Origin of the sequence: uncultured Roseibium sp. (assembly GCF_963675095.2) — a bacterium.
Classification (GTDB): Bacteria; Pseudomonadota; Alphaproteobacteria; order Rhizobiales; family Stappiaceae; genus Roseibium.
This window is the reverse complement of the sequence record NZ_CAXXSJ010000060.1, coordinates 1-81,638: the sequence shown is the minus strand read 5'-3', so window position 1 is coordinate 81,638 and position 81,638 is coordinate 1. Positions and strand designations below refer to the sequence as shown.

The following is an 81,638-nucleotide window of genomic DNA, read 5'->3' as shown; positions in this document are numbered from 1 at the left end:
CTTCGTCGTCGGAATAGTGGGTCATCGCCCGTTCGACGACCTTGGCCGGCATCGGCAGATAGCCTTCGCCGTCCTTGGACATCAGCCGTGCGACTTCCGCCTTGTTCTGGGAGGAATAGATCTGGGCGCGGACCACCGCATTCATGACCTTCTGGGTCCATTCCTGCTTTTCGGTGGTGGCCTGCTCGTGCATGCAGATCACGCAGCACGGATGGTTCTTCCAGACGTCGCCGGTGAAGCGCAGCATGCGCGCACCCGCCTTGATTTCGCCGAGCGCGTTGAACGGTTCGGCGACGATGTAGGCGTCGATCTTGCGGCTGGCGAGGGCGGCCGGCATTTCCGGCGGCGGAAGGATCTGCAGGTTGCATTCGTCGGCGGCCAGCGGCTCGCCTTCGCCCTTGATCACCGCCTTGATACCCGACTGGCGCAGGGCGTACTGCAGCACGATGTTGTGCATGGAGTACCAGAAGGGAACGGCAACCTGCTTGCCGCCAAGCTGCGAGAAGTCGGTAATGTCCGTGTGGCCGCCGACCACCAGGCCGGAGCCGTTGGTGTGTGCCCAGGCCATCAGCTTGACCGGAATGTTGTTGTTGTAGCGCATCCAGACCGGGATCGGCTTCAGGAAGTGCACCAGGTTGAACTTGCCGGAAACGAAGCCTTCCACCAGCGGCGACCAGCCGCGGATCAGGGTCGGACGTTCGGCGGTCAGGCCTTCGTCTTCGAAGTAGCCCATGCCGTGGGCGACCAGCAGGGCCGTCGCGTCGGTGATCGGCAGGTAGCCGATACGCACAACCTCGTCGTCGGCAGAGGCGAACGCCGGGGAGTTCATGGCGCCGATCAGCGGGCCAAGGGCTGCCATCAGGCCGCCGGCTGCGAACATGTCCAGCGTCTGACGCCGGGTGAAATCGCTCGGGATGTAGTCGTCATCCCAATCCAGGTTTCCGGTGTTGTTGCCGTCTGCCTGTCCGTTTTTCTTATCGACCATGTCATTCCCCTTGTTACTGGAAGGTGGGTTTCTCTGGATGGTGGTTCGTTTATTTGATGGCCCGCACCCGCGCCGGAGCGGGTGCGGCCGTGGAAGTCAGCCGGTCCGGCGCCGCGGATTCGGCCATGGTGAGCCCGGCCGCACCCTCATAGGCTTCGACCAGGGCGACCTTGGCGGTCGCGAATTCCGGGCTGGAGGGTGCGCGGTCGCCTTCGATCGGAATGGCGACTTCCGCGGAAAAACGCCCCGGGTTGGCCTTCATCACTAGGGCCCGGTCGGCCATCATCACGGCTTCGTTGATGTCGTGGGTGACCAGCACCAGAGTGATGCCCATCTCCGCAGCGATGCGGCGGATGTCCCGCTGCAATGCATGACGGGTGAAGGCGTCGAGCGCCGACAGCGGTTCGTCGAGAAACAGGATCTGCGGGTTGAGAACCAGCGAGCGGGCCAGAGCCACGCGCTGCTGCTGGCCGCCGGAAAGATCCTGGACATTGCGCTTGGCATAGGAGCCGAGCTCCACCAGCTCGAGCATTTCCGGAACCCGGGTCTTCGCCTCACGCATCCGGCCGTTGAACTTGAGCCCGACGGCGACGTTCTGTTCCACGGTCATCCAGGGATAAAGGCTCGGCGCCTGGAACATCATCACCCGGCTGGGGGAGGGGCCGGTGACGAGCGCGCCGTCCACATGGACCGTGCCTTCGCTTGCCTGGGACAGACCGGAAAGGATGTGCAGCAGGGTGGACTTGCCGCAGCCGGAGCGGCCGATCAGGGCAATCGCCTCACCGGGCTGGATCTCCAGGTCGATACCGTCCAGGGCTTTCGTGGCCCCGCGCCGGTATGTGTGGGAGATCCCCGTTGCCTTTATATGTGCACCCTTCACCATCAAGCTCCTCGAAAAGGAAACAAACCGTTCTGTTTTCTTTTCGATTGATTTGCATGGAACGTGCCAACTGGCGGAAAGGACCTCGTTGCCTTGAATCTTAAACGGAATTTCAATCTGGGTCCGTTTTTTGAGCTTGCTGCGCTGCACATAATGCGCGCGATTGCCCGAAAAACAGCCTATTTTCTGAGCGGGTGTACCTCAGGTTCACCGTTTTCGCAGTCCGGAGGATCGCGTTCATAATATTGCAATCGGCGCCTCATTGCGTTACCAATAGGAAACAGATCTGTATTCTTTTGGGGGCAATCTTGGCGACGGTTATTGAATTGGAAAAGGGCGTGGAAGGACGTGGCGGCGGCGCGAAAGAGCGGTTGCTTCTGGCGGCGTCCGACCTGTTTTGCCGGCACGGGATCAACGCGACCGGTGTCGATGCGGTGGTCGCGGCCGCCGGTACGGCCAAGACCACCCTATATAAAGCATTCGGATCGAAGGAAGGTCTGGTGGAAGCCGTCCTCGAACGAGAAGGCGAGCAGTGGCGCAACTGGTTCGTAGCGGAAGTGGATGCCATTCCAGGCGATGCGACCAACAAGCTCGTCAACCTGTTCGACGTGCTGAAGCGTTGGTTCTGCGAGGAAAACTTCTTCGGCTGCCCCTTCATCAACGCGGTCGGCGAGCACGACAAGGACGACGACCGTCTCCGGGACATCGCGATCCGCCACAAGACGGTGGTGCTCGACAAGATCCGGGAATTGGCCAGGGATGCCCGCCCGGCCGACCCCGAAGGCCTGACCCACGAACTGGGGCTTCTGATCGACGGCGCCATCGTGGCCGCCCTGATCACCCGGGATCCGAGCGTTGCCGATCATGCCCGCAATGCCGCGGCGCGGGTCCTGATGAAATAAGCATACCCCGAGCGGGGGCTATTTCTTCGCCAGAAAATTCTCCAGAAACGAGACGAATTTCGGATCGGTTCCATAGGCGACGTTCACGCGCATGGCTGCGCGTTGCCGTTCCTTCCGGTTTGGCCGGAAGACGGAGCCGGGAGCGATGAAGATGCTTTGTTCGGCGGCCTTCCGGCACAGGTCGAGTTCATCGACCCCGTCGGGAAACTCGGTCCAGAGATAGAAGCCCGACGTCGAGCTTTCGCGGACCGACAGGCCGAGCGCTTCCATCTGGGTGTAGGCGGCCTTGTGCGCGTCTTCCACGCGGGTCTTGAGCCTGCGCAGGTGACGCAGATAGTGGCCGGCCTGGATCAGGTTGAATATGAACCGTTCCACATGGTCGGACGAGGCGACCGACGTGATCATCTTGATGTCGTTCAAGTGGCGGACGATGGAAGGATTGCCCGCCACATAGCCGCAGCGCAGCCCGGCGGACAATGTCTTTGAAAACGTGCCGACGTAAAGCACCCGGTTGAGCTGATCGAGAGCCGCAAGTCGGGGCAGGGCGGTGGGCACGATGTCGGCAAGGGCATCGTTTTCGACCAACAGGAACCCCCAGCGTTCAGCAAGCTGCATTAGGCCGAAGGCGCAGGCCGGCGACAGAGAGCTTCCCGTTGGATTATGCGCATGGGACTGGGTCACGAACATTTTCGGCCGGTGGACGGCGAGCTTGGCCGTCAGATCCTCAAGGTCCGGCCCGTCATGGTTTCGTTTGATCCCGACGATTTCCGCCTTGGCGAAGGTCAGCTTCGCGAACAGCGGATAATAGCCGGGATCGTCGACAAAAACCGTGTCCCCCGGTTCGATCAGGTGCCGGATGATAAGATCGAGCCCGTGATTGACGCCGTGGGTCAGGAGCAGACCCTCGGGCTGAACGGAAATCGACCGTTCCAGCAACAGGACCCTTAACCGCTCCCGCAAGGACGCATAGCCCCAGGGGCTGCCGTAGCCGAAGTTGATGGCGTCGGGGTAGGGGGCCTTGGCATTGGCGAAATGGCGACGCAATTCCGAACCCTCCATCCAGAAGGCGGGCGGGCGTCCGTCGCCGGGACGGACCTCGTAATGCTGGTCGAGCTGTTCGCGCAGAAGCGAGACCGCATCGACGGCTGCCGTCACATGCGGTGCGGGCGGTGCCGGGTTGGGCGCCTTGAACTGGGCGATGTAATAGCCGGATCCGGCCCGTGCCTCGAGCAGGCCTCTGGCGACAAGCCGGTCATAGGCCTCGGCCATGGTGTTTTTCGAGACGCCGTGCTCGCGCGCAGCCTGGCGGATCGACGGCAGGCGCTCGAAGGTTTTGTAGGCGCCGGCTTCCAGCATCAGCGCGACCTTCTCCACGATGCGGTCGACGCGGGATGTGCGTTTCGGTCCATCGCTCCTACTGGCGCTCCTACTGGCGCTCATACTGGCGCTCATACTGGCGCTCATACCGTCGCTCATACTGGCGCTCATACCGTCGCTCATTAAAATTGTCCCCCCCGAAATTTCTGGTACAGTGTCTGAAGAATCAATCCCAACTGTCCCTTGATTGTCCCAATAAATTTTAGGACAGATTAGATCAATGGACAAATAACACCATAGTTCCCTGGGAGGACATCATGACGGAAGTGAATAGGCGTCGCCTGCTGGTTGGTACCGCATTCGGTGGAGCTGCTCTGGCAGCCCCGGCTGTTGCGCAGGCACAGGAAACCGTCGAATGGCGCATGCAGGCGCTCTGGGACGCTGGCACCACCCCTTATGAATTCGAGAAGAAATTCGTCGACCGGGTCGCCGAACTGACGGACGGCAATTTCAAGATCAATCTGTTTTCCGCCGGCCAGCTGGTTCCTGCGAACCAGGCCTTCGATGCGGTTCGCGCCGGCGCCTTCGAGATGATGAAGACCTTCGACGGCTACGAAGCCGGCAAGATCCCGGCTTTCGCCTTCACCTCGACCATCCCCTTCGGCTTCCCGGATCCGGACCAGTACGAGGCGTGGTTCTATGAGCTCGGCGGCCTTGACCTCGCCCGCGAAGCCTATGCGAAGGCAGGTCTGTTCTACATCGCGCCGACCGTCTACGGCGAAGAGCCGGTCCATTCGAAGATCAAGATGGAAAGCATCGCCGACATGGCCGGCAAGAAGGGCCGTTTCGTCGGTCTGGCCGCTGCCGTGATGGGCGATCTGGGTGTTGCCGTGACTCCGATGGCAACCGCCGAAGTCTATACCGCTCTTGAAAAAGGCCTGATCGACTTTGCCGACCGCGGTGACCTGACGGCAAACTACGAAGCCGGTCTCGGCGAAGTCGCCAAGTACATCATCCTTCCGGGCGTCCACCAGCCGACGACGGCGACCAGCTATGTCGCGAACCAGGCGGCCTACCAGAGCCTGCCCGATGACTACAAGGCGGCCCTTGCCGTCGCCGCCCGCGAAATCTCCGGTTCCCTGCGCCAGCACATCATCGTCCAGAACACGGAAGTGCTGAAGAAGTACAAGGAACAGGAAGTCGAAATCATCCGCCTCGACGAAAGCGACGTCGCCACGACGCGCGCCAAGGCGGTCGAGTCCTGGAAGAAGGCCACCAAGGGCGACGATCTGGCGACCCGCGTGGTCGACGGACAGATCGAATTCATGACGTCCCTGGGCCTCATCTGACCCCGCTTCCTCCCCCTGGGCAGGCGGTGCATACTGCGCTGCCTGCCCTTTTTGTCTGAAATTCGAAATGCGCTGGTCGCGACCCACATGAACGCAGTCTGCGTCTTTATCACCGGTGTGAACCGGATCCTGTTCGTCTTCGCTGCCGCTGCGATCTTCGCCGTAGTGCCGATGCTTCTCTATGAAGTCGTCGCGCGCTATGCCTTCGATGCGCCGACGGTCTGGGCGATGGAAGCGAGCACCTTGGTGTTCGGTCCGCATTTCATGCTCGCGGGACCCTATCTGCTGCATCTCAAGGGGCATGTGGCGGTTGACATCTTCAGTGCCAAGCTGAGCGGTGTCCCCCATGTGCTCGCGGGGATCTTCACCCATCTCGTCGTTGCGGTCTTCGCCGGTGTCTTCGCGGTCGTCAGCTGGCCGCTTGCGATGAATGCCTACGGCTTGGGTGAAACCAGCTTCTCCGCCTGGAACCCGCCGATCTGGTGGCTGAAATTCATCGTGCCGCTGGCTTTCGCCATGCTGTTCGCACAGGCACTCGTCGGAGGCGGCAATGGCCGCTCGCGGCAAGGATGCGGTCCCGATCGGAGGCTCGGCGCATGAGCTCCGAACTCGTTCTCGTCGTCATGTTCGCCAGCCTCGTCGGGCTTCTTCTGACCGGCGTGCCGCTCGCCTTCACCCTTGGCGCCCTGGCGCTGGTGTTCACCCTCGCCCTGTGGGGACCGGCGGCGCTGACCGTCACGGTGCTCAATCTCTACGCCACCATGACCTCGGAATCGCTCCTGGCGATCCCGCTCTATGTCATGATGGCCAGCGTGCTGCAGCGCTCAGGCGTCATCGAAAGCCTCTACAAGGCCATGGAACTGTGGTCCCGCAGGCTTCCGGGCGGCCTGGCAGTCGGCACCATCGCCATCTGCACGATCATCGCGGCCATGACCGGCATCGTCGGTGCAGCCGTCGCGGCCATGGGTATGCTGGCCCTGCCGTCGATGCTGAAGCGCAAATACAGCCCGGAACTGGCGATCGGCACGATCTGCGCTGGCGGCACGCTCGGAATCCTCATTCCGCCGTCGGTCATCACCATCGTCTACGCGGTGACGGCACAGGCCTCCATCGGGCAGATGTTCATCGCCGGGGTGGTGCCGGGCCTGCTGCTCGCCTCGCTCTACATCGGCTATATCGTGCTGCGGTCCGCAATCAACCCGTCGATTGCCCCGCGGCCGTCTGCGGAAGAGGGGGCCGCGACCTGGCCCGAGCGGATCGCCTCTTTGAAGTCGCTGGTCCTGCCGCTCCTCATCATCGTCGGCGTGCTCGGCACCATCTACATGGGGGTTGCCACCCCGACCGAAGCCGCCGCCGTCGGTGTCGCCCTGGCCTTTATCTCGGCCGCGATCGAACGCCGGCTCGGCTGGGAGCTTGTCTCCGGCGTCGCGATGGATGTGGTCAAGGTCACCACGATGATCTTGTGGATCACCATCGGTGCGCGGGCCTTCGTTGCCATCTTCACCGGAACCGGCGGGGCTGACTTCCTGCTGTCCTTTATCCAGAACCTGGATGCCAGCCCCTGGGTGGTTCTGGCGGTCATGCTGGCGATCCTGTTCTTCCTGGGCATGTTCCTGGACGAAATGGGCATCATCCTCCTGTGCGTGCCCGTCTTCCTGCCGGTGATCGATTACCTCCACTTCGACCGGCTCTGGTTCGGCATCCTGTTCCTGGTATCGGCACAGATGGCCTACATCTCGCCGCCCTTCGGCTACACGCTGTTCTACATGAAAGGCGTTCTGCCGGCCGGCATCGGTATGGGAACGGTCTACCGAGCCATCGTTCCGTTCATCCTTCTCCAGGCGCTCGGCATTCTGGTCTGTGCGCTTTTCCCGGAGCTCGTGCTCTGGCTGCCCCAATCCATGATCAACTAATTATCGACAGGACATCCGATGAGCGACGTCAAATCGTCCCGTATTGAAGGCCTTCACAAGATGAGCCCCGACGCCCGGCTTCAGGCCGTGGCAAGTCAGGCCGGCCTCGACAATGAAGCCGTGGCCAGCCTCGCAGACGCGGCTTCCGGCCAGATCGAACTGGCCGACCGGCTGGTTGAAAACGCCATTTCCAGCATGGCCATTCCGGTCGGCGTTGCCACCAATATGACCGTGGACGGGCGGGACGTGCTGGTGCCGATGGCGACAGAGGAATCCTCCGTCATCGCCGCCGTCTGTAACTCCGCAAAGCGGTGCCGTCCGACCGGCGGCTTCAAGACGTCCACCAGCGGGCCGATCATGGCAGCACAGATCCAGTTGTTGGGCGCCAGCGATCCGGAAAACGTGCGCCTGAAGGTGCTTGAGCGTTTCGAAGAGATCAAGGAGATCTGCGACGCGACCGATCCGCTGCTTCTGAAATTCGGCGGCGGTTTCCGCGATCTCTATATCCGTGTGGTCGACAGCGCCGAAGGCCCGATGACCGTGGTCCACATCATCGTCGACACCCGCGACGCCATGGGCGCCAATGCGGTGAACAGCATGGCCGAGGCGCTGGCGCCGAAGCTCGAGGAATGGACCGGCGCCCGCAGCCTGCTGCGCATCCTGACGAACCTCGCCGACCGGCGTGTCGCCCGCGTGCGGGCCGTCTGGCCGCTCGATGAAATCGGCGGCGAACAGGTGCGCGACGATATGCTGTCCGCCTACTATTTCGCCGATGCAGATCCCTACCGCGCCGCGACCCATAACAAGGGCATCATGAACGGTATCAGCGCCGTGGTTCTTGCCACCGGCAACGACACCCGTGCCATTGAAGCCGGCGCCCATGCCTATGCGGCCAGGGACGGTCGCTACCGCTCCATGACCCGCTGGGAAAAGGACGGCGACGGCAACCTCGTCGGTATTCTGGAAATGCCGATGGCGGTTGGTCTGATCGGCGGCGCCACCAAGATCCATCCGACGGCCCAGGCCAACCTGAAGATCCTCGGCGTGAAGACCGCCGATGAGCTGGCGCGCATCATCGTCGCCGTCGGCCTCGCCCAGAACTTCGGCGCCATGCGCGCCCTGGCAACGACCGGCATCCAGAAAGGCCACATGGCGCTGCATGCCCAGAACGTGGCCTTGATGGTCGGCGCCGTGGGCGAGGAGATCGACAAGGTCGCCAGTGGACTGAAAGCCCTCGGCAAGGTGCGTCAGGACATCGCCGAGGAAATCCTCGCGCGCCTCAGGTCCGGCAACTGAACGATCTGAAAGCCGGCCGTTAAACGTCGGCCGGCTTTTTTCGTTCGTCTAATGCGCCCGCGGGGCGTAAGCCGACGGATCGACCGTGTCCGGCCGCCCAGGCAGGGACAGCGTTGAAACGCGTGGCGGGGTCTCCGAGATCACCTTGCCGGCCTTGACGACCGCAAGGCGGGTCGCCTTCAGGCGGATCGCCTCGATGGTGTCACGGGCCTGCAGCAGCACGAAGTCGGCCTTGCAGCCCTTGTCCACACCATAGCCTTCCAGCCCCATGATCTTTGCCGGGTGGGTGGTGACGCACTCGAAGGCGTAGCGCATCGCCTCGCGGCTGGTCATCTGGCCCACATGCAGTCCCATGCTTGCCACTTCCAGCATGTCGCCGGAACCTATGGAATACCAGGGATCCATCACGCAGTCGTGGCCGAAGGCGACGTTGATGCCGTAGCCGCGCATCTCCGGCACCCGGGTCTGGCCGCGCCGTTTCGGGTAGGTGTCGTGGCGCCCCTGAAGCGTAATGTTGATCAGCGGATTGGCAATGGCATGCACTTCCGCCTCGGCCATCAGCGGCAGCAGTTTCGAGACATAGTAATTATCCATGGAATGCATGGAGGTGAGGTGGGAGCCGGCGGTACGGCCCTGCAGCCCCAGCCGCTGGGTCTCGTAGGCAAGCGTCTCGATATGGCGTGACATCGGGTCGTCGGTCTCGTCGCAGTGGAGATCGACCATCAGGCCCCGATCGGCGGCGATCTCGCACAGCCATCTTACCGAACGGGCGCCGTCTTCCATGGTGCGTTCGAAATGGGGAATGCCGCCGACGATGTCGACGCCCATGTCGAGGGCTCTCAGAAGGTTCTTTTCCGCATTGGGTGAGCGGAACAGCCCGTCCTGCGGGAAGGCGACCAGTTGCAGGTCGATATAGGGCGCGATCTTCTCCCTCACTTCCAGAAGACCCTCGACACCGGTCAGCCTGTCATCGCAGACATCCACGTGGCTGCGGATCGCGAGCAGGCCCTGGCTGACGGCAAGGTCGCAATAGCGTAGCGCCCGTTCGACCACCGCCTCGACGGTCAGGATCTGCTTGAGCTCCCCCCAGAGCGCGATGCCTTCCAGAAGGGTGCCGCTCTCGTTCATGCGCGGCAGGCCGAGGGAGAGCGTCGCGTCCATGTGGAAATGGCAATCGATGAAGGGCGGCGAAACCAGCTGGCCGTCCGCATCGATGGTGCGTGCTGCCTCGGCGGTGATGCCCGGCTCGACGGCGGTGATCTTGCCGGCCTCGCAGGCAATGTCGACGCCAGTCCGGCCGTCGGCGAGATTGGCGTTCTTGATCAGGAGATCGAGGCTCATGGCAACGTCTTTCCTCTCATCGCTGGCCGCGGAAATAGGGCACGAGAAGCGCGCGCGGATAATCCGCCTTGCGCGCCACCAGGACAAGGGCGGCGATCGACAGGAGATAAGGCATCATCAGGAACACCTGTCCGGGAATGAAGCTGCCGACCTCCGTCTGCAGCCGCACCTGGAAGGCGTCGAAGGCACCGAAGAGCAGGGCGCCGAGCAGGGCTTTGCCCGGTCGCCAGGAGGCGAAGACGGTGAGCGCGATGCAGATCCAGCCGCGGCCGTTGACCATGCCGAAGAAGAAGGCGTCGAAGGCGGACATAGTCAGGAATGCGCCGCCGAGCGCCATCAGCGCCGACCCGGCGACAACCGCGCCGATCCTCAGCCCGTAGACGGAAAGCCCTTGCGATTCCACCGCCGACGGGTTGTCGCCGACGGCCCGGATCGCAAGCCCGAGCGGGGTGCGGTAGAGCACGAAGGCGGTGACCAAGACGACGGCGAGTGCCAGGAAGGTCAGCGCCGTCTGCTGGAACAGGGCCGGGCCGATGAAGGGCAGGTCGGAAAGGATCGGAATATCGAGCGGCTTGAACGCCTCGATGCGCGGCGGCGAGGACACGTCCGGCAGCGCCGTGCGGTAAATGAAATAGCTGAGCGAGGTCGCAAACAGTGTGACGCCAATGCCCGATACATGCTGGGACAGGCCGAGCGGCACGGTCAGGATCGCATGGATCAGGCCGAAGAAGCCACCGGCAAGCGCTGCGACCAGAACGCCGCCCCATAGCCCGGCGCCGAGCCAGACCGCCATCCAGCCGGCCATGGCGCCGGCGGTAAAGATGCCTTCGATGCCAAGGTTGAGGACGCCGGCGCGCTCGCAGACGAGGGCGCCGATCACGCCGAAGATCAGCGGCGTGGCGATGCGGAGCGCCGCGGCCCAGAAATTGGCGGCAAGGAGAATGTCGAGAATATCGCTCATTTCGCCGCTCCTTCCGCGTGCCTTTGACCGACGAAGCGGACCTTGAACCTGAGGAACAGGCCGGAGACCAGGACCGAGATCAGCGCCATGGCGACGATCAGGTCCGCCAGGTAATTGGAGACGCCGGTCGCGCGTGACATGGAATCGGCACCGACAAAGATGCTGGCGATGAAGAGGGCTGCGACGACCACGCCGATCGGGTTGAGCCCGGCGAGCATGGCTACCACGATGCCGGAATAGCCGAAACCGGGCGAGAGATCAGCGGTGAGGTAACCCTTGAGCCCTGCGACCTCGCCAACACCGGCAAGACCGGCAAGCGCGCCGGAAATCAGCCCCACCCGGATGAAGGTCGCCGTCACCGGAATGCCGGCATGGCGGGCGGCATTGGCGTTTTCGCCGACGGCACGGATCTCAAAGCCCCAGACGGTGCGTTTCAGCAGAAGATAGACGCCGATGGCCGCGACCAGCGCGACGATCAACCCGCCATGGATGCGCATGCGCGCCATCAGCTTCGGCAGGGCGGCGGCGTCCAGCATCGGTTCGGACTGGGGCCAGCCCATGCCCATCGGGTCCTTCATCGCCCCTTCGAGCATCATCTGCACGAAAAGCAGGATGACGAAGTTGAGGAGCAGGGTGGTGACCACCTCATCGACGCCGAGCCGCGTCTTGAGTAAGGTCGGACCGAGCATGACCAGCCCACCGGCCAGCGCTCCGCAGAAGACGACCAGCGGGATCAGCACGAAGGACGGCGCGTCGATCACCCCGGTCCCGACCGCGACCGCGGCAAGGGCGCCGGCATATAGCTGACCTTCGGCGCCGATGTTCCAGAGCTTTGCCCGGAAGGCAAGGGCGGCGGCCAGGCCGGTCAGGATCAGCGGCGTCGCCCGGGTCAGCATTTCGGTGAAGGCGAAAAGGGAGCCGAAGGCGCCGGTCGCCATCAGTCCGTAGGCCTTGAAGATGTTGAGGCCCGCAAAAGCCATCGGGATCGCGGCCAGCGCCAGGGCGATGAGCGCGGCCGTCACCGGAACGAGGATCAGGCGGGAGAGGGAGGCCGGCTCAAGCGGCTCGAAACGGATCATGCGGCCTGCTCCTCGCTGTGTCCGGCCATGCGCAGGCCGAGCGTGCCCCGGTCGAGGTTTTCGGTTTGCTCCGCAGACGAAAGATGTCCGCGATGGATCACCGCGATCCGGTCGGACAGGCGCATGAGTTCGTCCAGGTCTTCGGAAATCAGGATGACGCCGGCCCCCCGGGCGCGGGCTTCGAGCAGGCGGCGGTGGACGTCTGCCGTGGCACCCACGTCGAGGCCCCGCGAGGGCTGGGCGGCGAGCACCACGATGGGATTGGAATCCAGCGTCCGGGCCAGGACGATCTTCTGGATGTTACCACCGGAAAGAAGCCGCGCCGGGGCATTACCGCCCTGGCAGCGGATGTCATAGGCGGCAATCGCCTCTTTGGCGCGGGCAGCGATGGCGTCGAAGCGCAGGAAGCCGAAGCTCTGGTTTTCCGGCTTGCGGATCGTCTCGATGGCAAGGTTTTCGGCGACCGACATGGGTCCGACGATGCCGTCCCTGTGCCGGTCTTCCGGAATACGGGCGATCCCGGCATCGATCATGCTGCGCGCCGATGACCGCGTCAGCGGTTTTCCGTTGAGGCTGACGGTTCCGGAAACAGGCGCTTCCAGTCCGGAAATCACCTTGGCGAGCGTGCCCTGGCCGTTGCCGGAAACGCCCGCAATACCGAGGATCTCGCCGGAAAGAAGCTCCAGGTCGACCGCATGCAGCGCATCGCGGCCGCTGCCCGTGGTGACCTGTGACAGAACGAGAAGGGCCGCACCCGGCTGCTGCGGGGTGCGGGTGCTTTCCGGCACGCTCTTGCCGACCATCAGTTCGGCAAGCTGGCGCTTGTCGCAGCCGGCGGTCGGCTGATCCGCCACCTTGCGGCCGCCGCGCAGGACGCCGATCCGATCGGAAGCGGCGAGCACCTCGTCGAGCTTGTGGGAAATGAAGATGATGCCCAGGCCGTCTGCGGCGAGTTTCTTCAAGGTGGCGAACAGCGTGTCGGATTCCTGCGGCGTCAGCACGGCGGTCGGTTCGTCGAGAACCAGCACCCGCGCATCCCGGTAAAGCGCCTTCAGGATCTCCACCCGCTGCTTCTCGCCGACCGAGAGCGAGGAAATGCGGGCGTTGAGGTCGACGGTCAGGCCGGAGCGCCGCATCAGCTCGTCCAAATGCCTGCGGGCCTTGCTGCGGGCGGAGCTGAAACTGGAAAGCGGCTCGGTGCCGAGCAGGATGTTTTCAAGGGCGCTGAGGTTTTCTGCCAGGGTGAAATGCTGGTGGACCATGCCGATCCCGGCACTCAGCGCCGCATGGGGCGAGCCCGGCTCGAGTTCCTGCAAGGTGCCGTCTGTGCCTGCCATTTCGACCGTGCCTTCGTCGGCGACATAGTGGCCGAACAGGATGTTCATCAAGGTTGTCTTGCCGGCGCCGTTTTCACCCAGAAGTGCGAGGATCTCGCCACGGCGCAGATCCAGGGAGACGTCGTCATTGGCGGTCAGTGCGCCGAAGCGCTTGGTGATCCGCGTAAGCCTCAGAACGACAGGTGCCCCGTCCATCGTGCCGGTCATGAAATCCTCTCCCCGAAGCGCATGCGTGTCCGCAGCCGGTTCATGCCGGAGGCATGACGGCAAAACAGTGCATCCGGCTGCGGATAGCGTCAAAAGCCATTCCGCAGCCGGACGACGATCTTACATGGTCGACTTCGGTTCGCTGTCGTTGACGTTGACGCGGAACAGGCCGTCGAGGATTTCCTTTTCCTTCTCCTTCGAGGCCTTCAGAGCATCGGCCGGAGCGAGCTTTTCGTCGGCGACGAAGCTGCCGCCACCATAGGACATGAAGCTGTAGGGGCCATAGTCGGAAGGCTCGAAGCTGTCGGTGGCGACCGCTTCAATCGCCTTGTCGATGGTCGGCTCCATGTGCCACAGGGCCGAGGCGAGGATCGTGCCCGGATAGTCGCCGGCGGTATCGATCACGTTGCCGATAGCGAGAATACCTTTTTCCTTGGCCGCGTCGGAGACGCCGAAACGTTCCGCGTAGAGGACGTCTGCGCCCTTGTCGATCATGGCGAAAGCGGCTTCCTTGGCCTTGGGCGGGTCGTACCAGGAGTTGATGAAGGTCACGAGGAACTTCACGTCCGGGTTGGTCGACAAGGCACCTTCCATGAAGGCGTTCATCAGCCGGTTTACTTCCGGAATGGCGTAGCCGCCGACCATGCCGATGACGTTCGACTTAGTGGTCGCACCCGCGATCATGCCGGTCAGGTAGGACGGCTCATGGATCCAGTTGTCGAATACCGAGAAATTCGGCTTGGCCGGACCGAAGGACGAGCCCATCAGGAAGGCCGTGTCCGGATATTCCGCGGCCACCTTGCGCGCTGCGCGTTCCACGGCGAAGGCCTCGCCGACGATCAGGTCCATGCCCTGTTCGGCATATTCGCGCATGACGCGCTCATAGTCGGTGTTGGCGGTGTTTTCGGAAAAGACATAGGTGACGTCGCCGCGATCCTGTGCGGCATTCAGCGCCTTGTGAATGCGGCTGACCCACTGCTGTTCCACCGGAACGGTGTAGATTGCGGCAACCTTGAGCGGCTTGTCCTTGGCCGAAGCCGCGTCGAAGGGAAGCGTTGCGATGGCCGCGACGGTAAAGGCCACCGACAGGAATGCCCGCCGGGACCAGTTGAAAAATTTTGAATATGCCATTTTGAACCCCTGGAAACTGTTTTTGGCGCAAAGAGTTGATCATATGTTTTGCACGCTCACAATATGGGCATCGGCTTTGCTGGCTAATTTTTTGAGCTTTTGGACAAATATTCCCGGAAACCGGAGCGTTTGCAGTTGACGCTGCGTCGGCGGGGCCTGTCTCAAATGACAGTGCGAATGCTGCCGCTATTGCCAAATGATCCTGCTGGCCTTACCTGAAAGCGTGCTATGCTGCACTGCAATATAGCTGTGCAATCCATTTCAGGATTTAGGCGAAATGGCCAGGAATGCCCCAAAACCCCACACACTCGATCTCGCCCTTCAAGGCGGGGGCGCCCATGGTGCGTTCACCTGGGGCGTTCTGGACAGGCTTCTGGAACACCCCGGAATTGTGGTCGGTGCGGTCAGCGGCGCCAGTGCTGGCGCTCTGAATGCGGCCGTACTGGTGTCCGGGCTCGCCAACGGCGGCCCGGTAGAAGCCTCAACCCGGCTGGCCTCCTTCTGGAAGGCGGTGAACCAGTCCGCACGGCAGACCACGGTCCTGCCGTTTCTCGAAGCCTTTCCCGCGGCCTTCCAGACGGCGGACATGTTGTGGTCGATGGTCAGCGCCGGTGGCATTTCCGTTACCCCTTCGCCGCGTCTCGGCCGTATGGCCCAGGGGATCCTGCGCGACGTCGTCGACGCGCATGTCGATTTCGATGCGATCCGGTCGCCGCAGGCGCCGCAGATATTTGTATCCGCCACCAACGCCCGTTCCGGTGCGCCGCGTATCTTCCGCAATGACGATCTCAGCATCGATGCTCTGCTGGCCTCCGCCTGTCTGCCGATGAACTTCCCGCCGGTCACCATCGACGGCGAGGACTATTGGGATGGCGGTTACAGTGCCAATCCGCCCATTCTGCCGGTCGTTCAGGAAAGTGCGTGCAGCGACCTGCTGCTGGTGACGGTCAACCCGGTCACCCGCAAGGACACCCCACGGGCCATGAACGAAATTCCCGGGCGGATCAGCGAATTGATGTTCAATCTGAGCCTGGTGAAGGAATTGCGCGGCCTGTCGCTGCTGAAGGAGGACATGGGCGCCTGGCAGGTCTTCGGCTCCGGTCTGATCCGGGCTATCCGCGATCTGCGTCTTCATGAAATCTACGACGAGGAAACCATGTCCAAGGTGGACCCGCGGTCGAAGATGACGCCCGGCTGGGAATTGCTGACCCATCTGCACGAGGCGGGTCACACGGCGGCGGATCGCTGGATCGACATCTGCTCCGGCGATCTGGGCAAGCGCTCCACCGCCAGGATTGCCGAACGGTATTTCTGATCCAAGGGACCTGTCAGGCCGGTACAGCCTCGGTGGTCTGCAGGCCTTTGTCGTGCTCGATCGCGACCTGCTGCGCGATCCTTGCCGCCTGCGCGATCAACTCGTCCCGAGGTTCCCCGATGAAGGTGGCGGTGAAGTGGAGCGGTGTCGGCAGCCAGCCCGGGTCGAAGGTGGCGATCCGCTTCTCCGCGACCAGCCGTCGCCCGAGCACGGTCGGCAGAATGCCGACGCCGATGCCGGACGCCACCATTTCAAAGCCGGTGGACAGGGAATTGGTCGGGAAGATCTGCGCGGTGCTGCCATAACGCTCCTGAAGTTCCCGGGTCAGTTCGCGGTGGGGGCGCGAGTTCCGGTTATAGGTAATCACCGGCGTGACGCTCAGGTCGGGATCGGCCAGGTCGAGTGGTCGGTACCAGCTCAACTCGAAAGGCGGTAGATCCAGATTGTCGACGCTGAAGTCGGATACCGGCCCCATCAGGATCGTGAGATCCAGTGACCGCTCAAGCAGCATGTCCCGGAGATTGAACGAGATGTCGACCGACACCTCGATCTTCAGTTTCGGAAAGGTCTGGTGGAGCCGGGCGATAAAGTCGGGCAGCCAGGTCTGCGCAACGGTTTCTGCCACCCCCAACCGGAGCAGGCTGCTGACGCTATCCGCCGGCATGACATCGGCCTTGATGCGTTCGACGAGGGCCGCGATCTGCTCCGCATGATTGCGTAAAAGCACACCCTGCTTGGTCAGCGTCACCCCGGTCGGGCCCCGGCTGAAAAGGGCCGTGCCCAGGTCGCTTTCCAGGCTGGTGATGCGCGCAGATACCGCCGGTTTGCGAGATGTTCATCTGCTCCGCGGCCTTACGCACGCCACCGAGCCGCGCCACCCATAAAAAACGTTCTCAATTGCTCCAAAGTCATGGCAAGTCGACCCTGTTAAGTGATCAGCTATTTCTATCACTTTGGACAGAAAATAGCGATTTGACTTTATACGCCCACAACCTCAGCATTTTCCAGAACGAGTTGAGGTGGGCATGACGGCACTTGTCGAATTTACCGATCTGGTCGGACAGGATGTGGCAACGGTTTCGCGATGCGATCCGGCAGGGACGCTACGCCGGGCACACGGCCGGCCTTGCCGCCGGCCAGCTCCAGTGCAACCTGGCAATCCTGCCCGGTGAGCTTGCCGACGACTTTCACGAATTCTGCCGAAAAAACCCGAAGCCGTGTCCGCTGGCCGGCGTCTCCGAACCCGGCAATCCGCATATCCTGCGGCTGGGCGCGGCGGTCGACATCCGCACCGATGCGGCGCTTTACAACATCTACCGCAACGGGGTCCTGGCCGATCAGGTGCGCGATCTGAACGATTACTGGCGCGACGACCTCGTCGCCTTTGCCATCGGCTGCTCGTTCACCTTCGAAAATGCACTGGTCAAGGCGGGCATCCCGATGCGTCATATCGAGCGCAACGTGACCGTACCCATGTTCCGTACCACGATCGAGACCGAACCCTGCGGCGCCTTCGGCGGCGGCATGGTCGTCTCCATGCGCCCGGTCGCAAAGGACCGGATCGAAGAGGTCTATTCAATTTGCGCGCGCTATCCGCTTGCGCACGGCAGCCCCATCCACATCGGGGCACCGGAGAAAATCGGGATTGCAGATATAGAAAAGCCCGACTGGGGAACGCCCGTGAACATTGGGCAAGGGGAGGTGCCGGTCTTCTGGGCCTGCGGGGTGACGCCACAAGTCGCCATCATGCAGGCCAGGCCGGAGCTTTCCATTGCCCATGCGCCCGGCGCCATGCTGATCACCGACGTGAATGAGCTGACGCCGCCGATCTACCCTTATAACGACAATAATAAACCGACTTTCTGACCCTCAGAGGATGGAGAATGACATGATGAAACGTCTCGCCCTTACCACCATTTCGCTGGCAGCCCTGTGCGCCGGGTCCGCGGCCGGCGCGGAAGAACTGTCCGTCGTCGGCAGCTGGAGCAGCCTGCCGCTGCACAAGCAGTACGAAACGCCGTTCTGGACCGAAACCCTGCCGGAAGTCTCCGGCGGCGACTTGACCGCGACGCTGACCACCCACGACCAGATGGGCATCTCCGGCGGCGACGTCTTCCGCATGCTCTCCCAGGGCGTCTTCGATGTCGGCATGACCGTGGCAGATTACGCGGTGGCCGACAGCGCGCCCCTGGAAGGCCTCGACGTTCCGCTGATCGCCACCGATGCCGCGACCGCAAAGAAGGCCGTCGATGCCGCACGGCCGATGGTCGACGACATCTACAAGGACGTGTTCAATTCCAAGGTTCTGGCAATCGCGCCCTATCCGCCGCAGGTCGTCTTCTGCAATGCGGACATCAAGTCCCTGGACGATCTCAAGGGCAAGAAGGTCCGCGCCTCCGGCCGCATGACCGCGAAGTTCCTGGAAGCGCTCGGCGCGGAAGGCGTGAACGTCAGCTTCGGTGAGGTTCCAGGCGCCCTGCAGCGCGGCGTGGTCGATTGTGCCGTCACCGGCGCGGGCTCGGGCTATAATGCCGGCTGGTGGGAAGTCTCCAGTCACCTGATGACCTTGCCGCTCGGCGGCTGGGATCCGGTTGTCACCGCCATCAATATGGACAAGTGGAACTCCCTGTCCGATGAGCAGAAGAATGTTCTGCAAACCGCGATCAAGGAAAAGTTCGAGGCTCCGGCCTGGGATGACGCGCAAGGCGCTCTTGAAAACGACATTGCCTGCCTGACCGGAAAGGGCGAATGTCCCTATGGTGACGCTCGCAGCATGGTGCTGGTCACGCCGAGCGCGGCCGATGAGGCCAAGGCGAAGGACGTGCTGATCACCCAGGTGCTTCCCGACTGGGCCGAACGTGCCGGTTCCGACTGGGCCAAGCGCTGGGCCGACAGCGTCGGCAAGGTGACCGGCGTCGAACTCGACGTGAACTGAGGCCTTTTCTCATGACTCCGCTCATTGCCTTTTTAAGGAAAACCAATGACCGCGTGGCGATCGGCGTCGGGCTTGCCCTGCTTGCCTGCGTCGTCTTCACGCTCGTTGAAATCGTTTCCCGCCGGTTGGGAGCGTCATTGGGCGGAGTCGATGAGATTTCCGGCTATGTCATGGCTGTCACCACTAGCTGGGGTGTCAGCTACGCTCTGACGGAGCGGGCGCATGTGCGCATCGACCTGCTCCGCCAGCGCCTCGTTCCTGCGGGCCGGGCCCTGCTCGATGCCATTGCCATGTTCTGCCTGGCCGCAACCGCCGTGGTCGTCGCCTGGCGCGGCTGGAGCGTCGTCGCCAAGACGCTGTCCACCGGCGCCCGGGCAAATACGCCGCTGGAGACGCCCTTGTGGATCCCGCAGACGCTGTGGTGGGCCGGCTGGCTCTGGTTCGCCATAACGGCCTGCCTGCTGATGGCCTTCGTTCTCGTGAAGCTTATGCAGGCGGACTTTGACGCGGTCGATGACGCCGCCGGGGCGAGGGGCGAGGCATGATCCAGTTCACCGCTTTCGGGCTGCTCGGGCTTCTGGCGCTCTCCATTCCTGTCGGCGTGGTCCTGTTCCTGCTCGCCTTCGGTATCGACGCCTTCTTCAGCCCCTTTCCGCTGATGCGAGGGCTCGGCCAGGTCGTCTGGTCGTCGTCGAACAGCGCCACCCTTATCGCGATCCCCCTGTTCGTGTTGCTCGGCGAAATCCTGGTACGCAGTGGCGTTGCCAACCGGACATACGCGGCGCTCGACAAATGGGTCTCCTGGCTTCCGGGCGGGCTGGTGCATGCCAATATCGCCACCTCGACCATGTTTTCCGCCACCTCCGGCTCGTCGGTCGCTACAGCCGCGACGGTGGCAACGGTCGCCATGCCCCAGGCACGCGACCTTGGCTATAACGAGAAGCTTTTTTCCGGAGCGATCGCCGCCGGCGGTACGCTGGGCATCATGATCCCGCCGTCGATCAACCTGATCGTCTACGGCTTCCTCACCGAGAGCTCGATCCCGCAGCTCTTCCTGGCAGGGCTCGTGCCTGGCCTGTTTCTGGCCGGTCTGTTCATGGCAGTCACCGCGATCCTGTGTGTCCTGAAGCCGGAACTCGGCGGCCCGCGCCGCTCCAGTTCGTGGGGCGACCGCTTTGCAAGCCTGGCCGATCTCCTGCCGATCTTTGGTTTGTTCGCGGCCATCGTCGGCTCGATCTATGCGGGCTGGGCGACGCCCACGGAGGCCGCAACGGTCGGCGTCGCCATTGCGCTGGTGATCGCGGCCCACCAGAAGGCGTTGAGCCGGGCGATGATTGCCGATGCCTTGCGCGGTTCGGTCAAGACGTCCTCCATGATCATGCTCGTGGTCATCGGCGCCTATGTGCTGAACTTCGTCCTCACCGCAGCCGGTGTCAGCCGCGCGCTTCAGGATGTGCTGAACAATCTCGGGCTCGGGCCGCTGGCGACCCTGCTGGTCATCGTGCTGATGTACATCATCCTCGGCTTCTTCATCGAAACCCTGTCGCTGATGGTGGCGACGATCCCGATCGTGGTGCCGATCATCATCCATCTCGGCTACGACAAGATCTGGTTCGGCATCCTGATGATCATCCTGGTCGAGATGGCCCTGATCACACCGCCGGTCGGGCTGAATCTCTACGTGGTGCAGGCCGCGCGCGGCAATCGCCCCTTCAGCGACGTCATGCTCGGCTGCATTCCCTTTGTCATCGCGATGCTGGTCATGGTGGGGCTCCTGATCCTTGCCCCGCAGATCGCGCTCTATCTGCCATCCACCTTGTAAGAGGCCACCTTCTCAGAGGCCAACTTTTAAGAGGAACATCATGCAGTTCAAAACATCGACGGGGGTGCTGGAATGCACCCCTGATACCCTCATTGTTGCCGGATGGACGGGCCGCGACCGGGCCGCCGTGGACCATCACATCGAGGAACTGGCTGCCATCGGCGTACCGGCACCCTCCACCGTTCCGCTCTATTACGAGTGTGCCGCGTCCCTTCTGACACGGGATGACCGGATCGAGGTGCTGGGCGGGGAAAGTTCCGGCGAAGCGGAACCGTTCCTTCTGAAGGCGAAGGACCAGATCTGGCTCGGCCTTGCCTCCGACCACACCGACCGGGCGCTGGAAACCTATTCCGTCGCCCATTCCAAGCAGATATGCGCCAAGCCGGTCGCCGACACGTTGTGGCTGCTCGACGACGTCATCGATCATATCGATAGCCTGATACTGAAGTCCTGGATCCGCGAAGGCGGAGAATGGGTCGCCTATCAGGACGGTACGCTGGCTTCCATCCTGCCGCTCACCGAGTTGATGGCCGGAATCTCGTTGGAAGAAGGCACCGCCATGCTTTGCGGTACGCTGCCGGCCATCGGCGGCGTGCGCCCGTCGGCCGAGTTCAAAATGTCCCTGATGGACCCTGTAACGGCGAAGTCGATCGAATGGGGCTACAGTTATCGCGTTCTTTCGGTTATCTCCTGAGTACCTGCCGCCGAACTTTCAGCTGACGAGGACATCCATGAGTAAAGACCTGCAATTCCCCTGGAGTGCCGGGACGGCGCCCGCCCGCGTCGAGGCCGCCCTGAGCCGGATTGCAGAGGACAAGGCTGTCGAGGCCGTCTTTACCAAACCCCTTGGCGACCGGGCCCGTGCCCAGGCGAAAGCAGCGGCGGCCAAGACTTCGCCGCTCGCCGGTGCGCTCGTCAGCGTCAAGGCGCTGTTCGATGTGAAAGGCGAGGTCACGACCGCAGCGACGCAGGTGTTGAGAAATGATCCGCCGGCGGCCGCCGATGCGCCGTGCATTGCCGCCCTCAGCGATGCAGGCGCCGTCTTTGTCGGTCTGACCAACATGTCGGAATTCGCCTATTCCGGCATCGGCATCAATCCTCATTACGGCACGCCCGACAATCCGGCCTGGCCCGGCGGCGTGCCGGGCGGATCGACCAGCGGCGGCGCGGTGTCCGTGGCGCTGGGCCTCTGCGATATCGCCATCGGCAGCGACACCGGCGGCTCCCTGCGTATTCCGGCGGCCTTCACCGGCATCACCGGCTTCAAGCCGACCCAAGGCTCGGTCTCGCTTGCAGGCGGCAAGCCGCTCTCCGATACGCTCGACAGTTTCGGGCCGATGGCAAAGACGGTGGCTAGCTGTGAACTCGCCTGGCAGGTGATGGCAGGGCTTCCGGCGGAACCGGTTGCCGCCGAAAAGCGGCGCCTGATTGTTGCCCGCAATTTCGGCTTCGACGAGATGGACCCTGCGATTGCTGCCGGTTTCGATACGGTTCTGGACGCCCTGCGCGCCGCTGGTTTCGAGATCATCGAACGGGACCTCGGCGTGGTCGATCTCTACACGCAGGTGCCGCCCTGGCACATGACCTCGGTGGAATCGCGCGCCCATTACGAGGACCATTTCCAGGGTTCTCCGTACAAATTCGATCCGCGTGTCTATGCCCGCATGGGCCGCGCCGGCGAAATCACCGCGGTCGAATACCGCCAGACCCTGAACCGCCGGGCTGCGTTCGCGGAGGCCTTCGCGGAAGAGCTCGGCGAAGATCTCCTCATTATGCCGACGACCCCGATCCTGCCGCCGTCACGGGAGGAGCTGATCGCCGATGACGAGGCCTTCAACCGCCTGAATCTTCTGGCGCTCAGGAACCCGTCGCTCGCCAATGTCGCCGACGGCTGCGCCATCGCGCTGCCCTATGACCATCAGGACAAGACCTTAAGTGCGATGCTCGTCGGCGCAAAGGCCAAGGACCAGACCCTTCTGTCCGCCGCCAAGGCGGTGGAAGCTGTGCTGAAGGGCTAGGTCGATAAAAAACTTCAGCCGCCATTCCAGGTTGAAAATCGATTGACCTAAAGCAGCTTTTGTTCTTTGTCTTGGGCATGACACGCGATCCGAAAGTCCAGGACATACTTTCCCGTTATGCAGCGGGAGAACGTGATTTTCGTAACCTGGAACTCGACGACCGCGCCTATGATTTCGACAATGTCGATCTCCGCGGTGCGGTCTTTACCGGGAGTTTTCTCTCAGGCAGCTTCAGAAACGCGGGCCTCAGAGGCGTGAACTTTTCCAATTGCAACGTAAAAGCTTGCGACTTTTCCGGAGCGCGGCTGACCGATGCGACATTCTATGGGTCGGCCATTGATGCGGCCGACTTTGACGGTGCGGACTTGAGCGGCTCCAATTTCGAAGAAGCCAGTGCCTTCGGATACGTTTTCGCGCTAGGCGAATTACCGCCGCATTGAATCTTGGCAGCAAGGCGGCGCCGGTTAGTCCACCCCGACATCAAGCCCAAGAAAGCCCAGCTGCACGTCCAGTTGCCCGGCGCCCATGCCGCTGCCGTCGACAATGGCTTTGCCTGCGCTCTTGGCGGCCTGAACGAAGGCCGTATCGCCGGAGACGGTGACGACGTCGCAGCAGAGTTCTGCGTTGGCGATGACGGCCTCAGGAAAGGGCAGGGGGTCCTTTTCGGATTTGCCCAGCGTAGTGGCGTTGACGAGCACCTGCGCTTCGCCGGGCGTGTCTGAAATCTCGACTTCCGGCCAGTGATCGCGCACCAGCCGAAGGGCCGCTTCGCGCCGGGCCGGATCGATCTCCTCAAGGGTCAGCCCGCCGATCCCCTGTTCGCAAAAGGCATCGATGATCGCCATGCCGGCTCCGCCGCCCGCACCCGTGATCCAGGCGGTCTTGCCTTTGAGATCCGTCCCGGTGCCGGCAATGGCACTGCACATGGCAAGACCGTCGGTTGCGTCTCCGGTCAGTCGACCGTCCGGTTCCCGGCGAACGGTGTTGAGTGCGCCGAGCCGTGCGGCCCGGTCGGTCATGCCGTCCACGGCGTCAAAGGCGGCCTGCTTGTGCGGATAGGTGATCGAACAGCCGAGCATGTTGGAACTGCCGCGCAGGACTTGCCAGAAGCCGTCAAGTGTCGCTGGTTCCAGGTCCAGGCCGAACATGACCGCATCAATATTCTTCTTCTGGAACAAGGCGTTGAAGGCGGGGGGAGAGAACACGCCCGACACCGGATGACCGATGATCGGAAACAGCCGTGTGGCGCCGGTGATCGGCATTAAATCCCTCCCGAATTTTCAATCTTGACTCGTTTATAAAAGGATTCAAGAAATATCCAACATTTTTGGGAATGGGACATAAAATGCTCTTTGGCAAACGGCAGGACGAGGACGATACGGTTGTCGCCATGCTGGCGTCGGCGCTTCGCCGGGACATCTCCTTCGGTGTGCTGCGGCCCGATCAGAAGCTCAAGATCGAGGCCCTGCGCCAGCGCTACGGCGGGTCGAACCATTCCATGCGCGAGACCCTGCGCATGCTGTCTGCCGAAGGCCTGGTTGAGGCGACCAGCCAGCGTGGCTTCCGTGTCACATCTGCCACGGAAGAAGACCTGCGCGACATCCTGCTGATGCGGCTGGAGATCGAGAAGCTCGGCCTCGCCCGGTCCATGGAGCGCAGCAATGTCGCTTGGGAAGGCCGGGTCATGGCGACCTTCCACACCCTTCATCACGCGGATACCCACGTCCAGGCTCAGCCCGACGATCTGACCGCGCTGGAGTGGGACGAGGCCTGCCGGGCGCTGTCCGCCGTTCTGATGGAAGCCTGCGGCTCGCCGCGCCTGATCGGCCTGGCTGAAAAATTCTTCAACCAGTCGCGCCGCTTCCGGCTGGCGCTGCTGCGGGAAGGACATATCGACTTCGCTGCGCGCAAGGCCCGTCACGATGCCCTGCGCGACGCGATCCTCGGCAAGGACACCGACAGAGCTCTTGCCTGTCTTGAAGAGGAGATCGCGGCCGATCTCGGCCGAAACCGCTGATAATTCGCCGCACCTGACAAGCGGCAGATAACCATAAAAACCAACACCATAGACACTCAGGGAGGAAATCATGGTGAAATTCAACAGACGTGAAACACTGGGTCTGATGGGCGCTGCCGCCGTGGCGGGGCTTGCACGTCCGGCCATTGCCCAGAACCGCAAGACCGTGGTCGGCGCGCTCAGCCTGACCAGCCACTCCGGCAGCTACATTGCGGTGGAACGCGGCTATTTCGCCGATGCCGGCCTCGATGTGGAACTCAAGTTCTTCCAGGCGGCCCAGCCCATGGCCGTGGCGATCGCCAGCGGCGACGTGGACTTCGGCGTGACCGCGATCTCCGGCGGTCTGGTGTCTCTCGCCCAGAAGGGGGCGGTCAAGGTGATCGGCGGGGCCCTGTCCGAAGCGCCGGGCATCGACGGCCAGAAGATCCTGGCCTCCGACGAGGCCTTCAAGGCCGGCCTGACCTCGCCCAAGGGCCTGGACGGTAAGCGCTTCGGCATGACCACGGCCGGCTCCTCGTTCCACTACATGGGCTCCAAGATCGCCGCCGCGGAAGGCGCGACGCCGCAATTCGTGCCGCTGCAGAAGGTCGGTGCCATCATTGGTGCGCTGAAGTCGAACCAGATCGATGCCTGGTCCATCGTTCCGCACATCGCCAAGCCGCTGGCCGGCTCGGGTGCCGCGCATATCATCGGCAACGTCGCCGACTATATTCCGAACTACCAGGTGACGACCGTCTTCACCTCCGCCAAGAACGCCGCCGACGACCGTGCTCTGACCGAAGCCTTCCTCAAGGGCTATTCCGCAGGCGTGGCTGACTATGACGACACCATGGTGGACAAGAAGAACGGCGAGGCCGCCATCAACGAGATGGTCGAGCTGATCCACAAATACGTCTACACCGACCGGCCGCTGGAAAAGGCCGCTCCGTCGATCATCAACGGCTCCATGCTGCTCAACCGCGGCGCGGCGCTGAATGTGGCCTCCGTGCGCGACCAGCTGAACTGGTTCCAGTCCGAAGGCCTGGTGGACAAGGCGATCACCCTCGATACGCTTCTGGACACCAGCTACGTCGAGACCATCGACTCCTAAGAGGGCAACTCCCTCCCGGCGGCGGCCTGACTGTTTACCCACCATGGGGCGTCGCCGGTTTTTTATTTAGCAAACCGAGAGCCGAAATGGACATCAGACTGGATGCCATCAGCCATTCCTATGGCGAAACGGAAGTGCTGCGGGACATCACCCTTGACATTCCTTCAGGCAAGATCGTCTGCCTGGTCGGGCCGTCCGGTTGCGGCAAGTCCACGCTGCTGCGCTTCGCCGGCGGTCTGGAGCGCCCGGCCTCGGGCCGCGTCCTGCAGCTCGGCACCCCGCCGGAAAACTGTCTGAACCCGCTGACCTACATCTTCCAGGACTTCGCCCTGCTGCCCTGGCGCACCGTGCGCGGCAACATCTCGCTGGTGCTGGAGGATCACGGCATCCGCGGCGCCAAGGCGGATATGATCATCACCGACGTTCTTGCCCGCACCAAGCTGACCGATTTTGCCAAGGCTCTGCCCAAGCAGCTCTCCGGCGGCATGAAGCAGCGTGTCGCCATCGCCCGGGCGCTTGCCGTCAATCCGGCGGTGATGCTGATGGACGAACCGCTGTCGGCCCTCGACAGCCAGACGCGTGAACTCCTGATGGACGACCTGATCGCCCTTTGGACGCGCACACCGTTTACCGCCGTCTATGTCACCCACAACCTCGCCGAAGCCGTCCGCCTCGGCCATTCGGTCGTCGTTCTGTCGCGCCGGCCGGGGCGCATTCGCGAGATCGTCACCATCGACAAGCCCTTGGCTGAGCGCGGCTATGCCGACCCGGAACTGGAGAACATCCAGAAGCACCTGTGGGGCCTGATGCGCGAAGAGGCGCGGGCGGCGGATGAGGAGCTGATCGATGTCTGATCTCTCGTTGAATTCCACGCCGGCTGCGGCCGACAACCGTCAGATGGAAGTCCGCTTCCGCGGCGGCGGTTTCGCGCCGAAAAGCCGCCGCTGGGTCGGCCTTGCCGTGTTCGCGGTGCTGATCGGGGTGGTCGAATGGGGCACGCGCTCCGGCTGGATCTCCGCCCTGACCCTGCCAAGACCGTCCGACGTCCTGAAGACCCTGGGCGATCTCTACTCCTCCGGCCTGCTTTACAAGCATCTCTCGCTGTCGCTGTCCCGTCTTGTGGTGGGTGCCGCCATCGGGGCCAGCGTCGGCGTCTCCGTCGGTGTGGTCATCGGCCTGTTTTCCTATATCCGCGCAGGCCTGGTGCCGCTGATCGCCGCGATCTTCCCGATCCCTAAAATCGCGCTCTTGCCGCTCTTCGTGATCTGGTTCGGCATCGACGAAGGCTCCAAATACGCCCTGATCGCCTTCGGCACCTTCACCCCCACCGTGGTTGCCACCTACGGCGCGGTCGATAACGTCGACCGGTCGCTGATCCGCATGGGCCAGAGCTTCGGCTTGTCGTGGTTTTCCATCGTGCGCAAGATCGTGCTTCCGGGTGCCATGCCGGGCATTCTCTCGGGCCTGCGCATCAGTCTGGCGATTGCCATCATCCTGCTGGTCGCCGCCGAAATGCTCGGCGCGCAATACGGTATCGGCGCCTATATCCTGGAAGCCGGCTCGCTTTACGATCTGGAACGGCTGTTCGCGGGTGTTGTGATCCTGTCGCTGCTCGGCGTCATCGTCTCCGCCGTCATCGGCCTGATCGAGCGCCGCGTGCTCGGGTGGCGCTCGTGAGCCGCACGCCGGAAGCCGACTATGACGTGATCGTCGCCGGCGGTGGCGCCGGTGGTGTCGGCGCTGCCCTCGGAGCGGCGCAGGAAGGCGCCAAGGTGCTGCTGGTGGAAAAATACGGCTTCCTCGGCGGCGCCGCGACTACCTCAAACGTGCTTGCCTATTGCGGCTTCTTCCAGCAAGGCCCGGAACCGGTGAAAGCCGTGGGCGGTGTCGCCGATCTGGTGCTCGATGAGCTGCGCGCCCTTGGCCTGCCCTGCGATCCGTTCCGTTCGCCGACCACGTCGAACTGGATCATTCTGCTGGAACCGGAAGCGGTGAAGCTGGCGCTCGACCGGGTGCTGCAGAGCCACGGCGTCGACGTATTGCTGCACACCCGTGTCGCCGCGGTCACCCGCACCGCCGACCGGCTGGAATCGGTGACGCTCGCCGGCATGGACGGCCGCCGCCGCGTGGTCGGCGAAGCCTTTGTCGACGCCACGGGCGATGCCAACCTGGCGCTGCTGACCGGTCTTGCATGCCGGACCGGTAATGAGGCGGGACAGCTGCAAGCAGTTTCCGGCCCGATCCGGGTCGGTGGACGCAATCCGTCCGTGCCCATCGATCGCAAGGCGATCATTGCAGCCCTTGAGGATTACAACAGGACCGGTGACCGGCCGGTGGCCCGCACCGACGGTGGCATCTACACCGAAGTGCCGCAGACCGGCGAGATGTGGTGGATGATCTTCGACCATCCGCTGGAGGATCTGAGTTCCAAGAGCTTCACCCGCGCCGAACAGGCCTCCCGCGCCGCCGCCCATGACTATGTCAACGTGCTGCGCAAGCATGTGCCTGGGTTCGAGAACGCCTACTTGGCCCAGACCGGTCCCCAGATCGGCGTGCGCGAAAGCCGCCATCCACCGGCCCGCTACGAGCTGACGGGTGAGGATCTTCTGATCGGCCGCCGCCGCCCGGACGGGGTCGCCCGCGCGGCTTGGCCGATCGAGGACCATTCGGTTCCCGGAAAGCCGGTCTACCGTTCCATCGGCGGTGAGGGCTTTGCCGATATCCCGCTCGACTGCCTGCGCGCCAAGGGCCTTGAAAACCTGTGCTACGCCGGCCGTGTCATCGGTGCCGACAGCGCCGCCTATGCCTCCATCCGTGTCATGGGCACGGCTTTCGCCACGGGCGAGGCGGCCGGGCGATTCAGCGCAGGTGGCGGGGTCTAGGCGAATTCGCCTGCTGTGGTCTGAACTCTGCCACGATTAGCTAGAGTCTGACGCCTACTTGTCGATGGCGCGCTGCAATTTGTCGATGGCCGCGTAGAAGACCTCGCGTTCTTCCTTGGATAGCTCGCAGATGATCTCCGCCTGGCGCTGACGCGCCAGTGGAATCACTTTGGCGTGCAGTGCCTCGCCCTCCGGCGTGATCGAGCAGGCGATGCGTTTTTTCGCCGTGTCGCTCTCCGGCTTGATCTCGATGAGATTGCGTTGTTCCAGCAGGCGGATGGTCCGGCTGACCAGTGCCTTGTCCGAGGTCGACTGAACGACGAGTTCGCCGAACGGCAGTGTGCCCGCATGGGCGATGAGGGACAGTACTCGCCATTCCGAAACCGAGAGATCGAACTGGCTGGCGTAAGGGGTCGTCAGCTGCCGGCGCAGCGCGCTCATCAGGGTGCTGAGCTTGGTCGTGATGAAATCATGGACGATCAGCCCGTCACCGCTCGGTTCGAGATGCGACCAGGGGCATTCCCCCGCAATTTCCTGCTTTTTCATGGTCCCGCTTCTGGCTCGCTGATCACTCTCGCAGCCACTTTATTATTTGACGGCGGTCGAAATTCAAGTTTGCGAACAGGGTTTTACGCCCTCGCTAAAATTATGTTGACTCATCAATGTTGTTTCGTCAACATCCTGAAAAGTTGATTAGTCAACAAAATCGAGCGCGGTGGTCCTTGGGCTATACGCGGTTCGGCATCTGATAGGTCTGCTTCGAAAAGAGGGGGAAGCCGATGACTTCATCAGTGCTGGGGCAACCTGTGCCCCAGGTGACGGCCCAGGAGAAGGTGCTTGGACGGGCACAGTATTCGGGCGATCTGAAGCTGCCCGGCATGCTGCATGCAAAGCTGCTGCGCAGCCCGCATGCGCATGCACGGATCGTTTCGATCGATACGGCGCAAGCCGCCGCCCTTCCCGGGGTCAAGCTGGTGGTAACTGGGCAGGACGTTCCTGAGCGGTGCTGGGGCGTGAAGCACAAGCAGCAGCATGTCCTCGCCGTCGGCGAAGTCCGGTTCGCCGGCGAGGAAGTGGCAGCCGTTGTCGCGACCAGCGAGGATATCGCCCGCGATGCCCTCGATCTCATCCGTGTCGAATACGAGGAACTGCCGGCCTGTCTCGATCCCGCCGCGTCGCTGAACGAGGGATCGCCTCTGGTGCATCCGGAGGGCAACCTGGCCGACGAGATCAACATCTCCCGCGGGGATGTCGATGCGGGCTTTGCCGCAGCCGACATCGTCCATGAAGAGACCTACAAGGTTCATTCGCAATATCCCGGCTACATGGAACCGATGGCGACGCTCGCGGCCGAAGACGGCAACGGCCGGCTGACGGTCTGGACGTCGACCCAGACCGTGTTTCTGGCCCGGGCTCGCTTTGCCGAGGCGCTCGATCGCCCTGTTTCCACCATTCGCGTGATCCAGCCAACCGTCGGCGGCGGTTTCGGCGCCAAGATCGTCGAAGAACGCAGTAGTGTGATCGCCGCATTCCTGGCGACGAAGGTCGACCGGCCGGTCCGCCTTTGCCTAAGCCGGCTGGAGGACTTCCAGTCCGGCTGCTTCAGCGTGCCCTGCAGCATCAAGCTCAAGATGGGCATGACGCGGGATGGCAGGATCACCGCAAAGGACGTGCAGATCCTGTCCGAATGCGGCGCCTATGCGGGCCTCGCGCCGGAGGTGATGCTGGTCACGGCCATGCGCAGCGACAACATGCAGAAGATCGAGAACGTGCGGTCCTGCGCCCGGCTCGTCTACACCCACACCATGCCCCGTGGTGCCTTTCGAGGCTTTGGCGGCACCCAGATGTCCTTCGCGCTCAACAGCCATATGAGCGTGATGGCCGACAGGCTCGGCATGGATCCGATTGATCTTCATCGCAGGAATGCCATCAAGACCGGCGATGTCAGCGTGCACGGCTGGAACATCGGCAGCTGCGGCCTGCCGGAGTGTCTCGACCAGGTGTCGACCGCCATTCGCTGGACCGAAAAGCGCTCGCGCGCCAAGGATATCGGCCCTTTGCGTCGTGGCGTGGGCATGGCGGCGGCCATGCATGTCAGCGGCAATCGCACCATGGGCAACTGGGACGGTTCGACCGTCGTGCTCAAGGTCAATGAAGACGGTCGCGCTCAGATCCTCACCGCGGAATCCGATATCGGGCAGGGCGCCAATACCATGCTCGCCCAGATCTGTGCCGAGGAACTCGGTATCCCGCTTTCCCACATCACCGTCTCGGCGCCGGATACGGACAGCGCGCCCTATAACCTGGGTTCGCTCGCCTCGCGCGTCACGATCAATGCCGGCAACGCCATGGTCAAGGCGGCGAGACAGGCCAGGACACAGATCCTGGAAGCCGCGGTACAGAAACTGGAATGCGACGCGTCGGACCTGACCATCGCCGATGGAGCCGTCCAGTCGACCTCGAATTCCAATCTGTTCGCGCCGCTGCCGGAAATCTGCAGGTTCCATATCTTCCGCCATGGCGGCGACGGCATCCATGTCCGTGTCACCCACGATCCGGACACGAAGATGATGGATGCCGATCACTACGGCAACATCGCGCCGGCCTATTCCTTCGCCGCCCAGGCGGTGGAAGTGGAGGTCGACACCGAGACCGGTCGGGTGCGCCTGGTCGAGACCTATCTCTCCGACGACTGCGGCAGGGCGATCAACCCGCTCTCTGTCCATGGCCAGTCGAACGGGGCTGCGGTCCAGGCCGTCGGCTGGACGCTCTATGAAAATCTGCAGTTCGAGGACGGACAGGTCATGAACGGAAACCTGGCGGACTACACCATGGCCACCGCCGACGCCCTGCCGACCCTGAACAGTGACATCGTCGAATCCTTCGAGCCGAACGGACCGCTCGGCGCGAAGGGAGCGAGTGAAACCGCGATCCTGCCGGGCGCGCCGGCGATTGCAAATGCGATCTACGATGCCATCGGGGTCCGGATTACCGAGCTGCCGATCACGCCGGAAAAGATCCTCGCCGGCCTCGCAGCCAGGGAGCAGGCCCATGCGTGACTTCGACTTCCTCGAACCGGCGACCCTGAGCGAGGCACTGGCGATGCTGACGGACCTGCAGGACGACGCCTGCGTCTTTGCCGGCGGCACGGCGCTGCTGCTCGGCATGCGCCAGCGCATGCTCCAGCCCGAAACCGTTGTCTCGCTCGGCAGGCTCGACGATCTTCGGGAAATCACCTTCGACCCGGCGACGGGCCTGCGGATCGGCGCCATGGCGCGCCATGCGGATATCGCCCGATCGGACATCGTCCGCCGGCATTATCCGATGCTTGCCGGAATGGCGGCGGGCCTTGCCAATCCGCAGGTGCGCAACCAGGGCACCCTCGGCGGCAATCTCTGCTACGCCGACCCGGCAACCGATCCGCCGTCCTGCCTGATCGCGCTCGGCACGGAAGTCACCATTGCAGGGCCCGCAGGCGAGCGGCATCTGCCGATGGAAGACTTCACCGCCGACTTTTTTGCAACGGCCCTGGAGCCCGGCGAAATCCTGACGGAGATCCGGCTCCCGGCGCCGAAACCGGGCCGCATCGGCCTTTACAGGCGTCATTTGCGCACCCCCGCCGAGCATCGCCCCCTCGCCAACCTGGCGCTCACTATGGGCCTTGATGGGCAGAGCGCCCGGGACATTCGACTGGTGGTCGGTGCCGCTGTGCCCGTACCGCAGCGCCTGGCGCAGGCCGAAGCCTTTCTGAACGGCAAGGCGATCACCCTGGCGGTCGCGGAAGAGGCCGCCGATCTGGCGGCCGGCGAACTTCAGCCGATTTCCGATGGCCGGGGCGAGGGCGAATTCCGCCGGCAGGTGGTGCGCGCGACCGTGTGCCGGGCGCTGGCCGAGGCGAGCGGATTGAACTGGAAGGACAAGGTGGCATGAGCAGGCAGCGTATCGAGCTTGTGGTGAACGGTGAACCCGTCGAGGCCGAGGTGCCGCAGAAGCGTCTGCTGGCGGACTTCCTGCGCGATGACCTTGCCCTGACCGGCACCAAGCGCGGTTGCGAGACCGGGGTGTGCGGCGCCTGTTCGGTTCTCGTCGATGGTGATGTGGTCAAGTCCTGCCTGTGCCTCGCCGTTCAGGCGAACGGCCGCTACGTGACCACGGTGGAAGGCCTGGGCACGGCCGCCGACCTCCATCCTTTGCAGAAGAGTTTCATGGAGCATGGCGGCCTGCAGTGCGGGTATTGCACGCCCGGTTTCCTGATGGCGGCAGCCGACCTTCTGTCACGCAACCCAACCCCCAGCGACGCGGAAATCCGCGAGGGGCTGAACGGCAACCTGTGCCGCTGTACCGGCTATCAGGGCATAGTGGACGCGATCCGCGATGCCGCGGAGACACTTAATGGAAATTGAACTGTCCAGCGTCATCGGCGCACCGATCCAGCGCCTCTGGGATACGCTTCTCGACCCGAACACCATGGCGAAATGCGTGCCCGGCATGCAGTCCATCGAGGTGATCAGCGACCGGGAGTATCTCGCGGAGGTCAAGGTCAAGATCGCCTTCATCAGCGCCCGCTTCAAGGTGCGCACGGTGGTGACGGAAATGACCCCGCCGACGGTCCTTGTCAGCGAAAGCACCGGCGAGGACAGCTCGGTCGGCAGTTCGTTAAAGGCCGTGTCCGAAATGGCGCTGACCGCTGTCGACGAGGCCCGGACGGAACTGCGGGTCAAGGTGAAGGCGACGGTCATGGGCCGTCTCGGAACCCTTGGCCTCAATCCCATGCGGACCAAGGCGGAACGCATGTGGGAAGAATTCTGCCGCAATCTCGAGGCCGCGCTCGAAGCGCCTGTTGAGGCCGTCGCCGCTCCGACGGAAGCCGTGAGCCCGGTTCCAGCCGGGACACCGGTCGCTTCCGAACCTGCGCCTGCGCCAGTCCAAGCCACCCCGGCAGTCGACACAGCCTCCGTGTCAGCGCCGGCAGGCCTGCCCGTGAAGAAGAAAGGCCTGTTCGGCTGGTTATGCCGAACGCAGCCTTCCTCGCAGGAAATCCGTGTCGAGATCCGGCGCAACGGCACGCACGTCATCGTGCACTGGCCGGCCGATCAGAAAGATCAATGCCTGACCTGGCTTGATACCCAGCTTCGCCCGCCCGGCGAGGCATGACGCAGTGAGACAACCCAGACCAAATACAAAGGGGAACAGGATCATGGGTAAATCGCATATCAGACATCTTCTTGCCGGTGCCGCACTCGCGGTCGGCGCAACGCTTGCCTTGGGGCAGTCCGCCTGGGCGGCCGATATCAAGATCGGCTTCATTACGCCGCTATCGGGACCGATCGCGTCCCAGGGCATTCCCTTTTCAAAGGGAATGGCAGCCGGTCAGAAATATGTTTCGGAAGTGAACGGCCGCAAGATCGAGTTCATCCAGCTCGACGATGCCTCCGACCCGTCGCAGACGGCGCGCAATGCCCGCAAGCTGATCGACGAGGACAAGGTCGACGTTATCGTCGGAACCGGCGGCGTTCCGGGTGCCATGGCGCTTGCCTCCATCGCGAGCGAGGCGAAACTGCCGCTGGTGTCCTTCACGCCCCTGTTCCTGTCCGGCGACAAGGCCGCCTGGTCGGTGACCACGGCGCAGCCGGCCTCCCTGATGATCGACGCGGTCGTCGATCACATGAAGAAAGACGGCGTCAAGACCATCGGTTACATCGGCTTTTCAGACTCCTGGGGCGACCTTGCCTATAACACGCTGCTGAAATCGGCCGAAGGCGCGGGCATGGAGGTCGTGACCAACGAGCGGTATGCCCGCTCCGATACGTCCGTGACCGGACAGGCGCTGAAGATCGTCGCGGCCGGGCCGGACGCGGTCATCGGCGGAACCGCCGGCACGCCGGGCGCGCTGCCTTATCTGGCTCTGGCCGACCGCGGCTACCAGGGTGCGATCTACGGAACCCACGGCATCATCAACCCGGACTTCATCCGCGTGGCGGGAGCATCGGCCGAAGGTCTTCTGGCGCCGACCGGCCCGGTGGTCGTCGCCGACCAGTTGCCGGACAGCCATCCGAGCAAGGTCGTCGCGGCGGAATTCGCGGCAGCCTATGAAGCGGCCAACGGTGAGGCACCGAAAGACGCCTTCTCGGCTTATGCTTTCGACGCCTGGAAAGTGATCGCAGACGCGGCCGCGCGGGTTCCCGCCGACATGGAGCCGGGGACGCCGGAATACCGGGCAGCTCTGCGTGACGCGATCTTCGAAACCAAGGATCTGCCGGTCACCCACGGCGTCCTGACCTTCAAGCCGGGCAGCCCTTACGGCGCCGACGACCGCGCCGCGGTGATGGTCAAGCTCGAAAACGGCAACTGGGTCCTGCAATAACCCTGATTGCCGCTGTGTGAGGGTGCTGCCTCATAACCAGGCCTCAAAAGGCCAAATGAAGGAACGACAGTTATGTCCTGGGATATTGCGTCGATACTCGCAGTCGACGGAATGGCAGGTGCTGCAATCTATCTCCTTGCCGGGATAGGTCTGGTCCTGGTCTTTTCGGTGACACGGGTCATCTACGTGCCGTTCGGAGATGTGGCCGTCTTCAGCGCCCTCACACTTGCCTTTATCGAGGCGGGCCGCGTGCCGCCGACCATCGGTCTGGTCGCCACGCTTGCGGCTCTCGCCACCCTGATGGAAGTTGTCCGGTTTGCCGGGCTCAGGGAATTCGCACGTATTCCCAAAGCCGTCTTCTACTGGGGGATTCTTCCGCTTCTACCCTGCGTACCCGCCTGGATTTTCGCGGGCAGTGAGATGCCGGCCCTGGCCGCAATTGCGCTATCCCTTGCGCTCGTGGTCCCCATCGCCCCGTTGACGGCCAGGCTGGTCTATCACCCGATTGCCGACGCGTCGGTTCTGGTTCTGCTGATCGCCTCCCTGGTGCTGCATTTCCTGATGTCGGGCCTGGGGCTGCTGTTCTTCGGTCCGGAGGGCTTCCGCACCCGGCCCTTCGTTCAGGGCACGCTTCAACTGGCGCCCGGCTTTTCTGTCAGCTTCCAGATCCTCCTGATGGTAGGGGCTGCGATTGTCCTGGCGGGTCTGTTCTTTCTTGCTTTCGAGCGCACGATGATCGGCAAGGCCCTCAGGGCCACGGCCGTCAACCGGGTCGGGGCGCAACTGGTCGGCATCCGGCCGGCAGCGACCGCCACGCTTGCCTATGTCGCGGTCTCCGTGCTCGCCGGCATCGTCGGTATCCTGATCGCACCGTCCACGACCATGTATTACGACTCCGGCCTGATCATCGGGCTGAAAGCGTTTGTTGCCGCAATCATCGGCGGGTTGAACAGTTATCCGCTCACCGCACTTGGCGCGGTTGCCGTTGGCATGCTGGAGAGCTTCGCCTCGTTCTGGCATGGCGCCTTGAAGGACGTCATCGTGTTTTCGCTTCTAATTCCGGCCCTTCTGGTTCGGTCCCATTTCTCGTCGCATTCCGATGAAGAGCCGGAAGAGGAGGTCTGATCATGAACGCCACCTCCAAAAACCGACTGCTTCTTCTGGTTCCCGTCATCGCTCTGGCCGCCGTTCCGTTTGTTTTCGGCAGCTTCACGGTGTCCCTGTTCAACGATATCGGCATGGCGGCCCTTGTCGTCCTCGGGCTGGTGCTTCTGTCCGGTGTCGGCGGCGTCACCTCCTTCGGCCAGGCGGCCTTCGTTGGAATTGCGGCCTATTCCAGTGCCTGGCTGAACACGCATTTGGGCCTGTCGCCCTGGATCGGACTGCCGTTTGCGCTTCTGGTCACGACCGTCAGCGCTGTTTTGATCGGTATCCTGACCCTGCGGCTCGGCGGTCATTACCTGCCACTCAGTACAATCGCCTGGGGCCTGTCGGTGCCGCTGCTGTTCGGCAACATCGCAACCCTCGGCCGTCACTCCGGCATTTCCGGCATTGCGCCAATCTCCGTAGGTGGCTGGCAGTTCTCCAGCTCCGAGGCGGTGTTCTACGTCATCTGGATCCTGGTCGGGCTTGTGACCGTCTTCAGCTACCGGTTGCTCGATTCCCGCATGGGACGGGTGATCCGGGCGGTGCGTGGAGGCAAGGTGCTGCTGGCGAGTTTCGGCGCCGACATCTTCAGGGTTCGTCTGGCCCTGTTCGTTCTCTCCGCCGTGTTTGCCGCCTTCTCCGGCTGGCTTTATGCCCATGCAAACCGGTTCGTCAGCCCGGCGCCGTTCTCGCTGCACGCCAGCATCGACTACATGTTCATGATGGTGGTCGGCGGCCTTGGTCAGCTTGCAGGCGGCATCGCCGGCACGACGATCGTCATCGCCCTGAAGAGCGTCCTGCAGGATATTCTGCCGCTTTTTTCCACCCATGCCGCCCAGATCCAGGCGGTGGTGTTCGCGATCCTCTTTATTCTGTTGTTGCACCATGCCCGGGGCGGGGTCCTGAGCCTTGCTTCCCGCTTTATCGGAACGAGAAGCGGGGGAGGGGCGCCGGCCGCGATTTCCGGGGAGCCGGTCGAACCGCTCCCGCGGCGCGCCCTTCCGGCGAAGGGAGAGGTTCTCCTCTCCGTCGACGGGGTCTCCAAGCACTTCAAGGGACTGATCGCCGTCAATCAGGTTGGTTTCGACGTTCGGGCCGGCGAGATCGTCGGGCTGATCGGCCCCAACGGTGCGGGAAAGTCGACCATGTTCAATCTCCTGACCGGCACCTTGAACCTGACTGCCGGGCGGATCGCCTTTCTGGGCAAGGACATTTCCGGAAAGTCCCAGCGCGATATCGCCCTGATGGGGATGGCCCGAACGTTCCAGCACGTGAAGCTCAGGCCGCAGATGTCGATCCTGGACAATATCGCGCTGGGCGCACATGCGCGGGGCAGGGCAGGCTATCTGAGTGGCGGTTTCGGCTTTGACGCGCAAGAGGAACGCCGCATCAGGGCGGAGGCCATGCACCAGATCGAGCGGATCGGGCTTGCCGGGCGCGAGCACGAACTTGCCGGCAGCATGCCGCTCGGCACGCAGCGAATCATCGAGATCGCCCGCGCGCTTGCCTCCGACCCGGTTCTCCTGATCCTCGACGAGCCTGCGGCAGGCCTTCGGAAAGGCGAAAAGCAGGCGCTCGGAGACCTGCTCGGCCGATTGCGGGCGGAGGGCGTCACCATCCTCATCGTCGAGCACGACATGGATTTCGTCATGAAACTGGTCGACCGGCTCGTGGTCATGAATTTCGGCACCAAGCTATTCGAAGGCGCCCCGCAGGATGCACGCGCCGACAAGGGCGTTCGCGCCGCCTATCTGGGAGACGCGGCATGACGGCCCTGCTGCAGATCGAGAACCTTCACGTGGCCTATGGCAAGGTCGAGGCGGTTCAGGATGTTTCCCTGACCCTGGAAGCCGGTAGAGCGGTGTCGGTGATCGGGCCCAACGGCGCCGGCAAGACGACTCTGATGGCCGCCGCCATCGGCCTGCTGCCTTCGAGTGGGACAATCCGCTTCGAAGGCGAGGATATCGGCAACGTGTCGGTCGAGGATCGGGTCCGGCGTGGCCTGTGTCTGGTGCCGGAGAGCCGGGAATTGTTCGGAGAGATGTGTGTTGCCGATAACCTGCTACTCGGCGCCTTTACGCGTCGGCCTTCGGCCGCGAAACTGACGCAACTGCTCGACCGCGTCCATGGCTTGTTTCCGCGGCTCGCGGAACGTCGCCACCAACGCGCCGATACGCTGTCAGGCGGCGAGCGTCAGATGCTGGCAATCGGCCGGGCTCTGATGTCCGAACCGCGCCTTCTGATGCTGGACGAGCCGAGCCTCGGCCTTGCACCCCTGATCGTGAAGGAAATTCTCGCCATCGTCCGAAGCCTGCGCGACGACGGCGTCTCCATCCTCCTGGTGGAACAGAATGCCCTAGCAGCGCTTGAAAGCTCCGATTACGGCTACGTGCTGGAATCCGGCCAGGTTGCCCTTGAAGGCAAATCCGCGGACCTGCGTTCGGATGCCCGTGTCTTCGAAAGCTACCTAGGCGGCGTTTAAGGGAAGGTCCGGTTCACACCACGATCAGCGGTAGAGATAGATCGGGCTCGTCCAGGCCCGGGTGCCATCCTCCAGCTCGACGCGAATATAGACCGGATTGTCGCCGTCGGACGTTAGGGCAACAGATCTGGTAAAGCGCAGCGACCGGTGTGGATTGACCGCTGGCAGCCGGCTGACCTTGAAGAAGCGCGGCAGGTCTCCCGAGGCATCGAAGACCTGTTCGTCCAGACCGATCTCCGAAATCGGAACCTCGAAACTGACCAGCGGCGTTTTTACCGAAAGCGTCCCGGCTTGCGCGTCTTCCAGGTAAACATCCGCTCCGCCGAAATTCCCGGTGGTCAGCGCCTTCCAGGAGATGTCCGTCGGGCCGGCATGATCGAGCGTCTTGTCCGGATTGAAGAAGTTGATCGGCGTGGTCGCCGTGACGCCGTTGTCGGAAACCTTGGCCGAGCCGTCCCAGATGACTTCGCGGAAGCGGCCGCGGTATTCCGCGCCTTCCCAGTGCAGCCGCAGGCGCGCACCCAGGTCGTCTTCGCCATAGGGCCGGATGGTCTCCACCAGGTCGAGACCGTTGAAGATATCCACCTTCAGGATCGGCGAATTGCTGTCGACCGAAACCTCCAGCTCCATCTCGCCTTCCGGCAGATGAACGATGTCGCCCATCATGGCAGTGCGCGTCGTGACCGGTTTGCTGTCTGAAAACAACTTCGGATCGTCGTGATAGAGACTGACGTCGTGGGTGAAACGCGCCTCGACGGTGATCGCCATGCGGCCGCCATCGCCGCCGGTGGTACCGTAATGGCGGCGCTTGCGCATGCAGTCGAGCAGGGTGTCGCGGTTGAGTTCCGGCACGTTGAAACAGGTCAGTCCGCCGATCGCGCCGAACTTGCCGGCGCCCGGATAACTCGCGCCCGGGCGTCCCTTGTGGCCGTCGGAATTGCACACCACGCCGACCCGGTAGCCGAACTTGATGGCATCGTGCAGCAGCCATTCGAAGCTGCCCCAGGAAGAGTGAACCTCGACCGACTTCTCGAAACGGCCGTCGTGGGCGTAGCCGATATCCGCATAGCGGCCGCCGCAGTGGGCATAGCAGACCACGTCGGTTTCATCGTTGTCCGCGAAGGCCTGGAACAGTTCCCGGGCGGTGAAGCAATCCGTCTCCGCCGTCGTCTGATCCTCGATCAGCGCATGCGAGGACCGTCGGATCAGGCGGTCGTCGGTCGGGTAGAAAACGTTGCGGTCGCCGCCAAGCGCGGTGTTGCCCGACCACTCGTAGCCGGGCAGGGCCACGAATTCGTCCGGCTTGTCGAACTCTGCCGTGATGCGGTTGAGCTCGGCCCAGAATGCGTCTGTGATCTGGAAGTCATTGCCCTGATGGCCACAGGCATCGACCCAGGCCTTGTCGCGGGCAAAGGCGAAATAGCCGAAAGCGCTGTTGGTGCCGATGGTCTCTTCCGACTGGCCGTGCATGTCGCCCCAGAAATGCACCAGCTTCCGGTCTTCAACGATGAGCGGATTGGTGCGGGCGACAATGATGCCCGCTTCGTCCGTCACGACCACGGCGGCCTGTCCCGGCGCGCTCACGGAAAGCCCCGGGACGGTGACTCCGAAGACGCCTTCGGTCATCTCCACGCTTTCCGGCAGGCCGTCGATGCTGCCTTCCGCCATAAGGAACAGCTTTCCCGAACAGCGGTCTGTCGGATTGCCCCATTTGTCTTCGCCCTTGATCTTGAGCGCGAAGGTCTCGCCCGGCCGGCGCAATGTCGGCATCACGGCGGCATATTTGGCAGCCGGCCCTGGTACGATCGAGATCATCGGCTGGACCGGCAGGGTCTGGAAATTGAACGTGGCGATCGGATCCACCAGAACCCGGAACTCGAACGTGTCTTCGCAGAAGGTCTGCAGCCGCATGCCGGGCCCGCCATGGTCGGTGACACCGAAGCGGATGGTGATCGTGTCGCCCACCTGCAGGAACCCCTTGACCACCTTGATCCAGAGCGTGCGATCCCACGGGCGGACGTTTCCCTTCGGATCCCAGCGGACCTGCAGCACGGCCCCGTTGGAGGCTTCCACGGTGCAGTAGTTGGCGGCCGACGGATCGTCGAACTGCGGATTGCCCTGGTCGGATGCAAACCGGAAGCAGACCCGGAGGCTGCCGGAATCGTCAATGCCGAAGGTGCCCGCCGTATAGACCAGGGTGAACGATGCGTAGGACCCGGCCTCGAAGGCGCCCGCCGGCGTGATTTCCGCGTGGCCCAACAGGGACGGATCGATGGGGTCGCGGATCACGCCGCTGTTCATCGCTTCCCAGGGGCGGTCTTGACGATCGGTGACGGGTACGCTGGCGGACATTTGAAACCTTCTTTTTTTCTTGTTGAACGGAAAGGCGGCGGTTCGCCGGGCCTCAGCCGAACAGCTGCACGAGGAACAGGGAAACGGGCGGGAAGTAGGTGATGATCAGGAGATCGATCAGAAGCACGCCGATATAGGGCCAGATGGTGGTCACGATCTTTTCGATCGGCACCTTGGTGATCGCGGAGGCAATGAACAGGTCAACACCGAGCGGGGGCGTGACGGTGCCGATGCTCAGGTTCACCGAGACGATGATGCCGAACAGGATCGGATCGATCCCGAAGCTCATGGCGGCGGGATAGAGGATCGAGGTGAAGATCACGACCGCGGCAGCCGCGTTCATGATGCAGCCGACGAACAGCAGAAAGATGTTCACCAGCAGCAGATATAGGATCGGCCCGCCGGCAACACTGGCCAGATAGGCGGAGATGCTCTGCGGGATCTGGTTGATGGTGATCAGCCAGGCAAAGACACCGGCGGAATTCATGATGAACATCACCACCGCCGACGACAGGACGGCCTTCTGGAAGGCCTTGTAGAGATCCTTGAGCGTCAGTTCCCGGTAGATGAAGCCGACGATCAGGCCATAGAGCACGGCAACGATGGCGGCTTCCGTCGGGGTGAACACGCCGCCGTAGATGCCCGACAGGATGATGACCGGCATGAGCAGCGGCAGGAAGGCGGCCCGGAAGCTGTCCCAGATCCCGGTCAGACCCTGAAATTCGGTTTTCTCGATGCCCTCGCGGCGGGTCATGAACCAGTTGAGCGCCAGCATGGAAAGACAGATCACGATCCCGGGCAGCAGCCCTGCAAGGAAGAGATCGGCGATGGAAACGCCGGTGACGACCCCATAGAGGATCAGCAGGATGCTCGGGGGAATGATCATGCCGGTGACGCCTGCGGCCGCGATGGCGGCGGCGGTATATTGCGGGCGGTAGCCCTTTTCCTCCATCGGGGCATTCATGACCCCGCCGATAGCGGCCACCGTCGCCGCGTTGGACCCCGAAAGGGCTGCGAAGAAACTGGAACCCAGAATAGCGACCGCGCCCAGCCCGCCCGTCAGGTGCCCGACCAGGGAGCCTGCGAAATTGACCAGTCGGCGCGACATGCCGCCGGTCGACATGATTTCACCGGCGAGAATGAAGAAGGGAATGGCCAGCAGCGGGAAGGAATTGTTCGTGGACAGCAGGCGCTGCGCGGCGATCTGGAGATCGATACCACTGATGATCAGTCCCAGGACGCTCGACAGGCCCAGTGCCACCGCGATCGGTGCACGGATGAGCATGAGCAGGATGAGGGACCCGAAAATCGTTGCCGTTACCATGGATGTGTACCGATCTCAGGAAGGGGGAGGTTATTGGCCATCTGCGAGTAGCTCGGCGTCGGGCGCCTTGAGCTGCCTGGCGACCAGTTCCAGAGAAAACAGAATGAGGAAGGCCATGCCGACGGGAACGGCGCCGTAGACCCACGCCATGGAGATTTCCAGGGCCGGCGAGATCTGCGGCTGGACCCGCATCGTGAGCTTGATGCCGGCAACCAGGATCAGGGCGAAGAAAACGATGCCGAGCAGCGTCGAGCCGACCAGCGCGGCACGGCGCGGGACCGCGGGCAGGTGGGAAACAACGACGCCGATGGCCGCGTGAACGTTGCGTCTCAGGGCCACGGCCGAGCCCAGGCTGATCATCCAGATGAAGAGATAGCGGATGAGTTCGGCCGGAAAGGCCAGCGAGCTTTCGATGATGAAGCGGAAGACCACCGTCGCGATGCCGAGAACGAACATCGCGACGAAGCTGAGGACGCACACCACCGACAGGGTGAGTTCAGTAAGGTCGAGGAATTTCTTGATGACCTGCATGATCAGGGTTCCCTGCCGGTGGCGCTGGCGCTTACTTGGCTTCGACCGCGGACTGGATCAGGTCGGCGCCGATCTTGTCCTTGTATTCGGCCCAGACCGGCTCCATGGCCTTCTGGAAGGCAGTGGCCTGTTCCGGGGTCAGGCGGGTGACGACCATGCCGCCCTTCGCCATCTCGTCGAGATAGGTCGCCTCGACTGCATTCAGTTCCTTGCGTTCCCAGTCCTGGGTCTCGATGGCGGTTTCCTTGAACAGCGCTTTCACGTTGTCCGGGGACTTCTGCCAGAGGCCGTCGCTTGCCAGGAACATGATGCCGGCCCACTGGTGGCGGGACAGGGTGATGTTGCCCTGGACCTTGTCGAAGCCGAAGGCCTTGACGTTGCCGACCGGGTTGTCCTGGCCGTCGACGGTGCCCTGCTGCAGGCCGGTGAAGACCTCGGACAGCGCCATTGGCGTCGGGTTGGCGCCGAGCGCCTTGAAGGTGGCGACATTGAGCGGGTTGTTCACGACGCGGAACTTCACGCCCTTCATGTCGTCCGGCATCTCGATCTTCTTGTCCCGGGTCGTGATGGTCCGGAAGCCGCTTTCGTACATGGCAAGCGTATGGATGCCGGTTTCCTTCTGCAGTCCGTCGTAGAGCGCCTGGCCGACCGGGCCGTCGGAAACCGCATAGGCATGCTCACTGTCGCGGAACAGGAACGGCAGGTAGAAGATATCGAGCGGGGAATAGAAGCTCGCCACGTTGGTGGTCGGAACGAGGGCGAAATCGACAACGCCGATTTGGGCGGATTCGACCAGCTCGCGCGAGGATCCGATGGTGCTGTTCGGGAACACCTGGACCGTGATCTTGCCGCCGCTCTTTTCCTTGATCTTGTCGGCGAACATCTGCGCGCCTTTGGCGAGCGGATGGCTCTCGTTATAGGGATGGCCGAATTTCAGGGTCATTTCCGGATAATCTTCGGCGCTGGCACCGCTGAGAGCGACAAGGCTTACGGAAAGGGCCGCGATGGCGGTTCGCGCGGTCCGGAACAGCCTGCTGGTCAGGCCGGGGCGATTGGATCCGGGGCGATTGGATAAGGTCAGGTTCATGGAAGGTGCTCCTGTCTGCTGTGGTTTGATCCGCTCCCCAAAAGCGGACTGATCACGATGGGCTTGGCGCCCATTCTGCTTTTCACCGGCGAAGCTGGATGCGCCGGCATGTCAAAACATCTCGCGCAGGTTGGTCTGCTCCGGCGAGGAGATGGGAACGATCTCGATCACCCGGTCGCTCGGCGGTACGAAGATCCGTTGCCAGGTGATCGGTGCGTCCCGGTAGCTGAGGCCGCCGACGGTCCAGACGATGCCGTATTGGCCATGGGGCACGTTCAGGACGCGCGTGATCCGTGGCGGCAGCGGCTGACACACCATGGTCTGGTGCGTGTTGATCGTCGGCGCGTTGAAGCGTTCTGCCAGGAAGTCGCGAAAGGACACACCGTTGAGCGTCGCTTCGCTCATCCCAGCGATTTCGGCAAACCGGCTGGCGGGCAGGTAGATCTCGCTGAAGACGTCGAACTCGTCATTCACGTTCACGAGGCGGTGTATGTGGACATATTCCTCTTCGGGGGTTCCGAAGAAATTGCTCCACGGTCCGCTTTCGCTCGTCAGCTCGACGCCGATGATCTTGAAGTAGACCGGCAGAAGCTGCTTGCCACCCTCCGCCATGAAACGGAAGTGCCGCAACTGGCCTTCCTGGGCCTGGGCGCCGGTAACGAAGGTCCCGCGCCCGTGATGGCGTTCGACCACGCCCATCTGCACCAGGCTGCGCAGGGCCCGCTGGACGGTGCCGAGGCTGGCATCCATTTCGGCGGCGAGCTGGTCTTCGGCCGGAAGACGGTCTCCCGGAAGCCAGCGCCCTTCCTCAATCGCGCTCAGGATCTCCTCAGAGATCTGGCGGTGTTTCGCTTTTGCCGAACCAAGTTTCGAAACTTTCACGGGTCTGCACCTGTCGCGCTTGATTAAGTCCTATAAAGGACCGTTGCTATAGACGCTACAGATTCAATAAAAAGGCTACAAGTCCTATATAGGAATAAAATTCAATTGGAGTCATTATGAGCAAAGTGCTCATTGCCTGGACTTCGAATGGATGTGGTCTGCTCATCTGGTGTGCAAAATGGACCGAGGACTGCCCGGTTCTATGAGCAGACGAAACAAAAGCCTTGAGCCGTTGCCTGTCCGGATGGTCTCAAGCAATGCTCTTGCGCGGTTCCTGTTAAACCGGAGCGGAGGTAGGCCTGCGGAGTAGCAGGAGAGGGAGATCCGCCGTGCATCCCTGAAGGATAGGGCGAATTTGACCGGCGTCATTGCTGTAAAACGCTGAAAATCAGCCGGCTTCCTGCGGCTTTGTGCCTTGTGTCCGAACAATTTCCTTCCTACCATTCGGCCTGTTTGATGAGGGTAGGGCCAAGCGTGCATTTCGAGCAGATCTTCTATCCGGTGATGCAGGCTGTTGCGGCCCGTCCGAAACTTGCCGGTCTCGTGTTCGCCTTCGATCCTTGGGGAAATCCTCTGGGGGAGTCGTATTCCCGCGACCCCACCTCGGCGGTCGCCGCCATGCACCGGGAAGGAGCGGTTACCTATCGCACGCTTTACCGGCACTGGGTCGTGACCGGCTATGACGAAGCCCTGGAAGTGCTTTCGCGCGACGATCTGCTGGTGGGAGAGCCGATCGGCCTGCTGTTGAACGTCCGGCCTTATTCGAAACTTTCGCCGTTGGCCCAATGGACGTTCCGGAACCTTATCCTGGTGAGCGACCCCCCGGATCACACCCGCTTGCGCCGGATGGTGCACAGGGAGTTCACCTCCCGCAGCATCACCCGGCTCGAAGGGCGTATCGAGGCCACGGCGTATCGGCTTCTGGAGAGGCTTGGGGACAAGCCCGACGGCGATCTGACGCGGGACTTTACCAGGCCGCTGGCGAATGCGGCCGTTGCGAGCCTGATCGGCATACCAGAGGAGGACTGGGACTGGTCGCAGCGCATGACCGACGTGATCGTCAAGCTGCTCGACCCTCTATTGCGGTTCGATCCGGAAACGGTCAGCGCCACCATCGACGAACTCTATCGCTATTTCGACGCTCTGGCCGAACAGCGCAAGCAAGAGCCGAAGGACGATTTCATCACCGCCATGGTGCGGGCGGAGGGTGAGGAGTTCAGCCGCAAGGAAACGATCACCATGGCCTTGATGATGCTGGGGGCAGGGTCGCAGACGACCGGCGGACTGGTCGGCAATTCGATCCTGGCGCTTTCCCGGTTTCCCGACCAGCAGGCTCTGTTACGTGAAAATCCGAAAATCTGGCCGAATGCGGTTGAGGAATTCTGCCGTTTCGACACGTCGGTGAAATTTGCGCCGCGGTACACGCCTCACGACATGGAACTCGCCGGCAAGCGCATCCCGGCCGGATCGAACATCATGATCCAGCTTGTCGCCGCCAACCGGGATCCGCGGCGTTACGACGAGCCGGATCGCTTGCGGCTGGACCGGCCGGATCCGCAGCCGCTGACTTTCGGCTATGGTATTCACTTCTGCCTGGGGGCGGCGCTGACCCGCATGGTGCTGGAGGTGGGGATCAAGGCCTTTCTGGATGTCTATTCCCGCTTCGACATCGAAGCGGGCAGGGTGTCATGGCGCAAGTCGCTGCTGTTGCGCGGTGCGACCCGGATGCCCTTTTCAGGGGTGCGGCGACAGGCGGCGGTGTCGGCATAGCCGGGCGTTCAGTGGGTGGCCCAGCTCGCCTCGCAGACGATACTGCGTAGCCATTCGGCTTCGGGTCCGTAGGGCGCAAGCTCGGCCAGGGCCTTCGTCTGGTAGGACCGGCTCATTTCGGCGGCTCCCTCGACGCCCAGCCAGGCCGTTGCGGTGAATTTGCCGTCATCCTGATGAACCTGTTTGCCGACTTGTTCGACCGTGGCGGTGACGTCGGCGACATCGTCCATGAATTGGTAGGCGAGGCCGAGATAAAAGCCTGCGCGTTCCATCCGGTCCGCATCTTCAGGACCGGCGCCGCACAGGAGTGCACCGCCACGCGCGGCAGCGCCATAAAGAGCGGCACTCTTCAACCGGTAGCAATCGAGCATCTGCGCTTCCGTGCCGTCTGCCAGGCTGCTGGCAAGATCGAGGCACTGGCCCTCGATCATGGCAGTGCCGGCGGAACTGAGGGCAAGAGCCGCCTGAACGCGCCGGTCTGCGGACGAGCGGTCGTGATTGAGGCTGATGGCATAGGCCATGGTCACCAGGAAGACCGGGGCCATGTCCACCGCCCATTTGGGGAAGACCAGATGGACACACGGCTTGCCGCGGCGGAGGGCGGCGTCGTCCATGGACGGCAGATCGTCCAGGATCAGCGAGGCGGCGTGGGCAAGTTCGGCGCCGCATGCCCCCGGCAGGGCGATCTCCAATGCATCGGTGTGAAAGATCCGCCCGGCCGCAATCGCCACGATCGGCCGCCAACGGTGGCCGCCTCCAAGGGCGGTATATTCAGCCGCCCGGCGGACTTCGGTCTCGGCATAGGCGGCGAACTGCTCTTCCAGGTAGCGCTCGACCGCTTCGCGGACATCCGCCTTCTCGCCGCTGAATTCGGTTTTCGCATCCATCATATACTATCCTCTCCGCAGCGCTCCTCCAGGGCCGAGGGCCGCTGATGGCTGTTCTTTCTGAAATTGTATCGGTCCCGTCTGAAAAACGGCATGAGCAGAATGTCGAACACGGTGCCGGGGCGGGCGAGGGCAAGCGGGTCGACCAGGCTCATGGTGTTGTAGAGCGCGCGGATCGTGCGTGGGCCGCCAACGGCAAGGGCCCGGTTGACGTACCAATTGATCACCCGGTGCACAAAAGTGCGCCGGCCTTGCACCGCCGCTCCGTGGCGCAGATCCTCGGAGGTGGAAAACAGCCACGGCACCGCCGTTACCGTCTCACAAGCGCGCTGGGCATGACGGGCGGCCCGGTCGAGGGGAGTGCCGCCCAGGGCAGCACCCCGGCGGAACCGCCCTTGCAGGGCGCGTGCCTGAAGGGCGGCGATCGTCATCCCCTGACCATAGAAAGGATTGACGGTGCACAGGGCATCCCCGATGACCACCAGCCGCTTGAGGCGTCGGGCCAGCGGACTGAAACGGCGACGACGGCTGCCGGCCACCCGGTAGCCTGCGATCTTCGACAGGGGCATGCCGTGGTGCAGGGCTTCATGAAGTGCCGGGTCTTCCAGCCGCCGCGCGTGGTCCAGAAAAGCCTTTTCGTCGGTGGAGGGAATGGCCTCCAACGCTCCGACCAGGCTTGCGACCCAGACGCCGTTTTCCTCCCGGTAGAGGCCGCCCGCGCGCCGGTTGTCCGGAGGCAGCCAGGCGCAAGCGGCGACTTTCCAGTCTCCCGTCGACGGCATCTCCTGCTTTGCAGGAAGCGAAAACCGGCGCGATGCATAGCCCACATGGGCATCGACGACAGTCTCGGGAACCCGGCCAAAGCCGTTTTCGCCAAGCCAGGCCGAAGCGGCGGCGCTGCGGCCGCTGGCGTCGATGACGAGATCCGCGGCCAGGTCTTCCTCCGTGCCGTCCGTCGTCCGAAGACGGACGCCGGTCACGCGGCAGCTTGTTTGGTCGAATAGAAACCCGGTGGACCGGCAGCCGGTGCGGATGGCGACATTGGGGATTTCCGTGACCCGCTGCCGGATATGGCCTTCCAGAAGGGTCCGGCTCATAAGGAGGGTCTTGAGGCCGGAGGCAAACCTCGGCAGGCGTCTGCCACGCACGTTGACGATGCCGTCGGCGCATATGTCGCCCGGGACGGCACCGGCTTCCACCAGTTCCCGGTCAAGATCGGGAAACAGTTCGGTGATCGTTCTGAAACCGGCGGCGAGAAGAAGATGCCCGTGGGCGGACTGGGGGACACCGGGGCGGGGCCCGGTTCGTTCCTGCAGCCGATCGCGTTCGATCAAAACCACTTCCGCGAAGTCGTCTGCTAGAACGCGAGCAGCAAGGAGGCCGGCTATTCCGGCGCCGACAATGACAGTGCGGGAGGAGACGGGCGCCCCCTCGACAATGTCTTCTGAACTGTTCATGTGTCGCTGCCCGCCCAACACCTGAAAATGACCGATAAAATCAAATACTATTAGGGCAAAGACATACTGTGTAGTCCAGTAAAAACTGGTTGTCCTTTACGTCGGCGGTGGCAGAAAATATTTGTCCGATATCGAACTATTCTGCCGCACAAGGTGGGACGATTTTCATATAAGTCTGATGGATGGTTTTAAGTTCGATGTCTATTTTGAAAAATTCAAGGAACTCAAGGAGATGTACTTTCCATCATTCGGTCGTCTGACGCTGGCGGTAATCGTCAGCGCAGATGCACCGAGTGTCCACAGGCTCTTGTGCAACAGGTCCTGTTTCGTGCTTTTTTCGGGCGCCTGAAAAGTGAAAACAATGCGGTTTCCCTGTCTTTGGCCGGAAATGGCGGCGTTACCGGAGCCTTGCGGGATGTGCCAGGTACCGGTAATTCGGCCGCTCCCGGGCGCCAGGGTAATCTGTCCTTCCACGGTAAATGTCTGGCTGGCGACCGCGCAGCGTCCCGAGGTTTTCAGCCGGTTGCTACCGGCGTCCACGGTGTTCGTAATGCGGCACAAGACGGCTTCCTTCGGCGCGTCCAGGCTCTGCTTCGCCCATCCCTTGCCCCGCCAGGTTCCTTCCGCTTTGGACAGGAAATCATCGGCTGCAGCCGGTCCGCAGGCAATTGCAAAGGCAAGGGCCGGAGCCGCGAAGTAGGATTTTCTGGTCACGTTGCGCGTCCCCAAGTGCCTCTCCGGACGAATATATCCGGGATTTTGTTCCCGCAAGCCAGTTTACCGGGTCCGGATGCGAATGCTAGCAGAGGTTCGCCGATACTGAAAAGACCGGGCCGCGGCGAAGCCGGGTCCCGAATGGCTTTTGGTCTTGCATCGGATATTCTGGCGTGGGGATAGGAAAGCGATCGTCATCACGACCCTTTCCGCGCGTACCGGCGGGCAGCCGGGAGAGGAGGCGGATTGTATTTTCTGTTGTGGCCCGGCCACGCGGCGCTGTCGCGGCCCGTCATTGTTTCGATTGTGCTGATGATTCTGGCGGGACTTTCCGTCTTCCCCGTCCTCAATATCCGGTTTGAGAACGATATCACCGCGAGCTTTGCTTCCTCCAGCGGTCATGCGAAGGCCTATTTCGATTTCGCCGACACCAACGGCGGATCGGCGTCTCCGCTCCTGGCACTGGTTCAGTCGCCTGAACCGATGGACGCGGCAGGCTATGAGCTTCTGCGCGACCTGCAGTTCGGCTATTCCCTGGCGGGCGGGGTCGATGCGGTCTTTTCCCTTGCATCGGCCCGGTTTCCCCCTTGGCATCCGGACCATCCGGAAGAACCGGTGCTGCCGTTGGAGCTGGATGTGGAAACGGTCGAGGCACAGCTTGCCGCCTATGACGCGCTGAAGCTTCAGCCGAAGCTGCCCGTCTCCGCCGACAGGACATCGGCGCTGTTCCTGATCGAGACCGGCAAAGGCGTTTCCGCTGATCTGCTGACCGAACTGAAACAGATAACGGCGGAGACAGCCGGTGATCGGTTCCGCGTCACCTTTACCGGTGAGGAAACCGTAGGCCCGGAAATGGTCCGGGCGCTGCGCCAGGATTTGTGGATCTTCAATGTCGCGGGGGTGGCGGTCGTCCTTGCGGTTTCCTTCATCGTTTTCGGTAATCTGCGTCTCGTCTTCCTGGCGGCGGTGCCATCCATTGCCGCCGCCTATACGTCGCTGGTGGTCTTTGTCGCGCTTGGACTGAAGATCACGGTGCTGAATAACGCGATCCCCTTGCTGGTGATGGTGCTAGGGGTGGCGGACACTGTGCACCTTATCCTGAACATGCGCGCCAACGGCAACAGCGACACGGCGCGCGCACGTGCCCGCAAGGCGCTCGTGACGGTTGGCCCCGCCTGTGCGCTGACGGGCGTGACCACGTCGATCGCCTTTTTGACGATCATGATCAGCGAGAATGTACAGACACGCGAGATGGCCGTGGCGGGAGCGGTTTCCGTTCTGGTGAGCTATGCGGTGGTCATCGCCGTTTTCTGCCTGCTCGCGCCTGTTCTGTGGCCCAAAAAATCAGGTGCCCGGCGCCGGGTCCTGTTCGCACTCTCAAAGGACCGGGTGTCCTGGATGCTGGATAATGCCGGAACGATCCGTGCCGGTAGCCTTGTCCTTGCTGCGGTCGCCCTTGCCGGGGTGGTTACCATCAAGCCCTGGTTCAAGATGGACGACAACCTGCCGGCCGATAGTGCCTTGATTTACGCCAACGATGTCATCACCAAGGAATTCGGCGGTTTCTACCAGCTCTGGTTCGAGCTCGATGCGGAAGATGAAACCGGTGAGGGCTTTGCCGCGTCTTCCGACTGGGAACGCCTTGTGCAGTTGAACGATCTGATCGAAAAGGAAGCGCCGGGCAACACGGTGCTGTCGCTGGTTTCGCTGGGGCGGTGGCTGGGGCGGACCGACCGGATGCCGTCGCCTGAGGAAATCGCGAACTGGCCGTCGGATGCCAAGGCGCTGTTTCTGACCGGCGACGGAAAACGCGCGCGTGTCGTCGCCCTGATGCCCGAACCCATGTTCGACAAGGATACCCTTGAGGCGCAGGACCGGCTGGTTGAGGCAGTTCGGGCCGGCTCGTCCGCGCACATCTTCGGTCAGCCGATGATTATGCGATATGACACCTTGGAGCTTGTTCGGCGCAATTCGCTTGGTCTCGGCGGCGCGTGCCTGATCACGGTATTGCTGATTGCCGGTTATTATCGCGCGCCGTCCTTCATCGTTCTGCTGCTTCTGCCCAATCTGCTTCCCATCGCGGTCGCCGTTGCCGCCCTGCATGTTCTGAACGCCAGCGAGCTGACACCCGCAGCCTTGCTGTCGCTGACCATCGCCTTCGGCATCGCTGTCGACGACTCCATTCATTTCATCAACCGCTACACGCTGGAAAGGGGGCGGTGGCCGGACACCCGCGGTGCGCTTGCTGCGGCCATGAGCGAGACCGGACAGGCGATGATCATCACGACCGTGCTGATCAGTTGCGGATTGCTCGTCACGCTGTTCAGCGAATTCCACACCATCAGGCTCTTTGGCGGCATGCTCATCGCAACCCTCCTGACAGCCCTCCTCGGTGACCTGTTGCTGTTGCCCAGCCTGATCGCCCGGTGGAAGGGGAAAGTCTAGGGCACGCACCCGGATGCAGGTTTGTTGTTCTGTCGGGGGATGTCGTGAATCCCCGGGAGTGGCCAATCATATCTGCCGCCATTTGACTGTTTTCTTTTATGGGAACGATTTTGCCCCGGCGCGGGAACGCTGCGCCATCCGATTTCCGTGCCAAATCACCCGGTCCGACTTAACGACCACCAAGGCGGAACTCTGACCATCGTGTCCGCTTTATTCATTGTAATGCAGATTGTTTTCCGGCCAGCAGGAGCAAGCATTTCCCGACCGGCATTTCCCTCCCGCGCACCTTCCGAACCGGCTTTGTGAATTTTTCATTGACTCGACCCCTTCATCCGCGCAATCATCATAATTGATCAATGTGTTCAAAATTGAACAAAATCAGAGGGTCACATGGATCTGTTCAAAGACCGCCTATCGCAAAAAGCGTTCGACACCAGCCGTCCGGCGCTAGCCCACCAGTCCCGGGGACGGGAATTGACCGAGGTTGAGGAAAAACTCGCCGAGGCGCTGATGGAAATCTATGGTGCTGGCGCCGCCGATTACGCCGCTGTTGCCACTGCTCTGACGGACCGCAAGGTCGTCGCGCCGATCTCCGGCAAGACCGACTGGACCGAGGCGCTTCTGTCCGAAGAGCTCACCGCCATCAACGCGGAGTTCGACAGCGCTTACCTGGAAAACGGTTATGGCGCTTGAATTTCGCGGCGTCAGCAAGGAATTCGAGTCCCGCACCGGCGGCATGATGACCGCTGTCGACAGCGTCAGCTTCCGCGTCGATGAGGGTGAATTCGTTTCTGTCGTCGGTCCGTCCGGTTGCGGCAAGAGCACCATCTTGAGCATGACCGCCGGATTGTATCAGCCGACCGTCGGCGATGTCCTGGTCAGTGGCGAGAAGGTGACCGGTCCGAACCAGCATGTCGGTTTCATGCTGCAGAAGGATCTGCTCCTTCCCTGGCGCAGCATCGTGCACAACATCGAATTCGGCCTGGAGTCCCGTGGGGTAGCGCGCGACGAGCGTCGTGCCATCGCCATGAAGGAACTCAAGCACTGCCACCTGGACGGCTTTGAAGGGCATTATCCCTACCAGTTGTCCGGCGGGATGCGGCAGCGCGCGGCCCTGGCCCGCACCCTTGCCATCGATCCCGAGATCATTCTGCTCGACGAACCGTTTTCCGCTCTCGATGCGCAGACCAAGATGCTGCTGCAGAACAGCTTCGCGGAGACGATTTCGGAAAGCCGGAAGACCACCCTTCTGATTACCCACGACCTTGCCGAGGCCGTCCTGATGTCCGACCGGATCCTGGTCCTGTCGGAGCGTCCCGGACGCGTGATCGCGGAAATCAAGGTCGATCTGCCACACCGTGAACGGCCACTGCAGCGGCGCAAGTTGCCGGAAGTCAATAACTACGCCGCGCAGCTCTTCGAGCTGCTCAAACTAGAAGAAAAGACTATCTAGATCATTTTTGAAATCCAGCAGGGGATCTCTGTAATGAAGCGTTTCGCAATTAGCATGATGGCCGCCGTGATGGCGGTTTCCGCAGGTGCCGCTCAGGCGGCCGAAAAGGTGAGCTACCTTTTCCCGGCACCGGACTTTCTGCCGGCCTTCGCCCCGTTCCAGCTTGCCAAGCACAAGGGCTATTTCGCCGATGCGGGTCTGGATGTCACCTTCATGGTCGGCAAGGGCGGCGCGGATGTCGCCACTCAGGTTGCCGTCGGTAACGCCGACCTCGGCGGCGGTATCGGCGACACGCCGATCATCGTGCGCGCCAACGGCCTGGACATTCGCGGCGTAGCCCTCCTGGGCGGCCGTGGTCTGACCCAGCTTGCCTGGCGCAAGGATTCCGGCATCACCGGACCGGCTGACTTCAAGGGCAAGGCCATCGGCGTGCTCGGCTTCCAGGACACGACCTACTACAACCTGCTCGGCGCCATGGCCTCCGTCGGCCTGGGCAAGAATGACGTCAACATTCAGGGCGTCGGCCCGGGCGGCATCATCCAGCTCACCATTGCCGGCACTCTGCAGGGCATGTCCGGTGTTCCTGAGTGGATTGCGGCCATTGAAGCTGCTGGCGTTCCGATGGAACAGGTTCCCGTGGACACCATGTTCCCGGCCATGGCCCAGGCGATCCTGGCCTCCGACAAGACCATTGCCGAGCGTCCGGAAGTCGTGAAAGGCATCGTTGCCGGCGTGATCCGCGCCCTCAAGGACATCCAGGCCGATCCGGCCACGGCTGCGAAAGAATACGTCTCCTTCGTGCCGCAGCACACCGGCAAGGAAAAGGCGATCGAAGCCGTGATGCGCGCCTATGTGGAGAAGGTCTACCCGGCCGGCGAAGGTCAGCCGCTCGGCGCCTTCGATCCGGAGCGTATGGCCAAGGTGCAGAAGTTCTATATCGACAACGGTATCGTCAAGACGGCCGTTCCGGTGGAAGATCTCTATACCAACGAATTCGTCCCGCAATGACGGACGCTAGTCCTTCAATAGGGGTCGCGGCGCCTGCCGCCGCGACCCGTGAGGACCAGAAGAGACGGAAGAAACCGATGACTTCGTCGAAAAGCACCCTGTTTATGAGCCTTGCGGTCCTGGCCGTGTTGCTCCTGTGCTGGGAGTTCCTGCCGCCCGCGCTCGGCGTGCCGAAGTATATCATTCCGACCGTGTCCGACTGCGCGGTGGAAATGGTCCGCATGTGGCAGCAGGAAAACCTGCTCGGCAACACGATCTCCACCGCGGTCTACACTGTGCTGGGGTTCGCCCTGGGCAGCCTGCTCGGCGCGGTGATCGGCTACGTTCTGGGCATGTCGAGCTTCTGGGAGAAGGTGCTGTCGCCTTATATCCTGGCGCTGCAGATCGCGCCCAAGGTGGCCTTCGCGCCGCTGTTCATCATGTGGTTCGGCTACAACGCCATGCCCAAGCTGCTGGTGACCGTCCTGATCGTGTTCTTTCCGGTGCTGGTCAACGTGCTGCAGGCGATGAAGACGGTCGACCGCGACCTGGTCAATCTGGCGCGCGCTTACAACCTGTCCCGCCTGGGCGTCTTCTTCAAGGTGGAGATGCCGTCCACCATGCCGAACCTGCTTGCCGGTCTGCGCATTGCGTCGACCCTCGCCGTGATTGGTGTCACCGTCGGTGAACTGGTCGGCGGCAACGTCGGGCTCGGCTTCCTGATTTCCTACGGCGGCGGCCAGGCGAATGCGGCCATGGTGTTCAACGCCATCGTGCTGCTCACGGTCATCGGGATCATTCTTTACACCGCGATCGCGCGGGTCGAGGAGCGCGTGCTCCATTACCTGCCGAAAGCGCAGAGCTAAACGGACCGGCAACGGCCGATCCGGCCAGAGGGACATGCAGAACTGACCACCCCGGCAACACCGGCCGGGCAGGGACAACTGCGAGAAAAAGACACCGAAGCACAGGTGAGAGCCGGGGCGGGAACTTGGACCGCCGGTCTTGGACTAAGGAGTGGAGAGACATGGCCGATATCGATAAGAAAGCGCTGATCGAGGAACGCGTCAACCAGGGGCTCCTGGGACAGTGGTACCCGGTCGCCAAATCCGTTGAAGTCAAGGATTCCCGGCCTTACGGCGCCAAGCTGCTCGGCCAGAAACTGGTCTTGTGGCGCGACAAGGAAGGCAAGATCCAGTGCATCGAGGATTTCTGCCCGCACCGTGGCGCGCCGCTTTCCTACGGCGAGATCCATGACGGCGATATCGGCTGCCGCTACCACGGCGTCATCGTCGACGGGGAAGGCGTGGTCAAGCGGGTGCCAGCCATGCCGGAATGCGCCCTCGAAGGCCGCAAGGCGCTGAATTCCTTCCACACCACCGAAACCCACGACGCTGTCTTCGTCTACATGCCGAGCGTCGAGCAGCCGGAGCCGCCGGAACTGGCCCTGCCGCATGAGTTCACCAGCGACGAGTGGACCGGTTTCCTGTGTACCTCCGTCTGGGGCACCAACTACCGCTACGCCCTCGACAACCTCGCCGATCCCATGCACGGCTGCTACCTGCATTCGGAAAGCTTCACGCTCGCTTATGGCGCCAAGCAGGACCTGATGAAGCTCGACAAGACCGATGACGGCTTCCGCGTCAGCCGGGTCGAGCAGTCCGGCGAGAACTTCGACTGGAGCGAGTTCGAGGTTCATCCGGGCACCATGTTCTGCTTCCTGGATATTCCCTATCCGAAGGCCGCCGGGCCGGGCGGCAACATGCGCATTGTCGGCTTCGTTGCGCCGATCGATGCCACCACCTGCAAGGTGTTCTTCTGGCGTCTGCGCAAGGTCAGCGGATTGGCGCGCGAAAGCTGGCGCTTCCTCTATCGCGCAAAGCTCGAGGCAAACCACTGGCACGTGCTCGAACAGGACCGGGTCATGCTGGAAGGCATGCCGGATGACGCCCGCAAGCGCGAGATGCTCTATCAGCACGACCTCGGCGTTTCCCGTATCCGCCAGATGCTGACCCGTGCGGCCAAGAGCCAGATCGAGGCCGAACTGACCGCCAGTGAGGCGGCCGAATAATGCTGAAAGAGCGGACCATACTCGTCACCGGTGCGGCGCGTGGCCTCGGGCGTGAAATCGCCCGGTGTCTCGCCGGCCATGGCGCGCGGCTGATCCTGGCGGATATCGCCGAGGAGGAAGGCCGTGCCGTGGCGAACGAACTTGGCGAGGCGGTTCGCTTTTTCCCGGTCGATCTCGGCGAACCGGACTCCATTCAGGCACTTGGCGAGGCCATCGCGTCTGAGACGGGCGGCAAGCTCCATGGTCTGGTCAATAACGGCGCGATCGCGACCGGCATCGGTGGCATTCCCTTCGACGAGATCGAGATCGACAGCTGGGACCGGGTCATGCGCGTCAACGTGCGCGGCACCTGGCTGATGACCCGTGCCTGCCGGCCGATGCTGGCGGCGTCCGGCTCGGGCCGCATCGTCAATGTGGCATCGGACACCGCGCTCTGGGGGGCCCCCCGGTTGTTGTCCTACGTGGCAAGCAAAGGCGCGGTCATGTCCATGACCCGTTCGCTGGCACGCGAACTCGGTCCGGAGCGGATCGGCGTCACCGCCGTCGCACCGGGCATCCTGACCACGGAATCGACTGACTATGTGCCGGAAGCCCGGCATCGGCTCTATGCCGAGGGCAGGGCGGTTCCCGGTCCCCAGGCGGCTTCCGAGATCACCGACGTGATCGCCTTCCTCGTCAGCGAGGGCGCCCTGACCCTGACCGGCCAGGTGATGCCGGTCAACAACGGTTTCGTTTTCAAGTGAGCCGCCGATGACTGTCCAGACCCACATTTCCGGCGGTATCGAATACCTGGAACGTCCGGGACAGGGCGATGGCCCGGTTCTGGTGCTGCTCCACGGCATCGGCAGCAATGCGATGTCCTTCGCACCGTTTCTCGATCAGATCGCCCCGTCCTTCCGGGTGATCGTCTGGAACGCGCCGGGCTATGGCGGATCAGAGCCTCTGGCAAAGGATTGGCCTCAGGCCGCCGATTATGCCGAAGCCTTGAAAGGGTTTCTGGATCGTCTCGGACTGGAGCGGGTGCTGCTCGTCGGCCATTCGCTGGGTACCCTAATCGCCGCGGCGTTTGCGACCGCGCATCCGGACCGCGTGGCGCATCTGTTGCTGGCGTCCACCGCGCTTGGCCATGGGGTGACGCCGGGTTCTGCGTTGAGTGCCGCGGCCCAGAAGCGGTTGGATGACCTGGCAGCCCTTGGTGCTGAAAAATTCGCCGAAGCCCGTGCGGCTCGGCTGGTGTTCGAGCCGGAGGCCAATCCGGATCTGGTCGCCCGTGTTTACGACGCGATGTCCCGGGTCTCCAGCCCCGGCTACGACATGGCGGTGCGCATGCTGGCGTCCGGCCGTCTGCTCGACGATGCCGCCCGGCTGACCGTGCCGACCGATGTGATCGTGGGCTCGGAAGACGTGGTGACGCCACCGGAAGCCGCCCGCAAGACCTATGCCGCCATACCTTCGGCCGTGCGCGGCACGTTCACGGAAGTGCCGTCGGCGGGACACGCCCTTTATCAGCAGGCGCCCCGGGCTTTTGCCGCGGCGCTGGCTTCAATGACTTCGCCCGCACAGTGACGGGCCGGAACAGGAGATTGGAAAATGTCTGATCCGATACGCGTCGGCGCCCTGCGCGGCATCATGATGCGCGGTCCCGGTATCACCGAGACGCTGCCGTTCTACGAAGACATGTGGGGCCTCGACCTGTCGCACAAGGGGAACGACGAGGTTCTCCTGCGCGGTACGGGCACCGAGCCGTTTCTCTACGGCCTCAAGGATGCGCCGGTCTACGGCATCGAATATGTCCACTTTTCCATGCCCGACCGGGCCTCGATGGACGCCTTGCATGCCCAGGTGACGGCGGCGGGGGCTGCCGTCCTCGGCGATCCGGCACCGTTCCCCGATTTCTGCGGTGGCTATGGCTTCGAGATCCTGGATCCGGACAACCGCCGCCTGCGCTTCCGCACAGAGGCCAAGGAACTGGAGCCGAAGGACGATTGGGCGATGCCGCGCAAGGTGAGCCATGTCGTGCTCAATACGCCGAACATGGAAGGTCTTCAGGACTGGTATTGTAAGGTACTCGGCTTCCGGGTGTCCGACTATTCCGCCGACCAAATGGTCTTTCTCCGCTGCAATACCGATCACCATTCGATCGCCCTGGTGCGCGCCTTTTATCCGAGCGTCAATCACGTGGCCTTCGAGATGCCGACGCTTGACGAGTTCATGCGCGGCATTGGCCGGATGAAGCAGAAGGGTCACGTCCCGACCTGGGGTCCTGGCCGGCACGGACCGGGCAACAACCCCTTCGCTTATTTCGTCTCTCCGTCCGGTTTCGTGATCGAGTTCACCTCCGAACTGCAGCAGATCGACGAGGCGACCCATGAGGCCAAGGTCTGGTCGCGCAACGATCCGGAAGCCATGGACCGCTGGATGACCGCAGGTCCTCCGACCCCGGCGCAGCGCGCAGTGATGCAGGGCCGTCCCGATCCCGGCTTCCCGGAACTGAGGAAGAACTGATGCATTACGGCTACGACGGCCGGGTCGCGGTGGTGACCGGCGGATCTTCAGGCATCGGACTGGCGACGACGCGCCTGCTTCTGGCAAGCGGTGCGAACGTGGCCATCTGCGCCCGCAATGAAGAGCGGCTGCAGAAGGTAGCCTCGGACCTGACCGCCGAATTCGGTGAAGGCCGGGTGTTCGCCAAGGCGCTGAACGTGCTCGACGAGGCCGATGTCCAGGCCTTCGCCGTCGATGTTCAGGACCGGTTCGGCCGGTGCGATCTGCTGGTCAACAACGCTGGTCAGGGCCGGGTATCGACCTTCGCCGAGACGACCGATGACGACTGGCGTGCCGAATACGAGCTGAAGGTGTTCAGCCAGGTCCGTCCGGTGCGCGCCTTCAAGGCGATGCTGGCGGAAGCGAACGGCTCCATCGTCGTGGTCAACTCGCTGCTCGCCTACCAGCCGGAAGCGCATATGGTGTGCACGTCGTCCGCCCGGGCAGGCGTGCAGAACCTGGCCAAGTCGCTGAGCGTGGAACTGGCGCCGAAGGTAAGGGTCAATTCCATCCTGATCGGTCTGGTCGATTCCGGCCAGTGGCAGCGCCGGTTCGAAGCCCGCGAGGACAAGAGCCAGTGCCGCGAAGACTGGTACGCCGATCTCGCTTCGAAAAAACGTATCCCGCTAGGACGGCTGGGGCAGCCGGAGGAGGCCGCTGCGGCGATTGCCTTCCTGGGCTCGCCCGCCGCCAGCTACATCACCGGCGCACAGATCGAGGTCTCGGGCGGCGTCTCCCGGCATATTTGAGGGAACAAAAATGAAAATGGAAAAGATCACGATCACTGAGACGGTCGGTGACTTCATCGCCCGCTACCTCGCCGAGATCGGCGTCACAACCGTGTTCGGCGTCATCTCGATCCACAACATGCCGATCCTAGACGCGATCGCCCGCCAGGAGCGGATCCGCTTCGTGCCGGCGCGTGGCGAGGCAGGCGCTATGAATATGGCCGATGCCTATGCCCGCGTCTCCCAGAGCCTCGGCGTGGTCATCACTTCGACCGGTACAGCCGCCGGTAACGCCGCCGGAGCCCAGGCCGAAGCCCTGACCGCTGGATCGCGGGTCCTGCACATCACCACGCAGGTCGATGTCGAATTCGCCGACCGGGACCGCGCCGCCATTCACGACGTGCCGCGTCAGCCGGACATGCTCAAAGGTGTCTCCAAGGCCTATTTCCGCATGTGGGATGCGCGCAATGCGGTCGGCACCCTGACCGCCGCCGTCTCCTCCGCCCTGAGCGCGCCGACGGGCCCGGTCAGCCTGGAAATCCCGGTCGACGTCCAGCGCACCCAGGCCTGCGAGACCGGAGCCATCCATGCGCCGGTACCGATGACGCCGCGTGCGCCTGATGCGGTTATCGAAGAGATCGCCGGCCGGATCAAAACGGCCAAGCGTCCGCTGCTGTGGCTCGGCGGTGGCGCCCGCGGCGCCTCCAAGGAGGCAAGCGAACTTCATCGCCGCGGCATCGGCATCGTTACCAGCACCAACGGCCGCGCCATCGTCTCCGAAGAGCAGCCGGGCAACCTCGGTGCCTTCAACATGACGCCGGAGGCCCAGGAGCTTTACCGCAAGTCCGACCTGATGATCGTCGTCGGTTCGCGTCTTCGCGGCAACGAGACCCACAACAACGCGATGGTTCTGCCGTCGCCGCTGATCCAGATCGACGCGGACGCCACCCAGGGCGGCCGCAACTATCCGGTCGAGATCTTCGCCCATGGCGATGCCGCGGACACGCTCGGCCGGATCCTCGAGCTGCTGCCGGAAAAACTCGATGTCGATCCGAACCAGGCGTTCGATATCGCGACGGCACGCGCGACAGCCGAAGGCCGGATGCGCGATGTGCTCGGCCCTTACCGGGTGATTGCGGACGAACTCGCCGTGCGGGTTTCTGAGGGCAAGCATCCCTGGGTGCGTGACGTCACCATTTCCAATTCCACCTTCGGCAACCGTTATGTCCGCATTTCCGAGCCCCGTCACGGCGTCCACGCCCTCGGCGGCGGTATCGGCCAGGGTGTGGCCATGGGCATCGGTGCGGCTATTGCCTCGCCGGAAGCAAAGGCGGTCACCCTGCTCGGGGACGGCGGCACGATGCTCGGCATCTCCGAGATGATCACCGCGGTCGAGGAAAAGGCCGGGCTGGTCTACGTGCTGATGAACGACAAGGCCTATGGCGTCATCCAGAACATCCAGGATGCGCAGTATGACTCCCGCCGGCATTATTCCGCTCTGGCGACGCCGGATTTCGCCACCTTCTGTGCTTCGATCGGCATGCCCCATCGGGCTATCGGCTCGGTGGACGAATTCGCGGAAGCCTTCGAGGAAGCCGTTTCCGTCGAAGGGCCCAAGGTGATCGAGGTCGACATGTGCGCCATCGGTCCCTTCGCCCAGGCCTTTTCCGGCCCGCCCGCCGGAGCTGCGGGAAACAGGACCTGATCCATGCGCCTCGGATTGATCGGATACGGCAATATCGCCGGAACGCTGCTGCGGCTGATTGCGGAGACCCCGGAAATCAAGCTGGAAGCGCTCACGGTGCTCGGACTGCCGGAGAAAACGGACGAATTGGGCAAGGACCTTGAAGCCAACCATGGCGGTCTGGGCTGCAGCTTTGTCGCTGTCTCCAGCGCCGAAGAGCTTCTGGCGGCCAAGCCCGACTTTGTCATTGAATGTGCCGGTCATCAGGCCGTCGTCAGCCATGTGCCGACAATCCTGAAGGCGGGCGTCGATGTGGTGCTCGTGTCGATCGGCGCTTTTGCGCACCGGGACCTGGAAGCCGAGCTTCGCGCGGCAGCCGAAGAAGGCGGTGCGCGGATCGTGCTGCCGGCCGGAGCGGTCGGCGGGATCGATCTGCTGGCCGCCCTGCGCCCGGCGGGACTGACGTCGGTCACCTACCATGGCTGCAAGCCACCTGCGGCCTGGGCCGGAACGCCTGCGGAATCCGCGGTCGATCTCGATGGGCTCACGGAAGCCACGGTGTTCTTCTCCGGCACGGCCCGTGATGCGGCCGCGCAGTATCCGAAGAACGCCAATGTGGCGGCAACGATTGCGCTCGCCGGCCTCGGCTTCGACGATACGAAGGTCGAGCTGATCGCCGATCCGGCTGCGTCCGGCAACACTCATGAATTCACCGCGGTTTCCGGCGTCGCACGCACGTCGATCCGCATTGAGAACCTGCCGTCGCCGGGCAACATCAAGACGTCCGTGACCACGGTGTACAGCGTTCTGCGGGAGTTGCGAAACCGCGTCGCTCCAGTTGCGATTTGAGGAGATCCGGATGATCGACCTTCCTGAAGGCAAACTTTTCGTCGGCGGCGCGTGGGAAGAGGGCACGGGCCCGGAAATCACCTCCATCTTTCCCGCCGACGGTTCGGTCAACCGCGTGTTGCGCGGCGCGTCGCAGGCCGACGGTCTGCGCGCCATCGAGCGCGCCCGCGCTGCCCAGGCCGATCCGGCCTGGCGCAATCTGAAAGCTCATGAGCGGGCGAAATACCTCTATGCCATCGCCGACGGCATCGAAGCGAATGCGGACCGGATTTCCTTTATCCAGACCCGGGACACCGGCAAGACCTTGAAGGAAACCAAGGCGCTTGCGATGTCGGCGGCGGGAACCTTCCGCTATTTCGGCGCGGTGCTGGAAACCTCCGACGAGGCGCTGACCGTTCAGCGCGGCGATGCCATGACCCTGTCGGTCTATGAACCGCTCGGGCTGGTCGGTGCGATCACTCCCTGGAATTCGCCGATTGCATCGGATGCCCAGAAGGTGGCGCCCGCCCTTGCCGCAGGCAACGCGGTCCTGCTCAAGCCGGCGTCCTGGTCGCCGTTGGTCAGCCTGGAGCTGGCGCGGATTGTGGAAGCGGCCGGCCTGCCGAAGGGATTGTTCTCCGTGCTGCCGGGGGCGGGCCGCGAGATCGGCAATCTGCTGGTCGATCACCCGGATATCGCCCGGGTCAGCTTCACCGGCGGCACCACCACCGGCCGCCAGCTTGCCCGTCAGGCGGCGGAAAAGCTGATGCCCGTGTCGCTCGAACTGGGCGGCAAGTCGCCGACCATCGTCTTTGCCGATGCCGACATCGACCAGGCGATTGCCGGTGTTCTGTTCGGCATCTTCTCCTCCACCGGTCAGAGCTGCATCGCCGGTGCGCGCCTGTTCGTCGAGCGGCCGATCTACGATCAGTTCGTGTCCCGTCTGGTGGAAGTCACCAAGCGGCTCAAGGTCGGAAATCCGTTCGAGGCGGATACCCAGGTGGCGCCGCTGATCCACTTCGATCACCGCGAGAGTGTGGCCGAACATGTGGAAGCCGCCCGCGCCGACGGGGGTGAGATCCTCTGTGGCGGCAGGATGCCGGAAGGTGCGGATTACGCCAAGGGCGCTTACTATCTGCCGACGATCATCGCCGGCCTGCCGAATACGGCGCGTATGTGCCGTGAAGAGGTGTTCGGACCGGTTCTGGCCGTGCTGCCCTTCGACAGCGAAGAGGACGTCATCGCCCAGTCCAACGACAACAGCTACGGTCTTGCCCTCGGTCTCTGGACCAAGGACTTCCCGAAAGCCTGGCGTGTCGGACGGGCCATCAGCACCGGCACGGTCTGGGTCAACACCTATAAACAGTTCTCCATCTCGACCCCGTTCGGCGGCGAGAAGGATAGCGGCATCGGACGCGAGAAGGGCAGGGAAGGCATGCGCGCCTATATGGCGCAGAAGTCGATCTACACCGACCTCTCCGGCAAGCCGCATCCCTGGGCTCTGCCTGCCATGGAGGGAGCCGCATGAGTGCATCCGTCGCCATTATCGGGGCCGGTCCGTCCGGGTGCTTCCTGGCGCAGGCTTTGCTCAAGGCCAATCCGGAGCTCAAGGTCGACCTGATCGACCGCCTGCCGGTGCCTTATGGTCTGGTGCGCTATGGCGTTGCTGCCGATCACCAGGGCACCAAGGGGATCACGCGCCAGTTCGAGCGGGTATTCGAGCGCATGGGTGCCACTTTCATCGGCAACTTGACCGTCGGCGAAGATGTGTCCCTGGATGACCTACGTGCCTGTTACGATGTGGTCGTTCTGGCGGCCGGCCTTCCCGGCGACCGGTCGCTCGGCATACCGGGCGAGGATCTAGAAGGCGTGATCCGCGCTGGCGACTTGACTCGTGCGCTTTACGAACACCCAGACGCCGACCCCTTGCCCACGCTCGGCAAGAAGGTCGTCATCATGGGCAACGGCAATGTCGCCATCGACCTGTTGCGTATCCTGGGCAAGACGCCTGACGAACTTGCGGGATCCGATTTCGGTGCCGGTCCGAGCGCCTGGCTTGCCGGCAACGACATCGAGACCATCGATCTCGTCGGACGCTCGGCGGCCGAAGCCGCGAAATTCGATCCGGAAATGATCAAGGAACTCTCCAAGCTTTCCGGCGTGACAATCCGCGTCGAGGACATGGGGACTGCCCAGAGTGACGAGGGTCAGAAAAAGCTGGACGCATTGGCTGCGGTTGACGGCCATGGAGCCGGTCCGCGCCAGCTCACCTTCCGCTTCGGTTTGACACCGGCGGAAATCACAGGCGAAGACGGCAAGGTGACCGGTGTCCGGTTCCAAAGTGCAAGTGGTGATGTGGCCGAGATCGCCTGCGACAGCTTCATCACCGCCGTCGGGTTTGCCGCAGCCGGCCCTCTGGGGCGGGACGAACTGGCTGCATCGGCAGACGATTTGGCGGCCGGCGCGCTCGCTCCGGGTCTCTACGCGACCGGCTGGTTCCGGCGCGGCCCGCGTGGGACCATTCCGGAAAACCGTGCGGACGCGCAGGCGCTTGCCACCCGTATATTGGCGGATCTTGACGCCGCCGGCGCAGATGCCGGAAAAGGCGGGCGAGATAGCCTGATGGCGGAACGCACAGATCTGGTCGATTACGCCGGCTGGAAGCGGATCGATGAGGCCGAAACGGCCGACCTGCCGGCGGACAGAACCCGCCGCAAGATCGCCTGCCGGCAGGACATGCTGGCTCTGGCCCTGCAAAAATCTGAGGAGATCAACGGATGAAGATCACTGTTCTCTACGGCACCGAAACCGGAAATGCCGAGATGCTGGCTGAGGACATCGTCTCCGGCCTGGAAAGCGACCACGAGGCCGAAGCTGTCAACCTGTCCGATTTCGCTCCGGACGACTTCGAGGCGGGCGGGTTCTACCTGGTCGTCTGCTCCACCTATGGAGACGGCGAACTGCCGGCCTCGGCGAAGCCTTTCGCGGAAGCCATGGCGCAGTCCAGTGCGGATCTCTCCGGTGTCTCCTTCTCCGTCTTCGGTCTCGGCGATTCCGAATATGACGAGACCTTCAACCACGGCAGCAAGCACATCGCCGACCTGCTCGCCAAACACGGAGCGACCCAACTCGGCGATCGGCTGACCCATGACGCGTCCGGTAGTGACATGGCCGACGATCTGGCTCTGCCCTGGGCAGAGGAAATGGTTGCGCTCGCTGAAAAACAGGCTTCAGAGGCAGCCTGATGCTGGCCCGGGAAATCCGCGAAAAACTATCGACGCCGTGGCATCATGGTGAACGCATCGATCTTTCGGGAATCGAGTGTGAGGGCGAGCTCGACCTTGCCGGTCTTGAACTGGCAGGCGTCGATTTCCGGAACGCACGGTTTCCCGACGGCATCGACGCACGTGATGCGGTGTTCCAGGGCCTGTCCTGGTTCGGCGGATCGGTCTTCGGCGGGGAGGTTTCCTTCGCCGGCGCGTCGTTCCGCAACGACGCGCGCTTCGAAGAGGTGACCTTCTCCCGCAAGGTTTCCTTTGCCGGATGCGAGTTCCGCGGGATCGGTAATTTCAACGGCGCCGTTTTCGAAGACGACGCGGATTTCTCAGGCGTGGTTGCCTATGGCAACTTTTCGCTGGAAGGCGCGAGCTTACGCAAGCAGGCGGATTTCTCCGGCGCAGAGTGGCTGGGCGGGCTCTGGTGCGATGGTGTCCGGCTTCCGGACAACGCCGATTTCACCGACACCCAGATCCACGGCCGCCTGTGGCTGCGCCGGGCGCTGACCGGCAATCGGCCGTTGACCGCGGACCGGTTCGGCCTGTCCTTCGGCTACACCTACGACTGATTTTTCCGAGAGTTAGGCTCTGCGCATGCTTCGCGACGTGTGCCCGAGCCCCTCGGATATCCGGTTCGCCGCGGACTTGATGGCGCGTTCGATCACATTCGCCTCGTCCGTGCCCGGCGTGAACACGCTGTCCTGCCCGGTCACGTTGATGCCGCCGACCGCCCGGCCGCGATCGTCGTAAACGGCGACTGCGCAGGAGCCGATCCCCGGCTCGAAATTGGCGACGCTCCAGGCAATCCGGCCTTTCCGGTCTTCGGCAAGCTGTGCTTCCAGTTCCTCCAGGGAGGTTCTGGTCTTGTCCGTATAGGCATCGAGCTTCACGTGGTCATAAAGCTTGTGCAGCGCCTCGGGCGCGAGTTCAGACAGAAGAATGCGTCCGATGGTGGTCGCATGCGCCGGCAGACGGGTGCCGACGCGCACGTTGCTGACCAGGTAGGAATTTGGCGTTTCCCGGGCCAGGTAGACGATCTCAAGCCCGTCGAGAATGCCAAGGTGCGCCGACAGATTGAGTTCGGCCGCCAGGTCGGCAAGGATCGGCCGGGCGATCTGGACAACGTCCCGGTCCGCGATGGCCTCGGAGGCGAGCGCGATCAGCCCGGTTCCGAGACGGTAGCCGGCGCCTTCGTCGATCTCCTCGATCATGCGCTCGTCTTCCAGCGTATGGATGAGGCGGATTAATGTGGTGCGGTTGATTCCCAGTTCCTTGGAGGCCGAGGAGATGTTGCGGCAGCGGTTGCCGGCTCCGATATAGCGCAGAAGCGCGATTGCCCGCAGAACCGGCGGGACCGAATAGCCCGTCTGTTCTGCGTCCTTTTCGGATGCCATCGCCATGCAGGAGCTCCCTGATCCAGATCACATACGCTCAAACGAAATCGGGATGATTTCAAAAAGCTGGTCTAATATGAACGATATGTCACATATTGACCAGCTTCTCAATTGCCCTTTCGTCAGGCTGCCAGGTCGTCAAGACCCACTTCCCAGGCATGATAGCCGTAGACCCAGTCGGCGTTGCCGCGGTCTTTCAGCCATTCATTGGCAAGGGAGCTTTCCTGGACATGGGCGGTGCGGGGCTTCCGGGCAGTCTCGTAGGTTTCGAGCGCGCCGGGCACCTCTGCGGAGGACTTGCCGTCCAGAGAACGGGCCAGAACGACGGCATCCTCAATCGCCATGCAGGCGCCCTGGGCCATAAACGGCACCATGGGATGTGCGGCATCGCCGAGAATGGTGATCCTGCCCTTCGACCAGTGTTCCATCGGCGTGCGCACATGCAGCGCCGAGCGGGTTACGGTTTCGCAGGCGTCGAGCAGGGCGCGGGCCTGCGGATGGAAGTCCTTGTAGACCGCGCGCAGCTCGTTGATGTCGCCGGGCAGGGTCCAGCCTTCCTCGGTCCAGTCGGTCTGCGGTGTGGTCGCGAAGACGAAGATTTCTTCGCCGCGGGTGAGCGGGAAGGTGACGATCTGGTAGTCGCTGGTCGGGCCCCACCATTTGGTGAAGGCGTCGAGATCCGGAACGTCCGCGCCTTTGGAGCGCGGGAAGACCGCGCGGTAGGACACCAGGCCGGTGAATTTCGGGTCGTCCTTGCCGAACAGCGCGGTCCGGACGACGGAATGGATGCCGTCGGCCCCGATGACCACGTCGAAGTCGGCATGGCTGCCGTCGGCGAACCGAATGGTCGCCTTGGTGTCGTCCTGTTCGACGCCGCTCACCTTGCAGCCGAAGAGGATACGGCTGGCCGGTAAGCGATCGGTCAGGGCGTTGAGAAGATCTGCCCGGTGGATGGTCAGCTGCGGCGAGCCGTAGCGTTCTTCCGCCGCCGTGCTCATCGGCAGGCGCGAAGTTTCCTCGCCGGTGTCCCATTGGCGGCTGATCCGGTGCGTCGGCCGTGCAGCGGTTTCGCGCAGGCGCTCGCCGACGCCGAGCCTGTCGAGAGCATGGACGGCATTGGGGGTCAGGTTGATATCGGCGCCAACGCGGCCGAATTCGGAAGCCTGTTCATATATCGTCACGTCGTGGCCCATGTCGGTCAGCGCGATCGCCGCGCACAGACCGCCAACACCGCCACCACAGATCCCAACCTTCAATACGGTCATCTCAAGCCCTCGGAAAGATCATATTTGAACATTATGTTCAATTATTGTCGTGTATGGATTGCCCGTCAACCGGATAACTACGTAGCCGGCGGCGTCACGGGCTCTTTGGAAGTTAAAGGGGGCTGCCACAGTAAACTGCGCCGATGGGTGGCAGCCCCTCTTCATGGTCTTTTCGGTATCAGGCCTTTTCGAACTTGACCGTTTCCGGCTCGGCGGAGCCCACCACATACCAGACGGTTGCAGGCGTGGCGCTGTTGTTGCGGAACCAGTGCTTGCGGCCGGCCGGGGTCTTAACCAGGTCGCGCGGTCCGAGTTCGACTTCGGTGGTTTCGCCGTTCTCTTCCCAACCGACGGTCAGGGAGCCTTCAAGCACCAGGAAAGCGTCTTCCACGTCCCGCGTGAACGGCTTGACGCCGACCCGCGACGGAATGCCGAGCATTTCCTTCCGGCAGGTATCGGTCTCGACGCCGCCCGGGCCGCAATAGACCTTGCGGGTGAAGCCGGCATCGTCCCAGATCGTTTCCAGTTCATTGTGACGGGCGACGTATTTTCCCATCAGCTTCTGCAGCGGATGGGAGCCGTTCGGGTCGAACGGCATGGTCTTGCCCGGCTGTGCTCCGAAGCTGCGGGCCAGTTCCGGCGCATGCTCCTTCGGGTGGTAGTGGTAGACCGGCGGAAGCGGTTTGCCGACGTCGACGGAAATCGACATCAGGACCGGCTCGACGCCGTCGACACGGAAACCGTGGCCGATTTCGCGGGCGTTCAGGATCATGTCCTTTGGGCCGAGGTTGACTTCGACCACTTCGCCGTCCTTTTCCCAGCCGACGATCAGGCTGCCGTCGATGATCAGGAAGCTTTCCTCGATCTCGTGGCTATGGCAGGCGGCGTATTTGCCCGGCTCCTTGTAGATCAGCGACAGGGTGAAGTGATCCGGCTTCAGGGTCGAGGTGTCGCCGACCTTCGGCGAACCGCCGGCGCCGATGTAGCGCATCTGGGCGCGGGAAAGCTCCGGAAAGCCGATGTTCGACGGAAACGCTTCCCAGTCGAAGCGCTTGTCGACAAAACGGCCGGTATTGGCCTTCAGGGCTTCTTTAAGCGTTTTGAATTCCTGGTTCTCGATGTTCATGTCGGCGTCTCCGTCCTCATACGCGGTTGATATGGATCAACTCTAGGGGCATCTTGTTTTACAGGTGAGACTGCGTTTTACTGGTGAAACGCAGACCGGTTTTATTCCAGCAAACAGAAAGATGAGAGAACATGGCGGCTGACGAGGATCGATACCTGGTCCCGGGCCTCGTGCGCGGATTGAAGGCATTGCAGTGCTTTACCCCGGAAACGCCGAACCTTTCCCTGAAGGACATATCCGAACGTCTGGGGATCACCCGCTCAGCGGCGTTCCGTACGGTCTACACATTAGCAGAGATGGGATGCCTGATCCACGACCAGCGCACCAATACCTATGCCGTCGGTCCCGGTATCCTCAGGCTCAGCTATGGTTATCTGGCCACGCGCGAGATCGTCGAGATCGCCCAGCCGGAACTGGAGCGCCTGCGCGACGAACTGAACTGGTCCGCGCATATGGGCGTGCTGGACGGCACCTCGGTTCTCTACGTGCTACGGATCCCCGCCAAATATGCGGATATGTCCATTGTTCATGTCGGCAGCCGGCTTCCGGCCCGCAACACCGCCATCGGGCGCGTCATGCTGGCGGATCTGTCCACCGACAGCCTCGTCAGCATGTTTCGCAGCGACAACGCCGCGCTTGTTCGCGGCGCCATCAGCATGACGGAGGTTCTCACCCAGGCGAAAGCCGATCATGGCGCGGAAGCCATCGTGCATGCCGGTAACTTCGAAGCGGGCATTGCCTCGGTGGCAGCGCCCGTTCACGACATCACCGGGCGTGTCGCCGCCGGCATCAATGTCACGGCGCCGATTTCAGAACAGCACCTAGCGGAGATTCATGGACCGGTGCGTGAAGCTGTGGTTCGGACGGCTAAGCGTATTTCCAGGCTGCTCGGCTGGCAGGAAACGACAGCGGAGCATGCAAAGTAGGTGCAAAAAGGTAAAGTATATCGTTAGTTGTATCGTCTTCCTGATCTGTGTTTTATATATAAAACGGCCTATCGCTAGGGAAAATACTTACACCTAGGCTGGAGCTTTCGTAACTGCCAACAAGCAAACGAGGGTGAAGGCATGATGATGACAGGTAAACTGAACCGCAGGCATTTTCTTGGCGCAGCAGCCACCGGGGCGGCCTATCTTGCCCTTCCGAAATCCGGTTTTGCCGCGGGCGATGAGTTTCAATTCATTACTCCGTTCAGCCTTTCTCTGGCATTCGGCTCCGTACTTTACGCGGAAGCCGCAGGCTACTACGCCGACGAAGGCCTGACCTTCTCGATCCAGTCGGCCAAGGGTGCGGCTATGGCAGCCCAGATGGTGATCGCGAAGCAGATGGATTCCGGCCGGACCGGCGGAACCAACTACATCGTCTCCAAGGTCAACAACGGCGCGCCGCTGATTTCCATCGCGACCATTGCGCAGTTGTCGCCGTTCTACATCATCTCTTCCAAGTCCAATCCGGTGAACTCCGTGGCCGATCTGAAGGGCCGTACCGTGGGTATGGCCTCCCTCGGCGGCTCGATGGAAGGCACGCTCGACCTGCTCTTGTCCGGCGCTGGCCTTGCGACGGACTCGGTTGAAAAGGTCAAGGTCGCCGACAGTGCCGCGTCCTTCGCCCTGATCGAAGCCGGCCGCGCGGGCGCCTTCATCGGCAATACCTCTTCCATGATCAAGGCCAAGGCCGCCAGCGACGACGTCCACGCCATTCCCATGGACGACGGCATGCCCGGGCAGGTCTATGTCGCCCATGAAGACGCGATCAAGGAAAACCCGGAGAAGTTCGTCAAGTTCCTGCGCGCGACCCACAAGTCCGCTCTTGAAATTGCCACGGCCTCGGATCTGGAGCCGATCCTGAAGGCCATCGGATCGAAGCACGACGTGCGCGGTCTGAATGACATGGAGACCGCAAAGCAGGATCTGCGCGCCAACTCGGAAAACTGGGTGTCCAAGTCCGAGGCGAACCTGCTGCGCAACATTCCCGAAGTCTGGGAAAAGGCGGTCTCGCTTCTGACCGAGGCGAAGATGATCGACACCACGCCGGATCCGAAGTCCCTCTACACCAACGATCTGCTGGACAAGGCTCTGCAGAAATGAATGCGCATACGGTTTCGCAGGAACCGGAAATCGCACTCTCAGGCGTGGAGAAGATCTTCGGGACGGACGACAAGGCCGTCACGGCGATCTCTAACGCCAGCCTGACTTTGAGCAAGGGAGAGTTCGTCTCCCTGCTCGGGCCGTCGGGCTGCGGAAAGACCACCTTGCTGCGGATTATCGCAGGGTTGGAATACCCGACCAGCGGCGAGGTGGCCGTTCGCGGCAATTCCGTCTGGTCGGGCAGGAAACGGTCGGTGGAAGCGACGCGGCCGGTTTCCATGATGTTTCAGGAAGCACGCCTGTTTCCCTGGTTCACGGTGGCGGAGAATGTGGCGCTGCCATTGCGGATATCCGGCGTTGCCAAGGCCGAACGCATGGAGCGGGCCAAGGCGCTGTGCGACATGGTCGGCCTGGCCGGCTTTGAAAACAATCGTCCGTCGGAACTCTCCGGAGGCATGCGTCAGCGTGCCTCGCTGGCCCGAGCCCTGGTGACCGATCCCCAGGTGCTTCTGCTCGACGAGCCTTTCGGCGCGCTCGATGCCATGACGCGCGACACGCTCAACATGGAGCTGATGAATGTCTGCGCCCGGGCGAAGGTCACGACCATCCTGGTCACGCATTCGATTACCGAGGCCGCGTTTTTGAGCGACAGGGTCGTGGTGCTCGCGCCGCGTCCTGCCCGCATCATCGGCATCGAGGAGCTTCCGTTTCCTAGACCCCGCGATCTCGATCTGCAGCGCCGTTCGGAATTCCAGGACGCGGTCGCCCATCTCAGGAACGCGCTGACAGGAGGGATGCAATGAGCCGGGAACGCCTTTACCGGATTGGCCTGCCGATCGCATCGGTGACCGTTTTCCTGATCATCTGGTCGGTCTATGTCCATTCGGCCGAAGTCTCCGCCTTCGTGCTGCCGCCGCCGGAAAAGATCCTGGTCGCGCTGAGCCAGATGATCACCGAACCAAAGCTCTGGCACCATGCGCGCATAACCGCAACGGAAGCGATCTCCGGGTTCCTGATCGCCACCTTCATCGGTGTCGGGCTCGGCTTTACCATGGCCCGGTTCCCACCAGTCGAGTGGGCGGCGAAACCCTTCATCGTCTGCCTCCAGCTGATCCCCAAAATCGCCCTGGCGCCGCTGTTCATCCTGTGGTTCGGCTTCGGACTGGAATCGAAGATCGTGATCGCGGCGGCCCTGTCGTTCTTCCCGGTGTTCTCCAACTCGCTGGTGGCCTTCAAGTCGGTCGAGCCCGGAGACAAGGACGTGCTCACCATGCTTCAGGCAAAGTCCTGGCAGCGGTTCACGCTCCTGGAACTGCCATCGGCGCTTCCGGTCATTCTGGCCGGTGCGGAAGTGGCGGTCGTTCTGGCGATGATCGGTGCCATTGTCGGGGAATTCATCGGCGGCAACGAGGGGCTCGGCTACCTGGCCGTCGCCTATCTTCAGGATCTGGCCGTTGCCGAACTCTTCGGCACCATCGTGATCCTGACGCTCGTCGGCCTCGTGCTCTATGGCCTGATTTCGCAGCTCCGCGCCTGGCTGACGCCATGGCACGTCTCGAACAAGAAGGCCTGAGACCGGTCGGCAGAGGTGTAGACCGTTGCCGGGGCCAAATCCGGTCAATCAAGACCGGTAATGAGAAAGAAGGCGCCGTCCGCTTGGGATGGCGCCTTTTTTCTTTGTGGGCAAAAGGGGACCGGGGCGTTGCGCCGAATGGCCGATACGGCCCGAAAATGATCACATTCATATTTCACATTATATGGAAGTATTCTTCCGACTATGGTCCGGCCGGAAAGCGACGACCGCATCACAGGGGCCGCCGAAGAACGCCTTCAGGCGACTGATGTCGAAATAAACAGGTGGACCGGCCGGAAAAAGGCCGGCGATCAGATGATGCATCTTGATCCGATACAATACGGTCTCGGGGTTCTCTCGGGCGGACTGGTGGGTTTTACACTCGGCATGTTCGGCGGTGGCGGGTCGGTTCTGGCCGTGCCTCTCATGGTTTATCTTGTCGGCGTTCCCAGTGCCCATATGGCCATCGGAACGAGTGCCTTCGCCGTCGCGGCCAATGCCTTTGCCAATCTCCTGAGTCATGCCCGGCTCGGCAACGTCAAATGGCGGTGTGCGGCGGTCTACAGCGTTGCAGGAATTGTCGGCGCCTTCATAGGCTCCAGCGTCGGCAAGATCGTCGACGGGCAGAAACTTCTCCTGCTGTTCGCCCTTCTCATGTTCGTGGTCGGCGGCCTCATGTTTCGTAAGCGCGGGGCGGAGGGAAATCCAGGAGCCCAATGCTCGGGGAAAAATGCGCATAAGGTTCTGGGTTTCGGTGGCCTGACCGGTATTTTCTCCGGCTTCTTCGGAATTGGCGGCGGCTTTCTGATCGTGCCGGGTCTGCTGGCATCGACCGGCATGCCGATCCTTTTCGCAATCGGGTCCTCCCTTGTCGCAGTCACCGCCTTCGGGCTGACAACGGCCTTGAACTACGCCTTTTCCGGCTATGTCGACTGGGTGCTTGCGGCCGTCTTCATCGGCGGCGGTGTTTTCGGAGGGCTCATCGGCGGGATGCTTGCCAAGCGGTTGTCAGCGCGAAAAGGCACCTTGAACACCCTGTTTGCCGGTCTGATCTTCGTGGTCGCGAGCTATATGATATACCGAAGCATCGGCCAGATGTTGCAGTCCTGAAACGCGGGGTCGCAGAACCCGCCACCTGTCAGTCAGGATTTCGCTCCTGCGGTCACAGGAAGAGGGTCGCGATCCCCGGGATCAGGATGACCAGCAGCAGGACGCACAGCATCACCGCGATGAATGGCATGGTTCCGGCGAAGATCTGTTCGACGGACACTGCCGGGTCGTTGAGCGTGTTGTGGACGGTAAAGACCGAGATCCCGAACGGCGGCGTCAGCAGGCCGATCTCCACCGCGATCACGACCGCGATGCCGAATTGGCTGAGGTCGATCCCCATGCCCTGCGCGATCGGCGCTGCGATCGGGACCATGATCAAAAGGATCGAGGTGCTGTCCAGGATCATGCCCATGACGAGGATGAGGCCTGAACAGAGCAGCATGAAGCCCATAGGGCCGAGGCCGCTCTGGTTGACCAGTCCCGCGATCGCATTGGGCAGCCCGGCGATGGAAAGCATGCGCGAATAATAGCTCGCCGCGATCAGCAGGAGCAGGATCGAAACCGAGATGACGCCGGTTTGCTTCATCACCTGCCAGAGAGTGTAGCGGTCGAGGGACCGGCGGGAGAGGGCAACTATGAGGGCGCCGAAGGCGCCTACGCCACCGGCCTCCGTCGGGGTAAAGAAACCGGAGTAAAGCCCGCCGAGAACCAAGATGACAAGCAAGATGATCGGCACCAGCTTCGCGATCATTTGCCCGAGCGGCATGGTTTCGACGTCGCGGTCCAGCCGGCGTTGCTTCGCGGCGTCCGGATCGGTCATCACGAAGCCGGGAAAGAGCAGCGTTACGGAGATCAGCATCACCACGAACCCGCCCGCGAGCAGCAGGCCGGGCAGGATGCCGGCGATGAACATGCCGCCGATGGAGACCTCCGCGAGCACGCCGTAAATGATCAGCAGGAGGCTTGGCGGGATCAGCATGCCGAGCACGGAGGAGCCCGCGACCGTTCCGGCCGAAAACGCGGAACGATAGCCGTGGCGCTTCATTTCCGGAACGGCGACACGGGTAAAAACCGCAGCCGAAGCAATGGAAACGCCGGTTACGGCGGCAAAGATCGTGTTGGCCGCAACCGTCGCGACACCAAGCCCGCAGACAACGCGGCGAAGCAGTTCCTCGGCGACTTCGAACGTGTCGCGCCCGACGTTGGAGACGCTGACGAGAAGTCCCATAAGCACGAACAGAGGGATGGTCGCGAATAGATAGTCCGCAATCCCGCTATAGGCGGTCAGTTCCAGCATGCGAAAGGCGAGATCGATATTGTGGCGGATGATCCAGATGCCGGCGAAGGCCACCAGGAACAGCGCATAGGCGATCTGCATCCCGAGCAGGACCAGAAGGATCAGCGCCCCGACAAGCAGGAGGCCGATGGTCAGGGTGGTCATGGTAGGCTCCGGAACTTGCGGATTTCATCTTGCGCGCGGTAAAGCGCGGCGAGGACCGCGGCCGCGGACCCCAGGACCGTGATGCCCCTGAAGGGCCAGGTCGGAATGGTGAAAACACCCTGGACGCCGAAGAATTCCGATGTCGCCCAGGCGCTTGCCAGTTTCGGCCAGGAGGCCCAGACGATCAGGGCGAACACGATCATGCCTGCAATGGAAAATACCGCTTCGATCAGGCACACGCCCTTGGGCGACACGCCCTGGAGACGGCGGATCAGGAAATCGGCGCGGGTCAGGCGCTTCTGCAATATCGCGGCGGCCACCTGCAGGAAGACAATGGCGACGACGGCGCGGCCGGCGATTTCCGCGACGCCGGTAATCGGTGCATTGAAGAAGTTGCGACCCAGAACATCCGCCACGATGAGCACCATGAGTGCTCCGATCGAGAGCGTGCCGACGGACGACATGATGGCGGCCAGGCTGCCGAGGGTCGCGCCGAAAGGCGCCTCCGAGAAGGCCGGGACGAAGGCGTCGTCGGTTTCGGCATTGGTGTCGTCGGTCATCGTCGTATCCATTTCAATCTGCAAACACCCGCCCAGTCGGTTTCCGGGCGGGTGGAGAGTGCGGTTATCGCCTGAGGCGCGAGGCCTATCTTAGAGGCCTTCGTCCCATGCCCTCAACGGCTCGGCTCCGCGGGCGCGCAGCGCATCGAAATAAGCTTTCAGGACCACGCGTCCGGCATCGCCGGTCTGCTCGAGCCAAGGCTCCACGATATTGGGCAGGCCGTTGACCCAGGCCGTCTTCTCAGCTTCCGGCAGTTCGTGGATCGTCAGGCCCGCCGCCTGCATTTCGGTCAGGGCGCGCTTGGCAAGATCCTCGACATACTGGCCATGGGCCTGGGAGGTTGCCTTGGCCGCTTCGCGGAACGCCTTCTGGACCGGCTCCGGCAGGCCATCAAAGAAATCCTTGTTGGCCGCGATGCCGCCGAAATACATCGAGCCGATGCCCACGCGGGTGAGCTCCGGCGCGACTTCATAGACACGGGTCGGCAGAATGCCGGAGGCAAACGACAGGGTGCCTTCGGTCACGCCGGTCTGGATGTTCGTGTAGTAGGTGGTCAGCGCGCCATCGACCGGCGTGGCGCCCGTGCCCCGCAGCCAGTTCGCCGACGTTCCGGGCGCGTTCAGCTTCCGGTTGGCGAGGTCCCCCATCGAGTTGACCGGGAAGGTCGCATAGATGTCGTAACTGTCGGTGATCAGCGACGACAGGTGAACCATGCCGTTTTCGGCCCAGCTGTCGCGAAGCTCCGGCAGGTTTTCCGAAAGGTCATCGAAAATCTCGATGATCATCTTGTGGTCTTCGGTGGCGAAGGGCGTGAAATAGGTCACGTTCTGGAGCGGCATGTTGGCGCCTTCCCAGACCGTGCCGACCATGCCGACGTCGACGATGCCGTCCATGACGGCTTCACGCGTATCGGTGAACTTGTAGAGGGTACCGCCGTAGGACTCGACCCAGTTGATCTTGTACTCGCCGGCAGCTTCCAGGATGCGGTTCACTTCCGGTTCGAACGTGTTCTTCATCGCATAAACCCAGATATTCTGTTCCGGGTGCGATGAGCCGATATTCACCGTTATGGTCTGCTGCGCGGCGGCAAAGCCCGCGGAACAGGCGACGATGGCCGTCGCGGTCGCCAGGGTAATGAACTTCATGATTTCCTCCCAGGTTGCGGGGCTCTTCCTCCAAAGCCCCTTTCAGTTCAGTCCTCCAGGGCCCCAAGTGCCCGAAGGATCCGTTCAGGCGTGAACGGCATCTCGGTGACCTGCGCGCCCATGGGCCGCAAGGCATCGTTGATCGCATTCATGACGGCTGCCGGAGACCCGGCCGTGCCGGCTTCCCCCGCACCCTTGGCGCCGAGCAGGCTTTCCTGTGTCGGCGTCTCCACGTGGCCGATGACCATGTCGGGCATCTCGGCCGCCATGGGCACGAGATAGTCCGCCATCGAGCCGTTCAGAAGCTGGCCGTCGGCGTCATAATGGATCTCCTCGAACAGGGCGCCGCCCAGGCCCTGGACGATCCCGCCACGGATCTGTTCGTCGACGAGCTGCGGGTTGATCACCCGTCCGCAATCCTCGACGCACCAATGCTTGAGTAGCTTGACGATGCCGGTGTCGGTATCGACCTCCAGATAGGAGGCCTGCACCCCGTTGGTGAAGGCAAAGGGATAGTCGGAAGTGATGTAGTGCCGGGTCTGAACCAACTCGCGCGGCAGCCCCTTCGGCAGCGTATCCCCGCGGAAATAGACGATCCGCCCGAGTTCCTCCAGCGGCATCCGGGCCTCACCCGTAGCCGTATCGACCACGGCGCCGTCGCGGATATCGAGCTTCGATTGCTCGGCCTGGAGCATGGCTGCCGCCACTTCAAGGATCGAGTCCCGAAGCGCGCGCGCCGCCTGGAGGGCGGCCTCGCCGCCGATGCCGGCTCCGCGCGAGGCCCATGTCCCGCCGCCGTATGGCGTGACCTGGGTATCGCCGGTGATGACGCGGACCTTGGAGGGAGAGACACCCACCCCCTCGGCCACCACCTGGCTCAGCATCGCCTCGGTTCCCTGTCCCTGTTCCGTCACGCCGGACAGCGCCACGACCGAGCCGTCCGGATCCATCCGCACCGTGCATCCGTCCTGGGCGGAAATCCGCGCACCGCCGATGCCGTACATGAAGGGCGAGGGGTTGGTCAGCTCGATGAAGCTGGCAATGCCGATCCCACGATGGATGCCCCTCTTGCGCAGGTCCGCCTGTTCGGTGCGCAGACCGTCGTAATCCATCAGCTCCAGGAGCTTGTTCAGGGAGGCGTGGTGCGACAGGCCCTCGAACCGCATGTTGGCGGGCGAGGTCGCCGGATAGGCATCGTCCTTGAACATGTTGCGCCGGCGGATTTCGACCGGGTCCATCCCGATCTCGGCGGCTGCCATGTCGACGAGCCCTTCCGTGATCGCAACTGCGATGGGATGGCCCACCGCACGGTACTGGCAGGTCGGCGTCTTGTTCTGGAAGACGACCGTCGTCTTCGCCCGGTAGTGCTTGAAATCGTAAGGCCCGCCGCAGAGGTTCACCACCTGGTTGCCCTCGATGGCGGAGGTGCGCGGATAGACCGAATAGGCGCCGATCGCCGTCCAGTCGTCCACATCCATGGCAACGATCGTGCCGTCTTCCTGGACCGCGATCTTCGCTTCGATTTCGTGATCGCGGGCATGGATGTCGCTGGTGAAGCTCTCCAGACGGTCGGCCACGAACTTGACCGGCCTTCCCATGATCTTTGCAATGGCAGCGGTTGCGACTTCGTCGGGATAGACGTGGACCTTGATGCCGTAAGATCCGCCGACGTCCTCGCAGATGACCCGGACATTGCTTTCCGGCAGGTCGAGATGTTCCGCCAGAACCGTCTGGATCATGTGCGGCGCCTGGGTCGCATGATAGGCGGTCATCTGGTCTTCGGCCGGGTTCCAGTCGACCAGGATGGAGCGCGGCTCCAGCGTCACGCCCGTGTGCCGGCCGGTGACGAACCGCGCCGATATGACCTTGTGAGCGGACTTCATTGCCGCATCGACATCGCCCTGCTCGTGCAGGCGCTGGAAGGCGAGGTTGTCGCCCATGTCCGCGTGAAGCACGGGTGTATCGGCATCGAGCGCGCTCATCATGTCGGTGACGGCCGCAAGCGGCTCGTAGTCCACGTCGATCAGGGCCGCGCCGTCCTCGGCGGCAGCGCGCGAAGTCGCGACCACGGCTGCCACGGGCTCGCCCACCCAGCAGGCCCGGTCCACGGCGAGCGGATATTCGGGCGGTGACTTGAGTCCTTTCAGGTGGGCCAGAACCGCCACCCAGGGCGTGCACACCTTTGCAATGTCTTCGCCGGTGAAGACCCTCAGAACGCCTTTCACGTTCAGGGCTTCCGAGGCGTCGATGCCGTTGATCTTTGCATGCGCAAACGGCGAGCGGACGAAGGCGACATGGACGAGGCGGGGCAGCAAGATGTCATCGACATAAATACCGCGCCCCTGGACGAGCCGTTTGGCGTTCGGACGGGGAACCGTCTTGCCGATGTAGGAATTGGGCCGGTCCGGATTGTCGAATTGAATGGTCATGCCGTCCCCCTTTCGGCGCGCGCGCGAGCCACGGTCTCGACCGCGTCCACGATGGCTTCGTATCCCGTGCAGCGGCAGTAGTTTCCAGACAGGTGTTCCCGGATATCGGCGCGGGAGGGGACTCCTCCGCCGGAGAGCAATTCTTTCGCCGCGACCAGCATTCCAGGGGTGCAGAACCCGCATTGGAGCGCGTTACGTGCCACGAACGCTTCCTGCAGATCGCTGATTTCGGCGGTGTCCGACAGGCCTTCCACGGTCCAGACTTCGGCACCGTCCGCTTGCGCGGCAAGCATCAGGCAGCCGCGCACCGCCTTGCCGTCGACCTGGACGGTGCAGGCGCCGCAGACGCCATGTTCGCAGCTGGCATGGGCGCCGGTCAAGCCAAGTGACGTGCGGAGAAAATCCACAAGGTGCTGGCCCGCCGGCACGCGCGCCTCCACCGGCTCGCCGTTCACCGTCAGGGCAATGTCGACCTTGTCCCGAAACAGTTCCGTCATTCGCTTTCTCTCCGGATCGTCGCCACGGCGCGCCGCAGCAGGATGCCGGCAAGATGACGGCGGTAGGTTGCTGTTGCCTGCGTGTCGGACGACGGATCGATGTCCGCCTGCAAGGCTTTAACAGCGCCGTCAACGTCGCCCCTGTCGAGTTCCGCCATCGCCTGCACGGCCAGAACCGGTTTGGGAGCGACGGAAAAAAGCGAAAGCCTGTGCTTGCCCGAGCGCTGCACCAGGCAGACACCGGCGAGAGCGTAATCGCCGGACCGGCGGGCGACCTCGGCGATCGTCTGACGCTCGTCCGGCCCCGCCTGAATCCTTGATCGACATACCTCCCCACCTCCCTGGATGATTCCTCCTTTTTATCATGAATACCAGTTTCGGCATAGGGTCCAGGGCAACCCGCCAGGATAAATGCCTGGGCCGAATAATGTCGGGCGGATTCGAAGTTGTTACGGCAATGCATGGTCATTGAAAAAAGCGAATGTCATCGCGACAGTGCGCCTTTACGCCCCCAAAACCATATCCGCTTCCTAGGCCTCGGTTTTTCGGAGTCAGCCGGCCGAACCGACAACCGGTCTCTTTTGGCACAATTCATTCAGTACGTCCGTGTATTGATTCTTTTAAATGAAATTGTTAGAAATGATGCTCGGCCCTATATTTGGCCGGTGGCTGAGCCACATCTGTTTTACGGCGAAACACCGTTTTTTTGAATAAGCCAAACCAACCGAGGTAATGCCTCAGCTTCCGACAATGAACCATCCGACCTTTGGGAGTGAGTTTTGAACGAGCTGTTGGAACAAATCGATGACGTGGAATCATTCAGTTTCTTGTTGGTCGATGACCGGGTAAACATGCGGCGCACCATACGCAATATGCTCAGAACGTATGGATTTTGCAATTTCGGTGATGCCGATGACGGTGATGTGGCCATAAAGAAATTGAAAAACCAGTACTATGATTTCATCATCTGTGATTGGAATATGCCCCGCATGAAGGGCGTACAACTTCTTCGAGCCATTCGTGAGGATGAGGAACTGAGTGAAATACCATTCCTGATGATAACCGGGGAGGCCACCCAGGATAAAATAGCCGAGGTCATCGAGGCCGGAGTGGATGGGTATCTGCTCAAGCCATTTGACATCAAATCGCTGGAAAACAGAATCGTGGAGATTCTGAAGGTTCGGAAAAGCGAGCCTTTGCCGCTCGAAGCCCAGATCTTGTTGGCCGAGCATTACAGCCAGGTGGGGTGCTATTGGCAGTCCAATCAGGAGCTGGAAAAGGC

77 protein-coding genes and 1 pseudogene are annotated in these 81,638 nt (G+C 62.6%); 49 read left to right on the top strand and 29 right to left on the bottom strand.

The features are described 5' to 3' along the window. Both ABIN98_RS23925 and ABIN98_RS23920 read right to left on the bottom strand, forming a co-directional pair. Positions 1-985, bottom strand: a 985-nt coding sequence (locus ABIN98_RS23925) for an ABC transporter substrate-binding protein (RefSeq protein ID WP_346913870.1), incomplete at its 3' end; no start/stop codon positions are given. A gap of 49 nt (positions 986-1,034) precedes the next feature. Further along, the gene (locus ABIN98_RS23920) at positions 1,035-1,868 is read right to left on the bottom strand and encodes an ABC transporter ATP-binding protein (RefSeq protein WP_346913868.1); all 834 of its coding nucleotides are present in this window, start codon (positions 1,866-1,868) and stop codon (positions 1,035-1,037) included. Positions 1,869-2,173: 305 nt separating this feature from the next. Between ABIN98_RS23920 and ABIN98_RS23915 the strand changes: the two genes are divergently transcribed. Continuing rightward, positions 2,174-2,767: a TetR/AcrR family transcriptional regulator gene (locus tag ABIN98_RS23915; RefSeq protein WP_346913866.1), complete on the top strand. Its 594-nt coding sequence runs from the start codon at positions 2,174-2,176 to the stop codon at positions 2,765-2,767. Positions 2,768-2,785: 18 nt separating this feature from the next. On the opposite strand, the gene ABIN98_RS23910 is transcribed toward ABIN98_RS23915, so the two are convergent. Continuing rightward, positions 2,786-4,267, bottom strand: a complete 1,482-nt coding sequence (locus ABIN98_RS23910; protein ID WP_346913864.1) for a PLP-dependent aminotransferase family protein — start codon at positions 4,265-4,267, stop codon at positions 2,786-2,788. 134 nt (positions 4,268-4,401) lie between these two features. On the opposite strand from ABIN98_RS23910, the gene dctP reads away from it, so the two are divergent. From dctP to ABIN98_RS23890, 4 genes are all read left to right on the top strand, one after another. Continuing rightward, entirely contained in the window at positions 4,402-5,433 is a 1,032-nt protein-coding gene (gene dctP / locus ABIN98_RS23905; protein WP_346913862.1) for a TRAP transporter substrate-binding protein DctP, read from the top strand. Positions 5,434-5,520: 87 nt separating this feature from the next. Further along, positions 5,521-6,033 carry a TRAP transporter small permease gene (locus ABIN98_RS23900; protein ID WP_346913860.1) on the top strand — a complete coding sequence of 171 codons (513 nt, stop codon included), beginning with the start codon at positions 5,521-5,523 and terminating at the stop codon, positions 6,031-6,033. Next, positions 6,030-7,346 (top strand): TRAP transporter large permease subunit, encoded by a 1,317-nt coding sequence (locus ABIN98_RS23895; protein WP_346913858.1) that lies wholly within the window; start codon positions 6,030-6,032, stop codon positions 7,344-7,346. The genes ABIN98_RS23900 and ABIN98_RS23895 overlap by 4 nt, the downstream gene beginning before the upstream one ends. Positions 7,347-7,364: 18 nt before the next feature. Continuing rightward, entirely contained in the window at positions 7,365-8,642 is a 1,278-nt protein-coding gene (locus tag ABIN98_RS23890; protein WP_346913856.1) for a hydroxymethylglutaryl-CoA reductase, degradative, read from the top strand. A gap of 48 nt (positions 8,643-8,690) precedes the next feature. On the opposite strand, the gene ABIN98_RS23885 is transcribed toward ABIN98_RS23890, so the two are convergent. From ABIN98_RS23885 to ABIN98_RS23865, 5 genes are all read right to left on the bottom strand, one after another. Next, positions 8,691-9,983, bottom strand: a complete 1,293-nt coding sequence (locus ABIN98_RS23885; RefSeq protein WP_346913854.1) for an amidohydrolase family protein — start codon at positions 9,981-9,983, stop codon at positions 8,691-8,693. Between the two features lie 16 nt (positions 9,984-9,999). Then, a complete protein-coding gene (locus tag ABIN98_RS23880) occupies positions 10,000-10,944 on the bottom strand; it encodes an ABC transporter permease (protein ID WP_346913852.1) in 945 nt (314 codons plus the stop codon). After that, positions 10,941-12,023 carry an ABC transporter permease gene (locus ABIN98_RS23875; protein WP_346913850.1) on the bottom strand — a complete coding sequence of 361 codons (1,083 nt, stop codon included), beginning with the start codon at positions 12,021-12,023 and terminating at the stop codon, positions 10,941-10,943. The genes ABIN98_RS23880 and ABIN98_RS23875 overlap by 4 nt, the downstream gene beginning before the upstream one ends. Then, positions 12,020-13,567 carry an ABC transporter ATP-binding protein gene (locus tag ABIN98_RS23870; protein WP_346913848.1) on the bottom strand — a complete coding sequence of 516 codons (1,548 nt, stop codon included), beginning with the start codon at positions 13,565-13,567 and terminating at the stop codon, positions 12,020-12,022. Before ABIN98_RS23870 ends, ABIN98_RS23875 begins: the two co-directional genes overlap by 4 nt. A 120-nt stretch (positions 13,568-13,687) precedes the next feature. After that, entirely contained in the window at positions 13,688-14,698 is a 1,011-nt protein-coding gene (locus ABIN98_RS23865; protein WP_346913846.1) for a BMP family protein, read from the bottom strand. A 277-nt stretch (positions 14,699-14,975) separates the two neighbouring features. Between ABIN98_RS23865 and ABIN98_RS23860 the strand changes: the two genes are divergently transcribed. Then, a complete protein-coding gene (locus tag ABIN98_RS23860; RefSeq protein WP_346913844.1) occupies positions 14,976-16,013 on the top strand; it encodes a patatin-like phospholipase family protein in 1,038 nt (345 codons plus the stop codon). A gap of 13 nt (positions 16,014-16,026) precedes the next feature. On the opposite strand, the gene ABIN98_RS23855 is transcribed toward ABIN98_RS23860, so the two are convergent. Beyond that, on the bottom strand, positions 16,027-16,677 hold the full coding sequence (locus ABIN98_RS23855; protein ID WP_346913878.1) for a substrate-binding domain-containing protein: 651 nt from the start codon (positions 16,675-16,677) through the stop codon (positions 16,027-16,029). Between the two features lie 75 nt (positions 16,678-16,752). Then, a pseudogene (locus tag ABIN98_RS23850) lies at positions 16,753-16,827 on the bottom strand (hypothetical protein); the annotation flags it as partial. 251 nt (positions 16,828-17,078) lie between these two features. On the opposite strand from ABIN98_RS23850, the gene ABIN98_RS23845 reads away from it, so the two are divergent. From ABIN98_RS23845 to ABIN98_RS23815, 7 genes are all read left to right on the top strand, one after another. Continuing rightward, complete coding sequence (locus ABIN98_RS23845) at positions 17,079-17,879, top strand: putative hydro-lyase (RefSeq protein ID WP_346913842.1); 801 nt, start codon at positions 17,079-17,081, stop codon at positions 17,877-17,879. Positions 17,880-17,901: 22 nt separating this feature from the next. Further along, complete coding sequence (locus ABIN98_RS23840) at positions 17,902-18,948, top strand: TRAP transporter substrate-binding protein (RefSeq protein WP_346913840.1); 1,047 nt, start codon at positions 17,902-17,904, stop codon at positions 18,946-18,948. A gap of 11 nt (positions 18,949-18,959) precedes the next feature. Next, on the top strand, positions 18,960-19,493 hold the full coding sequence (locus tag ABIN98_RS23835; protein WP_346913838.1) for a TRAP transporter small permease: 534 nt from the start codon (positions 18,960-18,962) through the stop codon (positions 19,491-19,493). Then, positions 19,490-20,770, top strand: a complete 1,281-nt coding sequence (locus ABIN98_RS23830) for a TRAP transporter large permease (protein WP_346913836.1) — start codon at positions 19,490-19,492, stop codon at positions 20,768-20,770. Before ABIN98_RS23835 ends, ABIN98_RS23830 begins: the two co-directional genes overlap by 4 nt. 40 nt (positions 20,771-20,810) lie before the next feature. Further along, positions 20,811-21,464: a DUF2848 domain-containing protein gene (locus ABIN98_RS23825; protein WP_346913834.1), complete on the top strand. Its 654-nt coding sequence runs from the start codon at positions 20,811-20,813 to the stop codon at positions 21,462-21,464. A gap of 37 nt (positions 21,465-21,501) precedes the next feature. After that, positions 21,502-22,788: an amidase family protein gene (locus ABIN98_RS23820; RefSeq protein WP_346913832.1), complete on the top strand. Its 1,287-nt coding sequence runs from the start codon at positions 21,502-21,504 to the stop codon at positions 22,786-22,788. A gap of 77 nt (positions 22,789-22,865) precedes the next feature. Then, a complete protein-coding gene (locus ABIN98_RS23815; protein WP_346913830.1) occupies positions 22,866-23,228 on the top strand; it encodes a pentapeptide repeat-containing protein in 363 nt (120 codons plus the stop codon). A gap of 24 nt (positions 23,229-23,252) precedes the next feature. On the opposite strand, the gene ABIN98_RS23810 is transcribed toward ABIN98_RS23815, so the two are convergent. Further along, a complete protein-coding gene (locus ABIN98_RS23810) occupies positions 23,253-24,050 on the bottom strand; it encodes a shikimate dehydrogenase (RefSeq protein ID WP_346913828.1) in 798 nt (265 codons plus the stop codon). Between the two features lie 83 nt (positions 24,051-24,133). Between ABIN98_RS23810 and ABIN98_RS23805 the strand changes: the two genes are divergently transcribed. The 5 genes from ABIN98_RS23805 to ABIN98_RS23785 all read left to right on the top strand — a co-directional run bounded on the left by ABIN98_RS23805 (position 24,134) and on the right by ABIN98_RS23785 (position 28,777). Then, complete coding sequence (locus ABIN98_RS23805) at positions 24,134-24,805, top strand: GntR family transcriptional regulator (protein ID WP_346913826.1); 672 nt, start codon at positions 24,134-24,136, stop codon at positions 24,803-24,805. A 70-nt stretch (positions 24,806-24,875) separates the two neighbouring features. Beyond that, positions 24,876-25,895, top strand: a complete 1,020-nt coding sequence (locus ABIN98_RS23800; RefSeq protein ID WP_394701602.1) for an ABC transporter substrate-binding protein — start codon at positions 24,876-24,878, stop codon at positions 25,893-25,895. Positions 25,896-25,981: 86 nt separating this feature from the next. Further along, positions 25,982-26,749 carry an ABC transporter ATP-binding protein gene (locus ABIN98_RS23795; protein ID WP_346913824.1) on the top strand — a complete coding sequence of 256 codons (768 nt, stop codon included), beginning with the start codon at positions 25,982-25,984 and terminating at the stop codon, positions 26,747-26,749. After that, positions 26,742-27,572, top strand: coding sequence for an ABC transporter permease (locus ABIN98_RS23790; protein ID WP_346913822.1), 831 nt, complete (start codon positions 26,742-26,744; stop codon positions 27,570-27,572). Before ABIN98_RS23795 ends, ABIN98_RS23790 begins: the two co-directional genes overlap by 8 nt. After that, positions 27,569-28,777 (top strand): FAD-dependent oxidoreductase, encoded by a 1,209-nt coding sequence (locus ABIN98_RS23785; protein ID WP_346913820.1) that lies wholly within the window; start codon positions 27,569-27,571, stop codon positions 28,775-28,777. Before ABIN98_RS23790 ends, ABIN98_RS23785 begins: the two co-directional genes overlap by 4 nt. A 54-nt stretch (positions 28,778-28,831) precedes the next feature. Here ABIN98_RS23785 and ABIN98_RS23780 read toward each other — a convergent pair whose 3' ends face one another. After that, on the bottom strand, positions 28,832-29,323 hold the full coding sequence (locus ABIN98_RS23780; protein ID WP_346913818.1) for a MarR family transcriptional regulator: 492 nt from the start codon (positions 29,321-29,323) through the stop codon (positions 28,832-28,834). A 233-nt stretch (positions 29,324-29,556) separates the two neighbouring features. Between ABIN98_RS23780 and ABIN98_RS23775 the strand changes: the two genes are divergently transcribed. The 8 genes from ABIN98_RS23775 (at position 29,557) to ABIN98_RS23740 (ending at position 38,769) form a co-directional block, all read left to right on the top strand. Next, on the top strand, positions 29,557-31,836 hold the full coding sequence (locus ABIN98_RS23775) for a xanthine dehydrogenase family protein molybdopterin-binding subunit (RefSeq protein WP_346913816.1): 2,280 nt from the start codon (positions 29,557-29,559) through the stop codon (positions 31,834-31,836). After that, complete coding sequence (locus ABIN98_RS23770; RefSeq protein ID WP_346913814.1) at positions 31,829-32,707, top strand: xanthine dehydrogenase family protein subunit M; 879 nt, start codon at positions 31,829-31,831, stop codon at positions 32,705-32,707. Before ABIN98_RS23775 ends, ABIN98_RS23770 begins: the two co-directional genes overlap by 8 nt. Next, positions 32,704-33,180 (top strand): (2Fe-2S)-binding protein, encoded by a 477-nt coding sequence (locus tag ABIN98_RS23765; protein ID WP_346913812.1) that lies wholly within the window; start codon positions 32,704-32,706, stop codon positions 33,178-33,180. Before ABIN98_RS23770 ends, ABIN98_RS23765 begins: the two co-directional genes overlap by 4 nt. Continuing rightward, positions 33,170-33,931, top strand: a complete 762-nt coding sequence (locus tag ABIN98_RS23760; protein ID WP_346913810.1) for an SRPBCC domain-containing protein — start codon at positions 33,170-33,172, stop codon at positions 33,929-33,931. The genes ABIN98_RS23765 and ABIN98_RS23760 overlap by 11 nt, the downstream gene beginning before the upstream one ends. A gap of 43 nt (positions 33,932-33,974) precedes the next feature. Continuing rightward, positions 33,975-35,141: an ABC transporter substrate-binding protein gene (locus tag ABIN98_RS23755; protein ID WP_346913808.1), complete on the top strand. Its 1,167-nt coding sequence runs from the start codon at positions 33,975-33,977 to the stop codon at positions 35,139-35,141. A 72-nt stretch (positions 35,142-35,213) separates the two neighbouring features. Beyond that, positions 35,214-36,266 carry a branched-chain amino acid ABC transporter permease gene (locus tag ABIN98_RS23750; RefSeq protein WP_346913806.1) on the top strand — a complete coding sequence of 351 codons (1,053 nt, stop codon included), beginning with the start codon at positions 35,214-35,216 and terminating at the stop codon, positions 36,264-36,266. A 2-nt stretch (positions 36,267-36,268) separates the two neighbouring features. Then, on the top strand, positions 36,269-38,056 hold the full coding sequence (locus tag ABIN98_RS23745) for a branched-chain amino acid ABC transporter ATP-binding protein/permease (RefSeq protein ID WP_346913804.1): 1,788 nt from the start codon (positions 36,269-36,271) through the stop codon (positions 38,054-38,056). Next, the gene (locus tag ABIN98_RS23740; protein WP_346913802.1) at positions 38,053-38,769 is read left to right on the top strand and encodes an ABC transporter ATP-binding protein; all 717 of its coding nucleotides are present in this window, start codon (positions 38,053-38,055) and stop codon (positions 38,767-38,769) included. The genes ABIN98_RS23745 and ABIN98_RS23740 overlap by 4 nt, the downstream gene beginning before the upstream one ends. Before the next feature lie 24 nt (positions 38,770-38,793). Here ABIN98_RS23740 and ABIN98_RS23735 read toward each other — a convergent pair whose 3' ends face one another. The 5 genes from ABIN98_RS23735 to ABIN98_RS23715 form a co-directional block, all read right to left on the bottom strand. Further along, complete coding sequence (locus tag ABIN98_RS23735) at positions 38,794-41,121, bottom strand: DUF3604 domain-containing protein (protein WP_346913800.1); 2,328 nt, start codon at positions 41,119-41,121, stop codon at positions 38,794-38,796. A 52-nt stretch (positions 41,122-41,173) separates the two neighbouring features. Beyond that, on the bottom strand, positions 41,174-42,445 hold the full coding sequence (locus ABIN98_RS23730; RefSeq protein ID WP_346913798.1) for a TRAP transporter large permease: 1,272 nt from the start codon (positions 42,443-42,445) through the stop codon (positions 41,174-41,176). Positions 42,446-42,475: 30 nt separating this feature from the next. Next, positions 42,476-42,976, bottom strand: a complete 501-nt coding sequence (locus ABIN98_RS23725) for a TRAP transporter small permease (protein WP_346913796.1) — start codon at positions 42,974-42,976, stop codon at positions 42,476-42,478. Between the two features lie 31 nt (positions 42,977-43,007). Continuing rightward, the gene (locus ABIN98_RS23720; protein WP_346913794.1) at positions 43,008-44,063 is read right to left on the bottom strand and encodes a TRAP transporter substrate-binding protein; all 1,056 of its coding nucleotides are present in this window, start codon (positions 44,061-44,063) and stop codon (positions 43,008-43,010) included. Positions 44,064-44,174: 111 nt separating this feature from the next. Further along, positions 44,175-44,945: a GntR family transcriptional regulator gene (locus ABIN98_RS23715; protein WP_346913792.1), complete on the bottom strand. Its 771-nt coding sequence runs from the start codon at positions 44,943-44,945 to the stop codon at positions 44,175-44,177. A gap of 456 nt (positions 44,946-45,401) precedes the next feature. Between ABIN98_RS23715 and ABIN98_RS23710 the strand changes: the two genes are divergently transcribed. Then, a complete protein-coding gene (locus tag ABIN98_RS23710) occupies positions 45,402-46,715 on the top strand; it encodes a cytochrome P450 (RefSeq protein ID WP_346913790.1) in 1,314 nt (437 codons plus the stop codon). An 8-nt stretch (positions 46,716-46,723) separates the two neighbouring features. Here the strand turns inward: ABIN98_RS23710 and ABIN98_RS23705 are convergent, their stop codons facing one another. The 3 genes from ABIN98_RS23705 to ABIN98_RS23695 form a co-directional block, all read right to left on the bottom strand. Continuing rightward, the gene (locus ABIN98_RS23705) at positions 46,724-47,605 is read right to left on the bottom strand and encodes a polyprenyl synthetase family protein (protein ID WP_346913788.1); all 882 of its coding nucleotides are present in this window, start codon (positions 47,603-47,605) and stop codon (positions 46,724-46,726) included. After that, complete coding sequence (locus tag ABIN98_RS23700) at positions 47,602-49,059, bottom strand: FAD-dependent monooxygenase (protein WP_346913786.1); 1,458 nt, start codon at positions 49,057-49,059, stop codon at positions 47,602-47,604. The genes ABIN98_RS23705 and ABIN98_RS23700 overlap by 4 nt, the downstream gene beginning before the upstream one ends. 201 nt (positions 49,060-49,260) lie before the next feature. Beyond that, complete coding sequence (locus ABIN98_RS23695) at positions 49,261-49,773, bottom strand: hypothetical protein (RefSeq protein WP_346913784.1); 513 nt, start codon at positions 49,771-49,773, stop codon at positions 49,261-49,263. Between the two features lie 246 nt (positions 49,774-50,019). On the opposite strand from ABIN98_RS23695, the gene ABIN98_RS23690 reads away from it, so the two are divergent. From ABIN98_RS23690 to ABIN98_RS23615, 16 genes are all read left to right on the top strand, one after another. Then, positions 50,020-52,218: an MMPL family transporter gene (locus ABIN98_RS23690; RefSeq protein WP_346913782.1), complete on the top strand. Its 2,199-nt coding sequence runs from the start codon at positions 50,020-50,022 to the stop codon at positions 52,216-52,218. 390 nt (positions 52,219-52,608) lie between these two features. Further along, on the top strand, positions 52,609-52,911 hold the full coding sequence (locus ABIN98_RS23685; protein ID WP_346913780.1) for a recombinase-like helix-turn-helix domain-containing protein: 303 nt from the start codon (positions 52,609-52,611) through the stop codon (positions 52,909-52,911). Beyond that, the gene (locus ABIN98_RS23680; protein ID WP_346913778.1) at positions 52,901-53,671 is read left to right on the top strand and encodes an ABC transporter ATP-binding protein; all 771 of its coding nucleotides are present in this window, start codon (positions 52,901-52,903) and stop codon (positions 53,669-53,671) included. Before ABIN98_RS23685 ends, ABIN98_RS23680 begins: the two co-directional genes overlap by 11 nt. A gap of 33 nt (positions 53,672-53,704) precedes the next feature. Further along, the gene (locus ABIN98_RS23675) at positions 53,705-54,679 is read left to right on the top strand and encodes an ABC transporter substrate-binding protein (RefSeq protein ID WP_346913776.1); all 975 of its coding nucleotides are present in this window, start codon (positions 53,705-53,707) and stop codon (positions 54,677-54,679) included. Positions 54,680-54,756: 77 nt separating this feature from the next. Beyond that, positions 54,757-55,524, top strand: a complete 768-nt coding sequence (locus tag ABIN98_RS23670; protein ID WP_346913774.1) for an ABC transporter permease — start codon at positions 54,757-54,759, stop codon at positions 55,522-55,524. Between the two features lie 161 nt (positions 55,525-55,685). After that, the gene (locus ABIN98_RS23665; protein ID WP_346913772.1) at positions 55,686-56,729 is read left to right on the top strand and encodes an aromatic ring-hydroxylating dioxygenase subunit alpha; all 1,044 of its coding nucleotides are present in this window, start codon (positions 55,686-55,688) and stop codon (positions 56,727-56,729) included. Beyond that, positions 56,729-57,472: an SDR family oxidoreductase gene (locus tag ABIN98_RS23660; RefSeq protein ID WP_346913770.1), complete on the top strand. Its 744-nt coding sequence runs from the start codon at positions 56,729-56,731 to the stop codon at positions 57,470-57,472. Before ABIN98_RS23665 ends, ABIN98_RS23660 begins: the two co-directional genes overlap by 1 nt. Before the next feature lie 7 nt (positions 57,473-57,479). Then, positions 57,480-58,295 (top strand): alpha/beta fold hydrolase, encoded by an 816-nt coding sequence (locus ABIN98_RS23655; RefSeq protein ID WP_346913768.1) that lies wholly within the window; start codon positions 57,480-57,482, stop codon positions 58,293-58,295. A gap of 24 nt (positions 58,296-58,319) precedes the next feature. Further along, positions 58,320-59,234 carry a VOC family protein gene (locus ABIN98_RS23650; protein ID WP_346913766.1) on the top strand — a complete coding sequence of 305 codons (915 nt, stop codon included), beginning with the start codon at positions 58,320-58,322 and terminating at the stop codon, positions 59,232-59,234. Beyond that, the gene (locus ABIN98_RS23645) at positions 59,234-60,022 is read left to right on the top strand and encodes an SDR family oxidoreductase (protein WP_346913764.1); all 789 of its coding nucleotides are present in this window, start codon (positions 59,234-59,236) and stop codon (positions 60,020-60,022) included. Before ABIN98_RS23650 ends, ABIN98_RS23645 begins: the two co-directional genes overlap by 1 nt. 10 nt (positions 60,023-60,032) lie before the next feature. Next, on the top strand, positions 60,033-61,706 hold the full coding sequence (locus tag ABIN98_RS23640; RefSeq protein ID WP_346913762.1) for a thiamine pyrophosphate-binding protein: 1,674 nt from the start codon (positions 60,033-60,035) through the stop codon (positions 61,704-61,706). A 3-nt stretch (positions 61,707-61,709) separates the two neighbouring features. After that, a complete protein-coding gene (locus tag ABIN98_RS23635) occupies positions 61,710-62,534 on the top strand; it encodes an aspartate dehydrogenase (RefSeq protein WP_346913760.1) in 825 nt (274 codons plus the stop codon). A gap of 10 nt (positions 62,535-62,544) precedes the next feature. Next, positions 62,545-64,041, top strand: a complete 1,497-nt coding sequence (locus ABIN98_RS23630) for an aldehyde dehydrogenase (RefSeq protein ID WP_346913758.1) — start codon at positions 62,545-62,547, stop codon at positions 64,039-64,041. Continuing rightward, positions 64,038-65,294 (top strand): FAD-dependent oxidoreductase, encoded by a 1,257-nt coding sequence (locus ABIN98_RS23625; protein ID WP_346913756.1) that lies wholly within the window; start codon positions 64,038-64,040, stop codon positions 65,292-65,294. Before ABIN98_RS23630 ends, ABIN98_RS23625 begins: the two co-directional genes overlap by 4 nt. Then, positions 65,291-65,758, top strand: a complete 468-nt coding sequence (locus ABIN98_RS23620) for a flavodoxin domain-containing protein (protein WP_346913754.1) — start codon at positions 65,291-65,293, stop codon at positions 65,756-65,758. Before ABIN98_RS23625 ends, ABIN98_RS23620 begins: the two co-directional genes overlap by 4 nt. Beyond that, complete coding sequence (locus ABIN98_RS23615; RefSeq protein WP_346913752.1) at positions 65,758-66,357, top strand: pentapeptide repeat-containing protein; 600 nt, start codon at positions 65,758-65,760, stop codon at positions 66,355-66,357. The genes ABIN98_RS23620 and ABIN98_RS23615 overlap by 1 nt, the downstream gene beginning before the upstream one ends. 12 nt (positions 66,358-66,369) lie before the next feature. Here the strand turns inward: ABIN98_RS23615 and ABIN98_RS23610 are convergent, their stop codons facing one another. The 3 genes from ABIN98_RS23610 to ABIN98_RS23600 all read right to left on the bottom strand — a co-directional run bounded on the left by ABIN98_RS23610 (position 66,370) and on the right by ABIN98_RS23600 (position 69,573). After that, a complete protein-coding gene (locus ABIN98_RS23610) occupies positions 66,370-67,188 on the bottom strand; it encodes an IclR family transcriptional regulator (RefSeq protein ID WP_346913750.1) in 819 nt (272 codons plus the stop codon). Positions 67,189-67,304: 116 nt separating this feature from the next. Further along, positions 67,305-68,447: an FAD-dependent monooxygenase gene (locus ABIN98_RS23605; RefSeq protein ID WP_346913748.1), complete on the bottom strand. Its 1,143-nt coding sequence runs from the start codon at positions 68,445-68,447 to the stop codon at positions 67,305-67,307. A 178-nt stretch (positions 68,448-68,625) separates the two neighbouring features. Then, positions 68,626-69,573, bottom strand: a complete 948-nt coding sequence (locus ABIN98_RS23600) for a cupin domain-containing protein (RefSeq protein WP_346913746.1) — start codon at positions 69,571-69,573, stop codon at positions 68,626-68,628. A 131-nt stretch (positions 69,574-69,704) separates the two neighbouring features. Between ABIN98_RS23600 and ABIN98_RS23595 the strand changes: the two genes are divergently transcribed. The 5 genes from ABIN98_RS23595 (at position 69,705) to ABIN98_RS23575 (ending at position 74,343) form a co-directional block, all read left to right on the top strand. After that, a complete protein-coding gene (locus tag ABIN98_RS23595) occupies positions 69,705-70,499 on the top strand; it encodes an IclR family transcriptional regulator (protein WP_346913744.1) in 795 nt (264 codons plus the stop codon). 141 nt (positions 70,500-70,640) lie between these two features. Beyond that, on the top strand, positions 70,641-71,660 hold the full coding sequence (locus ABIN98_RS23590) for an ABC transporter substrate-binding protein (RefSeq protein WP_346913742.1): 1,020 nt from the start codon (positions 70,641-70,643) through the stop codon (positions 71,658-71,660). Continuing rightward, on the top strand, positions 71,657-72,463 hold the full coding sequence (locus ABIN98_RS23585) for an ABC transporter ATP-binding protein (protein ID WP_346913740.1): 807 nt from the start codon (positions 71,657-71,659) through the stop codon (positions 72,461-72,463). The genes ABIN98_RS23590 and ABIN98_RS23585 overlap by 4 nt, the downstream gene beginning before the upstream one ends. Continuing rightward, positions 72,460-73,233, top strand: a complete 774-nt coding sequence (locus ABIN98_RS23580; protein ID WP_346913738.1) for an ABC transporter permease — start codon at positions 72,460-72,462, stop codon at positions 73,231-73,233. Before ABIN98_RS23585 ends, ABIN98_RS23580 begins: the two co-directional genes overlap by 4 nt. Before the next feature lie 318 nt (positions 73,234-73,551). Next, positions 73,552-74,343 carry a sulfite exporter TauE/SafE family protein gene (locus ABIN98_RS23575; RefSeq protein WP_346913874.1) on the top strand — a complete coding sequence of 264 codons (792 nt, stop codon included), beginning with the start codon at positions 73,552-73,554 and terminating at the stop codon, positions 74,341-74,343. 52 nt (positions 74,344-74,395) lie between these two features. Here ABIN98_RS23575 and ABIN98_RS23570 read toward each other — a convergent pair whose 3' ends face one another. The 6 genes from ABIN98_RS23570 to ABIN98_RS23545 all read right to left on the bottom strand — a co-directional run bounded on the left by ABIN98_RS23570 (position 74,396) and on the right by ABIN98_RS23545 (position 80,640). Beyond that, positions 74,396-75,724: a TRAP transporter large permease gene (locus ABIN98_RS23570; RefSeq protein ID WP_346913736.1), complete on the bottom strand. Its 1,329-nt coding sequence runs from the start codon at positions 75,722-75,724 to the stop codon at positions 74,396-74,398. Next, positions 75,721-76,284, bottom strand: a complete 564-nt coding sequence (locus ABIN98_RS23565; RefSeq protein ID WP_346913734.1) for a TRAP transporter small permease — start codon at positions 76,282-76,284, stop codon at positions 75,721-75,723. Before ABIN98_RS23565 ends, ABIN98_RS23570 begins: the two co-directional genes overlap by 4 nt. Positions 76,285-76,374: 90 nt before the next feature. Continuing rightward, a complete protein-coding gene (locus ABIN98_RS23560) occupies positions 76,375-77,430 on the bottom strand; it encodes a C4-dicarboxylate TRAP transporter substrate-binding protein (RefSeq protein WP_346913732.1) in 1,056 nt (351 codons plus the stop codon). Between the two features lie 47 nt (positions 77,431-77,477). Beyond that, a complete protein-coding gene (locus ABIN98_RS23555) occupies positions 77,478-79,859 on the bottom strand; it encodes a xanthine dehydrogenase family protein molybdopterin-binding subunit (protein ID WP_346913730.1) in 2,382 nt (793 codons plus the stop codon). Beyond that, positions 79,856-80,356 carry a (2Fe-2S)-binding protein gene (locus tag ABIN98_RS23550; protein WP_346913728.1) on the bottom strand — a complete coding sequence of 167 codons (501 nt, stop codon included), beginning with the start codon at positions 80,354-80,356 and terminating at the stop codon, positions 79,856-79,858. The genes ABIN98_RS23555 and ABIN98_RS23550 overlap by 4 nt, the downstream gene beginning before the upstream one ends. After that, positions 80,353-80,640: a hypothetical protein gene (locus ABIN98_RS23545; protein ID WP_346913872.1), complete on the bottom strand. Its 288-nt coding sequence runs from the start codon at positions 80,638-80,640 to the stop codon at positions 80,353-80,355. Before ABIN98_RS23545 ends, ABIN98_RS23550 begins: the two co-directional genes overlap by 4 nt. A 495-nt stretch (positions 80,641-81,135) precedes the next feature. Between ABIN98_RS23545 and ABIN98_RS23540 the strand changes: the two genes are divergently transcribed. Next, the coding region (locus ABIN98_RS23540) for a response regulator (RefSeq protein ID WP_346913727.1) at positions 81,136-81,638 on the top strand (503 nt) is incomplete at its 3' end.

Excerpts from the sequence above, each read along its gene's own strand:
- ABIN98_RS23920 (WP_346913868.1), bottom strand. The coding sequence starts at position 1,868 with ATGGTGAAGGGTGCACATATAAAGGCAACGGGGATCTCCCACACATAC.
- ABIN98_RS23910 (WP_346913864.1), bottom strand. The coding sequence starts at position 4,267 with ATGAGCGACGGTATGAGCGCCAGTATGAGCGACGGTATGAGCGCCAGT.
- dctP (WP_346913862.1), top strand. The coding sequence starts at position 4,402 with ATGACGGAAGTGAATAGGCGTCGCCTGCTGGTTGGTACCGCATTCGGT.
- ABIN98_RS23900 (WP_346913860.1), top strand. The coding sequence starts at position 5,521 with ATGAACGCAGTCTGCGTCTTTATCACCGGTGTGAACCGGATCCTGTTC.
- ABIN98_RS23895 (WP_346913858.1), top strand. The coding sequence starts at position 6,030 with ATGAGCTCCGAACTCGTTCTCGTCGTCATGTTCGCCAGCCTCGTCGGG.
- ABIN98_RS23890 (WP_346913856.1), top strand. The coding sequence starts at position 7,365 with ATGAGCGACGTCAAATCGTCCCGTATTGAAGGCCTTCACAAGATGAGC.
- ABIN98_RS23885 (WP_346913854.1), bottom strand. The coding sequence starts at position 9,983 with ATGAGCCTCGATCTCCTGATCAAGAACGCCAATCTCGCCGACGGCCGG.
- ABIN98_RS23880 (WP_346913852.1), bottom strand. The coding sequence starts at position 10,944 with ATGAGCGATATTCTCGACATTCTCCTTGCCGCCAATTTCTGGGCCGCG.
- ABIN98_RS23875 (WP_346913850.1), bottom strand. The coding sequence starts at position 12,023 with ATGATCCGTTTCGAGCCGCTTGAGCCGGCCTCCCTCTCCCGCCTGATC.
- ABIN98_RS23870 (WP_346913848.1), bottom strand. The coding sequence starts at position 13,567 with ATGACCGGCACGATGGACGGGGCACCTGTCGTTCTGAGGCTTACGCGG.
- ABIN98_RS23865 (WP_346913846.1), bottom strand. The coding sequence starts at position 14,698 with ATGGCATATTCAAAATTTTTCAACTGGTCCCGGCGGGCATTCCTGTCG.
- ABIN98_RS23860 (WP_346913844.1), top strand. The coding sequence starts at position 14,976 with ATGGCCAGGAATGCCCCAAAACCCCACACACTCGATCTCGCCCTTCAA.
- ABIN98_RS23855 (WP_346913878.1), bottom strand. The coding sequence starts at position 16,677 with ATGCCGGCGGATAGCGTCAGCAGCCTGCTCCGGTTGGGGGTGGCAGAA.
- ABIN98_RS23845 (WP_346913842.1), top strand. The coding sequence starts at position 17,079 with ATGTGGCAACGGTTTCGCGATGCGATCCGGCAGGGACGCTACGCCGGG.
- ABIN98_RS23840 (WP_346913840.1), top strand. The coding sequence starts at position 17,902 with ATGATGAAACGTCTCGCCCTTACCACCATTTCGCTGGCAGCCCTGTGC.
- ABIN98_RS23835 (WP_346913838.1), top strand. The coding sequence starts at position 18,960 with ATGACTCCGCTCATTGCCTTTTTAAGGAAAACCAATGACCGCGTGGCG.
- ABIN98_RS23830 (WP_346913836.1), top strand. The coding sequence starts at position 19,490 with ATGATCCAGTTCACCGCTTTCGGGCTGCTCGGGCTTCTGGCGCTCTCC.
- ABIN98_RS23825 (WP_346913834.1), top strand. The coding sequence starts at position 20,811 with ATGCAGTTCAAAACATCGACGGGGGTGCTGGAATGCACCCCTGATACC.
- ABIN98_RS23820 (WP_346913832.1), top strand. The coding sequence starts at position 21,502 with ATGAGTAAAGACCTGCAATTCCCCTGGAGTGCCGGGACGGCGCCCGCC.
- ABIN98_RS23815 (WP_346913830.1), top strand. The coding sequence starts at position 22,866 with ATGACACGCGATCCGAAAGTCCAGGACATACTTTCCCGTTATGCAGCG.
- ABIN98_RS23810 (WP_346913828.1), bottom strand. The coding sequence starts at position 24,050 with ATGCCGATCACCGGCGCCACACGGCTGTTTCCGATCATCGGTCATCCG.
- ABIN98_RS23805 (WP_346913826.1), top strand. The coding sequence starts at position 24,134 with ATGCTCTTTGGCAAACGGCAGGACGAGGACGATACGGTTGTCGCCATG.
- ABIN98_RS23800 (WP_394701602.1), top strand. The coding sequence starts at position 24,876 with ATGGTGAAATTCAACAGACGTGAAACACTGGGTCTGATGGGCGCTGCC.
- ABIN98_RS23795 (WP_346913824.1), top strand. The coding sequence starts at position 25,982 with ATGGACATCAGACTGGATGCCATCAGCCATTCCTATGGCGAAACGGAA.
- ABIN98_RS23790 (WP_346913822.1), top strand. The coding sequence starts at position 26,742 with ATGTCTGATCTCTCGTTGAATTCCACGCCGGCTGCGGCCGACAACCGT.
- ABIN98_RS23780 (WP_346913818.1), bottom strand. The coding sequence starts at position 29,323 with ATGAAAAAGCAGGAAATTGCGGGGGAATGCCCCTGGTCGCATCTCGAA.
- ABIN98_RS23775 (WP_346913816.1), top strand. The coding sequence starts at position 29,557 with ATGACTTCATCAGTGCTGGGGCAACCTGTGCCCCAGGTGACGGCCCAG.
- ABIN98_RS23770 (WP_346913814.1), top strand. The coding sequence starts at position 31,829 with ATGCGTGACTTCGACTTCCTCGAACCGGCGACCCTGAGCGAGGCACTG.
- ABIN98_RS23765 (WP_346913812.1), top strand. The coding sequence starts at position 32,704 with ATGAGCAGGCAGCGTATCGAGCTTGTGGTGAACGGTGAACCCGTCGAG.
- ABIN98_RS23760 (WP_346913810.1), top strand. The coding sequence starts at position 33,170 with ATGGAAATTGAACTGTCCAGCGTCATCGGCGCACCGATCCAGCGCCTC.
- ABIN98_RS23755 (WP_346913808.1), top strand. The coding sequence starts at position 33,975 with ATGGGTAAATCGCATATCAGACATCTTCTTGCCGGTGCCGCACTCGCG.
- ABIN98_RS23750 (WP_346913806.1), top strand. The coding sequence starts at position 35,214 with ATGTCCTGGGATATTGCGTCGATACTCGCAGTCGACGGAATGGCAGGT.
- ABIN98_RS23745 (WP_346913804.1), top strand. The coding sequence starts at position 36,269 with ATGAACGCCACCTCCAAAAACCGACTGCTTCTTCTGGTTCCCGTCATC.
- ABIN98_RS23740 (WP_346913802.1), top strand. The coding sequence starts at position 38,053 with ATGACGGCCCTGCTGCAGATCGAGAACCTTCACGTGGCCTATGGCAAG.
- ABIN98_RS23735 (WP_346913800.1), bottom strand. The coding sequence starts at position 41,121 with ATGTCCGCCAGCGTACCCGTCACCGATCGTCAAGACCGCCCCTGGGAA.
- ABIN98_RS23730 (WP_346913798.1), bottom strand. The coding sequence starts at position 42,445 with ATGGTAACGGCAACGATTTTCGGGTCCCTCATCCTGCTCATGCTCATC.
- ABIN98_RS23725 (WP_346913796.1), bottom strand. The coding sequence starts at position 42,976 with ATGCAGGTCATCAAGAAATTCCTCGACCTTACTGAACTCACCCTGTCG.
- ABIN98_RS23720 (WP_346913794.1), bottom strand. The coding sequence starts at position 44,063 with ATGAACCTGACCTTATCCAATCGCCCCGGATCCAATCGCCCCGGCCTG.
- ABIN98_RS23710 (WP_346913790.1), top strand. The coding sequence starts at position 45,402 with ATGAGGGTAGGGCCAAGCGTGCATTTCGAGCAGATCTTCTATCCGGTG.
- ABIN98_RS23705 (WP_346913788.1), bottom strand. The coding sequence starts at position 47,605 with ATGATGGATGCGAAAACCGAATTCAGCGGCGAGAAGGCGGATGTCCGC.
- ABIN98_RS23700 (WP_346913786.1), bottom strand. The coding sequence starts at position 49,059 with ATGAACAGTTCAGAAGACATTGTCGAGGGGGCGCCCGTCTCCTCCCGC.
- ABIN98_RS23685 (WP_346913780.1), top strand. The coding sequence starts at position 52,609 with ATGGATCTGTTCAAAGACCGCCTATCGCAAAAAGCGTTCGACACCAGC.
- ABIN98_RS23680 (WP_346913778.1), top strand. The coding sequence starts at position 52,901 with ATGGCGCTTGAATTTCGCGGCGTCAGCAAGGAATTCGAGTCCCGCACC.
- ABIN98_RS23675 (WP_346913776.1), top strand. The coding sequence starts at position 53,705 with ATGAAGCGTTTCGCAATTAGCATGATGGCCGCCGTGATGGCGGTTTCC.
- ABIN98_RS23670 (WP_346913774.1), top strand. The coding sequence starts at position 54,757 with ATGACTTCGTCGAAAAGCACCCTGTTTATGAGCCTTGCGGTCCTGGCC.
- ABIN98_RS23665 (WP_346913772.1), top strand. The coding sequence starts at position 55,686 with ATGGCCGATATCGATAAGAAAGCGCTGATCGAGGAACGCGTCAACCAG.
- ABIN98_RS23660 (WP_346913770.1), top strand. The coding sequence starts at position 56,729 with ATGCTGAAAGAGCGGACCATACTCGTCACCGGTGCGGCGCGTGGCCTC.
- ABIN98_RS23655 (WP_346913768.1), top strand. The coding sequence starts at position 57,480 with ATGACTGTCCAGACCCACATTTCCGGCGGTATCGAATACCTGGAACGT.
- ABIN98_RS23650 (WP_346913766.1), top strand. The coding sequence starts at position 58,320 with ATGTCTGATCCGATACGCGTCGGCGCCCTGCGCGGCATCATGATGCGC.
- ABIN98_RS23645 (WP_346913764.1), top strand. The coding sequence starts at position 59,234 with ATGCATTACGGCTACGACGGCCGGGTCGCGGTGGTGACCGGCGGATCT.
- ABIN98_RS23640 (WP_346913762.1), top strand. The coding sequence starts at position 60,033 with ATGAAAATGGAAAAGATCACGATCACTGAGACGGTCGGTGACTTCATC.
- ABIN98_RS23635 (WP_346913760.1), top strand. The coding sequence starts at position 61,710 with ATGCGCCTCGGATTGATCGGATACGGCAATATCGCCGGAACGCTGCTG.
- ABIN98_RS23630 (WP_346913758.1), top strand. The coding sequence starts at position 62,545 with ATGATCGACCTTCCTGAAGGCAAACTTTTCGTCGGCGGCGCGTGGGAA.
- ABIN98_RS23625 (WP_346913756.1), top strand. The coding sequence starts at position 64,038 with ATGAGTGCATCCGTCGCCATTATCGGGGCCGGTCCGTCCGGGTGCTTC.
- ABIN98_RS23620 (WP_346913754.1), top strand. The coding sequence starts at position 65,291 with ATGAAGATCACTGTTCTCTACGGCACCGAAACCGGAAATGCCGAGATG.
- ABIN98_RS23615 (WP_346913752.1), top strand. The coding sequence starts at position 65,758 with ATGCTGGCCCGGGAAATCCGCGAAAAACTATCGACGCCGTGGCATCAT.
- ABIN98_RS23610 (WP_346913750.1), bottom strand. The coding sequence starts at position 67,188 with ATGGCGATGGCATCCGAAAAGGACGCAGAACAGACGGGCTATTCGGTC.
- ABIN98_RS23605 (WP_346913748.1), bottom strand. The coding sequence starts at position 68,447 with ATGACCGTATTGAAGGTTGGGATCTGTGGTGGCGGTGTTGGCGGTCTG.
- ABIN98_RS23600 (WP_346913746.1), bottom strand. The coding sequence starts at position 69,573 with ATGAACATCGAGAACCAGGAATTCAAAACGCTTAAAGAAGCCCTGAAG.
- ABIN98_RS23595 (WP_346913744.1), top strand. The coding sequence starts at position 69,705 with ATGGCGGCTGACGAGGATCGATACCTGGTCCCGGGCCTCGTGCGCGGA.
- ABIN98_RS23590 (WP_346913742.1), top strand. The coding sequence starts at position 70,641 with ATGATGATGACAGGTAAACTGAACCGCAGGCATTTTCTTGGCGCAGCA.
- ABIN98_RS23585 (WP_346913740.1), top strand. The coding sequence starts at position 71,657 with ATGAATGCGCATACGGTTTCGCAGGAACCGGAAATCGCACTCTCAGGC.
- ABIN98_RS23580 (WP_346913738.1), top strand. The coding sequence starts at position 72,460 with ATGAGCCGGGAACGCCTTTACCGGATTGGCCTGCCGATCGCATCGGTG.
- ABIN98_RS23575 (WP_346913874.1), top strand. The coding sequence starts at position 73,552 with ATGCATCTTGATCCGATACAATACGGTCTCGGGGTTCTCTCGGGCGGA.
- ABIN98_RS23570 (WP_346913736.1), bottom strand. The coding sequence starts at position 75,724 with ATGACCACCCTGACCATCGGCCTCCTGCTTGTCGGGGCGCTGATCCTT.
- ABIN98_RS23565 (WP_346913734.1), bottom strand. The coding sequence starts at position 76,284 with ATGACCGACGACACCAATGCCGAAACCGACGACGCCTTCGTCCCGGCC.
- ABIN98_RS23560 (WP_346913732.1), bottom strand. The coding sequence starts at position 77,430 with ATGAAGTTCATTACCCTGGCGACCGCGACGGCCATCGTCGCCTGTTCC.
- ABIN98_RS23555 (WP_346913730.1), bottom strand. The coding sequence starts at position 79,859 with ATGACCATTCAATTCGACAATCCGGACCGGCCCAATTCCTACATCGGC.
- ABIN98_RS23550 (WP_346913728.1), bottom strand. The coding sequence starts at position 80,356 with ATGACGGAACTGTTTCGGGACAAGGTCGACATTGCCCTGACGGTGAAC.